87 protein-coding genes and 2 pseudogenes (2 of these 89 only partly in view) are annotated in these 115343 nt (G+C 60.3%); 43 read left to right on the top strand and 46 right to left on the bottom strand.

Annotated features, from left to right (window positions below):
* From ACPWR9_RS05465 to ACPWR9_RS05420, 10 genes and pseudogenes are all read right to left on the bottom strand, one after another.
* Positions 1 to 220: the 5' portion of an ABC transporter permease subunit gene (locus tag ACPWR9_RS05465; RefSeq protein WP_426296133.1), read on the bottom strand. Its footprint begins 1577 nt before the window's first position; 220 of the gene's 1797 nt are visible here — the first part of the coding sequence; its start codon is at positions 218 to 220; its stop codon lies off the left edge, out of view.
* An 18-nt stretch (positions 221 to 238) separates the two neighbouring features.
* Positions 239 to 1294, bottom strand: coding sequence for a branched-chain amino acid ABC transporter permease (locus ACPWR9_RS05460; protein ID WP_426296134.1), 1056 nt, complete (start codon positions 1292 to 1294; stop codon positions 239 to 241).
* 234 nt (positions 1295 to 1528) lie between these two features.
* Complete coding sequence (gene hpaR, locus ACPWR9_RS05455; RefSeq protein WP_426296135.1) at positions 1529 to 2029, bottom strand: homoprotocatechuate degradation operon regulator HpaR; 501 nt, start codon at positions 2027 to 2029, stop codon at positions 1529 to 1531.
* A gap of 259 nt (positions 2030 to 2288) precedes the next feature.
* Positions 2289 to 3434: an ABC transporter substrate-binding protein gene (locus ACPWR9_RS05450; protein ID WP_426296136.1), complete on the bottom strand. Its 1146-nt coding sequence runs from the start codon at positions 3432 to 3434 to the stop codon at positions 2289 to 2291.
* Positions 3435 to 3609: 175 nt separating this feature from the next.
* Positions 3610 to 4389 carry a sulfite exporter TauE/SafE family protein gene (locus ACPWR9_RS05445; RefSeq protein ID WP_426296137.1) on the bottom strand — a complete coding sequence of 260 codons (780 nt, stop codon included), beginning with the start codon at positions 4387 to 4389 and terminating at the stop codon, positions 3610 to 3612.
* 416 nt (positions 4390 to 4805) lie between these two features.
* A complete protein-coding gene (locus tag ACPWR9_RS05440; RefSeq protein ID WP_426296138.1) occupies positions 4806 to 5819 on the bottom strand; it encodes a branched-chain amino acid ABC transporter permease in 1014 nt (337 codons plus the stop codon).
* Between the two features lie 11 nt (positions 5820 to 5830).
* On the bottom strand, positions 5831 to 6715 hold the full coding sequence (locus tag ACPWR9_RS05435) for a branched-chain amino acid ABC transporter permease (protein ID WP_426296139.1): 885 nt from the start codon (positions 6713 to 6715) through the stop codon (positions 5831 to 5833).
* 95 nt (positions 6716 to 6810) lie between these two features.
* A complete protein-coding gene (locus ACPWR9_RS05430) occupies positions 6811 to 8010 on the bottom strand; it encodes an ABC transporter substrate-binding protein (RefSeq protein WP_370865876.1) in 1200 nt (399 codons plus the stop codon).
* Positions 8011 to 8323: 313 nt separating this feature from the next.
* Positions 8324 to 8836, bottom strand: a pseudogene (locus ACPWR9_RS05425) (ABC transporter ATP-binding protein); the annotation flags it as partial.
* 8 nt (positions 8837 to 8844) lie between these two features.
* The gene (locus ACPWR9_RS05420) at positions 8845 to 9624 is read right to left on the bottom strand and encodes an ABC transporter ATP-binding protein (protein ID WP_150679422.1); all 780 of its coding nucleotides are present in this window, start codon (positions 9622 to 9624) and stop codon (positions 8845 to 8847) included.
* Between the two features lie 537 nt (positions 9625 to 10161).
* Here ACPWR9_RS05420 and ACPWR9_RS05415 point away from each other — a divergent pair.
* Positions 10162 to 10572 (top strand): annotated as a pseudogene (locus tag ACPWR9_RS05415) (MFS transporter); the annotation flags it as partial.
* Positions 10573 to 10639: 67 nt separating this feature from the next.
* Complete coding sequence (locus tag ACPWR9_RS05410) at positions 10640 to 11185, top strand: MFS transporter (protein ID WP_426330722.1); 546 nt, start codon at positions 10640 to 10642, stop codon at positions 11183 to 11185.
* Here ACPWR9_RS05410 and ACPWR9_RS05405 read toward each other — a convergent pair.
* Positions 11127 to 12761: a GMC family oxidoreductase gene (locus tag ACPWR9_RS05405; protein ID WP_426296141.1), complete on the bottom strand. Its 1635-nt coding sequence runs from the start codon at positions 12759 to 12761 to the stop codon at positions 11127 to 11129. The genes ACPWR9_RS05410 and ACPWR9_RS05405 overlap by 59 nt on opposite strands.
* Before the next feature lie 106 nt (positions 12762 to 12867).
* Entirely contained in the window at positions 12868 to 14376 is a 1509-nt protein-coding gene (locus ACPWR9_RS05400; RefSeq protein WP_426296142.1) for a CoA-acylating methylmalonate-semialdehyde dehydrogenase, read from the bottom strand.
* A 261-nt stretch (positions 14377 to 14637) separates the two neighbouring features.
* Between ACPWR9_RS05400 and ACPWR9_RS05395 the strand changes: the two genes are divergently transcribed.
* The 5 genes from ACPWR9_RS05395 (at position 14638) to ACPWR9_RS05375 (ending at position 20939) form a co-directional block, all read left to right on the top strand.
* The gene (locus tag ACPWR9_RS05395) at positions 14638 to 15513 is read left to right on the top strand and encodes a LysR family transcriptional regulator (RefSeq protein WP_426296143.1); all 876 of its coding nucleotides are present in this window, start codon (positions 14638 to 14640) and stop codon (positions 15511 to 15513) included.
* A gap of 226 nt (positions 15514 to 15739) precedes the next feature.
* The gene (fumC, locus tag ACPWR9_RS05390) at positions 15740 to 17137 is read left to right on the top strand and encodes a class II fumarate hydratase (RefSeq protein ID WP_426296144.1); all 1398 of its coding nucleotides are present in this window, start codon (positions 15740 to 15742) and stop codon (positions 17135 to 17137) included.
* A 42-nt stretch (positions 17138 to 17179) separates the two neighbouring features.
* Positions 17180 to 18082 carry a LysR substrate-binding domain-containing protein gene (locus tag ACPWR9_RS05385; protein ID WP_426296145.1) on the top strand — a complete coding sequence of 301 codons (903 nt, stop codon included), beginning with the start codon at positions 17180 to 17182 and terminating at the stop codon, positions 18080 to 18082.
* A gap of 215 nt (positions 18083 to 18297) precedes the next feature.
* Complete coding sequence (locus ACPWR9_RS05380) at positions 18298 to 19587, top strand: MFS transporter (protein WP_426296146.1); 1290 nt, start codon at positions 18298 to 18300, stop codon at positions 19585 to 19587.
* A 119-nt stretch (positions 19588 to 19706) separates the two neighbouring features.
* A complete protein-coding gene (locus ACPWR9_RS05375; RefSeq protein ID WP_426296147.1) occupies positions 19707 to 20939 on the top strand; it encodes an amidohydrolase family protein in 1233 nt (410 codons plus the stop codon).
* Positions 20940 to 21027: 88 nt separating this feature from the next.
* Here the strand turns inward: ACPWR9_RS05375 and ACPWR9_RS05370 are convergent, their stop codons facing one another.
* On the bottom strand, positions 21028 to 22407 hold the full coding sequence (locus tag ACPWR9_RS05370; protein ID WP_426296148.1) for a DASS family sodium-coupled anion symporter: 1380 nt from the start codon (positions 22405 to 22407) through the stop codon (positions 21028 to 21030).
* A 364-nt stretch (positions 22408 to 22771) separates the two neighbouring features.
* On the opposite strand from ACPWR9_RS05370, the gene ACPWR9_RS05365 reads away from it, so the two are divergent.
* Positions 22772 to 23872: a hypothetical protein gene (locus ACPWR9_RS05365; protein WP_426296149.1), complete on the top strand. Its 1101-nt coding sequence runs from the start codon at positions 22772 to 22774 to the stop codon at positions 23870 to 23872.
* A 74-nt stretch (positions 23873 to 23946) separates the two neighbouring features.
* Here the strand turns inward: ACPWR9_RS05365 and trpS are convergent, their stop codons facing one another.
* Together trpS and ACPWR9_RS05355 are read right to left on the bottom strand one after the other, a co-directional pair.
* Positions 23947 to 24975 (bottom strand): tryptophan--tRNA ligase, encoded by a 1029-nt coding sequence (gene trpS, locus ACPWR9_RS05360; protein WP_426296150.1) that lies wholly within the window; start codon positions 24973 to 24975, stop codon positions 23947 to 23949.
* A gap of 308 nt (positions 24976 to 25283) precedes the next feature.
* The gene (locus ACPWR9_RS05355; protein ID WP_426296614.1) at positions 25284 to 28889 is read right to left on the bottom strand and encodes an indolepyruvate ferredoxin oxidoreductase family protein; all 3606 of its coding nucleotides are present in this window, start codon (positions 28887 to 28889) and stop codon (positions 25284 to 25286) included.
* Between the two features lie 252 nt (positions 28890 to 29141).
* On the opposite strand from ACPWR9_RS05355, the gene ACPWR9_RS05350 reads away from it, so the two are divergent.
* The 6 genes from ACPWR9_RS05350 (at position 29142) to ACPWR9_RS05325 (ending at position 36749) form a co-directional block, all read left to right on the top strand.
* On the top strand, positions 29142 to 29603 hold the full coding sequence (locus tag ACPWR9_RS05350) for an Lrp/AsnC family transcriptional regulator (RefSeq protein ID WP_058376615.1): 462 nt from the start codon (positions 29142 to 29144) through the stop codon (positions 29601 to 29603).
* Between the two features lie 512 nt (positions 29604 to 30115).
* The gene (locus ACPWR9_RS05345) at positions 30116 to 32377 is read left to right on the top strand and encodes a TonB-dependent hemoglobin/transferrin/lactoferrin family receptor (protein ID WP_426296615.1); all 2262 of its coding nucleotides are present in this window, start codon (positions 30116 to 30118) and stop codon (positions 32375 to 32377) included.
* 101 nt (positions 32378 to 32478) lie between these two features.
* Positions 32479 to 33573 carry a hemin-degrading factor gene (locus ACPWR9_RS05340; protein ID WP_426296151.1) on the top strand — a complete coding sequence of 365 codons (1095 nt, stop codon included), beginning with the start codon at positions 32479 to 32481 and terminating at the stop codon, positions 33571 to 33573.
* Positions 33574 to 33680: 107 nt separating this feature from the next.
* The gene (locus ACPWR9_RS05335; protein WP_426296616.1) at positions 33681 to 34547 is read left to right on the top strand and encodes a heme/hemin ABC transporter substrate-binding protein; all 867 of its coding nucleotides are present in this window, start codon (positions 33681 to 33683) and stop codon (positions 34545 to 34547) included.
* A 157-nt stretch (positions 34548 to 34704) separates the two neighbouring features.
* Complete coding sequence (locus ACPWR9_RS05330) at positions 34705 to 35823, top strand: FecCD family ABC transporter permease (RefSeq protein WP_426296152.1); 1119 nt, start codon at positions 34705 to 34707, stop codon at positions 35821 to 35823.
* Positions 35824 to 35882: 59 nt separating this feature from the next.
* On the top strand, positions 35883 to 36749 hold the full coding sequence (locus tag ACPWR9_RS05325; RefSeq protein ID WP_426296153.1) for a heme ABC transporter ATP-binding protein: 867 nt from the start codon (positions 35883 to 35885) through the stop codon (positions 36747 to 36749).
* Positions 36750 to 36767: 18 nt separating this feature from the next.
* Here ACPWR9_RS05325 and ACPWR9_RS05320 read toward each other — a convergent pair whose 3' ends face one another.
* The 4 genes from ACPWR9_RS05320 to ACPWR9_RS05305 all read right to left on the bottom strand — a co-directional run bounded on the left by ACPWR9_RS05320 (position 36768) and on the right by ACPWR9_RS05305 (position 47032).
* Positions 36768 to 37739, bottom strand: a complete 972-nt coding sequence (locus ACPWR9_RS05320; RefSeq protein ID WP_426296154.1) for a delta(1)-pyrroline-2-carboxylate reductase family protein — start codon at positions 37737 to 37739, stop codon at positions 36768 to 36770.
* Between the two features lie 177 nt (positions 37740 to 37916).
* Complete coding sequence (gene pbpC, locus ACPWR9_RS05315; RefSeq protein ID WP_426296155.1) at positions 37917 to 40232, bottom strand: penicillin-binding protein 1C; 2316 nt, start codon at positions 40230 to 40232, stop codon at positions 37917 to 37919.
* Entirely contained in the window at positions 40210 to 40983 is a 774-nt protein-coding gene (locus tag ACPWR9_RS05310; RefSeq protein ID WP_426296156.1) for a lysoplasmalogenase, read from the bottom strand. The genes pbpC and ACPWR9_RS05310 overlap by 23 nt, the downstream gene beginning before the upstream one ends.
* 19 nt (positions 40984 to 41002) lie before the next feature.
* Complete coding sequence (locus tag ACPWR9_RS05305) at positions 41003 to 47032, bottom strand: alpha-2-macroglobulin family protein (protein WP_426296157.1); 6030 nt, start codon at positions 47030 to 47032, stop codon at positions 41003 to 41005.
* Between the two features lie 213 nt (positions 47033 to 47245).
* Here ACPWR9_RS05305 and ACPWR9_RS05300 point away from each other — a divergent pair, with 213 nt between their 5' ends.
* A complete protein-coding gene (locus ACPWR9_RS05300; RefSeq protein ID WP_150679441.1) occupies positions 47246 to 47761 on the top strand; it encodes an FUSC family protein in 516 nt (171 codons plus the stop codon).
* 19 nt (positions 47762 to 47780) lie between these two features.
* Here ACPWR9_RS05300 and ACPWR9_RS05295 read toward each other — a convergent pair whose 3' ends face one another.
* Positions 47781 to 48293: an Lrp/AsnC family transcriptional regulator gene (locus ACPWR9_RS05295; protein WP_426296158.1), complete on the bottom strand. Its 513-nt coding sequence runs from the start codon at positions 48291 to 48293 to the stop codon at positions 47781 to 47783.
* A 141-nt stretch (positions 48294 to 48434) separates the two neighbouring features.
* Between ACPWR9_RS05295 and phhA the strand changes: the two genes are divergently transcribed.
* The gene (phhA, locus tag ACPWR9_RS05290; protein ID WP_426296159.1) at positions 48435 to 49280 is read left to right on the top strand and encodes a phenylalanine 4-monooxygenase; all 846 of its coding nucleotides are present in this window, start codon (positions 48435 to 48437) and stop codon (positions 49278 to 49280) included.
* A gap of 190 nt (positions 49281 to 49470) precedes the next feature.
* Positions 49471 to 49776 carry a 4a-hydroxytetrahydrobiopterin dehydratase gene (locus ACPWR9_RS05285; RefSeq protein ID WP_150679443.1) on the top strand — a complete coding sequence of 102 codons (306 nt, stop codon included), beginning with the start codon at positions 49471 to 49473 and terminating at the stop codon, positions 49774 to 49776.
* A gap of 136 nt (positions 49777 to 49912) precedes the next feature.
* On the opposite strand, the gene ACPWR9_RS05280 is transcribed toward ACPWR9_RS05285, so the two are convergent.
* The 6 genes from ACPWR9_RS05280 to ACPWR9_RS05255 all read right to left on the bottom strand — a co-directional run bounded on the left by ACPWR9_RS05280 (position 49913) and on the right by ACPWR9_RS05255 (position 59214).
* The gene (locus ACPWR9_RS05280; RefSeq protein WP_426296160.1) at positions 49913 to 50365 is read right to left on the bottom strand and encodes an SET domain-containing protein; all 453 of its coding nucleotides are present in this window, start codon (positions 50363 to 50365) and stop codon (positions 49913 to 49915) included.
* 157 nt (positions 50366 to 50522) lie between these two features.
* Complete coding sequence (locus ACPWR9_RS05275) at positions 50523 to 51164, bottom strand: MarR family winged helix-turn-helix transcriptional regulator (RefSeq protein WP_174987909.1); 642 nt, start codon at positions 51162 to 51164, stop codon at positions 50523 to 50525.
* 1353 nt (positions 51165 to 52517) lie between these two features.
* Positions 52518 to 53633, bottom strand: coding sequence for a YbdK family carboxylate-amine ligase (locus ACPWR9_RS05270; protein WP_426296161.1), 1116 nt, complete (start codon positions 53631 to 53633; stop codon positions 52518 to 52520).
* A 3-nt stretch (positions 53634 to 53636) separates the two neighbouring features.
* Positions 53637 to 54842, bottom strand: a complete 1206-nt coding sequence (locus ACPWR9_RS05265) for a cation:proton antiporter (RefSeq protein ID WP_426296162.1) — start codon at positions 54840 to 54842, stop codon at positions 53637 to 53639.
* A 506-nt stretch (positions 54843 to 55348) separates the two neighbouring features.
* Positions 55349 to 57433, bottom strand: coding sequence for a bifunctional tRNA (5-methylaminomethyl-2-thiouridine)(34)-methyltransferase MnmD/FAD-dependent 5-carboxymethylaminomethyl-2-thiouridine(34) oxidoreductase MnmC (gene mnmC / locus ACPWR9_RS05260; protein ID WP_426296163.1), 2085 nt, complete (start codon positions 57431 to 57433; stop codon positions 55349 to 55351).
* Positions 57430 to 59214 (bottom strand): ClcB-like voltage-gated chloride channel protein, encoded by a 1785-nt coding sequence (locus ACPWR9_RS05255; RefSeq protein WP_426296164.1) that lies wholly within the window; start codon positions 59212 to 59214, stop codon positions 57430 to 57432. The genes mnmC and ACPWR9_RS05255 overlap by 4 nt, the downstream gene beginning before the upstream one ends.
* On the opposite strand from ACPWR9_RS05255, the gene ACPWR9_RS05250 reads away from it, so the two are divergent.
* Both ACPWR9_RS05250 and ACPWR9_RS05245 read left to right on the top strand, forming a co-directional pair.
* Complete coding sequence (locus ACPWR9_RS05250) at positions 59194 to 59688, top strand: hypothetical protein (protein WP_426296646.1); 495 nt, start codon at positions 59194 to 59196, stop codon at positions 59686 to 59688. The genes ACPWR9_RS05255 and ACPWR9_RS05250 overlap by 21 nt on opposite strands.
* A gap of 224 nt (positions 59689 to 59912) precedes the next feature.
* Positions 59913 to 60368: a MarR family winged helix-turn-helix transcriptional regulator gene (locus ACPWR9_RS05245; RefSeq protein WP_426296165.1), complete on the top strand. Its 456-nt coding sequence runs from the start codon at positions 59913 to 59915 to the stop codon at positions 60366 to 60368.
* 69 nt (positions 60369 to 60437) lie between these two features.
* Here the strand turns inward: ACPWR9_RS05245 and ACPWR9_RS05240 are convergent, their stop codons facing one another.
* Positions 60438 to 61385 carry a DedA family protein/thiosulfate sulfurtransferase GlpE gene (locus ACPWR9_RS05240; RefSeq protein WP_426296166.1) on the bottom strand — a complete coding sequence of 316 codons (948 nt, stop codon included), beginning with the start codon at positions 61383 to 61385 and terminating at the stop codon, positions 60438 to 60440.
* 166 nt (positions 61386 to 61551) lie between these two features.
* Entirely contained in the window at positions 61552 to 63117 is a 1566-nt protein-coding gene (locus ACPWR9_RS05235; RefSeq protein ID WP_426296167.1) for a DHA2 family efflux MFS transporter permease subunit, read from the bottom strand.
* A 448-nt stretch (positions 63118 to 63565) separates the two neighbouring features.
* On the opposite strand from ACPWR9_RS05235, the gene ACPWR9_RS05230 reads away from it, so the two are divergent.
* A complete protein-coding gene (locus ACPWR9_RS05230) occupies positions 63566 to 64360 on the top strand; it encodes an MHYT domain-containing protein (protein ID WP_426296168.1) in 795 nt (264 codons plus the stop codon).
* Between the two features lie 144 nt (positions 64361 to 64504).
* Here ACPWR9_RS05230 and ACPWR9_RS05225 read toward each other — a convergent pair whose 3' ends face one another.
* The 6 genes from ACPWR9_RS05225 to ACPWR9_RS05200 form a co-directional block, all read right to left on the bottom strand.
* On the bottom strand, positions 64505 to 64723 hold the full coding sequence (locus tag ACPWR9_RS05225; protein ID WP_150679453.1) for a hypothetical protein: 219 nt from the start codon (positions 64721 to 64723) through the stop codon (positions 64505 to 64507).
* A gap of 62 nt (positions 64724 to 64785) precedes the next feature.
* Complete coding sequence (gene thpR / locus ACPWR9_RS05220) at positions 64786 to 65370, bottom strand: RNA 2',3'-cyclic phosphodiesterase (RefSeq protein WP_426296169.1); 585 nt, start codon at positions 65368 to 65370, stop codon at positions 64786 to 64788.
* A gap of 70 nt (positions 65371 to 65440) precedes the next feature.
* Positions 65441 to 65815 carry a hypothetical protein gene (locus ACPWR9_RS05215; RefSeq protein ID WP_426296170.1) on the bottom strand — a complete coding sequence of 125 codons (375 nt, stop codon included), beginning with the start codon at positions 65813 to 65815 and terminating at the stop codon, positions 65441 to 65443.
* An 88-nt stretch (positions 65816 to 65903) separates the two neighbouring features.
* Positions 65904 to 66452, bottom strand: coding sequence for a hypothetical protein (locus ACPWR9_RS05210; protein WP_426296171.1), 549 nt, complete (start codon positions 66450 to 66452; stop codon positions 65904 to 65906).
* A gap of 14 nt (positions 66453 to 66466) precedes the next feature.
* On the bottom strand, positions 66467 to 66814 hold the full coding sequence (locus ACPWR9_RS05205) for a hypothetical protein (protein WP_426296172.1): 348 nt from the start codon (positions 66812 to 66814) through the stop codon (positions 66467 to 66469).
* 206 nt (positions 66815 to 67020) lie between these two features.
* On the bottom strand, positions 67021 to 67386 hold the full coding sequence (locus ACPWR9_RS05200) for a MerR family transcriptional regulator (protein ID WP_426296173.1): 366 nt from the start codon (positions 67384 to 67386) through the stop codon (positions 67021 to 67023).
* A 151-nt stretch (positions 67387 to 67537) separates the two neighbouring features.
* Here ACPWR9_RS05200 and ACPWR9_RS05195 point away from each other — a divergent pair, with 151 nt between their 5' ends.
* Positions 67538 to 68443, top strand: coding sequence for an aminotransferase class IV family protein (locus tag ACPWR9_RS05195; RefSeq protein ID WP_426296174.1), 906 nt, complete (start codon positions 67538 to 67540; stop codon positions 68441 to 68443).
* 30 nt (positions 68444 to 68473) lie between these two features.
* Here the strand turns inward: ACPWR9_RS05195 and mnmE are convergent, their stop codons facing one another.
* From mnmE to rpmH, 5 genes are all read right to left on the bottom strand, one after another.
* Positions 68474 to 69868 (bottom strand): tRNA uridine-5-carboxymethylaminomethyl(34) synthesis GTPase MnmE, encoded by a 1395-nt coding sequence (gene mnmE / locus ACPWR9_RS05190; RefSeq protein ID WP_426296175.1) that lies wholly within the window; start codon positions 69866 to 69868, stop codon positions 68474 to 68476.
* A 145-nt stretch (positions 69869 to 70013) separates the two neighbouring features.
* Positions 70014 to 71666: a membrane protein insertase YidC gene (yidC, locus tag ACPWR9_RS05185; protein WP_426296176.1), complete on the bottom strand. Its 1653-nt coding sequence runs from the start codon at positions 71664 to 71666 to the stop codon at positions 70014 to 70016.
* Positions 71667 to 71690: 24 nt separating this feature from the next.
* On the bottom strand, positions 71691 to 72047 hold the full coding sequence (gene yidD / locus ACPWR9_RS05180) for a membrane protein insertion efficiency factor YidD (RefSeq protein WP_426296177.1): 357 nt from the start codon (positions 72045 to 72047) through the stop codon (positions 71691 to 71693).
* Between the two features lie 79 nt (positions 72048 to 72126).
* Positions 72127 to 72570, bottom strand: a complete 444-nt coding sequence (gene rnpA / locus ACPWR9_RS05175) for a ribonuclease P protein component (RefSeq protein WP_150679461.1) — start codon at positions 72568 to 72570, stop codon at positions 72127 to 72129.
* Positions 72571 to 72630: 60 nt separating this feature from the next.
* Positions 72631 to 72765 (bottom strand): 50S ribosomal protein L34, encoded by a 135-nt coding sequence (gene rpmH, locus ACPWR9_RS05170; RefSeq protein WP_010806664.1) that lies wholly within the window; start codon positions 72763 to 72765, stop codon positions 72631 to 72633.
* Positions 72766 to 73589: 824 nt separating this feature from the next.
* Between rpmH and dnaA the strand changes: the two genes are divergently transcribed.
* The 7 genes from dnaA to ACPWR9_RS05135 all read left to right on the top strand — a co-directional run bounded on the left by dnaA (position 73590) and on the right by ACPWR9_RS05135 (position 87041).
* Positions 73590 to 75137 carry a chromosomal replication initiator protein DnaA gene (dnaA, locus tag ACPWR9_RS05165; protein ID WP_426296178.1) on the top strand — a complete coding sequence of 516 codons (1548 nt, stop codon included), beginning with the start codon at positions 73590 to 73592 and terminating at the stop codon, positions 75135 to 75137.
* A gap of 263 nt (positions 75138 to 75400) precedes the next feature.
* The gene (gene dnaN, locus ACPWR9_RS05160; RefSeq protein WP_426296179.1) at positions 75401 to 76507 is read left to right on the top strand and encodes a DNA polymerase III subunit beta; all 1107 of its coding nucleotides are present in this window, start codon (positions 75401 to 75403) and stop codon (positions 76505 to 76507) included.
* A gap of 176 nt (positions 76508 to 76683) precedes the next feature.
* On the top strand, positions 76684 to 79161 hold the full coding sequence (gyrB, locus tag ACPWR9_RS05155; protein ID WP_426296180.1) for a DNA topoisomerase (ATP-hydrolyzing) subunit B: 2478 nt from the start codon (positions 76684 to 76686) through the stop codon (positions 79159 to 79161).
* Between the two features lie 723 nt (positions 79162 to 79884).
* A complete protein-coding gene (gene dcm, locus ACPWR9_RS05150; RefSeq protein WP_426296181.1) occupies positions 79885 to 81237 on the top strand; it encodes a DNA (cytosine-5-)-methyltransferase in 1353 nt (450 codons plus the stop codon).
* An 83-nt stretch (positions 81238 to 81320) separates the two neighbouring features.
* Entirely contained in the window at positions 81321 to 83126 is a 1806-nt protein-coding gene (locus ACPWR9_RS05145; protein WP_426296182.1) for a DUF262 domain-containing protein, read from the top strand.
* Between the two features lies 1 nt (position 83127).
* On the top strand, positions 83128 to 85974 hold the full coding sequence (locus ACPWR9_RS05140) for a Z1 domain-containing protein (RefSeq protein ID WP_426296183.1): 2847 nt from the start codon (positions 83128 to 83130) through the stop codon (positions 85972 to 85974).
* Entirely contained in the window at positions 85971 to 87041 is a 1071-nt protein-coding gene (locus ACPWR9_RS05135; protein WP_426296184.1) for a PD-(D/E)XK motif protein, read from the top strand. The genes ACPWR9_RS05140 and ACPWR9_RS05135 overlap by 4 nt, the downstream gene beginning before the upstream one ends.
* Before the next feature lie 60 nt (positions 87042 to 87101).
* Here the strand turns inward: ACPWR9_RS05135 and ACPWR9_RS05130 are convergent, their stop codons facing one another.
* Entirely contained in the window at positions 87102 to 88028 is a 927-nt protein-coding gene (locus ACPWR9_RS05130; RefSeq protein ID WP_426296185.1) for a Kiwa anti-phage protein KwaB-like domain-containing protein, read from the bottom strand.
* A 1074-nt stretch (positions 88029 to 89102) separates the two neighbouring features.
* Here ACPWR9_RS05130 and ACPWR9_RS05125 point away from each other — a divergent pair.
* The 6 genes from ACPWR9_RS05125 to ACPWR9_RS05100 all read left to right on the top strand — a co-directional run bounded on the left by ACPWR9_RS05125 (position 89103) and on the right by ACPWR9_RS05100 (position 97367).
* Entirely contained in the window at positions 89103 to 89510 is a 408-nt protein-coding gene (locus ACPWR9_RS05125) for a helix-turn-helix domain-containing protein (protein ID WP_426312008.1), read from the top strand.
* A gap of 422 nt (positions 89511 to 89932) precedes the next feature.
* Positions 89933 to 90424, top strand: a complete 492-nt coding sequence (locus tag ACPWR9_RS05120) for a Tn7 transposase TnsA N-terminal domain-containing protein (RefSeq protein ID WP_426296187.1) — start codon at positions 89933 to 89935, stop codon at positions 90422 to 90424.
* Positions 90425 to 90438: 14 nt separating this feature from the next.
* On the top strand, positions 90439 to 92397 hold the full coding sequence (locus tag ACPWR9_RS05115) for an integrase (RefSeq protein WP_426296188.1): 1959 nt from the start codon (positions 90439 to 90441) through the stop codon (positions 92395 to 92397).
* Complete coding sequence (locus ACPWR9_RS05110) at positions 92387 to 93325, top strand: TniB family NTP-binding protein (protein WP_426296189.1); 939 nt, start codon at positions 92387 to 92389, stop codon at positions 93323 to 93325. The genes ACPWR9_RS05115 and ACPWR9_RS05110 overlap by 11 nt, the downstream gene beginning before the upstream one ends.
* Before the next feature lie 1509 nt (positions 93326 to 94834).
* A complete protein-coding gene (locus ACPWR9_RS05105; RefSeq protein ID WP_426296190.1) occupies positions 94835 to 96487 on the top strand; it encodes a hypothetical protein in 1653 nt (550 codons plus the stop codon).
* 85 nt (positions 96488 to 96572) lie between these two features.
* Positions 96573 to 97367 carry a metallophosphoesterase gene (locus ACPWR9_RS05100; RefSeq protein WP_426296191.1) on the top strand — a complete coding sequence of 265 codons (795 nt, stop codon included), beginning with the start codon at positions 96573 to 96575 and terminating at the stop codon, positions 97365 to 97367.
* A 185-nt stretch (positions 97368 to 97552) separates the two neighbouring features.
* Here the strand turns inward: ACPWR9_RS05100 and ACPWR9_RS05095 are convergent, their stop codons facing one another.
* The 3 genes from ACPWR9_RS05095 to ACPWR9_RS05085 are packed head-to-tail and all read right to left on the bottom strand — an operon-like array spanning position 97553 to position 100907.
* Positions 97553 to 98458 carry a plasmid partitioning protein RepB C-terminal domain-containing protein gene (locus ACPWR9_RS05095; RefSeq protein WP_322881109.1) on the bottom strand — a complete coding sequence of 302 codons (906 nt, stop codon included), beginning with the start codon at positions 98456 to 98458 and terminating at the stop codon, positions 97553 to 97555.
* Positions 98455 to 99345: a plasmid partitioning protein RepB C-terminal domain-containing protein gene (locus tag ACPWR9_RS05090; protein ID WP_150660772.1), complete on the bottom strand. Its 891-nt coding sequence runs from the start codon at positions 99343 to 99345 to the stop codon at positions 98455 to 98457. Before ACPWR9_RS05090 ends, ACPWR9_RS05095 begins: the two co-directional genes overlap by 4 nt.
* The gene (locus ACPWR9_RS05085; RefSeq protein WP_426296192.1) at positions 99342 to 100907 is read right to left on the bottom strand and encodes a recombinase family protein; all 1566 of its coding nucleotides are present in this window, start codon (positions 100905 to 100907) and stop codon (positions 99342 to 99344) included. Before ACPWR9_RS05085 ends, ACPWR9_RS05090 begins: the two co-directional genes overlap by 4 nt.
* Before the next feature lie 671 nt (positions 100908 to 101578).
* Here ACPWR9_RS05085 and ACPWR9_RS05080 point away from each other — a divergent pair.
* A complete protein-coding gene (locus ACPWR9_RS05080; RefSeq protein WP_150660774.1) occupies positions 101579 to 101812 on the top strand; it encodes a hypothetical protein in 234 nt (77 codons plus the stop codon).
* 158 nt (positions 101813 to 101970) lie between these two features.
* Here the strand turns inward: ACPWR9_RS05080 and ACPWR9_RS05075 are convergent, their stop codons facing one another.
* Positions 101971 to 102819, bottom strand: coding sequence for a hypothetical protein (locus ACPWR9_RS05075; protein ID WP_426296193.1), 849 nt, complete (start codon positions 102817 to 102819; stop codon positions 101971 to 101973).
* A 940-nt stretch (positions 102820 to 103759) separates the two neighbouring features.
* On the opposite strand from ACPWR9_RS05075, the gene ACPWR9_RS05070 reads away from it, so the two are divergent.
* Together ACPWR9_RS05070 and ACPWR9_RS05065 are read left to right on the top strand one after the other, a co-directional pair.
* Entirely contained in the window at positions 103760 to 104332 is a 573-nt protein-coding gene (locus tag ACPWR9_RS05070) for a hypothetical protein (RefSeq protein ID WP_426296194.1), read from the top strand.
* Positions 104333 to 104533: 201 nt separating this feature from the next.
* A protein-coding gene (locus ACPWR9_RS05065; protein ID WP_085970346.1) for an IS3 family transposase occupies positions 104534 to 105645 on the top strand; the annotation gives its coding sequence in 2 pieces (ribosomal slippage) (positions 104534 to 104792 and positions 104792 to 105645; 1113 coding nt in all).
* Positions 105646 to 106316: 671 nt separating this feature from the next.
* Here the strand turns inward: ACPWR9_RS05065 and ACPWR9_RS05060 are convergent.
* A complete protein-coding gene (locus tag ACPWR9_RS05060; RefSeq protein ID WP_426296196.1) occupies positions 106317 to 106616 on the bottom strand; it encodes a hypothetical protein in 300 nt (99 codons plus the stop codon).
* An 880-nt stretch (positions 106617 to 107496) separates the two neighbouring features.
* Complete coding sequence (locus ACPWR9_RS05055) at positions 107497 to 107994, bottom strand: MarR family winged helix-turn-helix transcriptional regulator (protein ID WP_426296197.1); 498 nt, start codon at positions 107992 to 107994, stop codon at positions 107497 to 107499.
* Between the two features lie 442 nt (positions 107995 to 108436).
* Between ACPWR9_RS05055 and ACPWR9_RS05050 the strand changes: the two genes are divergently transcribed.
* From ACPWR9_RS05050 to ACPWR9_RS05025, 6 genes are all read left to right on the top strand, one after another.
* Entirely contained in the window at positions 108437 to 108859 is a 423-nt protein-coding gene (locus ACPWR9_RS05050; RefSeq protein ID WP_426296198.1) for a helix-turn-helix transcriptional regulator, read from the top strand.
* A 475-nt stretch (positions 108860 to 109334) separates the two neighbouring features.
* Complete coding sequence (locus ACPWR9_RS05045) at positions 109335 to 109856, top strand: Tn7 transposase TnsA N-terminal domain-containing protein (RefSeq protein ID WP_426296199.1); 522 nt, start codon at positions 109335 to 109337, stop codon at positions 109854 to 109856.
* Positions 109837 to 111915: a Mu transposase C-terminal domain-containing protein gene (locus tag ACPWR9_RS05040; protein WP_426296200.1), complete on the top strand. Its 2079-nt coding sequence runs from the start codon at positions 109837 to 109839 to the stop codon at positions 111913 to 111915. The genes ACPWR9_RS05045 and ACPWR9_RS05040 overlap by 20 nt, the downstream gene beginning before the upstream one ends.
* On the top strand, positions 111912 to 112925 hold the full coding sequence (locus tag ACPWR9_RS05035; protein WP_426296201.1) for a TniB family NTP-binding protein: 1014 nt from the start codon (positions 111912 to 111914) through the stop codon (positions 112923 to 112925). Before ACPWR9_RS05040 ends, ACPWR9_RS05035 begins: the two co-directional genes overlap by 4 nt.
* Entirely contained in the window at positions 112915 to 114399 is a 1485-nt protein-coding gene (locus tag ACPWR9_RS05030) for a TniQ family protein (RefSeq protein ID WP_426296617.1), read from the top strand. The genes ACPWR9_RS05035 and ACPWR9_RS05030 overlap by 11 nt, the downstream gene beginning before the upstream one ends.
* A protein-coding gene (locus tag ACPWR9_RS05025; protein WP_426296202.1) for a TniQ family protein crosses the window boundary here: on the top strand, positions 114371 to 115343 show its 5' portion. Its footprint extends 362 nt past the window's final position; only the first 973 of its 1335 coding nucleotides appear in the window; the start codon lies at positions 114371 to 114373; its stop codon lies beyond the right edge, outside the window. Before ACPWR9_RS05030 ends, ACPWR9_RS05025 begins: the two co-directional genes overlap by 29 nt.

Below are 115343 nucleotides of genomic sequence, written 5' to 3'. Positions count from 1 at the left end.
GATAGGCCGTCGCATAGGCGCCCAGACCGACGAACGCAGCCTGACCGAACGACGTCATACCGGCCACGCCCGTGAGCAGAACCAGACCGATGGCCACAATGCTGTAAAGGCCGATGTAGTTCAGCAGCGTCACCCAGTACTCGGGCAGACGTACCGGCGCGGGCAGGACTGGCAACACGGCCAGCAATGCCAGAAAAATCAGGAAGTATTTGTTTTTCATTCTTTGGTCCGCCCCGGCTTATTCCTCGTCTTCTTCCACATGCTTGCTTGTGAGCGACAGCCACAGCAGCACCGGAAGGATCAGCGTGAAGACGATGACCTCTTTGTACGCACTCGCCCAGAACGACGAGTACGACTCAAGCAGGCCCACGAGAATGGCGCCGAGCGCCGCGACCGGATAGCTCACCAGACCGCCGATAATCGCGCCCACGAAGCCCTTCAGACCGATCAGGAAGCCCGACTCGTAATAGATCGTGGTGATCGGCGCGATCAGAATGCCGCACAGCACGCCCAGCACGGCCGCCAGCGTGAACGCCAGTCGCCCGGCCTGCACGGTGCCGATACCCACGAGACGCGCGCCCAGCCGGTTCACGGCGGTAGCACGCAGTGCCTTACCCGAGAGCGAACGGTCGAAGTAGAAGTACAGCGCGAGAATCATCACGACCGACACGCCCAGCACCCACAGGCTTTGGCCCGAGATCATCACCGAGCCGATGTTGAAGCTCGCGTCCGAGAACGGCTGCGTACGCGAGCCTTCGGCACCGAACATCACCAGACCGAGGCCGGTCAGCGCGAAGTGCACCCCCACCGAGACGATCAGCAGCAGCAGCGTGCTGGCCTCGGCGAGCGGTTGGTAGGCCAGACGATAGAGCATCGGCCCCATAGGCACGACCAGCAGCAGCGTCAGCGCGATTTGCACGAGCATCGGCAGCGTCACCGGCGTGAGCATCTTCACGACGAAGAAGATGGCGATCGGGAACACCAGATACTTGCCGGCCAGCACTGGCACCAGTCGGCCCGCCAGTTTGCGGCGCTCGCTGTGACGCAACACACCGGCCGTCTCCACGATAAACGTGCACACGCCCATGGCCACGAGCAGCCAGCTGGTCAGCGGGAATTTCTGGGTTTGCAGGGCCGCGAGCGTGAGTGCGCCGTATGACACGAACTCGCCCTGCGGAATAAAGATGACGCGGGTAACGGAGAACACCAAGACGAGCGCCAATGCCAGCAAGGCATAAATCGCACCCGTAGTGATGCCGTCCTGCGCCAGGATGGCGGCAATCGAAAGATCCATGCTCCTCTCACTTCGTTTGAGTACTTCTTGAACCGGCTGGCGAGACAGCCGGTGTGATGCACGGCGCGGCGCGCTGCCGCCCCGTTCCCCTTCACTTCGACACACCCCTCCTGGTCTCCTTGGAGTAGCGCAGCGAATTATGAATTGTATAAACGGTTATGCATTGGTAAAACCCGGGTGACTACTGAGATGGATCCTCTCCAGTCGTCACCCGTCTTTCACAAACTGGTCGCCTCAGTCGGCCGACTTGCGGCGACGACGCGGCTTCGCGGGCAGCGACGGCGCTTCGGCCAGCACTTCGGGCGGCAGCGCGTCGCGCACCACATCGAGCAATCGGTAGATCTCGGCGAGCGTATCGCGCCCGACCTTATCTTCCAGATACCCGTAGCGCTCCTCGACCAGCGGGCCGAGTTTTTTGCACAGCGCACGGCTCGTGGGCGTGAGCGACACCATCACCCGGCGTTGATCGGAAGAAACACGCTTGCGCAGGATGAGCCCCGAGGCCTCCATGCGCTCGAGCATGCCCGACAGGCTCGGGCTCAGAATGCAGCACTCGCGTGCCACCTGCCCGATCTCCATTTCCCCCGATTCACTGTCGTTCACAGCGCGGATCACGCGCCACTGTTGTTCCGTAATGTCGTATCGATTGAGCAAGGGCCGGAACAGCCCCATCACCGCTTCACGCGTCTGCAACAACACCAGAGATAGATTGCGGTGCTCGAATTCACCCGTCATGGATTTACGCTCGAAAGGATCGCCAGGGCAGCCCCCCGGCTGTGGCGATCAGGTTGGGACAACGCGGCCTCTGATGTGCCGCTCGTTTCGCATGTCCTGCCGACTCTTTGCGAAGCGCGAAACTACCACGCTCAAAAAAAACGGGCGCGAACGCCCGTTCTTCCGCCCAACTGGGCGCAGATAACGCAAATGACGCAATGAGAAGCGGAGCATGCCTGCCTGCCTGCCTGCTACAGGCTATAGGCAGCTCCGCCGCGCATCAGTTCGCCAATTTCCACTTGCCGTCGACGATTTGCACCATCACGCGCGAGCGTTGGTCCAGACCGTTGTGGTCGTTCTTGCTCATATTGAAGATACCCGCGGTGCCCGGCATTTCCTTCACGTTCTCCAGCGCTTCACGCAGGGCGGCGCGGAATTCGGCGGTGCCCGGCTTGGCTTTCTTGAGCGCCATCGGGATGGCCGTTTGCAGCAGCAGACCGCCGTCCCAGGCGTGGCCGCCGAAGGTCGAGATCGAACCGGCGCCGTAGGCCTTCTCGTACGTGGCCTTATAAGCAGCGGCCGACTTCTTCACGGGGTTGTCTGCGGGCAGTTGATCGACCACGAGCAGCGGGCCGGCCGGCAGGTACGTGCCTTCGCAGTCCTTACCGCAAACGCGCAGGAAGTCGTTATTGGCGACACCGTGCGTCTGATACAGCTTGCCCTTGTAGCCGCGCTCCTTGAGCGAGCGTTGCGGCAGTGCGGCCGGCGTGCCCGAACCCGCGATCAGCACGGCGTCCGGGTTCGCGCCCATGATCTTGAGCGTCTGGCCGGTCACCGACGTATCGGCGCGATTGAAACGCTCGTTGGCGACGATCTTGATCTTGTTGAGGTCGGCGGCCTTCAGGAATTCCTTGTACCAGCCTTCGCCGTACGCATCCGAGAAGCCGATGAACGCGGCCGTCTTCACGCCGTTGTCAGCCATGTGCTTGGCGATAGCGGTGGCCATCAGAATGTCGTTCTGCGGCGTCTTGAACGACCAGGCGCGCTTGGCATCCATCGGCTCGACGATGGCAGCCCCTGCGGCCATCGAAATCACCGGCGTTTGCGTCTCGGCAGCCACGTCGACCATGGCCAGCGAGTTCGGCGTCACGGTCGAGCCGAGCACGGCGTCGACGTGATCTTCGCTGATGAGCTTGCGCATGTTCTTGACGGCAGTCGTGGTGTCGGTCGCGTCATCGAGCACGATGTACTGCACCGTTTGCCCTGCGATCGTCTTCGGCATGAGCGCGATGGTGTTCTTTTCGGGAATGCCCAGCGAAGCCGCCGGACCGGTCGCCGACAGCGACACACCAATCTTCACTTGAGCGTGCGCGACGCCCGCAGCCAGCATCATCGCCGATGCCATGCACAGCAACTTCAGTTTCATTTGGGTCTCCTCACAAAATTTCGAATTCGTTCTTCTTACATTAACCGACCGCTCAGTCGGTGAATTGCCGCCCATCTTACGGGCACCCGCCCCGTCTCGTAAAGTGCGGTTTCCCCAAACTGTGGCAATCGCCACAACGGGTTTTCCCGGCATATTGCGCTGCCAAGGTGAAAACCTAACGCAGGAAGGCATCGTAACCCGTCTTCAGGATCAATACGCCAACCACACACAGGAACATTCGACGCACGAATCCCACGCCGTGCCGCAGCGCCAACCGGCTGCCGATCTGACTGCCCAGCACGTTCATCACAGCCATCCCCAGACCGAGCTGCCACCACACGTGGCCGCCAATACCGAAGAGCAGCAAAGCGGCCAGATTCGTCGCTACGTTGACGATCTTCGAGGACGCCGAGGCATTCACGAAATCTTGTCCGAATAGCCGCACGAACAGAAACACGAGGAAGCTGCCGGTGCCCGGCCCGAAGAAACCGTCGTAGAAGCCGATAGCAGCCCCTACGCCCACTGCCGCGAGGGTCACCCCCGTACCGCCCTTCACAGGCGCGTGTACCGTCCCGAAATCCTTCTTATGCAGGGTGTAGACAGCCACGCCCACGAGCACGAAGGGCAGCAACTTGCGCAGCGCATCGGCGGGCAGATGGGTGACGGCGTAGGCGCCGCCGAACGAGAAGATAAACGCGGCGATGGTCGCAGGCAGCAGAATCGCCCAGCGCAGTTCGACGCCGCGCGCGAAACGCCATGCGGCCGAGGCCGTGCCCCAGACACCGGCCATTTTGTTGGTACCGAGCAACAGCGGCGGCGCGGCGTTCGGAAAGACAGCGAAAAGTGTGGGGACCGAGATAAGTCCGCCGCCACCGACCACGGCGTCGACCAGCCCGGCGAGGAAGGCCCCGCCAGCGAGCATCAGGAGATCGGAGAGCGCCCAGGAGGTCATCATGCTGGCCTCCCGTCATGTGTTGGGGAAGTCAGGCAATCGATGAGGTGACGCATGGGGGAACGAGCCGGAAACGATCGGCGCAAAAAGGGAATGACGGGGGGGATACAACGAGAGATGGCGCGGGAAAGACACGACGCAAGCACGACGAAGGCACGACGAAGGCACGATATCGAAGCGCAATATAAAAAGCGCTGTTGGAGCATTCTCCAACAGCGCTTCCTTTTTGGCGGTGCGCGTTATCGCGCTTATTGTCTCCTCGTTCCTCGCCCCTATATCCTGCTGTGACGCGAACTAGGGGTGAGAATAAAGGAGCACCCAATGCACCACAAGTCAGCATTTACCCCTACGGATGAGAGTTTTTCCGACATTTGTGCGCCGGGGCGGCGAAAGCACGCCCCAAAGCGGTGCAAACACCCTCAATGCGCGCTCCCTGGCGACGGCTGCGCCGCCCCCCGGAAGAACTTGCTGCGCGCGACCAACTCCCCGACCAGCCCACGCCGGAACGCCAGCACGCAGATGATGAAGATCGCGCCGATGACGATCGTCACCGACTCACCGAGCGTCTGGAACCAGGTCACGCCCGTAGCCGTCGCCAGCCAGTTACCGATGTCGCCCAGCTTGTTCTCCAACACGATGATCACCACCGCGCCGACCACCGGCCCGAGCATCGTGCCGAGGCCGCCCACGAGCGTCATCAGAATCACCATGCCCGACATCGTCCAGTGCACGTCGGTCAGCGTCTCGAAGCCCAGCACCACCGTCTTGGTCGAACCTGCCAGCGCTGCAAGCGTGGCAGAAAGCACGAACGCCAGCAGCTTGAAGCGATCGACGTCGTACCCCAGCGAGATCGCACGCGGTTCGTTCTCTTTGATCGCCTTGAGCACCTGACCGAACGGCGAGTGCACCACCCGCATGATGAGCAGGAAGCCCAGCGCGCAGATTGCCAGCACCACGTAGTACAGCGTCAGATCCGAGTCGAGCGGCAGCAGACCAAACAAGCTGCCGCGCGGCACGCCTTGCAGGCCGTCTTCACCGCCCGTGAACGGGGCTTGCAGACAGAAGAAGTACAGCATCTGCGCGAGTGCCAGCGTAATCATCGCGAAGTAGATGCCTTGCCGCCGAATCGCCAGCAAACCGATCACGAGCCCCAGCACCGCCCCCGCCACCATCCCGGCAAGAATGCCGACTTCGGGCGTGAACCCGAGGTTGCGAATCGCGTAGCCCGTCACATAACCTGCGCTGCCGAAGAACGCCGCATGCCCGAACGACAGCAGCCCGGTAAAGCCCAGCAGCAGGTTGAACGCGCAGGCGAACAGCGCGAAGCACAGCACCTTCATCACGAAGACCGGATACGCGCCGACAAACGGCGCCGCAATCAGCGCCAAAAGCAGGAGGGCGTAGAGCACCCGTTGTTGCATACGTTGTTGCATTGCTGTGCCCCTTACTTTTGTTTGCCGAACAGCCCTGCCGGGCGCAGCAGCAGCACGATCACCATGATCACGAACACCACGGTCGCCGACGCTTCCGGGTAGAACACCTTCGTGAAGCCTTCAATCACACCGAGCATCAGGCCGGTGATGATCGAGCCCATGATCGACCCCATGCCGCCGATCACGACCACCGCGAACACGGTGATGATCATCGACTGTCCCATGAGCGGCGAGATCTGGATCACGGGTGCAGCGAGCACACCGGCGAACGCGGCCAGTCCGACACCGAAGCCATACGTCAGCGTGATCATGAGCGGCACGTTCACACCGAACGCTTCAACGAGCTTCGGGTTCTCCGTGCCTGCGCGCAGATACGCACCGAGCTTCGTTTTCTCGATCACGAACCACGTGGTGAAGCACACGATCAGCGACGCCACCACGACCCAGCCGCGATAGTTCGGCATGAACATGAAGCCGAGATTGGTCGCGCCCGAGAGCACTTCCGGCGCATCGTACGGCTGTCCCGATACACCGAACATCGAGCGGAACACGCCTTCGAGCACGAGCGTGATACCGAACGTGAGCAGCAGACCGTAGAGGTGATCGAGCTTGTAGATCCAGCGCAGCATCGTGCGCTCGATGATGATGCCGATGATGCCCACGACAATCGGGGCGAGAATCAGCATGACCCAGTAATTAAGACCGAGATAGTTGCCGCCCATCCAGGCGAGCATGGCACCCAGCATGAACAACGCGCCGTGCGCGAAGTTGATCACGTTGAGCAGACCGAAAATCACCGCCAGGCCAAGACTCAGCATGGCGTAGAACGAGCCATTCACCAGTCCCAGCAGCAGTTGGCTCAACAGCGCCGGCAGGGGGATGCCTAGTAATTCCATCGAAATCGATTCTCTGGGAGAAAGACCGCGACGGGACACGCGTCCCGCCGCTTTTTCATTGCACAGTCACTGTCAGGTGCAGCGACGCACCCGGCTTACTTCTTCATCAACGGGCAGGTCGATTCCGCCACGGTGGTGAACGCCTTGTCGCCCGGAATCGTGGCGACAACCTTGTAGTAGTCCCAAGGTTCTTTCGATTCCTTCTTCGACTTCACTTGCATCAGGTACATGTCGTGGACCATCGTGCCGTCCTTACGGATGTAGCCCTTGCTGTACATGTCGTCGATCTTGATCTTGTGCAGCTCGTCCATCACCTTGTCGGCATCGGTGCTGCCGGCGGCTTGCACGGCCTTCAGGTACGTCATCGTGGCCGAGTAGTCACCCGCTTGCAGGCTCGACGGCATCTTGCGCATCTTGTCGAAGTAGCGCTTGGCGAAGGCGCGCGTCTTGTCGTCCTTGTCCCAGTACCAGCTGTCGGTCAGGTACATGCCTTCGGTGTTGTCCAGACCGAGCGAGTGAATGTCGTTGATGAACACGAGCAGACCGGCGATCTGCATCTTGCCCTTGATACCGAACTCCTTCGCAGCCTTGATGGCGTTGATGGTGTCGCCACCGGCGTTAGCCAGCCCCAGCACTTGCGCGCCGGACGACTGCGCTTGCAGCAGATACGACGAGAAGTCCGATGCCGAGAGCGGATGCTTGACCGCGCCCTTGACCGTACCGCCGTTGGCCTTGACCACATCGGCCGTAGCCTTTTCCAGTGCGTGACCGAAGGCGTAGTCGGCGGTCAGGAAGAACCACGACTTGCCGCCTGCCTTGACCACGGCCGAGCCGGTGCCGCGGGCGAGCGCGACGGTGTCGTACGCGTAGTGCACGCCGTACGGCTGGCACTGATCGTTGGTGAGCGCATCGGAGCCTGCGCCGACGTTGATGTAGACCTTCTTCTTCTCGGCCGAGACCTTATTCATCGCGAGACCGGTACCCGAGTTGGTACCGCCGATGAGCATGTCGACGCCGCCGCGGTCGAACCATTCGCGAGCCTTCGAGGCAGCCACGTCGGCCTTATTCTGGTGATCGGCCGTGACCAGTTCGATCGGCTTGCCGAGCACCTTGCCGCCGAAATCAGCGATGGCCATCTTGATGGCTTCCGCCCCGCCCTGTCCGTCGATATCGGTGTACAGACCCGACATATCGGTAATGAAACCGATCTTCACCGTGTTGCCATCGGCTTGCGCCTGCGTGGCCATCGTCGCAAAACCAAATGCAGCCGCAACGGCCAACGCTTTCATCCGCATCGTCATCTTCGTCTCCTTCGTGGATTTGTATCGCCTGGGTCCATCGCCCGGAACGGGACGCTCCGGGTAGCTCACCTCATACGCCTAACAATTCGTGCAGCACCGGCATCTTCGTTTCCAGCTCGGGCGCGCCGAAGCGCTCCACGATCTTGCCGTGCTCCATCACATAGAAGCGATCGGCAAGCGGTGCTGCAAAACGGAAATTCTGTTCGACCATCACGATCGTGTAGCCACGCGATTTGAGCGTGGTGATCATGCGTGCGAGCGTCTGCACGATGACCGGTGCGAGCCCTTCCGAGATTTCGTCGAGCAGCAGCAAATTGGCGCCCGTGCGCAGAATGCGCGCCACGGCCAGCATCTGTTGCTCGCCGCCGGAAAGACGCGTGCCTTGACTGTGACGACGCTCTTTCAGGTTAGGGAACATGTCGTAGATCTCTTCGATCGACATGCCTTTGCCGCCGTCTTCGCGACGATTGCCGCGCATGCCGATATAGGGCGGCAGCAACAGGTTTTCTTCGCACGACAGGCTCGAGAAAATGCCGCGTTCCTCGGGGCAGTAGCCCACGCCGTGATGCGCGACCTTGTACGTCGGCAAGTGAATCGTTTCTTCGCCAGCGACACGAATCGAGCCTTGCCGCTGACCGGTCAGCCCCATGATCGCGCGCAGCGTCGTCGTGCGGCCTGCACCATTGCGCCCGAGCAGCGTGACGACTTCGCCGCGCCCCACGGTCAGGTCCACACCGTGCAGGATGTGCGATTCGCCGTACCAGGCTTGCAGTCCTTCGACTTCGAGTGCGGGCACATTGCCGCCGCCATTTCCGTACATAGCCGTCCTCACCCGTGCGCTCCCTGCAATTCGCTGTCCGCAGTGCCCATGTAGGCTTCCATCACTTGCGGGTTCTTCGAGACTTCGTGATACGGCCCTTCTGCGAGCACTTCACCGCGTTGCAGCACGGTGATGGTGTCGGAGATGCCTGCAACCACGTTCATGTTGTGTTCGACCATCAGAATCGTGCGGCCGACCGACACCTTCTTGATGAGCGCCGTCACGCGATCGACGTCTTCGTGCCCCATGCCTTGCGTGGGTTCGTCGAGCAGCATTAGTTCGGGTTCCATAGCAAGTGTGGTGGCGATTTCCAACGCACGCTTGCGGCCGTACGGCAACTCGACGGTGAGGGTGTGAGCGAATTCGGTGAGCCCGACTTCGGCGAGCAGTTCCATGGCGCGCGCGTCGAGCTGGCTGAGCGATGCGCTGCTGCGCCAGAAGTGGAACGCGGTGCCGAGGTTGCGTTGCAGGCCGATGCGCACGTTCTCCAGCACCGAGAGGTGGGGGAACACCGCAGAGATCTGGAACGAGCGGATGATGCCGCGGCGCGCGATCTGTGCGGGCGCTTCGCGGGTGATGTCTTCACCGTTGAACGTGATGGTGCCGGCACTCGGCACGAGGAATTTGGTGAGCAGGTTGAAGCAGGTGGTCTTGCCCGCGCCATTCGGCCCGATGAGTGCGTGAATGGTGCCGCGCGCAACGCGCAGGTCGACCCCGTTCACGGCGGTGAAGCCACGGAACTCTTTGGTGAGTCCGCGGGTTTCGAGAATGTAATCGTTGTTCGCCATGTCTCCTGCCACATTCCTGGTTGGCGGTGTGAGGCGATCGATTAGCCCCGGCACCATCGTCTGTGACAACCGCGAGGCACTTAGGTGACGCTGTCGTTTGCGTTGCCTGGTGACTCTCTCGCGTCCCTTGCGTCGCGCCGAATTCTTGGTTCGGTCGCACATAGGGAAACGTTATTGTGGGCGGATTGCTGCAACGCGATCATTGGGATTTGCACTAGGCTTCGCATCGCTCGAAACACGCATGCTCGCAAGCGTTTCAGACCAACCGGTAACATCGCACGCACACCGCTTCCGGCCTTGTGGCATAAGGCTTTTGCGGCACACGCAAATCCGCGTGCGATAGCTTTTTTCGATGAGTGTGCAGCAGGGTGTGCGCACAACATTAGGTATTACTACGTAAGTTTTAGCGGCGAGTCTGGAAATCCGGAAAGCCGCGCGTGCGCGGCTCGCCAGCCGAATCATCGGATTTTCACCAAACTTCCACGGCGCCGTTCATGACAGCATCGAGGGCTTCACCGATGATGCCAACCCAACCCGATGCGCCGAATAGAAGTCCTGATTCTCATCAATGCGCTCACGGCGCTAAGCGCGCTACTCATGGACGTCATGCTGCCGTCGTTCGAAGCGATGGCGCACGCGTATCGCACCGATATCGACGCTATGACCGCCATCGTGGGCTATGTCCTCATTTCGTCTGCGGTACTGCCGCTCATCGTCGGCCCGGCGTCGGATAGCTTCGGACGACGTCATACGCTCATGACCGGTCTCGTCATTGCGCTCGTCGGTGCCATCGGGGGCGCGTGGGCACCGAGCTACGGGTGGCATGTGGCGGCACGCCTGATCCAGGCCGCGGGATGTTCCGTGTTCGTGCTATCGCAGGCCATTCTTCAGGATGCTTACCCCGGCCACTCCGGTCTGCGCATACGAATCTTCACGCTCACGTTCAGCGGGGTTTGCATCGCAAGCGCGCCGCTACGGACAAATCGTCACGCACCGTGCCTTTCTGAAAATCGGCGTGATCGGCACAACCGCGTTCGCGTGCCACGCCATTTTCGTGATCTTGTCGCCAGCGCTCTTCGTCGAACAGTTCGGTTATTCCCTCGACGAATATGCTTACGTGCTGCTCTTCTATGGACTCGTGAATGTCGTGTGTGGGATCGTTGCAGCGCGATTGGCACGGCAATTCGATATCCATCGGCAAATTCGCATCGGCACTCAGCTATTCGCCTGCGCGGGGGCGCTGATGATTCTGCTCGCCACCGTCGCGCCGCCTCACGCCGTGGCAATCTTGTGCCCCATGCTTTTCGTCTCGCTCGGTATGAACATGATTCGTCCCGCGAGTGCGACGTTGGCGATGGCGCTATTCGAATCGCACGCAGGCACCGCTGCCGCAGTATTGGGCGCGATGCGATTTCTCGTCACTGGCTTGTTGGGGGTCATCACGTCGATGATTCCCGTATCGAAGTTCGACGTGATGACGTTATTGATCCCCGCGTGCGCCGTTACCGCCCTGCTTTTCGCGCCGCGCGAATCATGTCGCTCGCGCGCTCGGCAATCATGATCGTTGGCGAGTTGGTGTTGCCCGACGTGATCACCGGCATCACGGACGCATCCACCACGCGCAAGTTCTGCACGCCACGCACGCGCAACTGCGCATCGACCACGGCGTTGCGATCATCCGCGCGGCCCATGCGGCAGGTGCCCACAGGATGGAAGATCGTCGTGCCGATATCGCCCGCGGCACGCTTCAAATCTTCATCGGTTTGATACGACGGCCCCGGCAGATATTCGCGCGGTTCGTAACGCGCAAATGCCGGTGCGCCCACAATGCGGCGCGTGAGTTTGATTGCCTCCGCCGCCACCGCCAAATCGGCTTCCGTCGATAAGTAATGCGGCGCAATAGCAGGCGCTTCGCGCGCATCGGGCGACGTCAAATGCACGTTGCCGCGCGATGTCGGCCGCAAGTTGCAAACCGATGCCGTGAACGCATTGAACTTGTGCAACGGCTCGCCGAACCGATCGAGCGACAACGGTTGCACGTGATACTCCAGATCGGGACGTGCAACGTCATCTCGACTCTTCGCAAACGCACCGAGTTGCGATGGCGCCATGCTCATCGGCCCGCGCTGTGCAAACGCGTACTGCATGCCGATCTTGAGCTTGCCCCACAGACTGTTCGCCGTGAGGTTCAACGTCGTCACGCCGCGCAGTTTGTACACCGTGCGCAATTGCAAATGGTCCTGCAAGTTCTCGCCGACACCGGGTAGATCGGACACAACGTCGATGCCAAAGCCACGCAGCCGCTCGCCATCGCCAATGCCCGACACTTCAAGCAGATGCGGAGAATTCACGGCACCCGCGGCGAGAATGACCTCTGCGTTCGCAAGTGCTGTGAAATCGTCGTGACCGCCGCGATACGACACACCGGTGCATCGCGTGCCTTCGAACAACAACTTGTTCACACTCGCACCGGTAATCACCGTCAGGTTCGGCCGCTCACTCGCCGGTCGCAAGAAGCCCTTCGCAGCACTCCAGCGCACACCGCGCCGCTGATTCACTTCGAAGTAGCCGATACCGAAGTTGTCGCCGCGATTGAAGTCGTCCGTTTTCGGAATGCCGATTTGCTCGGCGGCATCGGCAAACGAATCGAGCACGCGCCACGACAAGCGCTGCTTCTCCACGCGCCATTCGCCACCGCTGCCGTGAAACTCGGAGCCGCCTATGTAGTGATCTTCGCTGCGCTTGAACAGTGGCAACACGTTGTCCCAACGCCAGCCGTCGTCACCGGTCGCATCGGCCCACACGTCGTAATCTTCGCGTTGGCCGCGCATGTAAATCATGCCGTTGATCGATGAACTGCCACCCAGCACACGCCCACGTGGATACGCGAGCGAACGACCGTTCAACCCCGCTTCGGCCTGCGTGCGATAAAGCCAGTCCGTGCGCGGATTACCGATGCAATAGAGATAGCCGACGGGAATATGAATCCAGTGATAGTCGTCTTTGCCCCCGGCTTCGAGCAGCAGCACGTTGACATCACGGTCTTGCGTCAGACGATTGGCCAGCACACAACCCGCCGACCCTGCCCCCACGATCACGTAATCGAAGGTCTCTTCCTTAGCTGCCTGCTTGCTCATTCCCGCCAGTCTCCATCGATCGCTCAGCGCTCGCCATAGTGCGACGCCGGCTCAGGTGCGGCGCCCGAGTGAGGTGGACTGCGTCCACCGCCGTCGGGTTCATTTTTTACTTCGCTACCGGCATCGTAAATTCCGCGCCCTTCGCAATGCTGTCCGGCCAGCGCTGCATCACGCTCTTGAAGCGCGTATAGAAGCGCACGCCTTCTTCGCCATACGCATGATGATCGCCGAACAGCGAGCGCTTCCAGCCACCGAACGATTGCCACGCCATCGGCACCGGAATCGGCACGTTGATGCCGACCATACCGATCTTCACCTGACGCGAGAACGCACGCGCCACACCACCATCGCTCGTGAAACACGACACGCCATTGCCGTACTCGTGCGCGTTCACGAGTTCGATCGCCGCCGCGAGATCGGGCACACGCACCACAGCAAGCACCGGGCCGAAAATCTCTTCGCGATAAATCGTCATGTCGGTCGTAACGTGATCGAACAACGTGCCGCCGATGAAGAAACCCTTCTCGTACCCCGGCACCTGCAAGCCGCGACCGTCGACCAACAACTCGGCCCCCGCTTCCACACCTTGCGCAATATAGCCTTCGATCTTCGCCTTGTGTACGCCCGTGACCACCGGCCCCATTTCGGCAGCGTCGTCCGTGCCCGGCCCGATACGCAGTGCCTTCACACGCGGCACCAGTGCCTCGACGAGACGGTCGGCCACCTGCCCTACCGCCACGGCGACCGAGATCGCCATGCAACGCTCACCCGCCGAACCATACGCTGCGCCGATCAATGCATCGACGGCCTGATCGAGATCCGCGTCGGGCATCACCACCAGATGATTCTTCGCGCCGCCAAGCGCCTGCACGCGCTTGCCGCGTCGCGTGCCTTCCGTATAGATGTACTCGGCAATCGGCGTGGAGCCCACGAACGACAGTGCTTCGACATCGGGGTGCGCGAGCAACGCGTCCACCGCCACCTTGTCGCCTTGCACGACGTTGAACACACCGTCAGGCAAGCCAGCTTCACGCAGCAGCTCGGCCATCAGCAAACTAGCCGACGGATCGCGCTCGGACGGCTTCAACACGAACGTATTGCCGCACGCCAGCGCGATGGGGAACATCCACATCGGCACCATCGCCGGGAAGTTGAACGGCGTGATGCCCGCGCACACACCGACCGGCTGACGCAGATGCCAGTTGTCGATGCCGCCACCGATGTTGTCGCTGTGCTTGCCCATCAACAGTTGCGGCGCACCACAGGCGTATTCGACGATTTCGATGCCGCGCGTGACTTCGCCGCGCGCGTCGGAAAACACCTTGCCGTGTTCACGCGAGATGATCCGCGCGAGCTCATCCTGATGCGCATCGAGCAGCGCCTTGAACTTGAAGAGCACACGGGCACGCTTGAGCGGCGCCGTCTCCGACCACGCAGGCAACGCCGCTTTAGCCGCAGCGACGGCTGCATCGACGTCGGCCTCGCTCGCCAACGCCACACGGGCGCTGACCGCCCCTTGCGCGGGGTTGTAGACATCGCCAAAGCGCTCGCTGCGACCGGCCACCAATTGACCGTCGATAAAGTGCTGCACGGTAGGAATATCAGCGTTGCTCATGTTCGTTTTCCTCGAATCCGGTCTCTGCGTGGCATGGCGAGCGCGCGTCGTGCCGCACCGCAACACAACGTCATTCGCCAAAGTGATTGCGTAGCGTACTGCCGCAGCGCCGTGCGATCCAATGAGAAATAATGAAAAGCAATATAAGATCCGCTTATGTTGCTAGGGCCGGGGGAGACATCGCGGGTGTTTTGATGGACCGCGCCGTCCGTATCTTCGTCCGGTCACCGTCCGTCTCACCGCCCATCTCACGGGACATGAATGGAACTCGCCCATCTCCGCGCCTTCGTCGCCATCGCCCATGAGGGCAACCTCACGCGCGCAGCCCAACGACTGCATCTGACGCAGCCGGCGGTCAGTCTGCAAGTCAAAGCGCTTCAGGAAGCGCTGCGCCTCACGCTCTTCACCCGCACCGCACAAGGGCTGGCGCTCACGCGCGATGGTCAGGCCCTGTTGCCGCTCGCCGAACGCATGCTGAGCGCGCTTGCCGATCTGCAACAAGCCGCGGGCGCCCTGCGCGAGACAGTGCGCGGCCGGCTACGCATCGGCACGATCCTCGATCCGGAATTCACCCGGCTGGGTGCGTTTCTCAAACGCCTCGTCGAGTCGTATCCGCAGATCGAAACGGCGCTGCGCCACGGCATGTCCGGTTCCGTGCTGCAACAGATCGCGCGCGGCGAGCTCGATGTCGGCTTTTATCTGGGCCGCCCCGAAGGCGACCGCTTTCACACGATTACGCTCACCCCGTTCTCCTACCACGTGCTGGCCCCGGCTGGCTGGCGCGAACGTGTAGCCCGGCGCGGCTGGCGCGAGCTGGCCGCCCTGCCGTGGATCTGGACACCGCCCGAATCCGCGCATAACCGTCTGCTCTCGGCACTCTTCGGCGCACTGGACGTCTCACCGGTCAAAGTGGCCGAAGTCGATCAGGAACCGTCGATGCTCGATCTGGTGAAGTCGGGCATTGGGTTGTCCCTCATGCGCGACTCGATCGCCCTGCGCGAAGCCCGCGCCCACGGGCTGGTGATTGCCGACGGCGTCGCCGTGCCCACCGAGCTGACGTTCGTGACACTGGCCGCACGCCGCGACGAGCCCGCCATCGCCGCCGCGTTGCAACTGGTCGCGGCGGTCTGGGCGTGACAAAATACCGGCGGCTGCCGCCACGCCATCCCCGGCGAGAAGGCCGCCACCCCAAGGCCAGCCAGAGAAAACGGCCCATGCAGCCACTCCGAGGCGACTATCGGCCCCCGCAATTCATTCCCATGACACGGTTTCGCTCAGGCGGCCTGTCATGTCGAATCGTCACTGAAGTTCTACAATTCAGAGTCCGCCCCACCCATTTGCGCGGGGCAGCCTCTCTACAAGGATGTTGATCATGTCTGTGAGAATGGAACGCGATACCTTCGGCGAAATTGCAGTGCCCGCCGATCGTCTGTGGGGTGCGCAAACGCAGCGCTCGCTGCAAAACTTCAAGATTTCCTCGGAAAAGATGCCGCGCGAACTCGTGCGCGCACTGGCCCGTGTCAAGCGCGCCGCCGCGGAAGTCAACAAGGGCCTGGGCGTGCTCGACGCCAAGAAGGCCGACGCGATCATCAAAGCCGCCGACGAAGTCGTCGCTGGCCAGCATGACGACGAATTCCCGCTCGCCGTGTGGCAGACCGGCTCGGGCACGCAGTCGAACATGAACATGAACGAAGTGCTCGCCAACCGTGCCAGCGAATTGCTCGGCGGCGTGCGCGGCGAAGAACGTCTCGTGCACCCGAACGACGACGTGAACAAGGGCCAGTCGTCGAACGACGTGTTCCCCACGGCCATGAGCGTGGCCGCCCTCGACGCCCTCATCAATCACCTCAAGCCGAGCGTCGGCCAACTGCGCGACACGCTCGCCGCGAAAGCCCACGCCTACGACAACATCGTCAAGATCGGCCGCACCCACCTGCAAGACGCCACGCCGCTCACGCTGGGTCAGGAAATCTCGGGCTGGGTCGCGCAACTCGATCACGGCCTGAAGCACGTCGACGACGCCCTGCCTCACGTGGCCGAACTCGCGCTGGGCGGCACCGCCGTCGGCACGGGTTTGAATGCGCATCCTGAATTCGCAAAGAAGGTCGCCGAGGCCCTCGCTCGCGACACGGGCCTGCCGTTCGTCACCGCGCCGAACAAGTTCGAAGCGCTCGCCGCGAACGACGCCATCGTCAACGCGCACGGCACGTTGAAGACGCTCGCCGCCAGCCTGATGAAGATTGCCAACGACGTGCGCTGGCTCGCCAGCGGCCCGCGCTGCGGCATTGGCGAATTGCAGATTCCGGAAAACGAACCGGGCAGCTCGATCATGCCGGGCAAGGTGAACCCGACCCAGTGCGAAGCGATGACCATGCTCTGTTGTCAGGTGCTGGGTAACGACGTCGCGATCAACATCGGCGGCTCGATGGGCAACTTCGAACTGAACGTGTTCAAGCCCATGCTCATTCACAACTTCCTGCAAAGCGTGCGCGTGCTCGCCGACGGCTCGGTCAGCTTCAACGACAACTGCGCCATCGGTATCGAGCCGAATCGCGCGCGCATCGGCAACCTGCTCGAAGAGTCGCTGATGCTCGTGACCGCCCTCAACCCGCATATCGGCTACGACAAGGCCGCCGCGATCGCGAAGAAGGCGCACAAGGAAGGCACCACGCTCAAGGCTGCGGCGCTGGCACTGGGCCACGTCACCGCCGAGCAGTTCGACGCCTGGGTGCGCCCGGAGCAAATGGTCGGTAAGCGCTAAGCACCGCGCCCACCGCCCCGCTCACAGGAGACCCCGCCGCGCATGCCCATCTCGCCGTTGCCGCCACTGCACTGTCTCGTTGCATTCGACGCTGCCGTGCGGCACGCGAGCTTCACCCGCGCGGCGGTGGAGCTTAATCTCACGCAAAGCGCGGTCAGCCGTCAGATCGCACAGCTCGAAGAGTTTCTCGGGCGCACGCTGTTCACTCGCGAACATCGCACGCTGCGACTCACCGTCGCGGGGCAGCGCTACGCCGAACAGATTCAGCGCTTGCTCAACGAATGCGCCGAGGCCACCGCCGACCTCATGAAGCGTCGCGGCGATCTCGAACTGACCGTCGCGTGTTCGTCCGGCGTCGCCGTGTTGTGGATGACGCCGCAACTCATGCGCTTTCGCGCCGACCACCCCGATGTGAAGATTCGCGTGATCGTCAAAGACGGCATCACGTCGCTCTCGGCGTCCGAATTCGATCTTGGCGTCTATTACGTGCGTAACGACCTGCCGCCGGATTTCGCCGGACGTCGGCTCTTCGACGAAGAAGTCTTCCCCGTTTGCGCCCCCGCCTATCTCGACGGCCGCACACTCAAACCGGCCGACCTCGTGAACGAAACCCTACTGTTCATCGAAGACGGTCAGCGTAAGTGGATGTCGTGGCCCGACTGGTTCGAGCTGCACGGCGTGAGCGCCCCCAAGTCGCCGCGCGTGGTCAGCGCCAATTACTACCCGCTGCTCGTGCAGATGGCCATCGAAGGCGGCGGCATCGTGATGGGCTGGCGTCACATGATCGACCCGTGCCTTGACGCCGGGTTGCTCGTCAAAGCCTGCGATTCGCACGCAAGTCTCGGCGGCGGCTACTACCTCGTGTGGCCTGCCGAGCGTCACGAGCATGCCGCAGCGAGAATTTTCCGCAACTGGATCTACTCGCAAATCCGTTTGCCATCATAGGTTTAGGGTGGCGTTGAGAAAGTTGCCATGCGCTGCACGCATGGCAACATGCGGAATTATCGTTTCTCCTGTCATTTTGTCTGTCCTATGTTGTGGTCCATCCGCACATGTCCGCGCCGTACGGCGGGCGTGATCCGACAAAAAAGCAGGCGTATTACCGGTATGACGTGAACTCTCGCACGCGACGGACGCCACCCATCCTCCGGGAGACCCAGATGCAGGCGACCTACGCAGTGCCTCAGGCCAACCTGGACCGCCAACGCCGTCACGCCATTGTGGCGACGGTGATCGGCAACGGTCTGGAATGGTTCGACTTCACCGTCTATAGCTTTTTCGCGGCGATTATCGCCAAGCAGTTCTTCCCCACGGGCGACGACCTCTCGTCGTTCCTGCTGGCCGTGGCCACCTTCGGCGTGGGCTTCTTCATGCGTCCGGTCGGCGGCATCGTGCTCGGTGTGTACTCCGATCGCGTGGGCCGTAAGGCAGCGCTCTCGCTCACCATCTTGTTGATGGCAGCGGGCACCGCGATGATCGGCCTCGCGCCGACCTACGACCAGATCGGTCTGGCCGCGCCCGTGATCATCGTGCTCGCACGTTTGCTGCAAGGCTTCTCGGCGGGCGGAGAAATGGGGGGCGCGACGGCATTCCTCACGGAATACGCACCGCCCAATCAACGCGCGTACTACTCGGCATGGATTCAATCGAGCATCGGCTTTGCCGTGCTGCTCGGCGCCGCAGTGGGCACGTTCGTGACGACCGAACTCGATAAGGCGTCGCTCGAATCGTGGGGCTGGCGTGTGCCGTTCATCGTGGGTATGTTGATCGGCCCGGTCGGCTTCTACATCCGTAGCAAGATCGACGAGACGCCGACGTTCCAACATGCAGAGAAGTCGAATACGCCGCTGCGCGACGTGTTCTCGAAGTACCCGCGTGAAACGCTCGCGAGCTTCTCGATGGTTGTGCTGTGGACGATTTGCACGTACGTGCTGCTGTTCTACATGCCGACGTACGCACAGCGCGTGCTGAAACTCCCGGCCTCGGATGGCTTCACGGCGGGCATGGTCGGCGGCGCGATGATTCTGGTGTTCGCTCCGGTCGTGGGACGTCTGGCAGACCGCTTCGGCCGCCGTCCGTTCCTGTCGGGCTCGGCGCTGTTGATTCTGCTGCTCGCATGGCCGATGTTCACGTACCTGAACGTGGCGCCGGGTCTGCAATCGCTGCTGACGTTCCAGATCGTGTTCGGCCTGCTCATCGCCTGCTACACCGGCCCGATCCTCGCGGCGTTCTCGGAGTTGTTCCCGGCGCAGGTGCTCTCGACCGGCCTGTCGGTGGCGTACAACTTCGCCGTGACGATCTTCGGCGGCTTCGCGGCACTCATCATCACGTGGCTCATTGCCCGTACGGGCAGCAACATGGCCCCGGCGATCTACGTGATCATCGCGGCCGCCATCAGCCTCGTCGGCACGCGCTTCGTGAAGCCGCTGCCGAAGGAAGCGAAGGCCTAAGTTTTTTGCATAAAAGGCGCGTCCTCACCGGCGCGCCTTTTTGCTTTTCCCGTTTTGTTGCATCGCTGTAACCCCGCATTTCTGCACCACCACTCAAACAACGTCCAAGGAACTCCCCCATGTCCGTTACCCTGCTTCGCGGCGGCAATGTGCTCGACGCTGCCGCCGGCCGCTTGCTCGCGCGCCACGACGTCGCCATCGAGGGCAACCGCATCACCGCCGTCTCGGCCACGCCGCTCGAGATCGACGGTGCGACTGTCATCGACGTGACCGGCAAGACCGTCATGCCCGGCATGATCGACTGCCACGTGCACGTGCTCGCCTCGCATCCGAACCTCGGCACCAACGCCAGCCAGCCCAACGTGCTGACGGTGCTCAAGTCGCTGCCGATCATGCAGAGCATGCTTAACCGAGGCTTCACGACCGTGCGCGACGCGGGCGGTGCCGACTGGGCGCTGCAACAGGCAATCGAGCAAGGCGTGATTCCGGGTCCGCGCATTTTCCCGTCGGGCAAAGCGCTCTCGCAAACCGGCGGTCACGGCGATTTCCGTCCGCGTAGCGACGTGCTCGAGCCATGCTCGTGCGCGTTCCGCGCAGGCGCTATCGGCCGCGTGGTCGATGGTGTCGACCCGATCCGTCTGGCCGTGCGTGAAGAGATTCAGAAGGGTGCGACGCAGATCAAGTTGATGGCGTCGGGCGGTGTCGCATCGCCGGTCGATCCGATTGCGAACACCCAATATTCGGAAGACGAAATCCGCGCCGCTGTGGCCGAGGCAGAAGCAGCGCAAACGTACGTGATGGCCCACGCGTACACGCCGAAGGCCATCGCACGCGCAGTGCGTTGCGGCGTGCGCACGATCGAGCACGGCAACCTGTGCGATGCCGAGACGGCGAAGTTGATGGCGGAGAAAGGCGCGTATGTCGTGCCGACGCTGGTGACCTACGACGCGCTCGCGAAGGATGGGGCATCGCTGGGCTTGCCGCCGGAGTCGGTGGCGAAGGTCGAGAGCGTGCAACGTGCAGGCCGCGAGTCGCTGTCGATCTATCGCGATGCGGGGGTGAAGATGGGCTTCGGCTCCGACCTGCTGGGCGACATGCATAAGTACCAGTCGGATGAACTGACGATTCGCGCCGACGTGTTGGGTGCTGCCGATACGCTTCGCTCGGCCACCGTCATCGGTGCCGAAATTCTGAACCGCGTGGGCGAACTGGGTGTCATCGCGCCGGGCGCACTCGCCGACGTGCTCGTCGTCGACGGCAACCCGCTCGAAGCCATCGACGTGCTGACCGGTCAGGGTGAAGGCATTCAGTGGGTGTTCAAGGACGGTAAGGTCGCGAAGCAGCCGCAGTAAGATCGCGGCGCGAACTCGAGCAAGACCATAAAAAACGCCGTGACGTGCAGAACGTCACGGCGTTTTTACGTTGGCGTGCCCAACACGCTTAACGCCATAGCATCCATGCAAACGCTGTAATCACGACGACGCAAATCAGGTTGATGAAGAAGCCTGCTTGCACCATGCGGCGCTGCGGCACCTGCCCTGTGCCGAACACGATCGCGTTAGGCGGGGTGGCAACGGGCAACATGAACGCACACGATGCGCCGATGCCGATCACCATTGTGAGCAGCGCTTCGGGAAACCCCAGCGACACCGAGATCGTCGCGAAAATCGGCACCAGAATCGCTGCGCTGGCCGTGTTGCTGGTGAGTTCGGTTAAGAACACGATGAACGCCGCAGTGATAAGCAAGACAGCCAGCGTATGGCTCATCGCGAAGACACTCGACACGCCCTGCGCCATCACCACACTCGCGCCCGAATTGCGCAGCACCACACTCAACGTCAGCCCACCGCCGAACAACAGCAATACGCCCCAGTCGGTGTGTTCCTGAATCTGCTTCCAATTCGCCACACCTGTCATGCCGATCAAGATCGCGGCGGACAATGCAATGAGCGTATCCAATTGCTTGATGCCGCCAAGCCACGCGCTAAGTTGCTGACTGAAGATCCAACTCAGCACCGTGCCGCCGAAGATCGCGACGGCCACCACACGCTGCTTCGTCCAGACCATCGGTTCCGTTTCGATCTGGATCTTTTGATCGAGACGCGGACGCAACACGACGTAGGTCGTCATCACCATCAACGGCAACAACACCGCCACTAGCGGCACACCGAATTTCGCCCACGTCAGGAAGTCGATGCCGAGATGCGTCGCGACCATCGCATTAGGCACGCTGCCGACGACAGTGCCCAACCCGCCGATATTCGCGCTGTAAGCGATACCCAGCAGCAGGAACGTGACGGTGTTGCGATCGTTACGGGTATCGAGCTGCGCGAGGATACCGAGGGCAAGCGGCAGCATCATCGACGTCGTCGAGGTGTTGTTCACCCACATCGACATGAGCGCCGTAGCACCGAATAGCATCCACGCTGCACGGCTCATGCGGCCTCCGGCGAGATGCAGCAGGCGGTTAGCGAGAAAGCGGTCGAGTCCCTGCACACGCAGTGCCGTCGCGAGCGCGAAACCGCCGAAGAAGAGAAACACGATGGGATGCGCAAACGCCTGAAGCGCTGCGGGCGTTTCCAGAATGCCTAGCAGCACGGCGAGCACCGGCACCATCAATGCGGTCACGGTGAGATGCACCGCTTCCGAGAGCCACAACACGGCGACGAATGCCGCCAACGCGAGGCCACGGTTGGTTTTGTCTTCGAATGGCAAGACGAGAATCATCGTCACCATCATCAAGGCGCTGGCGGCCAACACCCACATATCGCGTGTGGACAGCGCCCAGGGCTGTCCCACCTTTGCTGCAATCTGGTTCATCTCCTGTTCCCTCTTTCGATGTCGTCCTCTTGATTGGCGGTGCCCGACCCGTTTGGGGGGGTGATCGGGAACCGCACGGCGAGTTCGCCCGTGACTTGCATCGTGTGGAGTGAAGTGACAGTGACTCGCGCGCCTGGGTTAGATGCGCATTTGCCAAAGTAACGCCGTGGGAAACCACCCAAAGAAGTGGTCATGCCCGGGCCCCCGGGGAACTGGTGACGCCCAGTTGGCGAAACTTGCAAAGGGAAACCGAAAACGCGGTGCATCGAACGATGAAAGACTCGGTCCCGCGACGTCAGCTAGCCACGGCACGTGACGAAGCATTTCCTGGTACCGGAAACACCATCAGAGGAAGCGACTCGACATGCCAAACGAAATTCTGTTCGCCGCTGGCCACCCTTGGTTTTGCTGCCTGAATGGAGACCGACTTGCCGCGGATAAGGCTCGGCATCCCAGTGTGGGCACTCACGGTGTCACGTGCGCACGCTCGCGCGACCAGATTCAAGAGAGCATCGTCGACACGCTAAACAGCTTGAAGAACGTCTCGTGGGAACTCAAGAGTGGTCGTTTTACCGTGGTGGCCGACGATCAGATCGAGGCGCTAATCAGGAAGTTGAACCGCACCATCAGAAAGATGGACAACACCGTGTGGGACGCCACGCCCGAGATAGGAAACCACCTCAATCCGCTGCACTGTTTTCGACGTTATGCCCGCACGCAGAAGGACATCTGCGATCCGGCATACCTCTCCAAGTCGGCCCGCGTGCTTTACGAGGACCTGCTGCATATCGAAAAAGTTGTGCAGATGGTGCTCGAAAAAGCGTCCGATGCCTCGACGCGTAAAGGCGTGCCGGAGGACACTATCGCGCAGGAACGCCTGCGCCGTGACGTTCGCCGCGAGCTCGATGCACTCAAAGATAGCCTGCCGTCGTCGAAGAACCGCTACAACACAAAAATGTTGATCACTGTCCTGCTAACTGCGGCAGGTATTGCCTGCACGATAGCGGCATTTGCGACTCCCGCTGCCCTGATTACGGCGCCAGTGGCCGCAGCACTATTCGGCATCGGCATCGCGTTGACGGCATTGGGCGCACTCAATACCACCCTGAACCAACGGTTTTATCAACGGGACACCGGCTGGAACGAATTGTCCGATCTCGTAACAAAGCTCGAAAACCTGACCATCGAACAAACGGAGAAAGGCATGAATACCGTCACCAACTATTTCTTATGCAAGAACGTCGCACGTCTTGTTGAGGTCTCCGACACCATCAACGCAAGAACGGCGGAGATGAGTACGGCAATCACCGGTCTGCAAGCGTCCGTCACAGGACAGTCGAGTGACATCAATGGCCTGGGCACTCAACTGATGGAGCAAACCAACGATCTCCGTTCAACCATCGACAAGCTGACGGCCGAGATGAGCGGGATTCGAAACGATCTGAAAGCGGTGCGGACCACTTAATCCGCGCCAAACGAAAGAGGGGCAGCCTTAACGGACTGCCCCTCTGTTCATTTCGTGCTCGCGTGTCGCGCGCGTTACTTCTTCCAGCCCGGCGTGACGAACACCGAACGCACATCATCCAGCGTTTGCGCGACCGTTTCACGCGCACGTTCCGTACCGGCACGCAGCATGTCCCACACGTAGTCCGGGTTCTTGGCGAACTCTTCGCGGCGCTCGCGCATCGGACGCAGCAGCTCTTGCAGGCGCTCTTCCAGACGCGCCTTCACCTTCGAGTCGCCCAGACCGCCGCGCACGTAGTGGTCCTTCATCGCTTGCAGGCCTTCCTTGTCTTCGTCGAACGTGTCGAGATAGATGAACGCGACGTTGCCTTCCAGATGGCCCGGGTCTTCCACGCGCAGATGCAGCGGGTCGGTGTAGCAATCTCGTACGGCTTTGCGAATCTCGTCCGGCGTGGACGAAATGTTGATCACGTTGCCGAGCGATTTGCTCATCTTCGCCTTGCCATCAGTGCCCGGCAGACGGCCCATCGTCGGCACCAGCGCCTTCGTCTCGACGAGGATCTCGCGATCGGCCAGACGGTTCAAACGGCGCACGATTTCGTTCGTCTGCTCGATCATCGGCAGTTGGTCTTCGCCCACCGGCACGAGCGTTGCGCGGAACGCCGTGATGTCCGCGGCCTGACTCACCGGATACGTGAGGAAACCTGCGGGAATGTCGCGCTCGAAGTTGCGCAGACCGATTTCCTGCTTCACGGTCGGGTTGCGCTCGAGGCGCGCGACCGTGACGAGGTTCAGGTAATAGAACGTGAGTTCGGTGAGTTCGGGCAGCCACGTTTGCACGCAGATGGTGGTCACGTCGGGGTCGATGCCGACGGCCAGATAGTCGAGCGCCACTTCCGAGACGTTGCGGTGGACTTTGCCACGATCGTCCGTGTTGTCGGTGAGCGCCTGCGCGTCGGCCACGAGCACGAACTGTTTGTATTCATGCTGATAGGCGACACGGTTCTTCAGACTGCCGACGTAGTGACCCAGGTGCAGCGGGCCGGTCGGGCGGTCACCCGTGAGAATGACCTTGCGGTCCGCAGGCGACTTCGAAACACTCATTTTTCTCTCCATAATCAACCGCTTATCCAACCGCTTAGGCGGGCCGCCTACCCCGGTCGAGCCGCGCCAAACCCTTGCGCTGCGGGCCCGTCCGGCGGCGAGTCAGCCCACTCGCGAAAACCGTAACTCCCGAATGGTAGCGCGTTGGCCGGATGCCGGTATGGAAACGCCTGCGAGGGCGGGTGAATTTGGGCAGTGGTACACCAGGACATGGACGGGCTCGACGCAGTCTCACCGGATCAAAAAAAATGCCGTTCAGTCTTGCCACTGAACGGCATTTGCAGCTTATCAATCGATGCTACGTTCGCTTACCGCGCCGTCACCACCGGAATGCCCTTGAGCGACTTGCCGCTGCTACGCGCATGCGCGAGGGCTTCGGCCACTGCGGCGCCCGTCGCAGGCGTCACATTCAGACGCGCCGCAACCGTGGCTTCCACCCGCTTGGCCATCACCAGATTCGCCAGCTTCACATGCCCGTAGCCACGAATCTTGGCCGGCACTTCCGCCAACGCCGCCGCATCGGCCAGCGTCTCGGCGTTCAGACCGGCCAGCGCCTGACCGACAGTCGCACGGTAGTCGGCGATCAACTGACGCTCCATACGACGCTCCAGCGTATAACCAAAGACGTCGAGCGCACCGCCGCGCAGACCCCGCAGCTTCGCCATCCCGCGCAGCACCGGCCACAACCACGGACCGATCGTCACCTTCTTCGGCGCGCCGCCGTCCTTACCGCGCGCAATCAGCGGCGGGGCCATGTGGAACTCCAGACGGAAGTCGCGGCCCGGCTTGCCGTCGAACGTCTCGCCCAGCGCATCGGTGAATGACGTCTCGGCATACAGGCGCGCCACTTCGTACTCGTCCTTGTACGCCATCAAACGCGAGAGCTGCTGCGCCACGGCACGCGACAGGCGTCCCGGGGCACCGGCCGCACGCGTTTCCGCTTCGGCCACATCCTTCACGAAGCTAGCGAACTGCGCCGCATACGCCGCGCTTTGATACTTCGTCAGAAGATCGACACGGTGCGCCACGAGTTCATCGAACGACATATCGGCAGCCACCGGTGCATGCACCGGCTGATTCACGGCCTTGGCCGTCGTTTGCGTGAGCGCCGTCGGGTCACCCGCTGCGAGACGTCCGATCGCCAGCGCCAGTTGGTTCATCGGCACCGCGACGTTGTTCAGTTCGATGGCACGTTGCAGCGCGGCCAGCGACACCGGTACGAGTCCCAGTTGCCATGCGAAGCCGAGCATGATGATGTTCGCGCCCATCGTGTCGCCAAGGAAACGCTGTGCCAACGCCTGCGCATCGCACGCATCGAGCTTGTCGTTACCCGCGGCATGTCGCATCTTCGCGAGCAGTGCGTCGGCATGCAGGTTCGCATCGGGGTTCTGCACGAACGTTGCATTCGGAATGGCGTGCGTGTTGACGACCACACGCGTGCGATCGCGGCGCACGGTTTGCAGCGCATCGGCGCTCGCGCCCACCACCATGTCGCACGCCAGCAGCACGTCGGCTTGCTGCGTATCGATACGCACCTGATTGAGCGCTTGCGGCGTGTTCGCGAAACGCACGAACGACAGCACCGCGCCGCCCTTCTGCGCGAAGCCCATGAAGTCGAGCACCGACGCGCTCTTGCCTTCGAGATGGGCCGCCATCGTGATGAGCGCACCAATCGTCACCACACCCGTGCCACCCACACCGGTGACCATGATGTCGAACGGCGCGTCGCCTGCAAGTGCTGTCGGTTCCGGCAGTGCATTCAAGCGCCCTTCGAAGGCCGCTTGATCGAACGCCGCTGCGAGCGCCTTCTTCAACGCTGCGCCCTTCACCGACACGAAACTCGGGCAGAAACCATTCACGCACGAGAAGTCTTTGTTGCACGACGACTGGTCGATGCGGCGCTTACGGCCCATCGCCGTTTCAACCGGCTCCACGGACAAACAGTTCGACGCCACGCCGCAATCGCCGCAGCCTTCGCATACGGCTTCGTTGATGAACAGACGGCGATCCGGATTCGGGAATTCGTTTTTCTTCCGACGACGACGCTTCTCCGCCGCACAGGTCTGGTCGTAAATCAGCACGGTCGCGCCAGCAATCTCGCGCAATTCGCGCTGCACGGCATCGAGTTCGCTGCGGTGATGGAACGTCGTGCCCTTCGGAAACTGACCTTCGTGACCGATGTATTTCTCGGGTTCGTCGCTCACCACCACGAGCTTGGCGATGCCCTCGGCTTCGACCTGACGCGCGATCTGCGGCACCGAAATCGAACCATCGACCGGCTGACCGCCCGTCATCGCGACGGCGTCGTTGTAGAGAATCTTGTAGGTGATATTCGCCTTCGAGGCGACCGCCTGACGAATCGCAAGCAGACCCGAGTGGAAGTACGTGCCGTCACCCAAATTCTGGAAGACGTGCGGACGTTTGGTGAAGTTCGAATGCGCCGCCCAGTCGACACCTTCGCCGCCCATCTGAATCAGGCCGGTCGTATCGCGGTCCATCCACGACGCCATGAAGTGGCAGCCGATACCGGCCTGCGCGATAGAGCCGTCGGGCACCTTGGTCGACGTGTTGTGCGGGCACCCCGAGCAGAAGTACGGCACGCGGCGCACGCCGTCGGCTTCGTTCGAGAGGATGTCGTGCGCGACGAGATCGACCACACGTTCGCGGCGATCGAGCGCCGGGCGGTGATTGGCGATCCACTCGGCAAACACCGGCAGCACGCGCGACGGACGCAATTCGCCAAGTGCGGAGAGCAGCGCGCGGCCATCGGTGTCGGTCTTGCCGAGCACGATGGGACGCGAGCCCGTGGTGCGGTTGTACAGGTACTGCTTGATCTGTTGCTCGACGACCGGGCCCTTCTCTTCGATGACGAGCATTTCCTTGAGACCCGAGACGAAGCTATCGAGGCGCGACATTTCCAGCGGGAACGACAGCCCGACCTTGTAGATGCGCACGCCAGCGGCGGCAAGGTCGTCGATGGTGATGTCCAGACGGCGCAGCGTCTCCATCAGGTCGAGGTGCGCCTTGCCGCACGTGACGATGCCGATGTCGGCATCAGGCGTCGGCGCAATCCATTTGTCGATGCTGTTCACACGGGCGAAGGCGCGCACGGCGTCGAGCTTGGCGGCCAGACGCGTCTCGAGCGCGAGGCTCGGCAGGTCGGGCCAGCGGTTGTGCAGGCCGCCTTCGGGCGTGACGTAATCGAGCGGCTCGGCCCAATCGGTGCGGATCTTGTCGAGGTCGACGGTGCCGCGCGACTCCACGGTTTCCGAGATGGCTTTCAAGCCCGCCCATGCGCCGGAGAAGCGCGACAACGCATAGCCGTACAGGCCGAATTCAACGAGCTCGCCGATATCGGCGGGGTTGAGCACCGGCATGCTCCACGACATCATCGTGAAGTCGCTCTGATGTGGCATCGACGACGACACGCAGCCGTGATCGTCGCCCGCCACCACCAACACGCCACCATGACGCGATGCGCCGTAAGCGTTGCCGTGTTTGAGCGCATCGCCTGCGCGATCTACGCCCGGCCCCTTGCCGTACCACATGCCGAACACACCTTCGACGGTGCGCTCCGGGTCGGCTTCCACGCGCTGCGTGCCCATGACGGCCGTGCCGCCGAGCTCTTCGTTAATCGCGGGCAGGAACTTGACCTTGGCCGCGTCGAGAAGCTTCTTCGCCTTCCAGAGCTGCTGGTCGACGCCCCCGAGCGGCGAGCCACGATAGCCGCTGATAAACCCGGCGGTGTTCAGGCCACGCGCGGCATCGAGCTGGTGTTGCATCAGCAGGATGCGTACGAGTGCTTGTGTACCGGTGAGGAAAATCTGGCCGCGGCGCGCGGTGAGCGCGTCGGAGAGCTGATAGTCGGGGTGGGCCAGGGGGTTGGCCGTGGGCGTCGCAAGCGCGGCGCGCATGGGGGCATTCATCGTGTATCTCCTGAACCCCGTGCGGCCTGCTTCGGGCATCGACCGGTCAAGGATGGGATCGATGCTGCGGCCGAGCTTCGGGGGCGTGTCGTTATGTTCGTTGTCGCGCCCGGCCTGGCAAGGACGGGCGAGCGTCCGTATGGAAGCAGTGTATGGGCAGGCAGGAGAAAGATTTTTACTATTTCACTCCGTTTGGCGCAGAATACGAAACGTTCATTTCGAAATAGGCGATTTTGAAAAATGGAATTACTCGACAACTTTGCACGCCAGATCCTGCGGTTGTTGCAGATCGACTCGCGCCGCTCGGCGCAAGAGCTTTCGGAAAATGTGGGGTTGTCGGCGACGCCCTGCTGGCGACGCATCAAGGAGATGGAGCAGAACGGGGTGATTCAGCGCTACACGGTGCTGCTAGATCGCGAGAAGTTGGGTCTGCACGTGTGTGCGCTGGCGCATGTGCAACTCACGCGTCACACGGAAGGGGGCACGGAACAATTCGAGCGCGAAATCCGCACGTGTCCCGAGGTGACCGAGTGCTACAGCACGACTGGCGAGGCCGACTACATCCTGAAAATCGTGGCGCCGGACATCAAGGCGTACGACGCCTTCCTGCACGAACACATCTTCCGCCTGCCCGCCGTCGCCCACGTCAAAACCAGCGTGGTGCTGCGCGAGATTAAGTTCGATACGAGTTTGCCGGTGTGATCTCACGGGCGGCAGGACCGCCCGGCCCCTCGCCCTCTCACGCCTTGCCATCCCTTCCCTCCCATTGACACCCCCCGCAAAATTCCTGCTTGACGTCGGTTTCGTTTTTCGTTAAAAATGCGAATGATTCTTATTTAAGAACGACAAGTTCGTTGTCCCAAGGCCGAAAAACATGCGGCCGGGTGGCACGAGAATTCGCCAGCCGCGCCTGCCAGCGTGCTCCACCCTGTCACCTGTGACACGGAGGAACACGACGATTGCCACGAGCGCTTGCCAGCCAGCAACGGGGTTATTTGCACTGGGAGCCAGCAGTGAAGCAGTCGTCGAGCGGCGGGGACCGCCAATTTGTCATGACCACGCGCCGGGGACACGGCGCCACCACTTCGATTCGTGCCAGCCAGAGCGCCGGACACCGCATCGAAGACTCGCGCAGCGAACGCGCTCGCGAGAACCGCCGGCGTCTGCGTCCGCTGGTGCGCGCGGTGTTTGCCGCTGTCTGGTTGCCTGCCGGAATGTCTGCCGCCTATGCGCAGCAAACCCCGGCACCGGTCGACGCCAACGCCTCGACCGCACCGACCGTCCAGCTTGCCCAGGCATCGCCCAAAGCACCGTTGCAACTCGCCGAAGCCAACCTCAGAGAGGTGAACGTCACGGCTACGCGCACACCCACCGAATCGGATCGCACACCCGCGTCGATCTCGGTCATCACCGATCAAGACCTCGAAGAGCAGCAAGCGCAAGACATCAAGGAAGCGCTGCGCTACGAGCCCGGCGTCACCGTGCGCCGCGCGCCCTATCGCCCCGGCTCGGCCGCGCTCGGCGGCGGACGCGACGGCAATTCGAGCATCAATATCCGTGGCCTCGAAGGCAACCGCGTCGCCCTTTTCGAAGATGGCATTCGCATGCCATCCGGCTACTCGTTCGGCCCGCTCGAAGCGGGTCGCGGCGACTACATGAGCATGGATATCCTGCGCCGCATCGAAATTCTGCGCGGCCCGGCATCGTCCCTCTACGGCAGCGATGGCCTGACCGGTGTGGTCAACTTCCTGACCAAAGACCCGCAGGACCTGCTCGACACCTTCGGCAAGTCGACCTACTTCTCGCTGCGCCCGTACTACAACTCGATGGACCGCAGCTTCGGCACCACCGCCCAAGCCGCATGGGGCGGCGAGCAGTGGCAGGGCATGGTGATCATCGACGGCAACAAGGGCCACGAGCTCGACAGCAAAGGCAGCAACAACACGGCCAGTACCGCACGCACCACGGCGAATCCGCAGGACAGCAACGGCGATTCGGTGCTGGGCAAGCTCGTGTTCAAGGCAACGCCGACGTCGACCTTCAAGCTCACCGCCGAGAACGTACGCCGCCGTGTCGATACGCGAGTGCTGTCGGCGGTCAATCCGCCGACGACCCTCGGCCTGACCACCAGCGATCGTCTGGAGCGCAATCGCGTCAGCCTCGATTACGACTTCAACGATGCGTCGCAAGCGTATGTGCAGAACGTGCACGCGCTGTTCTACTACCAAGACGCGAAGAACAATCAGTACGCGTACGAAAAGCGCACAGCGGGCGACCGCACGCGCGACAACACGTACAAGGAACGCACCATCGGCGGCTCGCTGCAAGCCGAGAGCAACTTCGTGACCGGCCCGCTCGCGCACAAGCTCGTGTACGGCACGGATGCCAGCAGCGCCTTCATCACCAGCTATCGCAACGGCACCGTGCCGGGTGCGGGCGAGTCGTTCCCGAACAAGGCATTCCCGGATACCGACTACACACTCTTCGGCGCGTTCTTGCAGGACGAAATTCGATACGGCGCACTCACCGTCACGCCGGGTATCCGTTACGACGCCTACTGGCTCTCGCCGAAGCAGAACGACCCGCTGTACGTCTCGCAATCGGCGAACGGCAAACCGGTCGCGCCGACCTCGTCGAACGACTCCGCGTTCTCGCCGCGTCTGGCGATCATGTACGAGATTGCGCCGTCGCTGATCCCATACGTGCAATACGCACGGGGCTTTCGCACACCGACGCCCGATCAGGTCAACAACGGCTTCTCGAACCCGCTGTACGGCTACATGTCGATCGCCAACCCGAACCTGAAGCCGGAGACGAGCGACACGGTCGAGCTGGGCCTGCGCGGGCGTCTGGCCACCACACTGGGGCCGGTCACGTATAGCACCGCCGTGTTCGCGGGCAACTATCGCAACTTCATTTCGCAGCAGAACATCAGCGGCTCGGGCCGCCCGAACGATCCGCTCATTTATCAGTACGTGAACTTCAGCCGCGCCCGCATTCAGGGCTGGGAAGGCCGCGCGACGTGGGCACTCAAAGGCGGCGTGACGCTGCGTACGGCCATGGCCTATACGCACGGCACCACCGAAGACGACGGATCGAGCAGCCAGCCACTCAACACCATCAACCCGTTCTCGATGGTGCTGGGTGTGCGTTACGAGCCGAACAGCACGTGGTTCGCACAAGCCGACCTGCTCTTCCAGGCCGCCAAGTCGCAAAGCCAGATCGCGAAGACCTGTACGTCGGGCACGCAGCAAAACCAGGCCTGCTGGGCACCGGGCTCGTCGATCGTGCTCGATCTCTCGGGCGGGTATCACATCAACAAGCACGCCACGGTTTATGCGGGCGTCTACAACGTGTTCGATCGCAAGTACTGGAACTGGTCGGACGTGCGCAACATCGCCGAAACGTCGAACGTGAAGGACGCGTATTCGGCGCCGGGCCGCAGCGTGGCTGTGAGCCTGAAATTGCAGTACTGATCCTTCGGGATACGTCAGACGATGCGCCCGCCACCGTGCGGGCGCCTGCCAGCTAACTTCAAGCCACCTGCCAGCAAGCCACCGCAACAAAGGAATTTGCCATGATGAACGCTCAGAACGCCACCGCCGCGGCCAACGCCGTGTTTCCCGCCCTCGCCGACGTCACCCGTCTGCGCAGCGAATTCCAACGCGTGAAGACAGAACAGAATCTGCGCGATCGCGACGCCGCCGCCGCACTCGGCGTGTCCGAAGGTGAAACTGTTGCTGCATTTGTCGGCGAACACGTCGTGCGTCTGCGCCCCGATTTCATCGAGATTGTCGAAGCGCTGCCCGCCTTGGGCCGCGTCATGGCGCTCACGCGCAACAATACCGCCGTGCACGAAAAGGATGGTCCGTACGAGAAGCTCTCGCACAACGGCACCATCGGTCTGGGCCTCGGCAAAGAACTCGATCTGCGCATCTTCTATCACCAGTGGGCCTTCGGCTACGCCGTCGAAACGCCGGCCGAAAACGGTCCGCGCCGTTCGCTGCAATTCTTCGACAAGACCGGCACCGCCGTGCACAAGATGTTCCTGCGCGATCACAGCGATGTCGCTGCGTACGACGCCCTCGTCGCGAAATTCCGCGCCGAAGATCAGACCCCGGGTGAGCACGTCGTTGCCGCCGACGCCCCGAAGGCCGAGACGCCCGATGCCGACATCGACGTCGCCGCGTTCCAGCGCGACTGGCTCGCCATGACCGACACGCACCAGTTCTTCGACATGCTCCGGCGTCATGGCGTGTCGCGTGCGCAAGCGCTGCGTCTGGCACCCGCCGATCACGCACAACGCGTTCCCGCTTCGTCGGTACGCACGCTGCTCGAAGATGCGGCGGGCACCGACCTGCCGATCATGGTGTTCGTCGGCAACGCCGGGATGATCCAGATTCATACCGGCCCGGTGAAGAACATTCGCGTCATGGGCCCGTGGGTCAACGTGCTCGACCCGGGCTTCAACCTGCATCTGCGCGAAGACCTCGTCGACACCGCTTGGGTCGTGCGCAAGCCGACGTCCGACGGCATTGTGTCGTCGCTGGAATTGCTCGACGCCTCGGGCATGGTGATCGCCATGTGCTTCGGCGAGCGCAAGCCCGGTCAGGCCGAGCGCGAAGACTGGCGCGAGACGCTGGGCCGCGTAGCCGCAGCCACGGGAGCCTAAGCGTGAAAGCCAAATTCGACGCACGTGATGCGCTGACGCACACGTCATCGGGGGCGTACGCCGGCGTGCCGGGCAACCCTGCCCGGCGAGCGTTGCTCACGGGCGGTATGGCCGTGGCAGCGGGGGCATGGCTCTCGCCGATAGCGTCGGCTTGGGCAGCCACGGCTGCGCCGATGGCGAATGCCACGGGACCGAAGCGCGTTGTCGTCGCAGGCGGCGCGTTGACGGAGATCGTCTACGCGCTCGGCGCGCAGGACCGCGTGGTTGCCAACGACCTCACCAGCCTGTACCCCGAGGCCGCCACGAAGCTGCCCAAGATCGGCTATCTGCGCACGCTCTCCGCCGAGGGCGTGTTGTCGCTGCACCCCGATCTGCTGCTCGCGGGTGCCGAAGCGGGTCCGCCCAACGTGCTCACGCAAATCGCCGCCGCCGGTGTGCCGGTGAAGCGCTTCACACACGGTTACACGGCCGATCTGGTGCGCGACAACATTCGCGATGTCGCCGCCGCTTTGCGCGTGAACGATGACGGCGCGCGCGTGGCTGGCCGCTTCATGGCGGACTGGCAGAAAGCGCGTGACGAGATTACGCAACGCTATGGCAAGCAACGCCGTCCGAGAGTGCTGTTCATCCTTGGCCACACAGGCAATCAGGTGATGGTCGCAGGTCAGGACACCGCCGCCGACGCGATGCTCGCCTACGCCGGTGCCGACAACGCGCTCACTGGCTTTACGGGGTACCGCCCTCTCACGGCAGAAGCCGCAGTGGCCGCGCAGCCCGATGTGCTGCTCACCACGACGACTGGGCCGTCGAGTGTCGACCCGGCGGCAACGTTGCTGGCACAACCCGGATTAGCGAATACACCCGCGGGACGCGCCAAGCGAGTGGTGAGCTTCGACGCGCTCTATCTGCTGGGCTTCGGTCCGCGTCTGCCGCAAGCCGTGGCGGAACTCGCGCAGCGCGTGCACACGGCTTAAACACGGCTGTGTGCCTGCTTAGGGCTATCGCCCCGCTATTGGTCAGCTATTGAACGAAGATATGTCAGCCGCTTCCCCGCTCAATACGAGTCCTCCTTCAAGTCCGCTTGCGCACTCCGTCCCAGGCCCTGTCGCCGATCCGGCGCGTGGTGCCAGCGTGAGTCCAGCGTCTGTTGGTGATCGCAAGACGCGTGATCCGTCAACAGGTTCGTCGGGAACCACAGGCGTCGCGCGCCGCCGTCCACCCCGTTGGCTCGTAATGACCGTACTCGTCTCGCTGCTTGCGCTCGCCGTGCTGGCGGCGCTATGCGGAGGCGCGTATCGCATCGCGCCCGGCGAAGCCATCATGGCGTTGTTTCGTGGCGCGAGCGGCGATTTCGCACAGGACCAAGCACGCAGCGTGATGTTGCAGATTCGTCTGCCGCGCATCGTACTCGGCATGCTCGTCGGCGCGGGGTTCGGTGCCGCGGGCGCGGCGTTACAAGCGCTCTTTCGTAACCCGCTGGCCGATCCCGGCCTGATCGGCGTGGCGAGTGGTGCAGCACTGGGGGCGGCTGGCGTCATTGTGATGGGCGGTGTGTTGTTACCCGCTGCACTGGCCGCGTCTCTCGGCCTCTGGATGCTGCCGTTGGCGGCGTTCGTCGGCGCGCTGGGCGTGACTGCGCTCGTGTATCGACTCGCCGCCGGGCGCGGCCGTCTCGCCCTGCCCTTGCTGCTGCTGGCGGGTATCGCCATCAACGCGATCTCCGGTGCCGCCATTGGCTTGCTGACGTATCTCGCGAACGACGCGCAGCTGCGCACGCTCACGTTCTGGACCTTGGGCAGTCTGGGCGGCGCGCAATGGTCGATGCTGGCCGTGATCGTGTGGCCGGTGGCGCTCGGCATCGTCGTGCTGGCCAGTCAGTGCCGCTCGCTCAACGCCCTGCTGCTCGGCGAGGCCGAAGCGCTACATCTGGGTGTGGCCGTGCAGTCGGTGAAACGACGGGTGATGGTCGCTTGCGCGTTGTGCGTGGGCGCACTGGTGGCGTCCAGCGGGATGATCGGCTTCATCGGTCTGATTGCGCCGCATATTGTGCGACTGGTGGTCGGCCCCGATCCACGTGCAGTGCTGCCTGCGGCGGCGCTGTTCGGCGCGATTCTGACGCTGCTCGCCGACCTTGTCGCCCGCACGTGGGTGTCGCCTGCGGAGCTGCCGCTCGGCATTCTGACCGCGCTGCTCGGCGCACCCTTCTTCCTGATGCTGCTGTGGCGACGCCGTGGGCAGTTCGGGTTGTGAAATGTGGAACGGGACACGTAGATCGGTCAACGTGACACGACACCCGACAGGACTTCATCATGCTTAGTGCCCACAATCTGACGATCGCTCATACCGATGCCCCCGTGCTCGACGGCTTGTCGCTCGACATCCGTCCCGGCGAATTGCTGGTGCTGCTCGGGCGCAATGGTGCGGGCAAGAGCACGCTACTCAAAGCGCTGGCGGGCGAGCCGATGTCGCCTCGTGCGCAAGTGTCGGGCGCCATTACGCTCAACGGTGCGCACCTCTCGCAATACACCACGGCGGCGCTGGCTCGATTGCGCGCCGTGCTGCCGCAAACGGCGCAGTTGTCGTTTCCATTTAGCGCATTGGAAATCGTCACGATGGGACGGCTGCCGTTTGCGACGCCCCGTCGCGGCAACGCGCGCGGCGCAAGTGATACCGACATCGCCACGGCGGCACTGGAGCGAGTGGGTGCGGGGCCGTTGTTGCACCGCGACGTGACGACACTCTCAGGCGGGGAATGGGCACGGGTGCAGTTCGCGCGCGTGCTGGCGCAATTGTGGCCGACGGATGCAGTAGGCGATGCAGGAACCTCAATGGCGCCGACCGTGCCCTCCGTGCCGCGCTATTTGCTACTCGACGAACCGACGGCGGCGCTCGACCTTGCGCACCAGCATCACCTGCTTGCACTCACGCGAGCGTTGGCGAAGTCATGGGGATTCGGTGCGATGGCGATCGTGCACGACGTCAACCTTGCGGCGCGTCACGCCGACCGTATGGCGCTGCTGGCCGACGGCCGAATTCTCGCGACAGGGACACCGCGCGAGATCATGCGCGCGGATTTGATCGAGCAGACCCTCGGCCTGCCCGTGCATGTGATCACGCCCGACATTGCGCATCTGTCGGCAGGTGCGGCTGGCGTGCCGATTGCACTGCCAGCCTAGCGTATCGCCGCGCCTCGCTCACGCCTCTGGCACGCCGTCCCTTTTGAGATTGGCACGCGCACACAGCACGGCAGCCAGATCCCACAACGCGTAACCCACACTCTTGAACAACACCGGGCCGCTCGCGCGGAAACGGTCAGGGGTGATGATCGCGTCGAGCAACGGCGCCGCCCGCCCCCAGTCGATGGCGGCGTGTAGCAAATCGCCCGCCTCGTGCTTCACTTCCCAGGTGTCGACCACAAGCGTGCCGCGCACGGCGGCATCGCGACAAAGTTGCGGCGGCAGTTCACGCATATCGGGACGGAACGCACCGACACCGGCGACGAAGATGTCGTCGCGCCAACGCATAGCATCGCTATCGGGCAGTACCGGTTCGCTACTTGTGGTCGCCGTGATGACGATGCTCACCGTGCTCAACACCGGCTCGATGGCGTCGACCACGGTCGCCTCAACGCCAAGCGTCGCCGCATGTTCGGCCAACGCATGCGCGCGCTCGGGGCTGCGCGAGAAAATCATGAAGTGACGCGTGCCCATGCCCGCTGCAAAGGCTTCCAGATGCGCGCGGGCCTGCACACCGGCACCGACGATCAACACCGGCCCCTGCGGCCGCGGTGCGAACTTTCGCGCCGCGAACAAGGTAACGGCCGCCGTGCGTCGCCCGGTCACGGTCGGGCCGTCGAGCAGCATCAGGCGCTCGCCCGTGTGCGGATCGAACACCATCACCTCACCGATGATCGACGGCTTGCCCGCTCGACAATTCTCGGGATGCACGGTGATGTGCTTGGTCATCGCCACATCGCGGTTGGCGGCCGGCATGACCAGCAACACACCGCCACGACGGCCGCGTTCAGGTTCAGTCAGGGGAAAGTGCAGACGCTCCGGCGCACGCGCCGTGCCCGAGCGCATCTCCATGAGCATGGCCTCGATACCGTCGGCCAATTGCGGATAGGGTAGCAACTGCGCGGTTTGCCGCGCATCCAGCGTGATCATCGATGTGTCTCCGCTACAGGGCGTGTGCGCGCACATCGTTGCGGGTTCGACCCGCCACCGACACATCGCGTCACGCATTGCCAAGTCTGATTTTTAGTGTAGCGCGCATCGCGTCGACGCGTCTGCTTCATCAAAAATTAATCGTGGCAATCCTTGTTGCGGAATAAGCACATACGCTCAGCGGCTCGCATTGCGCATGCGCTTACCGTCGTTCACGCTCGCGCCGCGTACCTCGAAACGAACACTGTCGCGAACCGTGCCCGACGCGTCGACGAGTTCGAGCGTATGGCGTCCCGGCCACGGTAACCAACTCACGCGTGCGCTGCCGCTCAGCGGCTTGCCATCGAGACGCCACGCGGCACCTTTGGGCCACGCAGCCGCTACCTGAAACCAAAGCCGTTGATTTGCCGGTGGGATATCGGGGTCGAGTGCGACGATAGTGCCGTCGGCGGGGCCCGCAATGCGCCATAGGGGGCCGCCAGGGGCTTTCGATGCCAGTGACGACAGGGCAATCGTGCTTTGCGCTGTGCCTGCGAGAAACCACTCCTCGCGTGCCGGTTCGACATGCTCGGCATACTGCACCGCGACATGCTCGACGCCTGCGGGCGGCGCAGGCGGCAAGCTCGCCGTGCGGCGGTGCAGGTAATCCATGACGCGGTGCCAAATCGGCGCAGCGCCAGAGACGCCCGAGACATCCCACATCGGCGCACCATCGGCGTTACCGACCCAGACACCGACCGTGTAACGCCGCGAATATCCCACGGCCCAGTTGTCGCGCATGTCCTTGCTTGTGCCGGTTTTGACCGCTGTCCAGTAACGCGTGGAGAGCGGGCTGTCGAGCCCGAACGTGCGCGTGCGCGCCTGACGATCGGACAGCATGTCAGAGACGATGAAACTGACCTGCGGCGTGAAAACGGTAGTGCGTGGAATAGCGTTGGCGTTGGCGTTGGCGTTGGCTGCGAGTTTGCTATTGCCCGTGCGCGATGACGCGGGCAACAGGTCATGCGTGTCGCTCGCCACGCCGTTGTTGGCCAGCGCACGGTAGGCGTTCGTCAGCGAGAGTAGCGTGACATCCGCACTGCCCAGCGCGAGGCTGTAACCGTAGTAATCGCCGCTTTGCGTGAGCGGCAGTCCCAACGACACCAACGTCTGCGCGAAACGACGCGGCGTCACCATCACCAACGTGCGCACCGCCGGTACGTTCAGCGACGACGCCAGTGCCGTGCGTGCACTCACCCATCCCTTGAAGTGCCGGTCGTAGTTTTGCGGAATGTACAGGCCGCCGCCGGTCGGCAGATCCAGCGGCAAATCGTCGAGCAACGATGCCGCCGTGATCCGCTGCTCTGCAATGGCCTGCGCATAAAGAAATGGCTTGAGCGTCGAGCCCGCCTGACGCAACGACGTCACCCCGTCGACCTGCGCCGCCGCCGACAACGCGCCCGATGACCCGACCCACGCGAGGATGTCGCCACTGGCGTTGTCGATGACGACGAGTGCGCCGTCCTGCACGTTGCGCCCGCGCCCCGGTGCGCCCAGCTCGCGCAGCGTCTGTTGCAAGGTGGTCACCGCCATGCGCTGAAGATTGGCATCGAGCGTACTGGTCAGACGCGTGCCTGCCGGTGGCCGGCTTGCCGAGAACACCCGACGCGCGAAATGCGGCGCCAGACTCACCGCGTCGCGCGTGGTCATGACGCTTGCGGGACGCGAGAACACCAGTTGCGTGTAACCCTCCAGTCCGTTGCAGTCGTTGGCGGCACCGCCACCCTGCCCGCTGGCAGCGTTCATGCTCGAGCTCATATCGCGCAAGATGCCGCACGCGCGTTGCGACACCCGAGCGGCAGGTGCATTGGGTGCACGCAGCAGCGCGACAGCGATGGCTGACTCTCGCGCGTCCAGCCCGATCGGCAACTTGCCGAACAGAGTCTGCGACACGGCCGAAATACCAACCAGTTCACCCCGGAACGGCACCAGATTCAGATACGCCTCAAGAATCTGATCTTTGCGCCAGCGCTGTTCGAGCCAAACCGCCGTTGCGGCCTGTCCGACCTTCTGCGTCATCGAGCGATTACGTGTGCTCGGTCGCAAATCGTCATCTAGCAGCCCCGCCAATTGCATCGTCAGCGTCGAAGCGCCACGCGTACGGGAGTGCCAGAGATTGCCCCAGGCAGCGGCGGCAACACCTCGCCAGTCCACACCGCTGTGCTCGTAAAAGCGCTTGTCTTCCGAGACGATCAGCGCCTGCCGGAAGGCGGGCGATACGTCGGCCAACGTGACCCAATCACCGCGTTGTGCCCGCATATCCGCGCGCAGACGCTGCAACGGTTGACCGTGACGATCGAGCAGAATCCAGTCCGACGCGCGCCAGTCTTGCCGCACCTCATCAAACGACGGCACCGCGTGGGCAGGCTGCACTGCCTGTAGCGTGCATAGCGCAAGGGCGACGACGACCGATGCCGTCAGACGGCGAACATCAGGCACCGCGCGCGTCTCCATGATTCCCGCTATTTCCGCTGTTTCCGGTACCGCTACCTTCGCTTCCGCCGGCGGGCCGTGACGCACTCCCCGGACGTATGGCCAGAATGCCGGCCGTGAGCAGCAACTGCGCCAGTGCGTAAAGAATCCAGATGGCGTATTCCTGTGCAGGCACGCTGCCCACGAAGCGCGTGGTACCGATCAGCGCATCCGACACGGTGAACAGCAATGCCCCAACAGCGGCCCACTCGCCACGCACACCGGCCAGCAGCGCCGCCGACGCCATCATCGCGAGCACAATCACGTAACAGGCCACGGGCGCCTTCAGTTCCCCCATCCCCGGCCAATACATCACATAGGCGAGCGCCGCCGTGATCCATACCAGCACGATGGCGATCCGATGCCACGTCGGCACTTGCGACCAGCGGCGCCGCACACGCCAGAACAATACGAAGTAAGCCAAGTGCGCGATCAGAAACGCGCCAAGGCCAAGCACGAACCCCTGTGCCATCTCCGGCAATGCCAGCAGTACATCGCCCGCGCCCGAGAAGATCAGTGCCGCGCACAACCAAACACGCTCGCCGGGCACGCGGTGATAGAGCGCTGCGAACAACAGCAGCGCGCACAGAAACACCTTCGCGACCGCCTGATCGGGGTACGGCGCGCCACGCAGTGCCAACGCGTACCCGGCACCGGCGGCTGCCGCCAGCCACCAGAAGCGCCGGGCGTCGCGGGGCAGCGCCGCCGCAGGTTGAAAGAAGTTCGACGTCATAGCGTCCTCATACTCCGATTCATGGCTTCGCCGGAACAACCTGCACCGGCGCGTTGGGCGACTCGCCATACATGGCCGGCTCGTACATCGCTTCGACACGCGTGGGCGGCGTCGCAAACTTACCGACGTTGTTCAGCCGCACGGTGTATTCGATACGGTGCTGCCCCTTCGGTAAGTAGTCGTAGTAAGCACGGTAGGCATCCTGCGCACGCTCTTCGAACGCAGGCATCGCACCTTCGCTGCGCTCCCCCTGCGTCGCAATCGCCGAGTCTCGGCCCAGTCCGCCGCCAAGTACCGTTGCCCCACCCGGCAGCGGATCGCTCACGACGACCCAGCGCATATCGGCTTGCGCATCGATATCGAGGCGCACACGCAACACGGCACCACGGACAAAGTTATCGCCCGATTTGTCGGCCGCATCCTGCACCTGCACCGTACGCGTAACCCGGTAACCGGCCGAGAACGGCGCCTTGAGCGGTACGGCGGCGAGGCTTTGAATCGTCGCCCACGGCTTACCTGCGCCGCCCTGGTCCAGCCGCAGCACATCGCGTCCGCTATCTGACCCGGTCGCAGCCTGCGCGAGCCACGGCAGCGATACCGGCGGCGGCACGGTGCCCGCCTTCAGCTTGTCCCAGTCGACGGTCTGTACGGCGCCACTCGTCTGGTTGTCGCGCTGCCATTGGATGGCCGTCTGCCCCGTCGGCGTATCTCGCTCGAAACGCGCCGAGAAGCGATCGACCGCCAACCCGCCCCACACGTTTGCTGTGGTCGTCGACCACGCACCGCGCGATTGCAAGCCGAGCAAGCCGATCACCAGACGCGGCATCTCGTCCTTCCACGCCGGGTTGGCATTCATCAACAACGCCAGCCGTGCAGCGTTGGTCTCCGGGCCGACCATCAGCCACCAGAGACCGTCGCTGGACTGCGTCGAGAAGCCCACGCGGGTGCCCTGATACGAGAGTCGTGCCCGCAGAATCTGCTCGGCCTGCGCCATCTGTTCAGCGCGCTGCGGCACATCGGTCAGACGTTGCAGGATGGCGTACCAATCGATGACGGCCGACGTCGGCCAGTCGTTCGGCGCAATCGTCAGGGAACTGAGCATGCGCGCGTTGGCGCGGCCGTAGCGCGAGAGCGCCTCGATCGCCGTGAGCTTGCGCAGCGTCAGGTCGTCGCGTGGTGCCCAGAACCTGCGCGTGAGACGCCCTTCCACAAACGCAGCCAGCCCGTCTTGCATACGCGCGAGCGCGTCGTCGGGGATGGCATATGCCGGGTCAAGCGCCTTGGCCTCATTGCTGACGGCCAGCAGGTAGGCGGTGAGCGTATCGCTGCCCTGATTCGCAAAACCTTCCTGCGGCGGGAAGTAACTGGCCAAACCGTCTTCGTCGAGATACGACGGCAACGTACCGGTCACCCGTTTCCACTGTGCAACGTCACGCAAACCCAGCGCCTTAGACGCCTGCTGTTCAAGGCAGGCATACGGATACAGCTCGAACCAGCGCTTGACCCCCGGCAACCCTTGCGACAAACGCGGCTGCAAGCTCACGCGAACACCACCGCGCAGCTTGCCCGTGCTATCCGCCACAGCCCCCGCGGGTGGCGCCATCGGCAACGTGAGGCTGCCTTCCACCTGCGTGAGCACAGACTGCTGCACGGTCGCGGGCAGCGCGGGCTGAATGTCCTGCCCCACCTTGATGGCATCGCTCGCCGCCGCGCCGCCACCAGCGGCCGGCGCCTGCGCCGAGACCTCCCACAGCACGCGTTGCGCGCGCGTATCCGCCAGGCCGGTCGGTGCGGTGACCTCCCATGCCACTTCGCGCGACTCGCCCGCCGGTACGTCGACACGTTGCGGTGCCAGCGTGAGTTGCGTCGCCCGCGCGGTCAATTGCACCTGCATGGCGTGCTGCGTGGTGTTGCGCACGGTGAATTGCGCGCGGTAGTTATCGCCTTCGCGGATCAGCGGCGGGAGCCCCGAGATCAGTTGCAGATCCTGCGTCGTGCGGATCGTCGCTGTCCCCGTGCCAAACCAGCCAAGCGCCTTGGCACTCGCGTCTCCCGGTTTGCCGTCGTCGGCAATCGCCACGATGCGGAAGCTGGAAATCGAGTCGTTGAGCGGCACGTCGACGCTCGCCTCGCCCTTGTCGTCGAGTACGACGCGCGGCTGCCACAACAACAACGTATCGAACAACTCACGCGTCGGGCTCTTGCCCCCGCCACCACCGGCGGGTACCGCTTTACGTCCGTAGTGTCGGCGACCGATGATTTCCATTTGCGCGGTCGCCGTCGTCACGCTATAGCTGCGACGCTGCCACATGGCATCGAGCAGATTCCAACTGGTGTTCGGTGCCAACTCCAGCAGCGCCTCGTCGACGGCGGCAAGTGCCACCTCCGAGCCAGCTGGCATGGGTTTGCCATCCGGTTGCGTGACCTTGATCCGTACCTTCGCATGACCGCGCACCGGGTACGTCGCAGCGTCAGGTTTGACCTCGATGCCAAGACGCTGCCCCGCCGTCCCCACGCGAAGCTCCGTCACGCCAAAGCGATAGGCGGGCTTACCCAGATCGACCAACCCGGTTGGCGCCTGATACTCACGTCCTTCGTACCAGAACGCACGGAACCATTCGAGCGGCTGCTTCCAGCCCCACTGGAAGAACGAATACCAAGGCACCTCGTGGATGCGCCCCCGCACCGCCAGCACCGACACATAGACATTCGGGCCCCACGACGGGTCGACCTTGAGCGAGATGTTCGGGTCCTTGCCCGAAATCTCCATCGTGCGCGTCTCGATCACACCCTCGCGCTCGATGGCCACGAGCGCCGTCGCCGTACGGAACGGCATACGCACCTGCAATTTGGCCGTCTCGCCTGGCTCGTAGGCGCGCCGCTCAGGCAGAACATCCATACGATCGGTGTTGTCGCCGCCAAACCAGACCTCACCTCGTCCGGTAACCCAGACGCTGGTCGTGGCCGTGCTCAGATTGCTCTTGTCGTCTTTGGCTTGTGCAACCAGCGTGATTTCACCCGGTTGCGTGAGCGACACATCGCACGACAACAGGCCGCGATCGTCAGTCTTGCCGCTACACACCGTCCCGAGATCCTTCACCTCGGTGCGATTGTCGTAGGCGTAGAAGCCGCCCACCATGCGCTTGCGGCTACTGGTGGTAATGCGAGCTTCGGCACGCACATCCATCGCCACGCCCGACTTGGGTTTGCCTTGCAGGTCGAGGGCAAGCGCCTTCACCGGCAGCTTGTTCGTCACCGATACCCAGCTTTCGCTGCGGACACCGGTGATCAAATTTGCCGGCCACAATGTGGCATTGCCGCGAAGCGTCTGAATCTCGCCATTCGGATCGGCAAAGCTCGCCTCCAGTACCAAATCGCTCGGCCGGTCGACCTTCGGCAGATCTTTGAGCGTGAGACTGCCAGCACCATTGCGATCAAGCACCAGCCGTTGCTTGTCGGCGACGAGCTTCTGATCGCTCGCGCCCGAACCTTCGTCGCCGTTCTGATCGTCGTCATCCGACGCACCGGTTTGTGCCGAGGGCGGCCGATAAGGCGTAAAGCTGAAGTCGTCATAGCCGTCGAACGTGAGATCGCGCGGGCGCATCAAGGCCGACACGCGCACCGGCAAATTCCCGGCCGGACCGCCCGCGACGTAATTCACCTGAACGTTCAGCGGCGCTTCCGTCATGTTGATGAGCGGTGATTTGGCGGCATCTCGCACGCCGATGCTGCCCGCCAACACCGGCAGGCGGAACGCTTCGACACGGAAGTGCCCGGCATCGAGCGACGCCGGGTAATTGGGCGGCCGCTTGTCACCGTCGATGTAATCGAGCGTCACCGAGTACTCGCCAAGCTTGGCGCCTTGCGGAATCTGGAATGTGTTTTCCGCCAACCGGCCGTTTCGCCACGTCACCGGCTGCGTGTAGGTCTGCCCAGAGCCTTCGTGCGTGATCGTCAGTTGCGACGGCAAACCGCCCGGCAGCGACAACCCTTGCATCGTCTCCTGACGAATGAAATGCTTCATCGACACGGTTTCACCGACGCGGAACAGCATGCGGTCGAACACCGTTTGTGCGCGCACCGTCGGACTGCTGCCGCCATCGGTCGGCACGTGGAAGCGCCACGGCTCGATGCCGCGATTCCAGTCCGACGAAACGAACGCCATGTCGGGATCGTTGCCCTGCGTGCGAGCCACGACGAAGTAGCCCGATCGGCTGCTCTTCTCGCAATACTTGTAGCTCTCGAACGGCTTGTCGATCTTCGCGACGCCCGTCTTGTCGGTTACCGCAGTCGCAACTTCATTGCCGTCGCAATCGAGCACGCGCACATTTGCATTCGGCACCGGCTGGCCTTTATCCAGCGTCGTGACCCAAGCCACGGCGTTGTCACGGCCCATCTTGAAATGCACACCGAGGTTGGTCACCAGCACGGTGGTGCGCACATACATTGGCAACGATTTGCCCAAGAGCGCCGCCCCCAGCGAAGGTGAAGCCAGCTCCACCACGTAGAAGCCCGGCTTCTGGAACGGAATGCCGACGACTTCGAACGGACGCGGGTCCTTTTCCTTGGGCACTGGCAACGTCAATGCCTGCACGCCTTGCAGACCAGAAAGTAGCGACAGGCTGCGCGTGTCGTAACGCGTCACTTTGTCTTCGACCGTAGCCGCAGCGTTAGGACCGAAGCTGTCCTTCGCGGCGGGGCCCGAGAGAATCGACGGCATCTCGGAGGCGATCTGCTTGCGCGTCATCCACGTCTCGTCGAAGCGGCGCACGCGGGAAAGCCACGTCAACACCTGCGTATCGTCATCCACGCGCAGTTGCATCGTGCGGCCGTTGATGGCCGCCTCACCTGCCACACCAAGGCCATTGATCTGTAACGCCGGTTCGACCTTGCGCAAGGTGACGGGCAACATCGGCGGCATGCCGGGCTCGGCGAAGCGCTCGACGATACCGAACGGCGCAGCAGCAAACTTGGCAAGCGGCGGCATCGTCGACGTCTTGGTGCGCAGTGGAAACTCGCTCGCATTCGCCAGCGGTCTGCCGCTGTCGTCGGTGAAACCCTTAGGCAGGGTGATGGTCAGTTCAGCCTTCTCGGGGAAGGGGGCATCGAAGGTGACATCGGTCACACTCGACGCACGATCGGTGGCATCGAACTTCGGGCTGCGTTGCGCGCCGGCGCCTTCCACACGCAGCTTAGCGGCCATGTCTCGCGCGACCGGTGAGGTGAACGTCAAGCGCAGCGGGCGCAACGGCGTGCACGGCGCGTTGGCGTTCTCACGCTCGCAGCTGAAGCTGGCCGTGAACGGTTCGCGGACCTCGTATTCGAACGGTCGCGACTGGCGTGTCGCCACGCCCGACGGCGTGGCAATGCCAGCGCCCCAGACGAGATGCATCTTGGCACCAGCAGCTAACGTGCGATTGCATTGCAGCATCACCACGCGCTGCGCTTGCTTTTCCAGATTGAATCGCTTGAGGAGTGCCGCGCGGGCATCGCCCTCGATCCACTTCACGCCGATGCGCTCGCCAATACCTTCGGTCTCGCACCAGGCGTTTTTGCGCACGCTGGCCGGATCGGCTTCGCCGTTCAGCGTGAGGACGAATATCTGGTTTTCATCGATGGGACCGTATGACGGGCGAATCCCCGTCACGGCGGGGCCGCCGGTATTGAACGCGTAGCGTGTCGTGCCAGTCAGCGCGGCGCCGGAGACGGCCGACAAACCGCTGCGCATCTCGACCGCGCATTTCGCGCCGGGTGGCAACGACTGCTTGAAGTCGTACACCCAGATTTTGGGTTCGAGCCAATGGCCGTCGCCAGTGAGCTTCGGGTCCGAGCAGCGCACCGTGGCGGGTGCTTGCGCGCGCGGGTCGCCTGCGGGAACGATCGCTTCGTCGAACTTCACGACGACCTGGTCGACGCTGGCGACTTCACCCTGCGGACTCACACTCGTGACACGCGCAGCCTGTGCAGGCGACGCCGCGAAAATGCCAAGACTCAGTGCCGCCCACGCCAAAGGCGCTGCGGGCCAGACTCGTTGCGTTCGGCTATGCATGCCGGACTCCTCCCTGTTTCTGGTCTTCCGGATTCTACCCCGCACCTTTTGGCATCTCGAACCATTTCCCATGACATCCGCAGACGAACGCCACAATTCGGATTCCAGACAGCGAAGCTTCGGATAATCTGCCGGTGGGCCACAGACGCGGCCTATGTCACACTGGCAACTTCTTGTCTTCGCGCCCCCCCGTCTTGGCGCCATCTGCTGCCCATGTCCATCGCCTTTCTCCACCCAAAGAAGAATGCGCTGGTCTATCTGGTCAAGATTCTTACCGGGTCGCTGATCGTCTGGTTCGGCCTGCGGGCTGCCGGCTTTCCCGAGCCGTACTGGGCCATGATCTCGCTCATCATCGTGACCGAGCCCGACCCGCTACAGGCACGCAGTAACTTCAAGGCGCGCTCGATCAACACGATCAGCGGCGCGATCGTGGCTTGTATTGTCTTGCTGGTGATGGGACCGGGATTGCCGGCCATGCTGGTGGGAATCACCATCGCCACGCTTGCGGCGATGCTGGTGCAGAACTATCCGGCCAACTGGCGGCTGGGGCCGGCCACGGTCGTCATTCTGATGTCCGCTGCGCTGAGCGGTCAGGGACAAGGGCTGCACGAGGAACTGAGCCTCGCCATGTTGCGCGTGATCGAAGTATTGGTCGGCTCGACCGTCGCGCTCATCATGTCGCTGATCTATGGGCGATACATCAAGCCCCGGTTGATGCCGGAGGACTAAGTCCGCCGGCCCGGCCCGATCAGTCGTCCGAGCCGCTCACCCGACGCACGCCCGTGCTGCGCGACAGATAGTGCAGCGGCAGCGAATTACTCCGCTTGAAGGCGCTGAGCACAATGTTCGAGCGCACGTTCTCCACACCCGGCACTTGCATCAGGCGCTTCATCACAAAGGCCGACAAGGCGTTGAGATCGGGCACGACGATGCGCAACAGGTAATCGGCTTCGCCGACCACCGCGTGGCATTCCAGAACTTCCGGCAAAAGATCGATCTCGGCCTGAAAGCGCTCGATGACATGGTCGCCATGATGTTGCAAGCGCAGCGTCGTGAACGCTGTCACCCCGAGGCCCAGCACTTCGGGCCGTAACACCACCCGATACCCCTCGATGATGCCCGCCGCTTCGAGTCGCTGAAGCCGCCGGCCGATCTGCGACGCCGAGAGCGCCACATCTTTGGCCAACTCGTGATGCGTGGCCCGTCCGTCCTTCTGCAAGGACTCCAACAGGGACAGATCGTAGCTATCCAGATCAACCATGACGATTCTCCGCAATAAATCGCTTATTTTTGCGAACTTTATGCAAACGACTTTCACCACAGGCGCATTATGCGCCCATTTCGCATGCCATGCGCACTACACTTTCAATCATTGTTAATGCCTGATTGAGACGTAAGCATCATGTCCACCACCGCCATGCTCAAGGAGCAATTCGACGCCGGTCTCACGACCCGGCCCGACTTCACCATCGATCAACCTGTCGAGCAATACGGCGCGGTCGATCACGCGGTGTGGCAACAACTTTACGAACGCCAGACCGCCATGCTGCCCGGCCGTGTGTGCGACGCCTTCATGGAAGGTATCCGCGCACTCGACATGGACGCCCGCCGCGTGCCGGAGTTCGCCCAACTGAACGAAAAGCTCATGGCGGCCACCGGCTGGCAAGTCGTGGCAGTGCCCGGCCTCGTGCCGGACGACGTGTTCTTCAACCATCTGGCCAATCGCCGTTTTCCCGCCACGTGGTGGATGCGCCGCCCCGATCAGCTCGACTACCTGCAAGAACCCGACTGCTTTCACGATGTGTTCGGCCACGTGCCGTTGCTTGCTAATCCGGTATTCGCCGACTTCATGCAAGCCTATGGTCAGGCTGGCAAGGTGGCGCAGGAGATCGGCGCGTTGCCGCTGCTCGCCCGCCTGTACTGGTACACGGTCGAATTCGGTCTGATGCGCGATGGTGACGGCCTGCGCATCTACGGCGCCGGTATCGTCTCGAGCCGCGGCGAAACCGAGTTCTCGCTGACGTCGCGCGAACCGAACCGCATCGGCTTCTCGCTGGACCGGGTACTGCGCACGGAATACCGCATCGACACGTTCCAACAAACGTACTTCGTCATCGACGACTTCGCCCAGTTGTTCGACGCCATGCGCGCCGATTTGCCCGCGCTGTTCAAGGCGCTGGCCGCTGAGCCGTCGTTCGCCGCCAACGCCCGCCTGCCGCAAGATACGCAGATCGTTCTGCCGGCCTGACGGGCTCGGCCCGATCGCGTCTAGCCGTTTCCGATATTTGGACCACCCGAGCGCAGGATCTCCCCTACGGGTGGGATCTTGCGCGCACGCGTCATCCGCCTGTGAAACAATAGCCAATCGACGGGCTCAAAAGGCGCGTCGATTCGATATTCGATTCGTACTGTACTGAATACGCTTTGAAAGGAATGCCATGACAACACGACTCTCATCCGAGGCGCGCGCCGAACTGGCCGAAAAGCTACCCGAGTGGCATCAGGTGGTCGGCCGCGACGCCATCCAGCGCAGCTTCACGTTTCACGATTTCAATGAGGCATTCGGCTTCATGACGCAGGTCGCGCTCAAGGCCGAAAAGATGAACCACCATCCGGAGTGGTTCAACGTCTATAACAAGGTCGACATCACGCTCTCAACGCACGATGCCGACGGTCTGACACAACGCGACGTCGATCTGGCGCTCGCTATCGACCAGTTTGCCGGCGATCGCGCCTCGGCCTAAACTCAGGCGTCGCACTCGTCAACTTCTCACCCAGCATCGGACGGTATCGCGGCCTGTCGAGATATCTCGATAACACGCAAGGCCCGGTCCGCACCGATGCCGCGGTTAGCGTCACCCTTCCTGCTTTTTCAGCGTGTCAGCCCTTCGGTGCGAGCAACGTGCCGCGACACTGCTTGCTGCCGCAATGGCAGGCGTACTCGCGCTTGAGTTTGGCCGTGTAACGCGCATCGATCACCAGACCGTAATCATAGAAAAGCTCTTCGCCTTCGTCGATATCGCGCATGGCGTAGATCTGTACGTGTTTTCCCTCTTCGCGCGCTTCGCAATTCGGCGCGCACGAGTGATTGATCCAGCGGGCGTTATTGCCGTCGACTTTGCCGTCGATACAACGGCCGTCTTCCAGACTGAAGTAGAAGGTGTGCGTCGGGTGATCGGGGTCGTGCGGATGCCGGCGCAAAGCTTCTTTCCACGAAATGATCTCGCCCTTGTACTCGATCACGCGCTCGCCCTTTTTGAGGCGCCGGATCGCGTACACACCCTTGCCGTGGACGCCGGACTTTCTGACTTCGATTCTGCGCTTAGCTGACATGTATATGCGACGAGTTTCGTGGGTACAAAAGAGCGCAGTGTACAGGGCTGCGCCGGTCATGTGCGTGACAAGTCCCGACGAAAAAAAACGCCACCCATGCCGGATGGCGTTCCCCCCTCGTTCGCGCCGCGTATGCGTGGCGACCAATGTCCGGTGCTCAGACCTTGCTGTAGAGCTTCCAGACCTTGCGCTGCGTGGCGATGTCGGCGTCCTCGTGCGAGTTGCAATCGAGAGGAATTCGCGAATCGTCGTACGTCGCATTGAAGTGATTGCAGTGGTACTGACCTTTGCCGCGCGGTGCCGCTTCGAAGTGCGTGCAGGTCAAACACATGCGTTGCGGCGGCATATCGCCGCGCTCTTGCATCGTGAAGACGAGTTTGACGAGCGCGCGGTAGAGCTGGGCACATTCCTTGTCGCCCAGTGAGTCGGCGGCCGTCGTCAGGAAGTTGGGCCACTGCGACGCGCGCTTGGCGGCGGTACGGCCGCGAGCGGTGAGTCGAAGTGCCAGTGCCCGGCCGTCGTTGGCATCGCGCCGCTTCTCGACCAGCCCTTTGGATTCCAGTGTGCTCACGGCCTCGCTGACCGTGGCCGATGTGAGTGCGGCATCCTCCGCAATCTCGCCCAATCGCATCGGCACGCCACGCGAGAGCAAGAGCGTCAGAATCTCGCCCTGCGTCGGCGTCAATCCAGCCAATGCCGCGCCCTCCCAGGCGTGGCTCCGTAACGCCGTTCCCATGCGCAACAAACCTGCCGTTACGCGCTTGGATAGCGCTTCATCTAGTGGGGTCGGAGTAGCCATGATTTTCGTTAGGATTTCTAAAAACTATACGTCGATAAAACAGCTTGTCAAATTTACTCGCAGGCGGTGCATCACACGATATGCCTTGCCTTTCCATCAATTTCGGCGCCCCGCCCGGGGGAAACCCTGACCCACTTCCGTGTCGATACGCGACGGCAAGTCGCTGTTGAACCTGCCTTCCCGCCACGATTCCATTGTGTGTTCTGAGTCGAATTTTGGCGTATCAGTTCTTGTACTGATCTCCCAAATCCTAGGCGCAATGTTTACAAAATATTGGTGTCCTGCTCACTGCGCGGGCGAATCGTGACAGCGTCAAAAACATTTCGCATCCCATGCGAATTCCGCCGCCAAGCCAATAGATGTAACGCCGCGGCTTGTCTCGCACCCCGCACCAATTTCACGCATCCGTGCAAAGCCGCGCCGGACTTGGCTCGCAGGCCGTAGCGACGCTTTTCGTTGCCCCGAAGTCCCTGTTACGTCCCCCGAAAAACTGCCTCGAACATCGAGGGATCGGCTTCGCTTTATCGCATGCGAGTGCGTATACGAAACGCCCATTCGTTTCGACCAAAACGCAAATGTTCTGAAACACGAACGACGACCCTCGGTCGCGTAACGACCCGTTCGGCAAAAAATTCGGGGAATGAGCTGATCGGCATGTCCGGTGAAGTCACCTTTTTGACATGCGAAGTGAAGAAATAGACGACGCCCGCGATTTCGCGCGTTACAGCCAACAAAACCAACATCAATCACTTCAGACAACACGCGCGGTACGTCACAAAAACAGAGTGGCGAGATTGTAGCTGCGAACCTCGCACGCGACGCGAGAACGTCAAAATTATCCACAAAACCGTGTTTTCGGGGGTGTCTTGCACAATATTTAGGCGCCTGTGGATAACTTTCTGGATAACTTATCGGACTACATGTGCATGGGTTCGGGATAACTTGCGAATCTTTCCACAGGGGGCAAAAACTGTTCTGAGTTGTTCTTGGGATACCCGCTGTTTGTCCATCCAGTTCTCAATCGGGCAAGTCGCTGTTTACACGGCGTTAACTGTGGTTATCCACAGCAGTGGGCTGCCTTTGTTAACTACTACTATGTATACATACAGTAAACCTATTAAAACCTTAAAACCTTGCTACGAGCGCTGCAAAAAACGGAAAACCCTGTCAGGACGAACAGTGGAAAACGCAGCGCTTGCGATGCGTGTACCAACGGCTCGCAGCAGCACGCCAAGGCCTGAGCAAAACCGTTCGGGCAATAAAAAACCCCGCCAAGGCGGGGTTTCGTTACACCGATCGGATAATCACCGGTGTTAAGACAAGCGGGTTAGCGTCCTGAGAAGCACGACGGCCTCACGACGCCCATCGCAAACACTGCTGCCGAACCATCTCGTTGAGCGACTTGGCGTCTGCGTGAATTTGACGCAGCCACACCGCGTCGTTGGTGCCTGACGCGACCAGCTGACGGATCTCGTCGCACGCCGCTTCGGCTTCCAGCACCGCTGCGTGAGGCTTGATGATCTCCAGCGTCTGGGAAATGTGCTGCCCCAGCGTAGTGCGCTCACCGCTCTGCGGGTCGACGTAAGCCCCCTCCAGACCGAACCGGCAAGCCTCGAAGCGGTTGAACGTGTAGACCAGGTAATCGTCCTCGCTCAACGTGAACGGGCGCTCCTCGAGCAGATAACGGGCCAGAGACTGGATGTAACAGGCGATAGCAGCCGCGCGATCGACGGATAAGGGGGTATCCATCACTCGGACTTCGATCGTCCCAAAGCCCGGCTTAGGACGGATATCCCAGTAGAAGTCCTTCATGCTCTCGACGACGCCGGTTTTCACCATCTTGTCGAAGTAAGTCTCAAAGTCTTCCCACTTGAGGACGAACGGCGCACGACCCGACAGCGGGAACGCGAACACCGAATTCAGACGCGCGGAATGGAAACCCGTATCGACGCCTTGCACGTACGGCGACGATGCCGACAGCGCAATAAAGTGCGGGATATAACGCGACATCGCGTGCAGCAGATACAACGCGCTGTCCGGGTCAGGGCAGCCGATGTGGACGTGCTGACCGAACACCGTGAATTGCTTCGCGAGATAGCCGTAGAGCTCAGAGAGGAAATGAAAACGCGGCGAGTCGTAAATGGTGCGCTCGCTCCAGCGCTGAAACGCGTGGGTGCCACCGCCGCACAGCCCGACGTTGAGTTGCTCGCTCGCGGCAACCAGCACGTCGCGCACGCGTCGCAGTTGCGAGACCGCGTCGCTGTGGTGATGACAAATATCGGTCGAAAGCTCGATCATGCTTTCGGTCATTTCCGGTTTGATATCGCCCGGATGCGTCTCCTTGGCGACTAGCCGCATGACATCGGCAGCCGCCTTCGTCAGATCGTAATCGTGGCGATTGACGATCTGCATTTCCAGCTCGACACCGAAGGTGCACGGCTTCGAGGGAATGAATTCTTCTAATGACATGGCTTAATCCTTCCGTTCACCGACAAGGGCCAATGCCCAATAGACCACCAACGGCCCAACCAGTTGCAGCAACGCGATGGAGCACATCACCACAGCCTTGAGCATCGGGTCGAACTGCGGATAGATGTCGTACGTGTCGGCGACGAGTACGAGCGCAAGACTGGCCATCGGGCAAAGCGCCAGGCCAAGCGCTACGGCTTGTTTGTAGCTGATACCAGCCGGATGGGCGACGGCAACCGTCCCTACCACCTTGGCCAGCGAACGCACCACGATGATCGCTGCCGCGGCCGCACCGCCGATCACCACGTATTGCCACTGGAAAGCCAGCGACGTAAGCACGAACAGCACCACAGCGAGCAACCAGCCGGCTGTGCCGAAGTACGCCGGCCAAAGCTGAGGACGTTCGTCCAGATTCCGGAAAATGATCCCCGCGAGCAGCAGCGTGAGCGAGTTAGGCAGCTTGAGCATGTGCACCAGCGCGACCATCAGCATGATCAGACCGATCAGCATCACGAAGGCGTGGTGGTCCTGGCTGCCGAACTTGCGAAACACCAGGTTGCAGGCCTTAGCCAGCACAAACGCCAGCACGATCGAGCCGATCAGCAAATACAGCGGGTGGAACAGCACGACCCAATAGCTCGAGTGATAGGTCTGGTGCATCCAGCCGTAGACCAGCTTGACCGCGACCACGGCGTAAATGCTGTTAAGCGCCGCGAGGGCGAGCAGACGCTCGGTGACCTGGCCTTCGGCCCGCAGCTCGTTCTTGAGCTGGACAACCACCGCAGGCGAGGTTGCCATGCTGATCGAGGCGATAAGCATCGAGGTGAGCGGCGCAACATTGAACACCCGCAGTACCGCATAGACGGCGATGAGGGTCAGTAACGCTTCAAGCGCGCTGGTGACGATCAGCCACGAATTCGCCCGCATCCATTTCAGATTCAGGCGGCTGCCGAGTTCGAACAGCAGCAGGCCGAGGGCCAGGTCGATCAGCAGCCGGATGGCCGCGCTCGTTTGCGCGTCCAGCATCGATGAGAGGCCCAACGTACCGCCGACCAGCCCGACCACCGCGTAACCGGTGATGCGCGGCAGGCGCAGTCTCCGGAAACAGATTTCTCCTGCCAGACCGGCAAATACCAATGCCAGACCAGCGAAGAAAACGGGATCAGGCGCCGGCGGCCAGCCCGGGAAAAGGGACAGTTGCGACGTCATATTGCTCGCTTTGCGCCGCTTGACGGCGCATCAAGTGGTGGAAAGGAAAAGAATGCCGCGCGCGGGGTTGCAGACATAAAGACAAATGCGCGACGAACCCTTAGGGTTGGGCCCATTTTGCCACACTCGGTTTGGAGGGCTTTCTCAGGGGGCGCTTTCGCCCGGGGAGCCTCATGGGCTGGGACTTCCCCCTTCCCCGATTCCTGAAGAACACGCCGCAGGCGAAATCACGGGGGCGATGCCGCTGCCGTGAGGAGAAAGGGAGCGGAAAAGTGCCGGGGGCAAGCGCGTAGCGCGACGCCCCCGCCTGCGGCGGGCCTTAAACCCTATGGGGGTCAGATTCGAATTATTTGGCGCTAAGCCGAGAAATCCCGATGTACGCGGCGAACGGCCGGTTTCATCAGCCGAAGTCGGGCGCTGCCCTGCACCGGCGGGCGGATGTGCGAGAACAGGCCCAGCGGCGTTGGTAGGCCGATATTTCGGAGGTATCTGAGAAGGAAAGCCGTTCAGGCGCGACGAAGCGCCTGCAACAGGAAGCGTGCGGGGTCGATGGCGTCGGCCAGGTCGCTGCCGATCGGCCACGGCTCGCCTTCGATCTGGCTGGCGACCAATTCGGCGCAGAGCGCGGCGAACACAAGTCCGCGAGAACCGAACGCAAAGCTCGCGTACAGGCCTGGTAGGCGCGGTAGGTCCCGGAGGTGGCCCCCGGCCAGCCGGCGGCGCTCCGGCGCGCTGCTGGCGATTGCGGCCATGTCCGGCAACTGACCGGCCATCGGCATCCGGTCGGTGACCAGCGCCCGGAAAGCCGTACGCCCGCCCAGCTCGGCCGCGGCGCTCGCGCTCCCAAGCCCACCTTCCTCGTCCCCGAACAAGCGTGCATGGGCAGGCAGCAGCGCTGCGAGACGGCGCAGGTTGGCCTGATGGTCGCCGACCCGAACATCGGTGGCCGGATCGTCGAATCCGTAGGTGGCGCCCGTAATGGGGCCCGCGCCGCCCAGTGGCGACGGTGCGACATACCCTTCACCGCAGACCGGGATGCGCAGCTCCGGCAGTGAATCCGGTGGCAGGAAGGTCAACTGACCGCGCACACGCTGGACGGGGATGAACTCGGGGGGGAGATAGGGGCCGAGCAGGCGTTGCGACTCGTCGGCGGCGGTGACGATCGCCACCGACGCATCGGCCAGCATCCGGCCGGACTCGTCCAAGGCGACCCAGCGGCCATCGCGTTGTTCCAGCCGCTCGACGCACACACCGTAGCGCGCATCGAGCGATGGCCCTGCCGCGACGAGCTCCGCGCGGCAAAGCATGGCTGGGGCCAGCCAACCGCCCTCGGGGAACCAGAGGCCGCCGAAGGCCAGCGTCTCGCCGGCGAGTGCGGATGCCTGTGCGGCATCCACCCACTTCACGTATTCCTCGGGGTAGCCCTGAGCGGTCACGAGTTGCGCCAGGCTCCGTGCTTCGTCGTCGTTCGTGGCGACTTGCAACAGGCCGTCGGCGCGTCCGGGCAGACCGCCCGGGAGCGTGCGCCATTGCGAGAGTGCATAGAGGAAACCGGCGCGCGTAAGGCGCGCGAGCACGTTGTCGTCGGCGGAGAGTTGCGGATGGAATACGCCAGCCGGGTTACCCGACGCCGCCGAGCCGGGGGCTTCCGCCCGCTCGAAGAGTTTCACGCGCCAGCCGCGCGCGACCAGCCGCAGCGCCATCGCTGCGCCTGCCATGCCTGCACCGATGACGATTGCCGTGGGGGACTCGGAAACCTCGTCGGCAAGCGGGGCGCCAGCCGTGCTGGCAACGCGACCCTTCCCAGGCGTGCGCCATTGCGCGGCGACGGGTGGATCGTAGCGGCGCATGCGATATGGCGGCGCGTAGACTCCTGCCAACGTCTCGTGCTTGTGTCCGAAGCCCGGGCGCGGCGCTACCTGAAAGCCCGCGGCGATGAGGTCGCGCTGAATCTGTGCGGTGCCGGTGTCAGCCGAGAGCGTTGCGCCGTCGCGCGCCAGTTTGCCGAGCGCTTTGAAAACTTCCGCCGTCCACATCTCGGGGTTCTTGGCGGGCGCAAAACTGTCGAGGAAAAACGCATCCGCGCCGACCCGCAAGTCGGGCACCAGTGTGAAGAAATCGCCGAAACCGACGCTCAACACGACGCCGGGGGCCGGTTCCAGTCGATGCCAGCCCGCCACTGGCAACGGCCACATGTCGCACAGTCGCTGCGCCAGCGGCGCGAGTTCGGTCATCCCCGGTTGCAGCAACAGCGGCTCGAGCATCCGGCGCAGATCGCGCGGGCGAAACGGGAATGGCTCGATCGAGACGAAATGCAGGCGTTTCGGACGCTGCGGATCGTCGCGCCAGGCAGCCCAAGTCGCCAGAAAATTCAGCCCAAGGCCGAACCCCGTCTCGACGATCACGAACTGATCGCGATCTCGCCAGCGCTCGGGTAAGCCGTTGCCATCGAGAAACACGTGGCGTGCCTGCCCGAGGGCGTTGTCGATGGGGTGATAAACGTCGTCGAATCTGGCGGAATAAGGCGCCCCCGCCTCGGTCGTGGCGGGCTCCGCAGGCACGATAGGGCTCAACCCCGGGCGGCGCTTCATTCGCCGCCTCGCTCTTCGGTTACGATCTCGATCAGGCCGGGCAGCGACACCACACCGAGCCAACGGCCATCGGCTGCCGCGACAGGAATCCAATCGGCATGCAGCTTCGCGACCGAGCGCAGCGCACTCACCAGCGCCATATCGCCGTCCAGCGGCTTACAGGGGCTGACGATTTCGGTCCATTGTTCCGGCTTACCGGTCGCTTGCCGTCGCCACCAGCTCGCGGCGTCGAGCGTGCCGACCAGTCGGCCGTCGTCCGCGCGCACCACCAGATTGCGATAACCCGTGTCGACGAATCGCTCGCCAATGGCCTCCGACGACGTGGCGGCGCTTATCACGGCGTCGCTGGCCTCGACATCCACGACCAGCGACGACAGCCGCATCTGGCTGGCTTCACTGGTCATCGACAGCCAGCGCCCCGCCACCTGATTACGGCGCAGCGACTTGGCATAGACCGAGTCTTCACGCAGCGTCTGCGCCGTGAGGTACGCGGTGACGCAGGCCAGCATGAGCGGCAGCACCACCTGATAACTCAGCGTCATCTCGAAGATCATCAGAATCGACATAAGCGGCGCGTAGGTGGTGGCCGCGAGAAACGCCCCCATGCCGACCACCGCGTAGCTGCTGGCGACCGAAGCCGTGGCCGGCGCGAGTGCGTTCATGGCCAGACCATAGAGGCTGCCGAGCGCTGCGCCAACGAACAGTGTCGGTGTGAACACGCCGCCCACCGCACCCGATCCTGCCGACGACGCCGTGGCCAGCACCTTGAACACCAGCACCATTGCCAACGCCTGCCACGCCCAGTGCGTGTGGAGAATCGAGTTCACCACGCTGTAGCCGTTGCCCCAGACCTGCGGCACTTGCAGCGAGAGCACGCCGACGATTAACCCGCCGAGTCCCAACCGTACGAAGAGCGGCAGCGGCAACGCGCCGAACCGTTGTTTCGCGGTGTCGAGCAAGCGCAGGAAAAGCGGTGCGAGCACGCCAGCGAGAATGCCCAGGCCGACGTAGAAGAACACTTCCCAGCCCGACACGAAGTCGAAGCGCGGCATCTGATACACCGCTTCGTAGCCGAGAAACTGGCGGATGACGATGTTGGCGATGACCGAGGCGACGACCAGCGGCCCAAGGGTGGCCGTGGAAATCGAGCCGTAGACGATCTCGGAGATGAAGAGCGCACCGGCGATCGGCGCGTTATAGGCGGACGTAATACCGGCGGTCGCGCCGCAGGCGACGAGCAACCGCAGCCGCTCCGGCGGGAACGCCAGCACGCGGCCCACGAGCGAGGCGAACATCGCGGCGAGCTGCACCATCGGCCCTTCCCGCCCGATCGACGCACCCGACGCGACGGAAAACAGCGACGACGTACTTTTCACCAACGTCTGCCGAAGGCTTAGCACGCCGGTGCCGATGGCAATGGCCTCCATGTAGTCGTCGGAGCCCTTCTTTGGCACCCAGAGCGTGGCGTACTGGAGGATCAGACCGGCGAACAGGCCACCCGCAGTCGGTAACAGCAGGCGCTGCCACCAATTGAGGTTCTGCGCGAGCTCGACCATGCCGCTGTGGTGACCGGCGAGCAGAAATTGCAACCCGGAGAGCGCTTCGCGAAACGCGACGGTGGCCAAGGCGCCCAGCAGACCGACGATGCCGGCAAGCAGCAGCGTGATTTGCAGGGTGTTGGGCGCGAACTGACGGCGCACCCACACGACGACGGGCAATTTGGCCCAGGCGGACACTGCTGACACGGATAGGAGACTGTCGTGATCGAAATTGGGTCCCATGGTATCGATCGACGACTTAATTTGAAAGCGCAGGACCGGCTAAAAACTGAGGGTTACTCAGATAACCGAGTTTTTGAGCGATGGAAGCGTATTTTTCTCTCGATGCCTCGCAGCGACGAACGTTTTGGTGGGGGGGGCGGATTTTGTCTGATTGGGATATGCGAATCGGAGCGGCCAATGATCGAATTTCGCGGTCGGCGTGATTTCGCACGCGGATGCGTTTTCAGGCGTTTTTTGGGCCCGCAGTCTTCCCGATTCGCCAGAAACCTGAGTAATCCTCAGATAAGGTGTTTTCGAACGGCTACTTTTGCTGCACCGCTGGCTGACCCGCGCGGCCACGTGATTGCCTTGAAGCTGCGTTCATCCGGTCCACTATTTTCTGCACGCGCGCCGCTCGCGCAGACTTCTGAGCACTATTCAGATAAAGGTAAATTTCGAGGCCTTGGCGTGCTTTTCGACTCGATGAGCGAGTGATTTTTCGACCGATTCCGAATACCCCGAGCGATCTACCGCATGAGCCCTTTTTCCCGAGCAGATTTTTGGCTCGGGGGAGTCATCTTGGTCCCTGCTGCCTCGCTGTGCGACGCCTCATGTGACTGTCATGTATCCGTCACGATACTGATAAACCAACTGGCTACATTCCATGCAGTGAAATAGAATGGCACGCAATTGAAATGGAACTGAAAAGTAATACCTGAATGCCAGTCAGTAAAAAGGTCACACAAAAATCACCCGTGTGTCTGGAAGAGCAGTTGGGTTTCGCGTTGTACTCGGCGTCGCTGGCCATGACAAAAGCCCACAAGCCGATGCTCGACAGACTCGGGCTGACGTACTCGCAATATCTCGCGATGGTCGTGCTCTGGGAGCAGGACGACATTGCCGTCAATCAACTCGGCGCACGTCTCGGGCTCGACTCCGGCACGCTCACACCATTGCTAAAAAGACTGGAATCTATGGGGCTTTTGACGCGTCGTCGGGGGCAGGAGGATGAGCGTCAAGTGTTCATCGATCTCACGCCACGTGGTGCAAATTTGCGCCGTGAAGCGCGTCAGGTGCCTGCGCAAATTCAAGCTGCAACCGGCCAATCTGACACAGCGCAAAAGACATTGCGCAACCTCTTGCTGCAACTGCGCGACGCGCTTGGCGAAGCCTGAAAAAAACAAAACGCGCGCCCTTCGTGAGAAAGACGCGCGTCACTCAGTTGTGCGCAATCTAATGGAAAATCAGTGCATCGGCACGAGCATCTCGAAGCCGTCGATTTTCTGTACCGTGTAGCCGGCGTCGCGCCAGGCGTCGAGTCCGCCAAGCAGCGGGCGCACTTCCGAAAAGCCCTGTTGCCGCAGCTGTTGCGCGAGTCGCGCAGCAGTGACCTCATTCGGGCACGCACAAAACACCACAATGCGCCGGTCGCGCGGAATATCTCTGAGCTTGTTGGCAATGTCGTCCGGCTCGATGGCGAGCGCGCCTGGGATGGTGAACGGATCGACGGCGCGGCGCGCTGCCGAACGCACGTCGATGACCACCGGCGTGATCTCGTCCTTCATCCATTGTTCGAGCGTTTGCACGCCGATGCGCGCCATGCGCAGCGAGCGCAGCAACCGGTAGCGGTTGAGCCAACGGTTCAGCAAATAGAGCGCGAAGATGACGACCACTAGCCAGAGTACGCCGCGGCCGAGCGCATCGAAGGCGTCGAGCACCGACACGATGTGCGACGCGAAGCCCACGCCGAGCGCCACCGCCACGCCGGACCAAAGCATCGCGCCGAGGGCGTCATAGAGCAGAAACTTGCGCCACGACACGCCCAGCGCCCCCGCCATCGGCACCGACAGCGCGGAGAGGCCCGGCACGAAGCGCGCGAACAACAGCACACGCACGCCATAGCGGCCCATCGAACCCTCGGTACGGCTCACGCAGGTGTCGGGCGAGATCGACAGGCGGCACATCAATCGCAAGATGTGATGGCCATAGCGGCGCCCGGCCAGGAACCAGATGATGTCGCCGAGCAGCGCGGCGACGGCCGCCAGCGCGACGATACCGGCGGCCGGGAACAGCGCCGTCGAAGCGGTAACAATAAGTGTGGGATACGCCGGCAACGGCAGCCCCAGCGCCTGTCCGAAGATGTTCAGGAAGACGAGCCAGAGTCCATAGCGGGCAATCAGATCGAACAACATGCCGGTACCTGTGGCGAATTTGCGTACCTATTTACGCAATAACGCATCGTATCCCTCGCGCGTGTCGGCCAGTAGTCCGTAATGCGAAAAGTATTGTTGCTTTTATGGAACGATCACGCTGGCTATCGGGATATTAGTGCGCCGCTATTGCCCAATGGGCGGGCGTTCAATGCCCCATCGATGCCTTCGCGCCGCGCTTGGGCTTGGTTACCCAGACGAGCGCCGCCATGGCGAGAAAGACATAACCGGAGAGATGGAACACGTCATTGGTCGCCAGCATGAACGACTGCCGTGTAACGAGATCGTTGAGCACGCCCATTTCCGCCCCATTGACGAGCCCCAACCCCTGACGCAACTGGTCGAGATAGCTGGTGGTGGCGTCGGAATACGGCGTGACGCTCTCGGCGAGCCGCGCGTGGTGATAGATCGCCCGGTCTTCCCACATCGTCGTACTGACCGCCGTGCCGATCGCGCCCGAGAGCGTGCGGAAGAAGTTCGACAGGCCCGAGGCAGCCGCCAGGCGATCGTCGGTAATGCTCGAGAGCGTAATCGTCGTCACCGGCACGAAGAAGCACGCGATGCCGATGCCTTGTACCAAACGCGGCTCGATGACCTTCGCGAATGACAGATTCAACGCGAAGTGCGAATTCCAGAACGACACCCCAGCGAACACGAAGAACGCGAACGACGCGACCGCGCGCAAGTTCAGCTTGTCCATGTTCTGGCCGATGATCGGTGAGAGCACCAGCGCCAATAATCCGACTGGCGCAGTGGCTAGCCCCGCTTTACCCGCCGTGTAATCCATCACCGTTTGCAGCCAGAGCGGGAAGATCACGACCGAGGCGAAGAACGTCATGAAGCCGAACGAGATCACCACCACGCCGAGCGCGAAATTGCGGTCTTTGAACAGCGTGAGATCGACGATAGGCTTGTCGGACGTGAGCTCCCAGAGAATCAGAAACGACAGACAGACGGCGGCCGTGATCGCGAGCGTGACAATCAGGCCGTTGTTGAACCAGTCACGATCCTTGCCGAGGTCGAGCATCATTTGCAGCGAACCCACACCGACAGCGAGCAGCGCTAGGCCGACGAGATCGATGGGGATCATCTGCGTCTTCGTTTCATGTCCGCGCAACAGGAAGTAGCACGCGAGCGCCGAGAAAATGCCGACTGGCACGTTGATGTAGAAGATCCACGGCCAGGTGTAGTTGTCGGTAATCCAGCCGCCGACCACTGGGCCGAAGATGGGCGCGACGATCACCGTCATCGCCCATAAGCCGAGCGCGAGGCCGCGTTTCTTCTCGGGAAAACTGCGCAGCAGGATCGTTTGCGAGAGCGGCACCATCGGCCCGGAGACGAGCCCTTGCAGCAGCCGGAAGAACACCAGCGCTTCCATGTTCGGCGCAAGGCCGCACAGCATTGACGCAATCGTGAACAGCGTGACCGACGTGACGAACAACCGCACTTCCCCCACGCGACGCGCCAGCCATCCGGTGAGTGGCACGGCAATGGCGGCGGCGACCGCATACGAGCTGATGACCCACGTGCCCTGACTGTTCGACACCCCCACACTGCCTGCGATGGTGGGCACCGCCACGTTCGCAATCGACGTGTCGAGCACTTCCATGAAGGTGCCGAGCGCGAGACCGACCGTGAGAATGGCGAGTCGTGCACCGGTGAGCGGTGCGGCCTGCGGTGCAGCGGCGGGGCTGGCGGTGGCGGCGTCGGACATGCAATGCGTCTCCCTGAGGTGGCGACGGCGATCTGGAGCCGCCTGTCGAGCCTGATCATTCCGAATATTGGATGGTGCCGCAGATTCGCGGGGGATGTGCGTCGCAAGTTTGGAAACCTCGCTCTAATCGCGGCCCTTACGCTTCGTTGCCTCGTTAGCAGGGTGCTCAACCGCGTAGAACACGCGCCAGGCAAGGGTTTGCCCGCCGAGCCCGTCGTACGTCCGCCCTGACATGCGGCAAAACCCCGTCCGTTGGCGATCACGAGACGTTTTTGGCACTTGACGCGAGTGATCGTACAAGCTTGAATCGCCGATGACGCCCGATGCGGAGGTTTTCGCGTCGCTGCCCCTGGGCGTTGTCGTGCTGGCTCATAAAAACCAAAGACTCGCGCCGTGCGCTATACGCCGACGGTGCCGGGCAACGGCAAAAAACCACAGGAACAGCCCCATGCAACCAGGCAGCGTCATTCCCCTTCAGTACGGCGAGTTTCTCGTCCTGCTCTCGTTTCTAATATCCGCGCTAGGCGCTTATGTAGCGCTCGTGGCTGCCTCGCGCATTCGCAATGAAGACGGCGGCATCAGCGTCGGCTATTTGGCCGTCTCGGCACTCGCCTTGGGCGGCATTGGCATCTGGGGCATGCACTTCATCGGTATGGCCGCGCAGCGCATGCCGTTCCCGGTCTCGTACGCGTTATGGCAGACAGTCGGCAGCCTCATACTCGCCGTGGTGGTGTCGGGCGCTGCGCTCTGGTACGTCGCACAGGCGCCCTTTCGCAATGCCATGCATTGTGTGATCGCGGGCGTGGCGGGCGGGCTTGGCATTGCGGGCATGCACTATCTCGGCATGAACGCGGTGCGCACGCAGGCCGTATTCCAGTGGGATACGACGATTGTCGCGCTGTCGATCCTCATCGCGATGGTGGCGGCGAGTGTGGCGCTCTGGCTGGCGTTCCATCTGCAAACGAGTTTGCAACGTGCGCTTGCGGCGATTGTCATGGCCATCGCCGTGTGCGGCATGCACTACACGGGCATGCTCGCCGGAACGATGATTTGTACGGCGCAAACGCGCGCGCAAGTCAGCCCGCGTTTGCAAGGCGACTTGCTGCCTTATGGCGTTTTCGTGATTGCCTGCGTCGTGCTGCTCGGCATGGGGGCGTTGCTCTATCGCACCTCGCGCCGACGCCGTGAGCGCATGGCAGCGCGGCTCGATGCCGTGATGCAGCAGCGCACTGGACATGTGTGATCGCAGCGAATTTTTCTCGCCACTGGCGTTAGCTAACGCCGCTTAACGTATCACGCGAACCATGCAAAACGCCGGTCCGTCTTTCGATGGACCGGCGTTTTGTTTTCGTGGTTTGGACGTGCTGTTACGCGCGCACGCGACGTTTCAATGCAGGATAGGGCTACTGGCACCGACGGGCATGACGTCGCCCGTCTCGATCAGGTCGGCAATGAAGAACGGTTCGGTGTTGAGTTCACGTGATGCCCCGGGTTGGCCGGCGTACCAGCGCACCATCGCCATGTCGCCCAGCACACGGGTCACGATGCCGATGGCGCCTTGTGGCACTGCGATGTGATTGGATTTGACGATCGATCCGACTTTCACTTGAGTCTCCTGCGAATAACGAAAAACGACGCGCCAAGCGGTGTTTTGCTGTTGGCGAATCGTCATCCGACTATACCGTATTGCGCAGACGACTTGCCCGATTTCTCCGGCATCGTGGTGAAAATTCCATCGTGTCCATCGCCATGGTGCTCGGCCAGTACGCGGTAGTGCGGCCCGCGCGGGGTGCGCACGGAATGCACCAGCACATAGCCGTCGCAATGCCAGAGGAGTGGGCGCGGATGCGGGTCGGACGGGGCGCGCCGAGCGTGCCGCAGCAGCGTCACGTGCGGCCGGAACGATTGCGTGATGACGCGTGCGCCCGTGGCACGCCATTGCGAGAGCAGCGTGTCACGCGTGGCGATCAGCGTGTCGGGTACCGACGGGGCACCGGCCCAGACGATCTTGCGATCGGACCAATAGCCCAGATGATCGAAGGTGAGCGGGAACGGTGCGAGTGGCGTGCGCTGCATCAGCGCGAGGAGCACTGGCAGCCGGGCGGGATCGACCTCGTCGAGAAAGGCGAGCGTCAGGTGAAGCGTCTGTGCGCGAAGCACGCGCCCGCCGCACTCCGCATGAGCGGCCACCGCCCATTCGTGAAGCTGCGCGCGTACGCCCGGCCCAGGCCAAAGCGCAAGGAAAAGTCGCATGAGAACACCAGTCGTTGTGTCCTGCTGATGAATCTCATAGTAGACGGGAGGAGGCGCGAATTCCAGCCGCTCAGTTGGTCGACACGCCCGTATTGATACCGTTGCGACGACCACGGCGCGGCGTTTCAGCGGGCTTTTCGTCGGTTTTGGCCTGCACCGGCGGGTGCATGATGCTGTTCCAGTTGTTCTGGATGGCGGCATCGGTGGTGTCGCGCGAGACCGCACGCGAAATGTCGGCGCTCGGATTGAAGGCCGGGGCGTTTGCGGCGGCATTACCGGCACCGGCACCCCCTGTCGCGTTGGCGGGGGCTGCGGTGTTCTGCGCGTGTGCAGACGGCGTCGCCAGCAGTGCGGCGGCGATGGCGACGGGCAGCGTCAGCCACAGCGCCGTGCGCGCGGAAAAATGAGCGACGCGCGTGGAATGGGCAAACGTGGGGAGGGCCATGAAGTTCTCTCGGGGCGACGTCGGCGCAGCCGCGGCCCGCGGTTTATGCGGGCGCGCGTGCTATCGCGGTGTCTGGGGTTCTGAAATGTCAGTAAGCGCCGGGGGGCGGTCTCCAGCCCGGGGGCGGCGGAGGCGGAGGTGCGTAACGCTGCGCCGGTTGCATCGGCTGCGAAGATACCATGTCGCCTCGCACAGGTACGCGATTGCCATAGGCGTACATGCACTGAACGTAGGCCTGATCATAGCGGCTTTGCGTCATATATGCAGACGACTGGGCGTTGCCCAGACCGACGGCGCTGCCGGTGAGCAGACCGGCACCAGCGCCGATGGCGGCACCCGAGCCACCGCCGAATGCCGCCCCTGCTGCCGCCCCGATGGCGGTACCGATGACGGCACTGCCGATTGCGCTGGTGTTGGCGGCGCTGGCGGTATCCATGCCGCCGTTTTGGCCTGAGGCGAACTGACGGCAGTTGAAGTCGTCCTGCCGGAACTGGTCGAACGATTTATTGGTGCCTGGCAGCGCCATGACGCTCGGGCCGCCCGGCACGACCGCGCAGCCAGCGAGGGTTGCGGCGGCGGCCACGATGGCCAGCGGGGTGGCAAGACGGCGCTTGGAGAAGAACGATTCGAATGACATGCGGCGCCTCCCGATCAGTTAGCCGGCTGCGCCGGCACTTCGCGCCAGCCTGCCGGACAGGTTTTTACGTACGGGTAGTAGGCACCGGCCTTGTCGCAGTAATACCAGGTGTCGCTCTCTGCGCCGGGTTGACCGGGTTGTGCGCTGGCTTGCGGCTGTTCGATGTACTGCTGCGGTTGGCTGGGCACGACGACGACGGGCGGCGCGTAATACGGCGCCGAGTAGTACGGATACGGGTACGCGTAGGGATAGAAGCCGGGGCCTACCCAGACGCGCACACCGCCACGCCAGGCAAAGGCACTGCCGCTCATGAGCGCGGCGGCCACGGCGACGAAACCGAGGACAACAGGTAGACGTTTCACGGCACAGACCTCAAAAGAACTGACTCCCGGCGCGGTGGATTCCGCCTCGCGTGCACGCGTCGCACTGGCATGGGATGTGACGAGACAACGCCCTGGAGTTGATGCTTCGGAGTCTAGGCCCGTCGCTTCGGCGTAGCAATTACGGTGCCTGTTAGAAGTGTTTCAAAGCATTACGTTTTTTACGAAGATCCGCATCAACAAAGGCTCTACCGAGGGGGGACGGTGGCCTTGAGATCGGCCAGATAACGCGCCACGAGGCGTCGGCTTTGGGTGAGATCTTTGAGCTTCCGATCGAGTTTTTCGACCTCTTGCGAGAGCGCGTCGACAATGTCGTCGCAGCGCTCGAATTCCGGCTGATCGCCGAGCATGCACGGCAGCAGCACGCGAATGGTGTCGATCTTCAGACCGGCGGCGCTGAGCAGGCGAATACGTTGCGCGACTTGTGCATCGTCATCGTCGTAGTCGCGATATCCCGCGCCGGTGCGCGCCGGGCGCAACAGCCCCTCCTGCTCGTAATAGCGCAGCATTCGCTCGCTTACGCCGGTGCTGAGTGCCAGTTCTCCGATTCGCATTCCTGTTCGTCTCCGTGAGGTGGGTGGCGCGCCTTGCCAATGCGCTTTGCACAAGGCAGGGCTTGACCTTGACAGCGCTGTCAGAGTTTAGCCTGTGTGCAGGCGTCGATGTGGCGGCGCGCTTATCAATGGATTCGATCGGGAGATCAACATGGCAACACACAGCAACGAGATGGTGCGAACGAGCGAAGTCGAGCGTTTTGCGGTGGCGGGGACGAGTTTGCGGCCGCAATTCGCCGCGCAAATAACGCGTGGAAATTCCGGTGACGGTGCGCGACCTGCCACCGACGTCGACCTGTCGCCGCTGGCCTTCGCGGGCTACGCGCACTTCACGGCCATGCAAGTCCGTGACGGCGGTGTGCGCGGGTTGGATCTGCATCTGTCGCGCTTGCGGCATGCATCGTTGCGGATGTTCGGACAAGCGCTGCCGGACGATGTCGTGCGCGAATCGCTACGGGAGGCGCTGCATGCGATCCCTGGTGATTTGTCGCTGACGGCGACGATCTATTCGCCTGCGGGTGAGTTCACTGCGGCAGGTGATGACGTTGCACCGTCGTTACTCGTGCGTACAGGCCCCGCATGGACGGGACTTGCCGGTGCGCCAAGGTCGCTCAGTCTTGCGACGTTCGAGCACGAGCGTGTCTTGCCCGAATTGAAGCATGTGGGCGAAGTCGCCAAGACGTGGTTCTTGCGAGAGGCCGTCGCGCGCGGCTTCGACGACGCTGCGTTCAAAGACCGTGCTGGGCGACTAAGCGAGGCATCGATCTGGAATCTGGCGTTTTGGGACGGCGAGGCCGTCATCTGGCCGGTGGCAGCCATGCTCGGCGGCACGACGATGGGCATCTTGCGACGTCAGTTGACGCAGCTAGGCGTGCCGCAACGCGATCAGGCGATTACCGCGCGCGACTTGCGAGAGTTGCGAGGCGCGGTCGTGATGAATTCGTGGACACCGGGCATTGCGGTTCATAAGATCGACGAAGTGCCGATCCCGGTCGATGAGCACTTTGTGGCGTTGCTGCATCGCGCCTACGCGTCGGAACCGCTTGTCATGCCGTGAGCGATGCCAGCGTGACGACCGCCAAGGTCGTCACTTCCCAATACAAAACCGGCTAAAGATCACCCCGAGCAAATCGTCCGACGTGAACTCACCGGTGATGGTGCTCAGTTGCTCTTGCGCGAGTCGCAATTCTTCCGCGAACAGGTCGAGCGCGCCCGCATTTTGCCGCGCGTGCGCGTCGGCCATGTCGATGTGTTCGCGTGCGGCTCGCAGCGCTGTCAGGTGCCGCTCGCGTGCTAGGAACACGCCTTCGTTACCCGCTTGCCAGCCTGCGATCTTCAGCAGTTCGGCGCGTAGCAGATCGATGCCCTGCCCGCCCTTCGCCGACAGCCGCACACCGAGGGGCGCAGTGCCCTCCTTCGGCAACGCCGTCGCAGGCTCACTCGCCAGATCGGTCTTGTTGAACACGCGCACGATCGGCACGTGCTTCGGCAACTGCTTGGCAATGACCTCGTCTTCCGCCGTCATCCCCGTGCGCGAATCGAGCAGATGCAGCACCGCATCGGCCTTCGCGATTTCGCTCCAACTGCGCTCGATACCGATGCGCTCGACTTCGTCTTCGGTCTCGCGCAACCCAGCCGTATCGATGATGTGCAGCGGAATACCGTCGATCTGAATCGTCTGCTGCACCTTGTCGCGCGTGGTGCCGGCAATGGGCGTCACAATCGCCAGCTCGGCCCCGGCCAGGGCGTTGAGCAACGACGACTTGCCCACGTTCGGCTGCCCGGCGAGCACCACATTGATCCCTTCACGCAGCAACGCGCCCTGCCGCGCCTGCGACAACACCTGCGCCAACTGCGTGCGAATGCGCTCAAGCTGCCCGAACGCGTCGGCGGCTTCGAGAAAATCGATTTCTTCTTCCGGGAAATCCAGCGTCGCTTCGACCAGCATGCGCAGATGAATCACCAGATCCACCAGCGAATGAATCTCGCGCGAGAACGCGCCGTCGAGCGAACGGCTCGCCGACCGGGCGGCGGCTTCGGTGCTGGCTTCGATCAGATCGGCGACGGCTTCGGCCTGCGCCAGATCGAGCTTGTCGTTCAAAAAGGCGCGGTGCGTGAATTCACCCGGCTCGGCCAGACGCACGCCGAGTGCGGCGCCTTCGTCGATACAACGTTGCAACAGCAGTTGCAGCACGATCGGGCCACCGTGGCCTTGTAACTCCAGCACGTCTTCACCGGTGTAGGAATTCGGCCCCGGGAAGTACAGCGCGATGCCACGGTCGAGCGCGTCGCCCGCCGCATCGAGAAACGGCAGATACGATGCATGACGTGCCTTCAACGGCTGCCCGACGAGCCTCGCGATCACGCGCTGCACCGCATCGCCGCGATGCTTGCCGAAGGACACACGCACCACGCCGATCCCGCCGCGTCCGGGGGCGGTGGCGATGGCGGCAATCGGGGCGGCGTTGGAGGTAGCGCTCATAAGGTGGGTCGTTGAAAATCAGCGGATCGTCAAAAAACTGCGGTCATTTTGACATGCACCAAACAAAACCGCCCGCGAGTGGCACTCGCGGGCGGCTTCATTCGTCGGACAGAGAAATCCGGGGATGCCGGACTTCTGAACCTGCTTACGCGGGTTTCTTGTCCTTCTTCTGGCCAAGCATTCGGTTGATCGACCATTGCTGGGCGATCGACAGCGTGTTGTTGACCACGTAGTACAGCACCAGGCCCGAGGGCAAGAAGAGGAACATGACCGAGAAAATCAGCGGCATGAACATCATCATCTTGGCTTGCATCGGATCCGGCGGCGTCGGGTTCAGCTTGGTCTGGATGAACATCGACACGGCCATCAGCACCGGCAGGATGTAATACGGATCCTGCGTCGAGAGGTCATGAATCCAGCCCAACCACGGCGCGCCGCGCATTTCCACCGACGACAGCAGCACCCAGTACAGCGCGATGAACACCGGAATCTGAATCACGATCGGAATACAGCCGCCGAACGGATTGACCTTCTCGGTCTTGTACAGCTCCATGAGCGACTGGTTCATCTTCTGCGGATCGCCCTTATAGCGTTCGCGCAGCGCTTGCATCCGAGGCGTGATTTCCTTCATGCGCGCCATCGACTTGTAGCTTGCAGCCGACAGCGGGAAGAACACCAGCTTGATGATCACGGTCACGGCGATGATCGCCCAGCCCCAGTTACCAATCAGGCCATGCAGCTTCGAGAGCAGCCAGAACAGCGGCTTGGCGAGGATGGTGAAGTAACCGTAGTCCTTCGTCAGCTCCAGGCCCGGCGCGATCTGCTCGAGCATGTGCTCTTCCTGCGGACCGGCGAACAGACGGGCATCGACCGTTTGCGTGCCGCCTGCCGGAATGCTGGCGAGCGGCTCTTTCACGCCGACGCGGTACAGGCCGTTGTCGAGCTTGCCGATGTAGTTGTCGCGCGGCACACCTTCTTTCGGAATCCAGGCCGTGGCGAAGTAATGCTGCACCATGCCGATCCAGCCGTCGCTCGACTGCTTGTTGTACTTGGCCTTGTCCTTGTCGATGTCGCTAAACGTCACCTTCTGGAACTTGTCTTCGCTGCTGTAGACCGTCGGACCCGTGAACGTGTGCGAGAACTTCGCACCGCTGATCTCACGACCGTCGCGCACGAGTTCCATGTACAGCGTCGGCTTGATCGGGGCGTCGGTCTTGTTGACGATCGTGTTCGACACGTCGATCACGTAGCTGCCGCGATGGAACGTGTAGGCACGCACCAGTTGCAGGCCGCCCTTGACCGGCGATTCGAACTTCACGGTCAGCGAGTCGCCCGTCATCGTGGTCGGGCCCGGCACTTGCGTGAAGATGTCGTTGTGGTTCGGGTAGTCGCCGCCGATCAGACCCGTGCGAGCGTAGTACTGATGGCTCGGGGTGTTGTCGAACAGCACAACGTGCTTGTCGGCTTCATCGGCGTCCGGCCACTTGTTCAGCGCGAGGAACGACAGCGTGCCGCCCTGCGTGCTGATGTCGGCTTCGTAGACATCGGTGTTGATGCGAACCTTCTGCGCGGTGGCCGTGGCCGGCGCGTTGCCAGGTGCATTACCGGCAGCGGCCGCGTTAGCAGCTTGCGGCAGGTCGTTGCCCGGCGTTTGGTTACCGCCCGTGGCGGCCGGGGTCGAAACCTCAGGCGTCGGGAAGAACAGCGACGAATGGCCATTGGCGCGTTGCCAGTTGTCGAAAAGCATCACGACAGACAGCGCGAAAATGACCCAGAGTACGGTGCGTTTGATGTCCATGCGGTAACTCGTGGTGGACGAAACTCAGGAATGGCTCGGCGCGCGGCGCGTAACTGCCGGTGCGGCCGCGGGCCTGGACGAGACAGACCGTTCTGCTCGCGACGAATCACTGCCGGCAGCCTTATCGGTGCCTTCAGCGGAGGTGTCGGGAGCGGGACGGGCGTGTCGAGCCGGCGGAACGGGATCGAAACCGCCGGGGTGAAACGGATGACAGCGGCATAGACGCTTGGCCGCGAGATAAGTGCCGTAACCGGCACCGTGCTCGACGATGGCCTCGCGTGCGTAGTCGGAGCAGCTCGGATGAAAGCGGCAACGGTTCCCCAGCCAGGGACTGATCACCAGCTTGTAACCGCGCAGGAGCAACAACAGCACGCTTCGCATCTCGATTCCGCCTGTCAGTCCGGCCTTTGGGGGCCGGGTGGGCGGCGCATGCCCGGGTTCGGGCGCTACCGTGTGGGGACTAACTACCTTCCGTCTTGTCGCCGGTCGTGCGGCTCTTACGTGCGGCCTTCTCGGCAGCATCGAAGAGTTGCGTGAACTCGGCGTGACACAGCGTGTTCAGCACCGGTGCGGCCGCCGCCGTGTACGTCCCCTTGTCGAATCGCCGGGTCAGTCGCAGTACGAAGTCCCAGCCGGCAAGGTGCAAACGGCGCTGCCGGAACATCTCGCGGGCCTGACGCTTGATCAGGTTGCGAGTGACCGCGCGCGGCGCATGCTTCTTGCCGACGACGATACCGATGCGGCCCTCATGGGGCGTAGCACCGGCATCCGGAGTGACGTCAGGCGCAGTCTCTCGCCGACGCATGTACAAGACGAAATGCGCGCTGCGACGCAGAGGGCGCAAACTAAAAACGGATGAAAACTCATCCGTTTTGAGAAGTCGCGCAGCTTTGGGAAACCCCATTGCCGAGACTTCGCGCCTTGCGGATTTGACGCGCAAACCGCGGTACGACCGAAACCGCGATTAAACGGCCAGGCGCTTACGGCCCTTGGCGCGACGAGCGGCGATGACCTTACGGCCACCACGGGTCTTCATGCGAACCAGGAAGCCATGGGTGCGCTTGCGGCGCGTCACGGAAGGCTGAAAAGTACGTTTCATGATGCACTCACTGTGTGAAAAAATTCCCGCGCAGCAGCATCGTGAAACGCCACATGGACACCGTGAAAACCTGCGAATTCAAGGACTTTCACGCTCGGTCCAGCCGTCGGGAGTTGGATAAGAATCCGGTTGTCTTTCTAACGAACCCGCTATTTAATCGGCTTTTCCGTTGTGTGTCAATAGGTTAGCGTCCGCCCGGAAGGCGGACACGCGGCATCGTCCCCGGCGTTGTCGCGCAGGCGCCACTTGGCGCGGGAAGTGACGCAAGAAGTTGGCAAAAATCACCCGTTGCGTCAATTTCAGCCATTGGGCTTATTCACAGGCAAAAGATATCCAACGCGTCGCGGCAAATTGTCGCGATTGCCGGGGTTTTGCGCAGGCATTGTGCGAACGTAGATGGGTTAACGCGGCGCGCCCGCTTGCTGATGCCGATGCTGTGGGCATTCCTGTGGATAACTCGCTTTGCCGACGCTTTGGCGGTAAAATCCCCCATCAATTTTTTTCCCAGCAGAGTACCGGTGCTGCCGCCATGTGGATAGCGCGCCGGGTTTTGTCGTCTGCGCGCGCCGAAGCACGGCCGAGCGCGCGACGCGAGCCCGAGCGCAGCGCCATGGCAAGGCGATGCCGGTCTTCTGCATTGCGCCGTCGGCCTGACTCGAGTACCGGCCAGCCGCTCCTCCGCGACACCTTGAAAACCCAAGGCTGGCGTGGCTGAGGGCTTGGTTTTCGGTGTTCTGACCCCATATCGGAAGTATCCGATAGCGCGGTCAATGACACTTCACGGACAGGTCAGACGGGCTTCGCGCCACCTGGACACACGCTGCATGAACGATTTCTGGCAACACTGCGCGACGCGTCTCGAGCAAGAGCTCACGCCCCAGCAATTCCGTACGTGGATTAAACCGCTGGCGCCGCTCGACTTCGACGAGGCTTCGCGCACGCTCAAGATTGGCGCGCCCAACCGCTTCAAGCTGGATTGGGTGAAGAGCCAGTTCTCGAGCCGCATCCAGAGTATGGCGTCCGACTTCTGGAACGCACCGGTCGAAGTGACCTTTGTGCTCGATCCGAAGGCGGGCATGCGTGTGCCCTCGTCCACCCCTGCCCCCACGCCTGCACCGGCTCCTGTCGCGGCACCTGCCCCGACTCCCGCTGCGCGCGTGACGCCCGCGGGTGCCCAGACGGGCGTCAATGGCGCGAACGGCGCGCATGGATCGAACAACCATGCTGACGGCGCGGCGCTCGATGGCGAGCGTCCCGACCTGGAGGCGAGCGAAGCCGAAGCGGTGCGCCGCAACTGGCGTGTCACGCCGCAAGAGCCGGCGCAGACCCACGAGGTCGAATCGATTTACGAGCGCTCGAAGCTCAACCCGGTACTGACCTTCGACAACTTCGTGACCGGTAAGTCGAACCAGCTCGCGCGTGCGGCGGCGATTCAGGTCGCGAACAACCCGGGTACGTCGTACAACCCGTTGTTCCTGTATGGCGGCGTCGGTCTCGGTAAGACCCACTTGATTCACGCCATCGGCAACCAGTTGTTGGCCGAAAAGCAGAACCCGCGCATTCGCTACATCCACGCCGAACAATACGTTTCCGACGTGGTGAAGGCTTACCAACGGAAGGCCTTCGACGAGTTCAAGCGCTACTACCATTCGCTCGATTTGCTGCTGATCGACGATATTCAGTTCTTCTCGGGCAAGAGCCGGACGCAGGAAGAATTCTTCTACGCGTTCGAGGCGCTGATTGCGAACCGTGCGCAGGTGATCATCACGAGCGACACGTATCCGAAGGAAATCACCGGCATCGACGACCGTCTGATTTCGCGCTTCGACTCGGGGCTGACCGTCGCGATCGAGCCGCCCGAGCTTGAAATGCGTGTGGCGATCTTGATCAAGAAGGCACAGGCCGAGGGCGTTGGCCTGTCGGAAGACGTGGCGTTCTTCGTGGGTAAGCACTTGCGCTCGAACGTGCGCGAGCTCGAAGGCGCGCTGCGCAAGATTTTGGCGTACTCGAAATTCCATGGCCGCGAGATCACGATCGAGCTGACCAAGGAAGCCTTGAAAGATCTGCTTACGGTTCAGAATCGTCAGATTTCTGTGGAGAACATCCAAAAGACCGTCGCCGATTTTTACAATATCAAGGTCGCCGACATGTATTCGAAAAAGCGGCCTGCCAATATTGCACGGCCGCGGCAGATTGCGATGTATCTGGCCAAGGAGCTCACACAAAAGAGCCTGCCGGAGATTGGCGAGCTGTTCGGCGGCCGCGATCATACGACCGTGTTGCATGCGGTGCGCAAGATTGCGGAAGAGCGTAGCAAGGACGCGCAGCTCAACCACGAGTTGCACGTGCTGGAGCAGACGCTCAAGGGGTAAACAAAAGGTCGGCGGCGGTATCGATGCCGGGGGCGAATGCGGGGAGCGAGCGGGGTTGCTCGTTTGCCTGTGGATAAGCTGGGAGCGGTTTGGGGGCAATTCGTGTTTTCGGGCACAATAGCGGATCGGCGCACATTGCGTCCCCCGGTCATCCACAGTGTTTTCCGCCCTGTTATCCCTTTTGCAAGCGATTGATTGATAAGGGAATCTTCGGGTTTTCAGCAGAAACTGGCGCCCGTTAACAGTTACTACGAAGGATAAATATGCAATTGGTCAAAACTCAACGAGACAATCTGCTGCGGCCGCTGCAAATTGTGAGTGGCATCGTCGAGCGTCGCCATACGTTGCCGATTCTGGCCAATTTGCTCATTCGCAAGCACGGACAGGACATTTCGTTCCTCTCCACCGATCTGGAACTTCAGATCACCACGACCGCCGATTGCGGTGCAGGCGCCGACGATGTGGCGACTACCGTAGCGGCGCGCAAGCTGCTCGACATTCTGCGCAACATGCCGGATGCCGAAGTCGCGCTCTCGCTCGCCGATAAGCGTCTGACGGTGCAAGCCGGCAAGAGCCGTTTCCAATTGCAGACGCTGGCCGCGGAAGATTTCCCGACGGTGGCTGAGGCGAAGGATTACGCCGCGAGTTTCGCCCTGCCGCAGCGCACGTTCCGCCAGTTGCTGGCGATGGTGCACTTCGCGATGGCGCAGCAAGACATCCGTTACTACCTGAACGGCATGCTGCTGGTCGTCGATGGCGAAGAGATCAAGGCGGTGGCGACGGACGGTCACCGTCTGGCGTACAGCAGCACGAAGATTGCGGGCGAGAAGTTTGCCAAGCAAGAAGTGATCATCCCGCGCAAGACGATTCTCGAGCTGCAACGTTTGATGGAAGACATCGACGACCCCGTGCAGATCGACGTCGCGCCGAGCCAGGTCAAGTTCCGTTTTGCGAACGTCGAGCTGGTGTCGAAGCTGGTCGAGGGCAAGTTCCCCGACTTCACGCGCGTGATTCCGAAGGGGTATGCAAACAGCTTCACGATCAGCCGTGAAGAACTGCATCGTTCGTTGCAGCGCGCCGCGATTGTGACGTCGGACAAGTTCAAGGGTGTGCGTTTCACGCTGGCCCCGAATCTGCTGACGATCATCGCGAGCAATTCCGAGCAGGAAGAAGCGCGTGAAGAAATCGAAATCGATTACAGCGGCGATGCGGTGGATATCGGTTTTAACGTCACGTATTTGCTCGACGTGCTGGCCAACCTGAAGGTCGAGCAAGTGAAGATCAGTCTGGGCGACGCCAATTCGAGCGCGTTGATCACACTGCCGGACAACGACGAGTTCAAGTACGTCGTGATGCCGATGCGCATTTAAGCGGATAAACCGCTACACGCGCCGCCATGCGCGAAGGGGCCGAGCGCCCCTTTGGCGTTTCTAGAGAGTGATCCTTTTGCAGGATAAATCGCGCTCCGGGTGTCAAAAGCACCCGGGAGCGACAGGGTCATGAAGCAGTAATTCGTCAGCAATGACGCAGTAACCGGAAGATTGTCATGAGCGAACAGCAAAAACAGGCCGAAGGCGGCTACGGCGCAGCATCCATCCAGATCCTCGAAGGTCTGGAGGCCGTACGCAAGCGTCCAGGCATGTACATTGGCGACACGTCGGACGGCACGGGCCTGCATCACCTGGTGTTCGAGGTGCTGGACAACTCGATCGACGAGGCGCTGGCGGGGTATTGCGACGACATCCACGTGATCATTCACGCGGACAACTCCATTTCCGTGACCGATAACGGCCGCGGCATTCCCACGGGCATCAAGTTCGACGACAAGCACGAGCCGAAGCGCAGTGCAGCCGAAATTGTGATGACCGAGTTGCACGCGGGCGGCAAGTTCGACCAGAACAGCTACAAGGTGTCGGGCGGTCTGCACGGCGTGGGTGTGTCGTGCGTGAACGCCCTGTCGACGTATCTGAAGCTCACGGTGCGCCGCGACGGCAAGAAGTCCTTCATGGAATTCCACCGTGGCGTGCCGCAAAACCGCGAGCTGGAAGTCATCGACGGCGTCGAGACCTCGCCGCTCAAGGTGTTGGGCGACACGGACAAGCGTGGTACCGAAGTGCACTTCCTGGCCGACGAAGAGATTTTCGGCAAGGTGGAATTCCACTACGACATTCTCGCCAAGCGTATGCGCGAGCTGTCCTTCCTGAACAACGGCGTGCGTATCCGCTTGTCGGATTTGCGCACGGGCAAGGAAGAAGACTTCGCTTTCGCCGGTGGCGTGAAGGGCTTCGTCGAGTACATCAACAAGTCGAAGTCGGTGCTGCACCCAACCATCTTCCATGTGATCGGCGAGCGCGACGGTATCGGCGTGGAAGTGGCGATGCAGTGGAACGACAGCTACAACGAAACGGTGCTGTGCTTCACGAACAACATTCCGCAGCGTGACGGCGGCAGCCACTTGACCGGTTTGCGTGCGGCGATGACGCGCGTGATCAACAAGTACATCGACGAGCACGAGTTGGCGAAGAAGGCCAAGGTCGAGACGACCGGCGACGACATGCGCGAAGGCTTGACCTGCGTGTTGTCGGTGAAGGTGCCGGAGCCGAAGTTCTCGTCGCAGACGAAGGACAAGCTGGTGTCGTCGGAAGTGCGTGCGCCGGTGGAAGAGTACGTGGCGAAGGCGCTGGAAGAATTCCTGCTTGAGACCCCGAACGACGCGAAGATCATTTGCGGCAAGATCGTCGAAGCGGCGCGTGCGCGCGACGCAGCGCGCAAGGCGCGTGAAATGACGCGCCGTAAGGGCGTGCTCGACGGCGTTGGTCTGCCGGGCAAGCTGGCGGACTGCCAGGAGAAGGATCCGGCGCTGTGCGAGATCTACGTGGTCGAGGGCGACTCGGCAGGCGGTTCGGCCAAGCAAGGTCGCGATCGTAAGTTCCAGGCCATTCTGCCGCTGCGCGGCAAGGTGCTGAACGTCGAGAAGGCACGTTTCGACAAGCTGATTTCGAGCGAGCAGATCGTCACGCTAATTACCGCGTTGGGTTGCGGCATTGGCAAGGACGACTACAACATCGACAAGCTGCGTTATCACCGGATCATCATCATGACCGATGCTGACGTGGACGGCGCGCACATCCGTACGCTGCTGCTGACGTTCTTCTATCGTCAGGTGCCGGAGCTGATCGAGCGTGGTTACATCTATATCGCGCAACCGCCGCTGTACAAGGTCAAGCACAACAAGGACGAGCGTTACATCAAGGACGAATCCGAGTTGGCCGCGTACATGCTGAAGCTGGCGATGAACAATGCCGAGCTGACGCCGTCGACGGGCGCCACGCCGATTTCGGGCGATGCGCTGGGCGAGCTGACGCGCAGCTACCAGTTGGCCGATAGCGTGATCGAGCGTCTGAGCCGCCTCTACGAAGCGTCGGTGCTGACCGCCGTGACCGAAGGTGTCGAGATCAATCTGGACAGCGAGGAAGCGGCTGCGAAGTCGGCGCAAGCGTTGGAAGCCGCGTTGAGCGACGACCCGCTGGCACCGGAAATCACGATCAAGGCAGTGGTGGAAGACGTCGAGAACGCCGAGCCGGTCGTGTCGCTGCGTGTTGAGCGTCGTCACCATGGCAACGTGAAGGTGAGCGTGATCGATCCGTACTTCCTGCAATCGGCGGATTATGCGCAGTTGCAAAAGACGGCGGAGACGTTCAAGGGTCTGATCGGCGAGGGCGCGACGATTCGTCGTGGCGAGCGTTCGCAGACGGTGGCGAACTTCAAGGCTGCGATGAAGTGGCTGATGGCCGATGCCGAGCGCAACGTGTCGAAGCAGCGCTACAAGGGTCTGGGCGAAATGAACGCGGGACAGCTGTGGGAAACCACGATGGACCCGACGGTTCGCCGCCTGCTGCGCGTGCAGATCGAAGACGCGATTGCGGCCGACGGCATCTTCACGACGCTCATGGGCGACGATGTCGAACCGCGCCGCGCGTTCATCGAATCGAACGCACTGCGTGCGGGGAACATCGACGTTTAAGGCGTCGCCTCGCGTAGGGCGCCAGAGTAAGTGCGACTGGCGCCACAGTTTTGCGACTGAGTGACTGAGTTCCTGCAATTCGCCTATCGAGGCAGGGGAGGTACCGCTCGATGTGCCCGCCCCGGAAACAAGAAGGTAGTGAGTTCGGTTCTCATCCACTCCATCAATAAAATTTCAGGGTTACAGGTGATTTTCCTGTAACCCTTTTTCGTTTCTGTCGCCGTCATGTTCGAAACGTGCGGCAAGCTAGATACTTTTTCTACATTTACCGTGGGAATGGCTCGGGTCCTCGATTGGCGTGAGTCGGTCGGTCGTTACTGTGCCACGTGCGTGGCATAGATCGTTGGCGTCCACATGGTCAGCACGGCATTACGAAAGGCCATGCGGGCTAAAAATCCAGTGCCTACGGCAGCATGACCAACAATTCCGACGCCCAAGCTAACCCACAGCATTCCACCGAAGCAATCGCCCTTATGTGGCGGATACAGAAATATGTGGGAAACCCCATGTATTCGAGGCGAAGGGGGCTGTTCAACGGATTTCGGGAGACGCGGAGGGAACCTGGCGACAAACGCTAAACATTGACGCTGAGGTTGGAGTGCTGTAAAAATCCACAGGTTTGACTGGCAATTCAACGCCAGCATATTCCGCCGTCCGGATGCGACATTGCGCAGAATGACGTTTGGCCTAATGGCTGTCCATGAAAAGTAAAAAAACGACCTGATGAAGATGTTCCCGTTCCGCTTTGTCGACTTGTTTGCCGGGCTGGGAGGGTTTCACCTCGCCCTGAAGCGGCTCGGTGGCGAGTGCGTTTTCGCGGCGGAATGGAAAGAGCCACTTCGTGATCTGTATCAAGTGAATTTCAACATGCGGCCCGAAGGCGATATCACGCTTGTCTCCCCAAATTCGGTGCCGGATCATGATGTGCTGACAGCTGGTTTCCCTTGCCAGCCATTCTCAAAGGCCGGTGAGCAGCTTGGTTTTGAATGCACTGAGCAGGGTAATCTCTTTTTCAATGTTGCAGCGATTCTAAAGGCCAAACGCCCTAGCTTCTTCATTCTTGAGAACGTCCCTAACCTGCTTAAGCATGATGAGGGGCGTACGTGGATCGAAATTCAGAGGATCCTTGGATTAGGAAAAGGCGGGTTGGGATATCACGTACGCGCGGAGCGGCTGTCACCGCATAATTTCGGCGTCCCACAGATTCGCGAGCGGGTGTACATCGTGGGATCTCGGGAGTCTCTAGCCGATTTCGAGTGGCCCAATACCAGTAACGCGCCGACCAACATTGAATCCGTACTGGATGACCATCCAGCCGAAGCGAAGCAATTGTCTTCTCAAGTTGCTGAATGCCTCAGCGTATGGGATGAGTTCCTGAAACTCTGCCCAAAAGATGTGGAGCTTCCATCGTTTCCGCTCTGGTCTATGGAGTGGGGAGCCACGTACCCCTACGAATCAAGTACGCCATATTCCAACTATGTGGAGATGGGACTTGATGGATTGAAGGGCTTCAGAGGAAGTCACGGTGCCCGGATCGGTTATCTACGCGATTTGGATCAACGATGGGCTGCGCTTCCCAGTCACGCCAGAACCCAACAGTTACTCTTCCCCAAGTGGAAGCGAGACTTCATTCGCCAGAACAGAGAGTTCTATGAAGTGAACTCGCCGTGGATCGATCCTTGGCTGCCAAAGATTCTTAAATTTCCCTCTAGCCTACAGAAATTTGAATGGAACGCTAAGGGCGGAGAAAGGAATATCTGGAACTACGTTATCCAGTTTCGTGCGTCGGGCGTTCGCGTGAAGCGACGAACAACGGCGCCGAGCCTGATCGCGATGACAGATACGCAGGTGCCGATCATCGGGTGGCAACGACGTTATATGACTCCCCATGAGTGCGCAAGACTGCAGAGCTTGGACGACCTTAAGCAGCTTCCACGAAGTACAACTCAGGCGTTCCACGCGCTCGGTAACGCTGTGAACTCGAGTGTTGTCGAGCATGTAGCCCGAGCGCTCCTTTCTCCGCGCAGAATACGTCAACCTGAATTGTGGAACGCGAACGTAGTTGAGTGCCGGTAACGAGAGCCTGAAGTTCGTCAGGGCGTTCGCCGTTCGCTCGCAACTGACACTGCCCCTGTTGTGCGATCTTTCAAGGACAGACTGTGGAAGACCTAGATTTTGATCAAATTGCGACGCTCCTATCGCAGCTTTCCCAAACGGGCACGCTGCCTAAACTGGATGGCCGTCGCCGTGCACCGCGGCCGTTCGATGCAACCGAAATAGAATTTTCGTCTAGTGCCTGGTTGGTGCGTGTGCTCGAGGTTGCCGCGTGGCTCAACCTCGATTCGTCCTTCGAGGAAGACGATCCGCCTCAAACTGTTGCGTTGCGCCTGTTCGACGAATTGTCGCCCGGCAAAGCGGAGGCGAGCTTTACGACCGAGAACGGTCACGTGTCGTTGACCGAAATAGGTATTCAAGCGCTTGAGGAAAGGTTAAGCCGGGCGGTAAATAATCGCACGGCCTTCCTCGCAATGCTCGACGAGGAAGTTTCGATCGCGGCTGCCACTGAGTCCTGGATCGATGCTTGGAACGAAGGGCCCGCGACAGAGCCACTCTCGATCAATGCGACCGTCGATAAATGGCGAATTTCTGACCTGGCAGGTCGTGCGCAGGATGATCAGTTGGAACTGAATCCGACGTACCAACGGGACTTCGTTTGGTCGAATGCTGATTCCCAGATGCTGATCGAATCAATCTTGCGAGGGATCCCACTTCCCTCAATCATCTTAGCGCGCAACTCAAGCAGTCAACGCTATCAGATCGTCGATGGGAAGCAACGGGTCACGGCAATCCTGCGCTTCATTGGGGCACATCCGGACGGCCTCAAAAACAGCCAAATGATGAAGGATCCTGAATTATTCAGGACCAACTTCGGGCAGTTTGCTAAGCGAAACAATCTGCGCGCGACGGATATTCGCGAAAAATATTTTCCGTTCAAGACTAAGAAGTACACGGATGAAAATGACCCGTTGAAGTCATTGGGCGGCCGATACTATTGCGATGTCAAAAGAGAGAAGGTCCGCATTGCCGGCGAGCACATTACGGTGAGCGAGTTATTCGAGCGAACCTGCGATTATTTTATTCCCGTGCTCATATATCGCGACACCCAGGTCCGTGATATTCATAAAGTGTTCAGGATCTACAATCAACAGGGCATGAAGCTGAACGCTGAGGAAATTCGCAATGCAGTGTTCAATCACTTGCATATCTCGCGCTTCATGCTGTTCATTGGAGGTGATCGGCCCGAACCGGAGATAGCTCCTGAACTTGTAGCGGTTGGGATTGACCCGACAACGGCGCATGAAAACATTAAGGCGCTAGGGTTTGGAATAACACGGTTCCGTCGCACCAAAGTACTATTCTGGACCGTCGCTACGCTAATACTTAAGCCGGCGCAGGCGCCTGACGGAAGCTATCGGACGCCGTCTACGGCAAGCCACATTGACGAATTTCTCCGCTCGATTGACGGAGGACGGCTCGCGCAATTCCGTGGGAAGGAAATCCTTGAGAATCTCGCACGCGACCTTATTGCCGCACTCGAACTCCATCAGGGCGCGTTGGACGCTTGGAGCCCGAAGTTCCGCCGTAAGGGTAAGAGCGCAATGGCCTCGCGATGGGAGGAGCTACCAGTGGTGGCTAGTCTGCTCGCATGTCTCGTGCTCGTCATTACAGGCCAGGCAAACAAGCTTGAAGAGCGGATCGACGAAATGAACGAACTAACGTCCAAGATGGTTGGACCTGAAAGTACGCAGAACAAGACCCAGTGGGGACACATTGCAAACGCATCAGTGAGTATCCTCGAGGAACTCGGTGTCAGCTTATCGGACGCAGACGCAGTCGTGAAGGAACGCTACGGTGACAGCGCGATTGATGCTCTCCTCGAGATCCGAAAGATTCCGCTGAACTGAAATGGGTACGGAGAAATCTAATTTTGGTCCCGCCGCGATCGTGCCTTTGGGCGACTCCACCTCTTTGGTGAAGGAGTCTAATGGTTCGATAGTAAACGGTGGCGCATGGTGGTCACGCTATCACGCGAGCGTGAAGGAGCGGCTGTCTCCGACTGCGTTATCTGTGCTTGACGCTGATGCCCAATACATTATCGAGAGGGCTCTTCCGCGCGATAAGGATGGGCTTGATTTGTCCGCCTGGCCTGAATCGCGGGTTCGCACAGGGATGGTGGTGGGTTCTGTTCAGTCGGGTAAAACTGCGAGCATGCTTGGTGTAGCGGCTAAAGCGCTCGATGCTGGCGTCGATCTCCTTATTCTCCTCGCCGGAACTCGAGTCAGTCTTTGGCTGCAAACTTATGGACGTTTCCTGGAGCAGTTGGACGGATCGAGCCCCGAGAGCGCGTTTCGTCGACGCAACGAACGGCTGATTCTTCCGCAGCCTGCTGACATCCTATATGAGCAGCGCGCCGACCCCGTGCAATATCTGCAGCGCCCACTCGCGCGCCAGGCGCTGCGCACCGGTCGACCGATCATTTGCATCGTACCTAAAGAGGACGACCATCTGCTCTCGCTGCGTCGTTTCCTGCTTGACATAGTCGCCGATGATTATCTTGCGGCACGCGAACGCCCCTATTCGATCCTGCTACTTGATGATGAAGCGGACGATGCAAGCGTACTCGATAGCGCAAAGGCTCAGAAAATTACGCCTCGCCTAATCACAGCCCTTTGGAGCGGTGACACTGAAGAGTCGGCGACCCGCCATGTAAAGATGCTTGCAACCTATGTCGCATATACAGCGACGCCACAAGCAAACTACCTGCAATCAACTCATAACCCGCTAAGCCCAAGAGACTTCAACGCGGCTCTTCGCACGCCCGGCATGACTGGTTCGGTGAAGCCTCGTTCAACAACGTATGCTGAACGCTTGGGCGTTCGTTCTTATTATTGCGGTGGCGAAATCTTCTACGAGCGCCTTCGGTTAGCGGGGGACGGGGCCTTGTGCCAGACGTCACCATTTCCGTATCGCCGGCCGGGCGAAACAGAGACAGAACTTAACGAAAGACGTGAAGTATTGCGCTGGTCCATGCTGTCAGATGCGTTGCGCTGCTACTTCGTTGGCGCTGCTGTGCGCAGCCTCGGACGAGGCTGGGAAAACGCCTTCGACCACGATTGCCTTTATTCAACGGTGGACGCTGCGCGTGCGGCCGCATGCGGTGCCCATACCATGCTTATTCATCCTTCCGCACGGAAAGAGGACCATTTCGGAACGGCATTGGATGTTGTGCGCTGGGCGACCGCGAAGCCGGGATATGAGGCGCAAGTCCAGCTTAATGATGAAGCAGACACTCTTCAGATCCCAGCCGACCACCTGATCCGGCGACTCCTCTCTGAGGAAGACGAGTGGTCGGTGTGGCTGGGCCGATTCGAGGCGTCGCGAATGGCGCTCGCGACGCTACCACAAGCACCTTACGCTCCTATCTCCCTTGATGCATGGCCTAGTGTGCGGGAGGCGCTAATCACACGAATCTTCCCGAACGTGCGACTACGCGTTCTAAACAGTGATCCGGATTCGGATGACCGGCCGCACTTCGAGATTGCTGAGAGTGAGGGCGGATTTAGAATTCCCGCAGATAGCCTTTCAATCTTTGTCGCAGGCAATGTTCTTTCACGCGGCCTTACGTTAGAGGGTCTTGCCGCGAGCTTGTTTCTTCGCGGCGCTGCCGAGCCGGCGGCCGACACACAGATGCAAATGCAACGCTGGTTCGGTTACCGAGGTAGTTTTTTGCCGTTTTGCCGGGTCTTCACGTACGACGATCAACTTCAACTCTTCAGGCGCTATCACGAAAATGATAGCGCACTAAAGACCGAGATAATTTCCTCGATGGATTCGGGGCAGGAGGACAATGGACCGGCACTAGTTCTACAAGGAGCATCGTTTGTTGCGACGAGCAAGGTCGAGGCTCGAAAGGTTCCACTATCCCCTGGGCCACGCCCCTCCATCAAATTGGTGGAGACAGAAGATGATGTTCTTGCGAAGCGCAACATAGACGTTGCTATTAGTCTTTTGAACGACGGTGAGTGGGTGCCACTGAACGACGATAAAGGCCTTCAGCGTGGTCTGATTCGGTCGGCTCCTGTTAGTCTTCGCCGGCTCGCTGACGTACTCGATTCGCTGTGCTACTCACATCACGACCCCCTCCTTGGTGACGAGCTTAGTCAGCGCTGGGAGCACTATGCCCGGTTGCTCGCGATCGATGAGCCATTGTTTACGCCTCCGAGGAGCAATCCTCAGGCTTATGGAACCGAGCCTCAGTCGTGTCCCTACTCGATCGCAGCGTATCTAAGACTCTGGTCTCATTTGAGTCTCGGTCGTTCGGCACCTGGACTGTACCCAACGGATCGCCCAGAGGTGCCCTGGAACTACTCTGACGTAATGCAACCTGGTGCGCCGGAATTCTACCTCGCCTTTCGCTTTGGGCAGAGGCCAGTTCGTGATCCTCGCCTCGCTGCAAAGTCGGTCAATGCTGTCACGCGAGATCGAGCCTCAAGTGGCCGTGCACTCCAAACTTTATGGGGGACTCGTGGTTATGGCGGAACTTACTACGGTGACGAATTCGTCGATTATTACTTCCATCGCACACACCCGGTTCCAAGCATTCAGGGTGGTGCCAGTTGGAGGCCACGCGGCCACCCTGGGCTGGCGTTGTTTCATGTAGTCAGTGAACCGGAGTTGCCGTACGATTTGCTCGCGGTTGGGCTTGGAATTCCTCACGGTGGTCCCGACCACATAGCTGCATTACGGAAATGAGCGACATTCAGTTCGAAGCGCTACGCGCGGACCTTGATCAACTAAGCGTCCCTCGTGGGCGCGTCCGTCACATGCGTTGGCTCGTACCGTCGTTGGCGATAGGTCGAACGGCGACGGGCGATTTCGAGGTTTTTATTCGAGGGCCCGAAATTCACGCGGCGTCGCTATTGGTCAAGCGGCATCTGCAACACGGCAACTGGCGACCAGAAGAAGGGGGCGCACAATTCTCGGCGACTAGAATCGTATTGCCCTCAGCTCATCATTTCGCCTCAATAGCGGCATTGATTGCCGTCGAATTGGTCCGTGCTGGCATCGCGGGCTCTCAAGGCGTCCAGAAGGCTTTCAGTGACGTGGAGCCGATCATTGAGATGGCCATTCGCCGTGGCGCCCTGTCTGAAAATGTCATTACTGGCCTAATCGGTGAACTAAGCGTATTGCGGCAACTAATATTGCTTGTCGCAAATCGCCCCAGTTCGATCTTACGTTGCCTCGATTTTTGGCAGGGATGGCAGCAAGGTAACCGGGATTTCCGAATCGGCAATTACTCTATTGAAGTGAAAACCACACGGTCGGAGGGATCCATTCATCAATTCAGTGGGCTACATCAACTGGAGCCGAATCAATTACCCTCCGGCGAGATGGAGCAACTGAATCTACTGAGCTTTGGTCTTGCCGCCTCTTCCGTAATGGGCGAAACTCTGCCGTCTTTGGTCAGCAGCGTTGCGACACTGCTTTCCACCGCAGCGGAGGGCTCCGATATCGCAGAAGAGTTCTTGCGGCGAGTGTCGTTGTACGGAAATCAGTCAGGTGAAGGTTACGTACACCAGACGATGCAGGAATGGGCCGCTTACGGTACACGTTACACGCATACGTTCGGCCCTCGACTTTATCGCGTAGATGATCCTGCTATGCGCTTGCTCGGCCGTGACTTGCTTAGCGGTACGTTCGTGCAGCCCGAGGGATTGTCCTTCACCATGCATTTCCCCGAACAGGTATCGGCCTTCAATCCCGCCCCGAACTGGGAAGCCGAGTTGCATCGCATGATTCAGCATGGGGATGCTGCATGATTCGGCCGATGCATAGTTTGGCGCTGTGATCCTCATTTTCGAGCACCAGGCCCCAGTAGTTCATCCTCCAACGGGACTCGCGGATGGTACGTCAAAGTCCGTCTCCGACAATTCAGAGTGGAGGCGGTGATTCAAGAGAACCTGGATGATCGTTCGAATCGTGCCTTCGGTCGGAACGATTCGACCCAGATCGTCAAACTGAAGCTGCCAGTTCCGTGCGGCATTTGTGGCGCGGAGCCGCCGCATATAGTCCGGATTGGCATAGTGAGCTCGCTCTTGAACAACGGCCATGCGTCGCAAGTGCATCGCGTTTGTTCCGACGTGTTGCACCAACAATGTCATATCAGAAAAGACCGATTGGAATTCCTCGCTTTGCTGTAGTTCGACAAAGGAGACGGCATAGGTCTGTTTGTATTCGAGTAGTGACTCGAAACTAGCCTTGTTGATGACCAAGAGATCGGTTTTTGTCGCGAAAAAGTCAAATGTCTTTGAAATTTGGAAGGACTTATCACCAGCGAGATCAAGCTGGTTGCCATTCAAGACTACATTGACAACTGACGCTCGCCTTTTTACACGCCAGTCATTAGCGAGCCGCCGGACGCCGTACAGCACCTCATTCTGCGTCTGGAGCCGGACCACGTATCCGGCACTGTTCTCCAACTGCTTCACATTGGTAATCAGATGCTCCTCAGGCGGCAGATCGATCTGGTCCTGCAGTTGCGGAAACGTGGTTTCGTCTCCCTCAAGATAGAGGCACCCGACTTCATTGGGCTGAGCCAGCAGTTGATAATCTTCAACTTCCTGATAGCGCGCGAGCGACTCTGTGACGATCCGTTTAAGTTCCGCCGAAAGCGCATCGGTCGTTACAGTGGCGAATGCCTTAAAAATCCCGCCTTTACCTGTACTTTTCTTGAACGTCCATAGCGACACGGTTGCATCATCAACGTTAAAGTTCTTAATGCTTGCGAGAGCTTCATTGGCGGCCATAAATTAATTTTTGAATTTTGATAATACGTATACGCCCTGCACGACGCATGATTTCAACTTGTCCCCCGAGTGTATCTTCGATCTGGACAGCGCGATTATGCTCCTGCTATTACCGTTGATGTCGGCACTGATCTCGTAGAGCTGCCAGCCGGTGGCGAGCAAGAGTGGATTCATTAGGATCTGACCCGACCGATAGGTAATTAGGAACATCCAGGCCAGAAAAACAATGAAGCCATAAAATTTCCCACTGCTTCCGAGATCCAATCCCATGAACGATACGACGTAGGGGAAAACATAGTTGATAAGATCGTTCGGGACAGTCTTCGATTCCTTAACTGTGAGTTCATGTACTCCAGGGATCCGATCAAGGACCCATATAAAAAATAGCAGGCTGACGAGACAGACAGTGAAAAGGGCCAGTGAACGTCCAGAATTATTCAGGACAGGAAGTTCGCAATCCTTAATGGTCAAGCAGAGTGGTTTCGCCCAACTCTTGTCGGCTATATCCTGAAGTAACAGGATCACGCTTAGGGGAAAATATGAGCCGAGAAAAAGAAGTGCGGCCGGAATTAATCTAACTTGCATTCTTATCCTAATCCGCTCACGCGTTGAATGGTGGTGTAGTTTTTATTTTACGCTGTGAGAGCGATCAGGGCCATCGTTCGCTGATCTTCCGGCAACTGAGGTGTCACGTGAGCATGGTGAGGAGATCCGGGATCTTGTGCCGCCACTGGTTGCGCAATCAATTACTGCCAGCGCGTGGGCCGCCGCTTGTTCGGCAGTCACTTTCTGACTACGTATGCTGGCAAGAAATCGACCGTTCCGACGGCGCTATAGCCTAGACTAATATCCCAACGCTCGTGGCCCTGCTGCTGACGTGCTCGTCTCGATTCACGCCGCATTCACCGAGATGCGCTTCAAGTCGCTACTTCTGAAATTAGTGCAAAACGGCTCGGATTTACGCGTTTTGCACCAGAACGAGTGCAAAAAAATAAGTGCGTGAAATTTTTGCAAGTTTGATCGAAGCCCGCTACGCTCGTCACATTGACCATCAACAAATGCGAGACGAGTGTTATGAGCGCGCTCGGCGATTTCATTCGAGCTAGAAGGAAGAAATTAGGTCTAACGCAGACGGCGTTGGCTGTGCGCGTCGGCGTGGACGACACATACGTAAGCGCCGTCGAAACCGGGAAACGCACTCCGGATGGCGAACAATTCCTGGAGCTGGTAGCGGCCGCGCTTGAGCTTAACGATGACCTCAGGCGTGATCTAGCTGCCGCCGCTCGCAAATCTCAGCGTATCTTTCGACTGCCTGCCGAAATCTCGGTGCACAAGCACGAGGTTCTTCGAGCACTGGCGATGGACATCAAACTTTCCGACGACGATATGAGTGCATTCGCCGCGATACACGCTGCGCTTGCGCGCAGCCGGACGTCGGAAGCGGTGGATACCCAAGAATCCATGATAGGAGGTCCTATGTAACGAAAAAGCGCCACAAACCGGAAGGCTTGCAGCGCTTTTCGGGTCCGAATCGACGACGACTCAGCTCCTAGACAAAGCCAAGTCTCCGCCTCTTCGACCCTAGCGTCAAGCTTTTCTTTTCCTCTTCAGTTTGCACCTGGAGGGATTCGATCAATCTCGATCGAATCCTTGACCGCGTTCGTCCACAATTCCGTGCGCTTCCGCGCGGCAATCGTCGGAAACGTGGTGCAAATCCATCACGTGAGCGTCACATCAAGACGCGACGGAGAGAGCTCGTGCCTAGAAAATCGAAGACCGCTATTCCCCCTCCTTCAACACGCCGTCCGCGCCGGATCGTTACGGTCTCGGGCCGAGGCGTTCGAGGGAGATTCCCCAGCCGAAAGTCCCCAAAGCCTCCTCAGTTCGAGAGCCTCGTCGAAGAGATGATGCTGCACGTTGTCGAAGTTGCACCGATGGTGAAGGCGATCACCACGCAGCCCTGTGTTTTCGAATACTTGGAAGGCGCCCGCATGCGCCGCTATACACCGGATTTAGCGCTCGATACCGCGGTAGGAGCGTTCTACGTTGAGGTCAAAGACGAGGCGTCGCTCGTAGAGGGTTCCAAAAACGTCGAGAGACTGAGAGCGGCGCTGAAGCATCTGAGGGAGTGTGGCGAGCGCCTGTTTATCGTGTTGAGAAGTGATCTGATCGAAAACGGTCTTCAGTGTCGGCTCAGGCAAATACTCAGAACGCGGCCAATTCGGCGCAGGCATCGATCGGATATCGACGCGAGTCTCTGGGATCCGGAAGGTGGGACAACTCCACCGGCAGACATCAATGAACAGTGGCAGAACGCAAAGCTGGAGTGCGACGCCTTACTCCGTCGGATCATGAAGCGCGATCCGGACGGCCTTCTACCGCAGCAAGCTCGTTGATCGAGGTCTCCATCATGGCAAATTTCACGAAAGACCAAACGATTTTCCGTGGCGCCGCGAAGTTCCGTATTGTCCGAATCCAGAACAATGTGGTTCAGCTCGAGAACACGGTGACGGGCGAATTTTCCAGCCACGACGAATCTGATCTGTTGGAGGAGTACGTAAAGGGGTATCTCAGAGCCATCAACACAAAGGAATATCAACGGGCCCCGAGGCCCGACTCGATCAGGGATCTGGCGAAAGCGGCCTCAGGCGACGAGGCTCAGGGGGACTTTGTGACTCGCCGTCGAGTCAATTACCTAGTGATGCTCGAGCGCATGGGGGCGTTCGAAAGTTCAAGGCAGGCACTTCGCGATGCAATTCGCGCTGTTTCCGTGCACCTGGCTGATCCAAGCCCCCCTCATGAAACTACGGTATATCGATGGCGACGCCGATACCACGTTGCACATTGTGATGTCCGTGCATTGCTGGATCAATCTGCGCGTCGTGGCGGGAGAGGAAAATCGAGGTTAGATCCGATCGTCGAAAGCATCATTCTCGACAAGATCGAAACCACCTTCCTCAACAATCGGAGAGGCAAGCCAGAGGAGGTGCACAACGCCGTATTCTTGGAGATACAGCGCCAAAATACGACGCGTATCGAATCCGAGTGGCTCAAGGTGCCAGGACTGCGAACCATTGAGCGTCGCATTCAAGAGATCGATGCTTATGACTTAGCCGTAGCTCGGTACGGTGTTCGCGAAGCTGAGCGTCGGTTTGCGGATCAAGACCGGGCCCGTCGAGCGTCCCGGATCTTGGAAATTGTAGAGCTTGACCACACTCCAGTCGATCAGATGGTCACGGATGAACACGGTGTTTGCATCGGTCGACCGATGTTTACCGTCGTTATCGATCGCTTTTCTCGGTGCGTCCTCGGCTTCTGCTTCAGCTTAGCCGGGCATGGCGTTCATGCAGTGTTCGAGGCTCTTCGGCACGCGATGATGCCGAAGAGCTACCTAGGCGAGGCGTTTCCAGAGCTGGATCTGGAGTGGCCGTGTCATGGATGGCCAGAGCGTCTACTGATGGACAACGGTCGGGAAATGCATGCGTATGCTGTTGTTGATGCATTGACCAACCTCGGCGTAATTTGCGAGTACGCAGCGTCTCGAACACCAAACGACAAACCGTTCGTCGAACGCTTCGTCAAGACGTTCAATTACTCCTTCATTCACACACTTCCCGGTACCACACTGGCAAAAATCGGTGATCGCATCGGCTTCAAAGCTGAGGATGAGGCTTGTCTGACGTTGGAAAAGCTCAATGAAATGGCGCACACCTGGATTACTTCGGTGTATCACGTCAGACCACACAGGGGATTGAACGGTCGCACGCCGCTTGATGTCTGGAAGGAGAGCGCGGCCGTGTTCCCTCCCCAGTTGAAATGCAACGCAGAAGATCTCAGCATTGAGTTCGGTAGTTACACCGAATGTGCCGTCCAGCACTATGGCATTGATCTCAACGCGTTCGTCTATAGCTCTTCCGAGTTGCTCGCGCTTCGCCGAATGTTGCCCGCCAAACAGAAGGTGCACGTCAAGGCTCCGTTTGAAAATGCGGGACAGATCTGGGTGTGGAATCCCATTGAATCGCGCTATTTCGCAGCCTACAACAAAGACGACAGGTACGTCGGCCTGACGATTGAGCAGGCCAAAGCGCTGCGTAAGCTGTCGAAGCCTCTGGATGCTCACCAACGTACGCGTGCGAGCGCTGAGGAACAAATCCGTGAGCAGAGCCTCGAGGCGATGCGTGCCAAGGAACTGAAGACGCGCAAGCTTGGCGCGCGTCAGGCACACATCACGTCTAAGAGCTTCAACCGTCCACAACTTCCCGCACCGGAACTGGCACCGATCCAAGCTCCGATTTCGCCGGTAGGCGACGACGAGCTTTACGAGTTTGCCGTAGACGTCTCAGGCGAAGGAGGCCGTAATGACAGCTGACACGTCCCTGAGGGCTACTGTTACGGACATACGATCGAACTTTATCCACTTCCACCACGTTAAGCACTTGCTCGCCAGGCTGGAGCGCATGTACGAGTATCAGTGTTCCAACGACGAAGCCGACCACCTGATGGTGGTCGGGGAGTCCGGTGTGGGCAAGTCGACGCTGCTCGAAAAATATGTGACGAAGCACCCTCCTATTCAGCACGATGAGTTCACGGAAGTCCCCGTCCTCTATGTTCCGCTGGGTCCGTCGCCAACCCCAAGAATCTTGGCCAGCACCATCCTGCAACGACTGGGGGATCCGAAATGGAATATGGGGCGCGAGATCGAGCTGACGGCACGGCTGGTCTTTCTAATCAAACAATGCCGCGTGAGAGTCGTCATCATCGACGAGGCGAATCACCTGGTTGATCGGGGCGGCGAGAAGACGCTGCATACCGCTGCGGATTGGCTCAAGCGCTTGGTCGACGCGACCCGAGTGTCCTTCGTGATAGCGGGTATTCCACGTGTGCGGCGATTGCTTGCCACCAACGATCAGTTACGAGACCGATTTCGCGAGGTCGTGGAGATCGACCGGTTCTCCGTGGCCACGCAGTTCACCGAACGTGAGTTCCGAAGTGTACTGAAGGTCTACAAGCGGTATCTCCGGCAATTGCCGACGGTGGACATCGCGAGCGGCGCCTTCGCACAACTCATGGCCTTTGCCACCGATGGTCGTCTTCGCGACATTCGTCGATTGCTTGTTCGTGCTGTGGAGCTAGCTTACGAGCAGCAGAGTCCCAGATTGACCGACTTGGTCTTGGCAGAAGCTTTCCGTGCGGTCATCTACCCAGGATCGCCGGACGATCGAAATCCATTCCTCAAGGCATTCAACATGATGCCGCTCGTGAGGCTTGATGAGCCCTTTTCTCCAGTGGAGCGATGATATGAGCGCTGCGAATCACATCGGCGTACCGCTTTGCCGTCCGAGCCCACATTCCGACGAATGGTCCGAGACATATCTATTTCGAGTAGCGCGAGCGAACGGCATCTATCGGCCGCGAATGAGTGACATTGAGCGCCTCCGCCCCACGCTGGGACCAACAGCTTCTAGTCGCTCAGACGGCTACCCGGTTTGGAGTCCGTCGACGTTACCGCGATGGAGCGTGGTAACTCGGGTCAATCCGATTCGATATTGCCCGCAATGTATGGTCGAGTGCCGGTACATTCGCGCACGATGGCGGTTGACCCGACTTGATGTATGCACCCTGCATGGAGTTCGCCTAAAGGATGACTTGGCCGAACCGGTGATGACCAAAGGATACCGGCAGCCAGACAAGCACTTCATCACTGAGGTAACGGACGAACAGCTGTGGGAGGGGGCGCTGTGTCCGATGCCCTGCGAAATGCGTCACGCACGGCGGTTGTGGTCCGGATTCGAGCGGCTTCTTAATAGCGGCAATAACGCCGAAGCGTCTGACGAGCTTGTGTACGTCCTGTTTTTGGAAGCTATGCTGGACGCGATCGCGACCACATGCGAGGAGGCTAGATCGGAGACGTTTCAGGCTCCCCGCTCTGCTCATATCGCGGAGCTCGCGGATCGCTTTCAGCTTCCGATAGAACCAAACCAAGAAGGTCTTCGGCAATTCTTGATCCATATTGAACGTCCCTCGCACCGAAACGCGGTGCTTGCGAGACTACGCCGGATGCTTCTTGACGAAGCGATGCGCCCCACTTGCCTATCTACGCTGCCCATCGCAGAGCTGCGGCAAGAATTCTTCATGGGTGGGTACCTAGCGCCTCGCACTCCCACGCGTACCGCACTCCATCCGGCTCGCGACATCCCAGACGGCTATATCAGTTTCGAATCCGCAGTGGCTATTATCGGATGCCCATCTGAGATGTTGCGACATCTAATTCACCATAACGTGTGTCAGGGTTCGCGCACCGTCCTCAATGGAATTCGACGATATACCTATTTGCCAAGGGCTGCGGTACAAGAATGCCGTCGGTGGTATGCGTCTCTTGTAACTCCGGGCAGGGTTCCTCGCGAGCTTCACGTCGACTACCGAGCGTACGTCGCGCTGCGAAGTATGGACATCCTGCGCCCTATCGTGGTGGAGGACTCCACATACTACCGGAGGGCTGATCTGGTCAGGATCTGTCAGCGCTTGGAGGAGGTGGCGCGCCCGCACCCGGGCGACGCCGAGCGCACATATTCCCTATTCGGAGATTGGATGGCGTGGCGTGGGGGCACCAGGGCGCTATCGCTGAAAATTGTGAGGGAAGTATTCAACGGGAATCTTCCTGTCTTTCGGAAATTGGACTGCCCCGGTTTGTCGGCGTACTTCGTCGACGAAACGGCGGTTAGACGTTTGCGGGAGTTGCGCCGGGTCGAAGGCGGGCGAACGCGCAAGCGGCACGTTACTCACGGCCAGCTTTCCTTACTGCCGCAATGAAGCCTTCCTTCACCAACGTTACCGACTGGCGGGCGCTGGGGATGCGGTTGTTCCAGGACCGCTTCCTGGTTCGCCCGTCCGCCTATCCGGACGAAAGCTATCTCGGCTATCGATTGAGAGCGGCGTGGTCCAACGGGCTGGCTGACCCCGGTTGGATGTCGCCCTTCGAAAGTGGATTGCCGAAGATGCATGGCGCTGCACGATGGTGCCCTCTTTGCCTGGTTGATGCCGCCGGATACTGGAAAGAGGATTGGATTTCCGGGCCAGCAGCGTGCTTTGAGCATCGTTGTTGGCTAACGTCGATCTGCGCGGGATGTCGTCGTGCCTTGCGCTGGAAGCAGGCACGACTTTCGACGTGCATTTGCGGCGCGTCACTAGCGATCGGGCAATTCGAGCGACTTTCGCAGGACGTGGAATGCTTGATCGATGACTTATCCGAAGGCGACGCTCGCACTATGTCCGTGACAGACCGATGGGAGCTCGCGCGCTTTCTCGGCGCATTGTCACTCTTCGGACTGCGGGGGAAGCCGCAAAAGCGAGCGTCACGTAGGTCTGAAGATATGGAGAGAAATGTCATAACGGCGGGGGCACCGCTCGTCATAGACCGCATAGCTTGCTTTGAGCTGATGGATCGTTTACGAGTGCCACAGGCAGTTTCAGTGTGCGTTCCACTTTTGTCGGACGCTTTTCCCCACTTGCTCGCAATGTTGCGTAAGCAATTGGCCGTCGGGGCGAGACGTTGGCTGTTGGAACTGCTGAACGACTACGTCGAATACGCTGTGTCCAACGGAGACGCGTTGCTGTGGGAAAGGAAAGACAGAATATCGTCCCCGGACCTGCGTTGCGGAGAGATGCCGCGCAGCTCCTCGATTGCCAGAATTGTTAGGCAAACTGGTGAGGTGGTGCCGGTGAGACGGACCAAAGCTGGGCGCCGCAAATTTGTCGTCGATGACGCCAGCCTTCAACGGATGCGGCAAGTGCAGCGTTCTTTGCTTTCTGAAAAGGCTGCGGCTCGATACATTGGGCTTTCCTCGACGCGCATTCGCGAGCTGGTGAGGTTGGGGCTGATCGATGGCGTAGAAGGCCGCATACGCAAGGACTCCCTAGATCGCATGGTGAGTCGTATCGCATCTGTAACCACCGAGAACAATGAGCTTGCCGATCCCGTACGTTTGGGAGAAGCGCTTCGACGATACGTCCCCACACATGCGTCCGAAGTGTTTTTTGCGAAGCTGACGTCCGGCGCCATTCGGCTCTTTGCTACGGGCACCGTTCTGGGAGACTTCGCTGTTGAGCGGAGCGACGTGCTCGAAAGTTCTCTTGGTGCAGTGACGGTGTGTGATCAGATATCCATTGTTGAGGCGGCTCGGCGCATTGGAGTGAAACAGGAGGTGATGTATCACCTTGTTAACGTGGGGTTAGTGCGCTGCCAGACCGGGAGGTTACGAACACGCGCTGCACGTACGGTCAGTGTTGAGGAGCTTGAGCGATTCAGACATCGCTTCCAGCCACTAGTCCACGTTGCCCGATCGCAAGGCGTTTCGTCCCGCACCGCGCTGTGTTGGGCTCGTGAGAACGGTATCGAAGTCGTTTCCGGGCCATTGGTTGACGGTGGACGGCAGTACTGGATTCGAACTAACAGTTCCTGAGAGCGCGAGACAGGTCGGACACAAACGTGTTCGCCGCCCGCTCGGCTGCTAACGATACTTAACTGAATTTTCTGGAAATGTAGCCATGAAATTGCTGATACTTTCTGATTTGCACAACGAATTCGAGCCATTCGAAGTCGATGCACAGGCGCTAGATCGAGCTGACGTTGTCATTCTGGCTGGCGACATTCACACGAAAGATCGAAGTGTGAAGTGGGCTCTTAAACTGACCAGCGCTTCCTCGAAGCCAGTCGTCTTGGTGGCTGGGAATCACGAGTTTTATGGCGGGCATTTTGATGGTGCCCTGGAAAAACTACGTGCGGCGGCTGTCGGGACGAACGTGAAGGTCATGGAAGATGACGAGCTGGTGTTGGATGGCATCAGGTTCCTTGGTTGCACGCTGTGGACCGACTTCAAGCTATACGAGGGAGAAGTGTCACCCGGGGTTAGCATGCGCGACGCTCAAAGTTCGATGAGCGACTTCCGCTTGATTCGAGCGACCTCTACGTTTCGAAAGCTATATCCGATAGACACTGTTCGCCGCCACGAAGTCTCGCGCGCATGGCTGCGCAACAAATTGGCCGAACCGTTTGACGGAAAGACTGTTGTCGTCAGCCACCACGCGCCATCGATTCAGTCGGTTGACCCTGAGTACGATGGAGACTCACTGACACCTGCATACGCCTCGAATTTGTCTGAGCTGATGGGGCCCGCCGTCGACCTATGGATTCACGGGCATATGCATACGAGCTTCGACTACATCGAGTCCCCGAAGGATGATGTCGCGGGACTCGGGACGCGCGTCATTTGTAATCCGCGCGGGTACTCGCCGCGACACCTAAATCCGCAGTTCGATCCCGGCTTAATTGTCGAAGTGTAAGTAAAAAATGACGCTAGGGTGCAGCGAAGATATTTCGCGCGGCATCCACCAGGCGGGACAGCTTTGAACTTGGCAAAAGCGAAGACACTCGATCAAACAAATCAAGCAGGTCAGCAGGTTCTGCTAGACATGCAAAACCAGTGCTAGAAACTGGGACCTGAAACGTGCGGAAGCCGCTCGGCACGCTAAGTCGGGGATGCCGATTGAGATTGATCAAGGGAAACTGTTGCGATGATCGACTCAAATTCGGGAATTATGTCTGGTTGATAGCGATCGATGAATTTCCTTACGGTATCGTTCTCCATCAACTTCGCAAGATAACCCTTGGCAATTACAAGATTCAGAACATCTTGCCCATATGTCTGTTCGACGAGCTTGTATTGGGTTTGAAGATTTCCCATCTCATGCTCCATGATCGCCATTTGCTCCACGGTGACTCCTGTGAGCTTCGTCGGCTTCTTCTCTCCGACGAGCAGGTTGGCCGGTGTCGCCACGAAAAGCGCCTCGACATATGGAACCGTGATGTTATTGACGGAGCTCATGAGCTCGACGCATTCGATCTGCCGTGTCGGTTTCATCTTTCGCAGAACACGGGATATTTCAGGCGAGAACTCTCGATCCTTCAGCAGCTCGATGGCTTCCGGGCATAATCCGTCGAGCAGACGAATCTTGCGTCGTATCAATGAGACGTCTACTGCGAGCGCCTTTGCCAGCCGCTCGGGTGATATGCCGCGCTCTACAGCGCGGCATATCATGCGATGCTCCTGAATTGTCGAAACTCGGTTCAGTCTATTGTTGTAGGTGTAGCTTTCGTCATCGGTCGCCTCAAGACACAAGACGTGCGAGATCTTGAGTTGCTGAAGTGCGAGCAATCGCAGGTGGCCGTCGAGCAGCACGTAAACGTCCTTCGATGCACCGTCGGCCCGAGTCACCGACAGTGGCTCGATCAATCCAACTTCCTGAATGGAGGCAAGAATCTGCTGGAATTTTCGAGAGGTTGAGGTTCGTTCCTGCAGCTTCTTTGACAGCAGTACATTTTCGACTGGAACCAAAATCGGTTCGGGTATGAAGCCGATAGGTACCCCACTCATCCTGTGCTCCCACTCGGCCAGACGCGATCGGCCAGATATTTGGGTAATGTAGCCAAACCTTCCGCTCGCAGTAGGTTGACGAAATTCTCGTCGGAAAATAGCTGACGTAGAGCGCCCACCAGGAAAAGTAAGCGTTGTTGCGTAAACTCGGCTTTTCTCACGATTGCCCGTTGTCGCTCAACTTCGCGCTGGTAACTCCGAACGAGGCTCGAAGCACTGACATTGCTATTGCCACGCGGCGCGCTTCGGCTGGCTGATCGACCCAGTGTCTTGCGACGCTCAATAACGCGCCGCGCGTCAATGAGCTGTCTGCCGCGTAGTTTTCCGGATTCGTAGGCGGTTTGTAGCGCTTCTTGAACTGCTTCATCGCTATCTCCTGCCCCCACAATGTCTAGTGCCGTGTTCAACGGTACTCGGCCTTGTTCGACCGCGACCAACAGCCGCTCTTCGCCATGACTAAGCAGATTCAAAATCCCGCGAACATACCATTGCGTCAAGCCAGTCTTTTCAGCGATTTCTTTTGATGAGTAGCCTTGGGCGGAGAGCTGCCTGATGCCAGCGAGCAGTTCCAAGGGCCGATGTTGGCGGCGCGCAATGTTCTCCGCCAAGCTCATGATGAGCGCGTCTTCATCGCTTACATCCACTACCAACGCCGGAATGGTCGACTCACCGAGTGAAGTAAATGCCTTCAGACGACCTTCGCCGCAAACAAGGAGAAATCTCTCGGTTCCATCGGGGCCTGATCTTGGTGTAACAACGATGGGTTTCTTTAGGCCGATTTTCTTAATATTCCCGACGATATCTTCAAAAATCAGGTTGTTTCTATCACGCGGATTCAGTATCTCGATCCGATCGATTGGAATGATTCGCAGCTGTGGATTGTTCATGCGGCCCTCCGCAATCGAGCACGCTGTGCCATGCCGTAGAGATATTCGAGCGAGTCGAAACGGTAACTCTCAAATTCCATGGCGTTACGGTCCCGAAGACTGATTTTCGGCATACCAAAATCGAGCCTTGGAAGAAGGTAGTAGTCAAGTGCAGTCGAATTTTCGTGGTCGAGCCGAACGGCCACAGTTATGTCGGGCAGCAAACTGGCGTCGAAGCGAACCTTCCAGAAATGGTGCCCGTTGAGCTGGATCTGACAGCGGGCCAAGACAATTGAGCAAGTAAATTCGCGATTGACAGTGAGTACGTCAGTGGCGAAGTCCCGCTCGACGCTGCCTCCGAGATCCGCGATTCTGCCTTCCGTCATCGCGACGATTTCAGGATGGAGTTTTCGAAGAAAACGATTGGTCTCGATGTAACGATAGTCGCGATCAGGGGTAAATCCTACGGCTTGATATGCGCGGATTAGACTTCCAAAACGATACGCATAGACCGACGCAGACGGCATGCCATCGGTTTCATCAATTATGACCCCGGACAGGAATCCGCGGCTCTGATACAGGTTTCGGAGACGCTCGATAAGTTCTTCACTTGAGTATCTCCGAGCTCTGGCTCGCATGATGCCTTGCGCGGTGTAGAACGTTTCACTCGGAACCACAGCTTCGAATGCGTGTTCCTTTTTTATCCACAAGTCCGGAGGATTCACGATCCGTAGCATCTTCAGCTTGAACGACACTCGGTTGTAAACGTTGTTACCGATGTACTTCTCGTTGGTAAGTACTTCTCGTACCGTCGATCGAGTCCAGTCGCGTCCAAGATCGGTGCAGACGCGCATGGTGTTCAGACGCTGAGCGATCTCGGACTCCGTCAATGAGTCGTCGATGAACCACTGGTAAATGAGCTGGACAATTCGTACCTCATTTTCTGGGCCAGGCACGAGAATGACGCGATCAGTTTGCAGGCTTTTATGTTCGCCTCGCTCGAGATGCGCTTTGATAACACCATGCTGGTCGATCAGAACACGTCGCAAGCCAAAACCGGCGGGCCCGCCCTGACGATAGCCTAGCTCGATCAGCCGACATTGCCCCGCAAAAACCTTGGCTGAGAGCTCGCGACTATACTCGCCTGCCATCGCACGCTTCACACCTTTGACGATCGTGGAAACGGGAGAGCCGTCGTTTTCGAATTGCTCGGCACAGTACAACACTTTTATACCTGCACGACGGCAGAGATACTCGTAATATGCGCTCTCGTCCGAGTCCTGAAATCGTCCCCAACGGCTAACGTCGTAGACGAGGATCGTGTCGAAGTCCGACACCCCGTTCTCGACGTCACGGATTAGTTCCTGCAGACCTTGTCTTCCGTCGATCTTCAAACCGCTCTTGCCCTCGTCAGCATAGGTTCGCACGATCGCGAGCCCACGTTGAGATGCGTATTCGCGTATTCGTGCGCGTTGGTTTTCCGTCGAGTACTGTTGGTGCTCGGTTGACATGCGCACGTACTCGGCGGCACGCAACTGATCTCCCGGTGTTGGCCCGGCTAGGGCTTCGCGATCGAACGACATGAGTTGGTTCCAACACCATGACCACGCAACGATTGCTCGTAGTTCTTCATGCAAAGGGATTAACGACGAGCGGCTATGAAGCCACATTAGCAGAGACGACACGAAAATTTACTAGTCATCTCTTTGCAAGCCCGGCCTGACTCTTCATAGGCTCGAAACAGCGGTTATTTTCACGAGATGTTCGTCCATATTTGCAAGGTCATAAGTGCCAACGAATTTGATCAGGTACAAGCCCTTCAGTAGCTCGGCAGGAACAGGCGACGCGTCCATTTTTGCAATAGTGGATGGGGCGTGTTTTGTGTCCCGAATCCGTTGAAGATCCCTGTTACGTTGGCAATATTCGGGATGCGATTGGCGATAATTTCGCCAATAATCGGGGTGTCGGGCCTGCCAGTCCGACTGAGCGCGTTGCTGATTGACCAGATAGTCTGAATCGGTATGCAGCTTCCGCTTGTGCCACTCGTAACGCCGCTGGCGCTGGCAGGCAGTGGAGGAGCAGTAGCGTTGATTGGGTATGTTTGGGCGCGGGGTGAAAACTGCGCCACAGGAAATGCAGCGTCGGCTTGTTCTCATGATGTCCTCCGTGTGCCCCGTCGCGGATGGCATCAGAGACTAGGCCTCGAGTTGCGAACTATTTTGCTGTTTCAAACTTTGTGTCGAGGAGCTGCGCCATGCCTGCAATCAGCAGAGTTTACCGTGGCTGCGAATTGGAAATTTCAATCGACGAAGACCCGTCGATGTGGAACATCACGATCGTGATTACCCCGCTTGATGGGGTTGAGCTCATCACGCCGTTTGAGGTCAAGCACATGAAACTGCCAAAAGAGGATGCGTTGCCCATAATCCGAGCAATGCTCATTTCTGAGGCGTGCCTTGCGATCGATGGTCGAATTGTGGGCGGCTAGCGAGGGGACGAATCACGGGGGAGGGGCTGACATGAAGCATGACTTACAAGCGTTCAAGGCGGGACGGAGCGGAGCGCTAAGTGTTCTCGAGATCCGCTCGCCGCACTCCTCGATTCCATACCGGCCACGTGTTTCGGTCACTTGCAGCCAAGGGCGAGTCAATTTCTCTCATGCGGTGCCCTCCATCTCAGCAGCCTTTCAAGAGGGCGGGGGTCACCCAACAGTTTTTTTGCCAGCGAAACGCGGTCTATTATTTTTTGCCGTTCGCCCTCGTCTAGGCTATCAATTGCGTTCTCAACCTCGGTGAAAAACGCTTCAATCCGTCTGGCCTCGTCCCAGCCCGCAATGACGGCCAGCAGGTCAGCTCGCGCGTCCTGACGGCATTTCTCTTGTCTGGCATGTGCTTCCGCCTCCCGGTGGCGCTGCATCTCTTCGTCCCACTGCTTGCGCTCCTCCTCGGCTTGACGTCTCGCGATGTTCAGCTCCGAACTCAAAGCGGGACCTGCAGCCTCCAATGCGGAAACGATGTTGGGCAGCATCGATGTGAGTTGCCCTGGCTTTTCTTCGCGCCAGTGCTTGGTCCACTCAACTAGCCACGATGGACAATACGCTTGCAGGCAAAGTCGACCCGACGCGACGTCCTTCATTGTTGTCCAATACCCTTGCCTCTTGAACCTCTCGCGTTGAGTCGGCGTGACACTACTAAGAGGAACATACTGGCTATTGCCGACGTACTGCATTTCAACGACTTCACTCATCTCGAAGAGCGTCAGGCCGATTGGAACGTCAGATATGTACACGACCGTTGGGCGCTCAGGCGACCATGGGTCTTGCTGGTAATGATCCTTTCTTGGTACCTCCCGTAAATCGACCTCAGCGCGCCGAATGCGCTCGCTGGCCGGTGCGATTGTCACTCGGTGACCGCGGGAAGTCAGTGAGTTGAAGAGCTTGTCGGCGGTATCGATGCTGGTATCGAGTAGCTCCCTCGACGAAATTAGGTCGGCCATCAACCGTTTGAATGGCCGCAATATGCCCGTTTCGCTGTCCCTGGTTTTGTCGAAGAATGGTTTGATGCCGACGACTAGCGGGTGGGCGGACTTTGAGGGGACCGGGCCGCGGGATTTGCGACGAATGACTGGTCCTGTTGCCGGCTGGGAGTCATTGAGCACACGAGGTGTTTGAGCTGCTCTCTTGGTGGCCCGCTCGGTGGTGCCAATTCCACTGCCAGGCTTCCACTCCGTGACATCGCCGGGCCTGGCTTCAGGGAGTGCTGGTCGCAGAGGAGCCTTTCCGACCTCCAGCTTCGCCCAATAACCGCGAGGCGGTCGTGGCACACGCAGCTCTGTACAAACTCGGGCCATGTAACTCGAAGAGACTCCGAATCTCTCGGCGATTCGAAGCATTGGCTCTCGCCATACTAGTTCGTACAGTTCTGCGCGGGAAAGTGGATCGCTCAAGATTGTATGAATTCCCTTGGTTAAATGGCTCTCATCATTGGGGGTATTGCCGGTGAAATTAAGGTTGCACGTCTATCCGAAAAAATCCAGCCCGCGCCTATCAAATTTTCCGAGCAACGTACTATCGTTTCATCCGTTGTTGTGAGGTATCCTAACTGTCTGCGGATGCCTGCACGATTGACCTTGAGCGCGGAGCGACTCTCTCTGAGAGGGGGATCTTCCTCCCGTACCGGTTGCTCGGCTGCGAAACACTTACCGCAATGTTCGTCGATCGTTCTGACCGGAAAGCGCCGAACCATGCAATGGTCATTTCCAGAACCATTGTCGAGGCCATCGGTCGTTTGGTTGCTCCGATCGAGCAAGTGGACCCAAACGAAGAATAGAGCCTACGGACATCCGGGCGACGGCGTGTCGACATCAAGCTTCGGGCGGGGTCATATCAAGGCCGACTTCGCCATATTCAAATTCCTGATTTATGGATCCAATTTACGTGACTGCGTTCGCCGGTTTAGTGGGCGCGATATCGACGTGCATTTGTGTTGCCATTACCGCTCGTACCCAAACGCGTAATCAACACTTTAGCAACCAGTTTCAGTTGACGCTTGCTCAAGAAAAAACGAGAAGCGATCTTATGGTTAAGTCCAGAGAAACTGCCGCCATACAGTTATCCATCGCTCATCGACTTCTAAGCCACATTGACCGAGAGTTTTCGGTGACTGGGTTCAATATCGTATGGACTGCCTCGATGTCAGTGGATGATTTCAACACCAAATACATGGCATTGTGCGAACGATTCGACGAGCTACAAATGATTGTCGATTTCTACACACCTGAAGCATCTGCAGTCTGCAAAAAGCTCTACGGAGAGATGAACATGTTCTGGGGAAATGTCCAGAACGTCCTTTACCTCACGGCCGAGGGAAAACAGGTTGACCACAAAACGAGCTGTCTTCAGAAGGCACATGACGCGGCAACCGAAATCGGTCGGCACGCCGCATCCGTCAAATATATACTCCAACGGAGTTTCAAAGCCATCAGCGCTTCGGAGATGATCTCTCAGTAATGTTCTCGACGAAGAGCGCTGGCATTACGACGGCGATTACCAACTAAATCGGTGAACCCGCGCAGACGCGGCCGACCGTCGCCGTGCCGTCCGTGATGAGGGGATGCAGGCTTTGTCGCAAGCAGCACCGATCTGACCTGCCCGGTGATTTTCGGACCAGTTGAAACTTGAGAGAATGGCTTCCAACGGAGAAAGGAAGTCATGAAGAAGAGCCGGTTTACGGAAGAGCAAATGGTCACGATCCTGCGCGAGGCGGACAAGGCGCCGGTCGCCGAGGTGTCGAAGAAGCACGGGATCAGCGAACAGACGATCTACAACTGGCGCCAGCATTTCGGCGGGATGGACGCCGCGGATGTGAAGCGCTTGAAGCAACTCGAGCAGGAAAACGCACGACTGAAGAAGATGCTGGCCGAGCGTGATCTCGAACTTGATGTGATGAAGGAGATCAACGCAAAAAAATGGTGAGCGCGCCCGCTCGCCGTCAGCAGGTTGCCTACGCGAAAGCGCGTGGTCTGTCGGAGCGGCGAGCGTGCGCGCTGATGTCGGTCGCGAGGTCGGCCCTGAATTACGAGTCGAGGCTGGCTGGGCGTGATGCGCCGGTGCTGGCGGCGATGTGTGTTTTATCGGCACAATATCCGCGCTACGGTTACCGCCGCATCCAGATTTTTCTGGATCGGCAAGGCCATCCGATGAGCGCCGACCGGGCTTGGCGACTGTGGCGTCTCGCGGGCTTGCAAGTGCCTCGCAAACGCCCACGCCGGCGAGTATCAGTGCATCGCCCGCGGCCTCAGCCTGCCACGACGGCTCGGCACGTCTGGGCCTATGACTTTGTGTTCGATGCCTGCGCCAACGGCCAGCAGTTGAAGTGTCTAACCGTGATCGACGAATACACGCGCGAATGCCTGGCCATCGATGTGGCAGGGTCGATTCGCTCGGGGCGGGTGATCGAAGTGTTGTCACGGCTGGTCAGCTTGCACGGTGCGCCACGTTACCTGCGTTCGGACAACGGCCCGGAGTTCGTATCGCGGGCCATCCTGAAGTGGGCGGCACAAAACGGCATGGACATGGCGCTCAGTGATCCCGGCAAACCTTGGCAGAACGGCGCGGACGAGAGCTTCAACGGCAAGTTCCGAGATGAATGCCTGAGCCTTGAGTGGTTTCGAACGCGCACGGAAGCGAAGGTTGTTATCGAGCAGTGGCGGCGTCACTACAATGCCATCCGGCCGCATTCGAGCCTGGCCTATCTGACGCCCAACGAGTTCAAGCAGCGGTATTGTTCAACTGAAGCAACCGAGGCCGTTCTCCAAGATTGAAATGGCCCGAAGAAATCAGGCAGGTCAGATCGATCTTATCGCATGGCCGTTCTCCACACAGGGACAACTTCAGCGGGTCGGAGGAGGGAAAGTCGAAGTCAGCTCACGGGACGCGGCGTCCCACTCTCGCAGATTTTTCCGCGCTTGGAGCCGTTCTTGAGTTGCCTCTAGGCTGGCATCCCGAGGTCACGCGAGCCGTTCATAGAACTCAGGGGCGATTGGGGTGCACCAAAATGCTACTACTTTGGCGTGGTAGTAGACCAGTCGCAACAACTCCGCCGTCTCGACAAAGAGCTTGTGGCGCGGTTGTTCGTAAGTCATTGATTTTATTGTGCGAGACGTCTCATCAACTAAGGCGCCCTACGCCTCGTGCGGGGAAACCGAATTCGTGAGACTAGAAGCGAGTCGGTGATACTGGGATCACGTAGTTGATGAGATTTCCCGGAATTAAGTAAGCGGTTCGAGTTTTGGGAGCTGGCGAGCACGTGGGGCCAGCTCCTACTCGGCATGGAGGCGCCGGCGCTTACCCATAGTATTGCGCGGCCCTCTCCAATTCCCGCACAATGCCTCACCGCTTGGCCCTGGCGTGTCTGTGCTCGGTATCACCCGCTTCGTTACCTGCGATCCTGCAAGCTAGGTGTGTAATGGACGTGGCATCGTGTGGCGAGTCGTCATGCTTTCGGTTCAACCAGAGCCCGGAAGTCGTGATTAACGTCACTGAAGAAGTCGGTTCGCTCCCCCCCACTCAACACGCCGTTTATGACGGCTACCAGCACGTCGCAGACATGCTTATTGAGCACGGCCCGCACGAGGGTATTGGGGTCTTCGCGGTTGCATTCGGTCATCAGCGCGTCAATCGCGTCAATCACCTCGTCATAGCGATCATCGTACTCGTCGCCGTCCTCTTCACGCTTTCTCGCCAGAACACGTGCCCTAACGCGGTACAACGCTTCGATATCAATGGGTTTCATCGGAATGAAGGTGCATCAGGAGAGTGTCCGGGAAACTACGCCCATGATCGACGACCACGCTAGACAAATGCCTTTTTAATATCAAATAAGACCATGCCTACCGAGAGCGACGGACCTGCTCAACGGCCGCCCCTTCGTATGGCTGATTGGGACAACGCTGCGGTGCGCCAGAGTTTTCGAGCGTTAGCTCTGGCGACGGTTCGTCAAGCGCAGGGCCTGCGGGTTTGTCTCCCGCGGCTTGCCCGTCGTGAAGACGGGAGAGATAGTAGACCATCGCGAGTATGACGGGGATGCCGATCAGAAATGTTGGCGAGAAGTACTCCTCCCCAAACATCATAAAACACGGCCACGGCAACATCGCAATTGCGGCTAGATAGATAACGGCCCAGCAAGCTTTTTCTTTCAGGCTTTTGGATAGCGCCATTCCAGACCTCATCTCCGAAGGTATGCTGACCCGCCTCCCGGTTTTAGTCCGGACTGCGGTGAGCGTCTGAGGATAAACACGGCTGCTTCGCGTCGAGTGCTTGGGGCAACTGACACAGGCTTCAAACAGCGCGGCGAACGGTGTCGCGATCGTGGCCGAATGCTCGTCGCTGCAACGGGCGTGAGGAAACGTGCTGCCGCATTGAGTGAGTCGGTACGTGGTGCGACTTGGAATTCCTGTGGTGCACGAATACAAAAGTCGATGCAAAACGTACGATGATCAATGCCGCAGCGATCTTGAGAAACGGGGATCATCGAGCCAACGACCCGTGTGAGAGCGATCACGAATTGGGGCACGCCGAGGAGTACGGACATCGCCCGCAACCCCGATTTGCCAGACCAAGCTAGCTCGCGCTCGATGTGGGTGTCCTCGCAGAGCTCTCGGGCTTGTGTGTTGTCAGCCGTCCATCGCCACGAGCACTGCGATGAGTGCGGTGAGCCCTTGCGCCAACCCGCGTTGATCGGATGGGCTTAATTCACTCGCCGCGGTATCAAGAAAACCCGCCCACTTGGCAGTTTCTTTACCGAAACTACGTCCGCTACGCGTGAGTACCACCATGACGGCTCGTCGATCTTCGGGATCCGTCACTCTGCAAACGTACCCCTTGGCTTCCATGAAGTTAATCGATTCACTGACTGTGGCCGCACTCAGTTGCGCCCAGTTGGCAAGCTCGCCCAAACGAACCGGGCGACGGGAGGTGAATAGGCGGGCGAGCAGCTCGCCTTGCGCTGGCGTCACTCCGAGCGCAATCGCCGCTTCCCATGACTTTCGGCGAAGCACTTTTGCGACGTGAGCGAGTGCCACGCTCACGGGAAACTCGTAAGCGTGCGCGATCTCGCCGGCCGTGGTTGATTCGGTAGGCGACGCCCCATCGGACGGATCCTGCTCGACCATACGGGCGCACCACAGTGCTGCACGGTGTCGTGCATCTGTCGCTGTTCGCGGCCTACCTGTTTCTGTCGATGACGTCTTAAGGTTGGCCTGTCGGTTCAGGCCGCGCCCTTGCGCCGATACGCAACTGGGCGCAACAACCGCACCGTCGAGCTGGCAACACCCAACGAGTCGGCGTGACGCTAACAGGCGTGGTTTCGTGAGGCCCATCTGCCGCAGTGGCGCGGTATCTCATTCCTACAACCTCGCGTCACCGTTGGCGCTCGCGCAAGCGAGCTGCGCCCAGGCCCCCGTTGGCACCGGCACAGACGTCGTACGAAATTCCAACGTTGGAAGTCAGGGTGAAATAAAAATATCTATTTATAATCAATGGCTTATGCGTTGACGCGCCTATGATTTTGGTCTAGCGTTGGGATACTTTGTGTCCGTTTGTCGTCATTTCGCCATGTCAACGCCGATCGGTATTCACCTCAAGATGCTTCGATTGCGCGCGGGCCTGCGGCAGCAAGAGCTTGCCGCCAGGCTGGGGTATGACGCGTCGCACGTCTCGAGTGTCGAAGTTGGACGCAAAAATCCGTCCCAGGAATTCCTCGATCGCATTGCCAGCTCGCTTGGCCTGACGCCTGACGAGATTGCGTGCTTAGCGCGGGAAATGTCGGATTCGCCGACGAGCATTCAATTGATTCCGGACTTGCCCACCGACGAGTACCGGATGTATGCGGAGCTTGCCCGCAAGCTGGGGAGGTTGTCGCCCGGACAAATCGCGACGATACGCAAGATTGCGGGGCTCGATGAGGAGCTGCGCATGCAGCCGACTTTCGAGCGGTCTCGTATCAAACGCAGAACCAAAGCGGAGGCGCCAATGTAAAAACGGGACAAACCTTGCGGCTTGTCCCGTCGCGAGCTAGCGAACGATGCTAACCCGGGTGGCACCCTTAGTATCATTCGCAGCCCCGCGACAGTCAAGCCGCTTTTTGGTTGAAACACGGAAAGCGCGCGAACGATATCTGTCCGCGTTGGGCCACTTTGTTGCCTGAATTTCGACATATTTCTGGCTGTTCGTGAACACGACATGGCCGGCATAGGCACGGGCTCATTCCGCGTTTCGTCTTCCACAAGTCCGCGCGTCGCATGCGATGTGCGTGGATTCTGTCGTAGGTGCGACTATGGATATTGACTCTCGTGCGAGCGGCAATCGCCGCGACACACTTGCCTGTTCTGCTGCCCGTCTCTCGCCGGCGCGCAATCCTGTTACCGCGTCTGGCCGAGGCTTCCGGGCGAAATTCTTCTCACCCAAAAATCAACGGCTTATCCGATGTGAGAGCCTGCTCGAGTTTGACTGTTTGCACCTGTTCGAATTTGCGCGTGGCGTGACCGGTTTTCTCGAACAGCCGAGAACCATTCGTTATCAGTTGCACGGGCACTCACGGACGTACACGCCGGACTTTGCCGTCGATTGGGCCAATGGCGAGCGCTGGCTGGTCGAAGTCAAGCCCGCGGAGATACTGCAAGCGCCTGAGAACCGAGAGAAGTTCGCGCGACTGGCCGAAGTACTCGGTAACCAGCAAGACAAATTCGTGATTCTGAGTGATCGGCAAATACGAAACACGGTCCGGCTCCAGCAGGTCAAGCATCTGCTTCGCATGCGTTACGAACAGTGGTTGGATGGAACGGTGGATGCGCTAGCCCCTGCGAGCCTGGAGAACCGCACGATCGCGCAGGTGCTGAGTGCCGGGGCGTCAGGGCGCGCGATACTACACCGGCTGGCTTCACGCGAAATCGTTTGCTCGCTGGACGAAGAAATCACCGGCGCGACACGCTTGCGGGCCTTTGAGGAGCGCGACGATGCAGCCCTATTCCTTTAAAGTCGGTGAGATGATCGCGCTCGAGGAAACGACTTTCCTCATTGAACACGTGATTGGCGAGATGGTTCACGTGGTCAGCGCGACAGACGCACAGCGCACCACCTACCCGGTGCACACCCTGCTCCAGCACTTTGCACAAGGGCGGTTGAAATTCATCACGCGTGACGAACTCGCGTCTGGTGTGGGCAGCGTTGCGAGCGAGGTGACGCTTGAGCGCAGCCTCTCGGATTTTCCGTTGGCGATCCAGCAAAGCGCGCTACGAAAGTGGCGATACCTGAGCGCGATTTGTCCCGACGGCCGTCTTGGCGTCTCGCGCTGCGTGCTGGCGCAAATGCTCCAAAGCGTGTGGACGGGGCTTGGCGCGCAGTCGGGAGGCGCCATGCCGCCATCGGTGCCGAGCTTTTACCGCTGGAGATCGAAGTGGGTCTGGTCAAAGTTTGATGTGCGCTCGCTCATCGACAAACATGAACTTCGGGGCCGGCGCCCGACCTCGTTGCCCGAGGCATTGTCGGCGCTCATTGACGAGGGGATTGAGAAGATCTACCTCACGCCGCAGCGCGAGTCGTTACGAGAGACGCGGGACTGGATTCAGTCGCGCATTGAGCAGGAGAACCGACGACGGGCGCCCACGCAGGCGCTTCCTGACGTGACGCCTCGGATGTTGCGCCAGGCGCTCTCCCGCATTGACCGATATGCGATTCTCAAGGCCCGCTATGGGCAGCGATATGCGCAGGATGCGGTTCGTGTCTACGGAAAAGGCCCGGCGTGTACGTATCCGCTGGAGCGCGTCGAGGTCGATCATACGCCGTTAGACGTCCTAGTTATTGACGCGCAGACCGGGCTGCTGCTGGGGCGACCGTGGATCACGGTGATGATCGATGGGTACTCGCGGATGATCGTCGGTATCCATATCTCATTTCGCAACCCGAGCGTGCGCTCGGTCCTGCGATGTCTGAAGCATGCGATCCTGCCCAAGGTCTATATGAAGGAGCGCTTCCCCAAGGTCAACGGTGAGTGGAGCGCGCACGGACTCATCCATCAACTGGTGTGCGACAACGGGCTCGAGTTTCATGCCCACGATTTGGAGGCGGCGTGCGCTGAGCTTGGCACGCACGTGGTCTATTGTCCGACGCGATCGCCGCAGATGAAAGGCCGTGTCGAGCGCTTCTTGAAAACGCTCAACTATGGTTTTGTCCACTTGCAGCCTGGAACGACATTCGCGACGTACGACAAGCGCCACGCGTACGACTCCGGCGCCACTGCGGCGCTCACGCTCGAGTCTTTGCAGGAGCTTGTTCACCGCTGGATCGTCGATGTGTACTCGGTGACTTTCCATCGGACAATTCAATGCACACCCCGCCAAAGGTGGGATGAGGGCATACAAAAGTTTCCCCCCCGCCTGCCTAAATCCGCCGATGTCGTGAATGCTTACCTTGGGAGTTGCAGCCGACGGCGCCTGACGAAGAACGGGATCGAAGTCCATTCCTTACAGTACAACTCGGCAGCGCTGCAGGAGCTCCGGCGACGGTGCGGCAACATTGAGGTATCCGTGCGGACTGATCCTGATGACTTGGGCGCCATCTTCGTTTTTGATGATCAGTCAAAACGCTATCTTGAAGCGCGATCCACCAGGCCAGACTATGCCAACGGCATCACCGTAGAGCAACATCGATGGATCCTATCCAAGGCACGCCGGGACTACACGGGCTCGCCGATGCGACATGCCTTGCTCGCCGCGAAAGCAGACTTGCGCGCCGACACGGCAAAAGCCATGGAGGTGGGCCGTGCATTACGGGGAAACGACCGGAGAAAGGCGCTGCCCAAGCATGAGCGCGAGCTTATGGTCCAACAGGCGGAGGCACGAGCGCAACAACTGCCGCTGGCGCTCGAGCCCGACGAGCCGCCTGCGCCCGAGGATCTGACGAAAGACCTTGCGCTCGATCACGAGGTTCCGCTTTATCCGGTTCGTCGCGGTGCGAGTGGGGTGGCACCAGCGCTGGGGGCCGGCGCGAACCCTCCCGTCGCCGGTCCAGCACCCCACAGGAGGCACTTGTCATGAGTCACGTCATTCGCGCAGGGGGGCCGCCGCCGCACGCAGCGAGCTCGAGCGAAATCTCGCCGATGCCGTCGTGCGAGATTGGGATCACAGAGATCGTGGCGAGCGTTCGAGGCACACTGATCGAATACCCGGCATTTGCCGCAGGCATTGCGGCGATTCAACGATGCCACCGCATGGGGCAGTTTGCGCTCGAGGAGCCCGGTTGCCTCTTAATCACCGGCGTTTCGGGCAGTGGCAAGTCTACCCTTCGCAAGGAATACGCGCGGCACCATCCTCGCCGGGAGACCCCCGAGGGGACGGAGATTCCCGTGTTGCATCTTGAGCTGCCGGCGCAGCCGACAATAAAAAATGTCGCTGAACGTGTGCTTGGGGAGCTAGGCGATCCGTTATTCACCCGGGGGTCTGCCGAAGCGATGACCTCGCGCATTGTGACGTTATTCAAGAACTGCAAGGTCGAACTGGTGGTTCTTGATGAGTTCCAGCATTTCATCGATCACTCGAGTGAAAAGATTGAGACCCGGGTTGCGGACTGGCTAAAGCATCTGGTGAACATCACCCAAGTGCCCTTCGTCCTCATGGGGCTGGGGCGGTGTCGTCGCATTCTTCAGAGTAACGAGCAACTACGCCGGCGTTTTTCGCGACACATCGCGCTCGAGCCTTTTGGGAATACTGAGAAGCGCTCCAGGCGTATCTTTGATGGTTTGATGCGCTCCATCTGGGCGAACGTGCCGGTGATGCCGGCACCGGGGCTGGTGGACGATGGCGATATGCTCGACCGAATTCACTATGCGACGTATGGCCTGATTGGCTACATCATGATGCTGGTGAGCACGGCCGTAGAGATCGCTTTGGACGAGAAACGCCCAAACATTGACCGAGAAGTGCTCGCGCGTGCATTCGTGGAGTCCGTTTGGCCTGAAGCCCGGGGGAGCAATAATCCGTTTCATCCTCGCTTCGTCATGCGCCACCTCACTCACAGTGGGGAGCCCTTCAGTGGCTATGCTCTCTGAGTTCGGCGACCGGTGTTTTGTGCGCCGGCCGCGTCCGGCGCACGACGAGCACGTACTGAGTTACCTTCTGCGCCTAGGCGAGGCGAACGGCTTTGCCGGGAGGGCGGAGCTCGGTGGCTTTGTCCGCTATCTCACCGCCGTGCTTGAGCGCCCGAGCGAGCTGGCAGCGTTGGCACGTGCACTCGACGTCGACGAATCTGTCGTGAGGCAGATTAGCCTGCGTCATCGATGCATTTCCGGCTTTGCGGGGCGTGCGATGGGATATGCGCGCCGCAACTTCTTTCGCGATCCGCACGTGGCGTATTGTCCGGTTTGCGTGCGCGAGCATGGGCGATTCAAGGCGCTATGGAATTTTCGTGCGGTTGCCGTTTGTGAGTCGCACGGACTCTGGCTGCTGGAGCGTTGTCAACGTTGCTGTGCATTGGTGGGGTGGGATCGCCCCGGGCCGACCGCCTGCGTGTGCGGGTTCGAGCTCGGGCAAGCGCGGACAACTGCGGCCCCGCATGAGGCCGTCCTCATCAGCCGGCTGATCTGCGCCTGCCTTTCGGGCGCGGACCGGGGGGACTTCGTTGATGAGCAGCATTTTTGCCCGGAGGCCCGGCAAATGAGTGCCATCGACTGGTTGGCCGTTGCCAGCTTTTTCGCTATTTTTGTCGATGGCCAACCGCGCGTCAGTCCGCGGCGAAAAGCCAATCTGGATGCTGAAAAGCGTGCGACCTTGCTCGCGGCAAGGTGGTTCACCCGGTGGCCAAGGAATGCGGAGCACGAGTTGAACCAGAGCACGCAGGCCGTGTGCGACCCGGGCGGTGCGGTACTCATCGCATCGCAAAACTTGCGTACCAAGTTACCCGCGCGATTTTTGATGCACCGCAGCGGCGTGCTCACACTCCCCCACTTCATGATCAACTTGATCGAGGGCTACGGTCACGCGCTGAGTGTGTATAGCGATGGATGTGGTGTTGCCGTCAATCCGAACCGATTGGCGCTTGGGGATACTGGGGAGCTCGGTATTGATCTGTCGCGTGGCACGCGCGTGCGCTCATCCGAGGGGCATCAGGGGCGGAATTTTCTGCCACTGCCGCTGTTCGTGCGGGGCGTGCGCGCCGCAAACATTGTGCTTTATGACAATCGGGAAGTGGAAGTCTTGATCGGCGCGACCGCGGTCCAACGCGTCGTGCTTGTCCACGCCGGCTTCCTCCAAGCCGATGCGGAAAGACAGCATATATTGTCGACCGAGGTCGAGCGATTTCGCGCGTGGCTGACAAGCGCGAGCACCGTTACGACGCACTTCGACGATAAGGTGTCGCTTAGCCTGTTGGTGGTGCGAAGGAAGGTTTCGCTGTTGCAAATTTTAAGGGCGGTGGCCGCCGCGCGCATACGTCTGTTCCGAAACACCCGTGGCACGGCAAAGCTGAACGATTGTTTTATCCGTCGCAAAGCGTTTGATGAGCTCGCGAGGCAAAACGGTGGCTAGGCTCCTTGTTCGCCCTGCGCCAATGCCTGATGAAAGCATGACCGGCTACCTGCTTCGGCTCGCCGAGGGTAATGGTTTTGGTTCATTGCTCGACCTCGATTTATTGGTCTCTAAAACGGATCGCGGCGACGCTCGCACGACGCTTGCGTCGCTGCTTATCGAGCCGCGATTGCAAGCACTCCGCGGGCCGGTCACTCACTTTCGGAACCTCCGAATTGCGGACTCAGGGGGCGTTGACGCGCAGTACTGGAACGGCCGAAGGCCACGCTACTGCCCGGTGTGCCTCGCGCAAGTGCCGTATTGGCGTGCGCAATGGGACCTGACGTTGATGGTGGCGTGTCCGACGCACCGGGTGTTGTTGTGCGATGCGTGTCCTGGGTGCCATCGCGCGTTGTCGTGGAAGCGTCGGCGCGTTCTCGAGTGTGACTGTGCTCAGCCATTGGCCGTGGTGCGGCCGGAGCCGGCGAGCGAAGCGTTGGTGAGCGTCGGGGCCTACTTGAGCGCTGCCCTCAATCCGGAAAATGTCGCCGCGTCGGCGTATTTGCAATCGGATCTTCGCGCGCTCTCGCTCACCGATCTGCTCGCCCTCTGTGCGCAATTCGGGGCGTATTTTTCTCCGCAGGGGCCAAAGCCGACCAAGATGGCACGGCTTGACGAAGTCGCGGTGGCCGCTTGTGTGGCAAATGGCGCCGGGCAGGTTTTGTTGGATTGGCCGCGAGGGTTTCACAGCTTGCTTCGCGACATTGGTCATCGAGGGTCGCCTGCAGGCGCATTTAGCCGCATGTCGGCCCGATTCGGATATTTTTATACTGCGTTGTATCGTCGTTTCGGCGCTCCGCCGTTTGATTTTCTTCGAAGTGAGTTCGAGGCGTTTGTCGCTCGGGAATGGGTGGGGCAATTGACTGAGCGCAACCGCCGCATGTCGTTAGCCACACGGCGTGAGC

Source organism: Pandoraea pneumonica (genome assembly GCF_049918595.1).
Taxonomy (GTDB): domain Bacteria; phylum Pseudomonadota; class Gammaproteobacteria; order Burkholderiales; family Burkholderiaceae; genus Pandoraea; species Pandoraea pneumonica_A.
This window is presented reverse-complemented; position numbering and strand designations above follow the sequence as displayed.

Bases quoted from the DNA above. Each gene is read 5' to 3' on its own strand.
- ACPWR9_RS05460 (WP_426296134.1), bottom strand. From the start codon at position 1,294: ATGGATCTTTCGATTGCCGCCATCCTGGCGCAGGACGGCATCACTACG.
- hpaR (WP_426296135.1), bottom strand. From the start codon at position 2,029: ATGACGGGTGAATTCGAGCACCGCAATCTATCTCTGGTGTTGTTGCAG.
- ACPWR9_RS05450 (WP_426296136.1), bottom strand. From the start codon at position 3,434: ATGAAACTGAAGTTGCTGTGCATGGCATCGGCGATGATGCTGGCTGCG.
- ACPWR9_RS05445 (WP_426296137.1), bottom strand. From the start codon at position 4,389: ATGATGACCTCCTGGGCGCTCTCCGATCTCCTGATGCTCGCTGGCGGG.
- ACPWR9_RS05440 (WP_426296138.1), bottom strand. From the start codon at position 5,819: ATGCAACAACGTATGCAACAACGGGTGCTCTACGCCCTCCTGCTTTTG.
- ACPWR9_RS05435 (WP_426296139.1), bottom strand. From the start codon at position 6,715: ATGGAATTACTAGGCATCCCCCTGCCGGCGCTGTTGAGCCAACTGCTG.
- ACPWR9_RS05430 (WP_370865876.1), bottom strand. From the start codon at position 8,010: ATGCGGATGAAAGCGTTGGCCGTTGCGGCTGCATTTGGTTTTGCGACG.
- ACPWR9_RS05420 (WP_150679422.1), bottom strand. From the start codon at position 9,624: ATGGCGAACAACGATTACATTCTCGAAACCCGCGGACTCACCAAAGAG.
- ACPWR9_RS05405 (WP_426296141.1), bottom strand. From the start codon at position 12,761: ATGAGCAAGCAGGCAGCTAAGGAAGAGACCTTCGATTACGTGATCGTG.
- ACPWR9_RS05400 (WP_426296142.1), bottom strand. From the start codon at position 14,376: ATGAGCAACGCTGATATTCCTACCGTGCAGCACTTTATCGACGGTCAA.
- ACPWR9_RS05395 (WP_426296143.1), top strand. From the start codon at position 14,638: ATGGAACTCGCCCATCTCCGCGCCTTCGTCGCCATCGCCCATGAGGGC.
- fumC (WP_426296144.1), top strand. From the start codon at position 15,740: ATGTTGATCATGTCTGTGAGAATGGAACGCGATACCTTCGGCGAAATT.
- ACPWR9_RS05385 (WP_426296145.1), top strand. From the start codon at position 17,180: ATGCCCATCTCGCCGTTGCCGCCACTGCACTGTCTCGTTGCATTCGAC.
- ACPWR9_RS05380 (WP_426296146.1), top strand. From the start codon at position 18,298: ATGCAGGCGACCTACGCAGTGCCTCAGGCCAACCTGGACCGCCAACGC.
- ACPWR9_RS05375 (WP_426296147.1), top strand. From the start codon at position 19,707: ATGTCCGTTACCCTGCTTCGCGGCGGCAATGTGCTCGACGCTGCCGCC.
- ACPWR9_RS05370 (WP_426296148.1), bottom strand. From the start codon at position 22,407: ATGAACCAGATTGCAGCAAAGGTGGGACAGCCCTGGGCGCTGTCCACA.
- ACPWR9_RS05365 (WP_426296149.1), top strand. From the start codon at position 22,772: ATGCCAAACGAAATTCTGTTCGCCGCTGGCCACCCTTGGTTTTGCTGC.
- trpS (WP_426296150.1), bottom strand. From the start codon at position 24,975: ATGAGTGTTTCGAAGTCGCCTGCGGACCGCAAGGTCATTCTCACGGGT.
- ACPWR9_RS05355 (WP_426296614.1), bottom strand. From the start codon at position 28,889: ATGCGCGCCGCGCTTGCGACGCCCACGGCCAACCCCCTGGCCCACCCC.
- ACPWR9_RS05350 (WP_058376615.1), top strand. From the start codon at position 29,142: ATGGAATTACTCGACAACTTTGCACGCCAGATCCTGCGGTTGTTGCAG.
- ACPWR9_RS05345 (WP_426296615.1), top strand. From the start codon at position 30,116: ATGTCTGCCGCCTATGCGCAGCAAACCCCGGCACCGGTCGACGCCAAC.
- ACPWR9_RS05340 (WP_426296151.1), top strand. From the start codon at position 32,479: ATGATGAACGCTCAGAACGCCACCGCCGCGGCCAACGCCGTGTTTCCC.
- ACPWR9_RS05335 (WP_426296616.1), top strand. From the start codon at position 33,681: ATGGCCGTGGCAGCGGGGGCATGGCTCTCGCCGATAGCGTCGGCTTGG.
- ACPWR9_RS05325 (WP_426296153.1), top strand. From the start codon at position 35,883: ATGCTTAGTGCCCACAATCTGACGATCGCTCATACCGATGCCCCCGTG.
- ACPWR9_RS05320 (WP_426296154.1), bottom strand. From the start codon at position 37,739: ATGATCACGCTGGATGCGCGGCAAACCGCGCAGTTGCTACCCTATCCG.
- pbpC (WP_426296155.1), bottom strand. From the start codon at position 40,232: ATGGAGACGCGCGCGGTGCCTGATGTTCGCCGTCTGACGGCATCGGTC.
- ACPWR9_RS05310 (WP_426296156.1), bottom strand. From the start codon at position 40,983: ATGACGTCGAACTTCTTTCAACCTGCGGCGGCGCTGCCCCGCGACGCC.
- ACPWR9_RS05305 (WP_426296157.1), bottom strand. From the start codon at position 47,032: ATGCATAGCCGAACGCAACGAGTCTGGCCCGCAGCGCCTTTGGCGTGG.
- ACPWR9_RS05300 (WP_150679441.1), top strand. From the start codon at position 47,246: ATGTCCATCGCCTTTCTCCACCCAAAGAAGAATGCGCTGGTCTATCTG.
- ACPWR9_RS05295 (WP_426296158.1), bottom strand. From the start codon at position 48,293: ATGGTTGATCTGGATAGCTACGATCTGTCCCTGTTGGAGTCCTTGCAG.
- phhA (WP_426296159.1), top strand. From the start codon at position 48,435: ATGTCCACCACCGCCATGCTCAAGGAGCAATTCGACGCCGGTCTCACG.
- ACPWR9_RS05285 (WP_150679443.1), top strand. From the start codon at position 49,471: ATGACAACACGACTCTCATCCGAGGCGCGCGCCGAACTGGCCGAAAAG.
- ACPWR9_RS05280 (WP_426296160.1), bottom strand. From the start codon at position 50,365: ATGTCAGCTAAGCGCAGAATCGAAGTCAGAAAGTCCGGCGTCCACGGC.
- ACPWR9_RS05275 (WP_174987909.1), bottom strand. From the start codon at position 51,164: ATGGCTACTCCGACCCCACTAGATGAAGCGCTATCCAAGCGCGTAACG.
- ACPWR9_RS05270 (WP_426296161.1), bottom strand. From the start codon at position 53,633: ATGTCATTAGAAGAATTCATTCCCTCGAAGCCGTGCACCTTCGGTGTC.
- ACPWR9_RS05265 (WP_426296162.1), bottom strand. From the start codon at position 54,842: ATGACGTCGCAACTGTCCCTTTTCCCGGGCTGGCCGCCGGCGCCTGAT.
- mnmC (WP_426296163.1), bottom strand. From the start codon at position 57,433: ATGAAGCGCCGCCCGGGGTTGAGCCCTATCGTGCCTGCGGAGCCCGCC.
- ACPWR9_RS05255 (WP_426296164.1), bottom strand. From the start codon at position 59,214: ATGGGACCCAATTTCGATCACGACAGTCTCCTATCCGTGTCAGCAGTG.
- ACPWR9_RS05245 (WP_426296165.1), top strand. From the start codon at position 59,913: ATGCCAGTCAGTAAAAAGGTCACACAAAAATCACCCGTGTGTCTGGAA.
- ACPWR9_RS05240 (WP_426296166.1), bottom strand. From the start codon at position 61,385: ATGTTGTTCGATCTGATTGCCCGCTATGGACTCTGGCTCGTCTTCCTG.
- ACPWR9_RS05235 (WP_426296167.1), bottom strand. From the start codon at position 63,117: ATGTCCGACGCCGCCACCGCCAGCCCCGCCGCTGCACCGCAGGCCGCA.
- ACPWR9_RS05230 (WP_426296168.1), top strand. From the start codon at position 63,566: ATGCAACCAGGCAGCGTCATTCCCCTTCAGTACGGCGAGTTTCTCGTC.
- thpR (WP_426296169.1), bottom strand. From the start codon at position 65,370: ATGCGACTTTTCCTTGCGCTTTGGCCTGGGCCGGGCGTACGCGCGCAG.
- ACPWR9_RS05215 (WP_426296170.1), bottom strand. From the start codon at position 65,815: ATGGCCCTCCCCACGTTTGCCCATTCCACGCGCGTCGCTCATTTTTCC.
- ACPWR9_RS05210 (WP_426296171.1), bottom strand. From the start codon at position 66,452: ATGTCATTCGAATCGTTCTTCTCCAAGCGCCGTCTTGCCACCCCGCTG.
- ACPWR9_RS05200 (WP_426296173.1), bottom strand. From the start codon at position 67,386: ATGCGAATCGGAGAACTGGCACTCAGCACCGGCGTAAGCGAGCGAATG.
- ACPWR9_RS05195 (WP_426296174.1), top strand. From the start codon at position 67,538: ATGGCAACACACAGCAACGAGATGGTGCGAACGAGCGAAGTCGAGCGT.
- mnmE (WP_426296175.1), bottom strand. From the start codon at position 69,868: ATGAGCGCTACCTCCAACGCCGCCCCGATTGCCGCCATCGCCACCGCC.
- yidC (WP_426296176.1), bottom strand. From the start codon at position 71,666: ATGGACATCAAACGCACCGTACTCTGGGTCATTTTCGCGCTGTCTGTC.
- yidD (WP_426296177.1), bottom strand. From the start codon at position 72,047: ATGCGAAGCGTGCTGTTGTTGCTCCTGCGCGGTTACAAGCTGGTGATC.
- rnpA (WP_150679461.1), bottom strand. From the start codon at position 72,570: ATGGGGTTTCCCAAAGCTGCGCGACTTCTCAAAACGGATGAGTTTTCA.
- rpmH (WP_010806664.1), bottom strand. From the start codon at position 72,765: ATGAAACGTACTTTTCAGCCTTCCGTGACGCGCCGCAAGCGCACCCAT.
- dnaA (WP_426296178.1), top strand. From the start codon at position 73,590: ATGAACGATTTCTGGCAACACTGCGCGACGCGTCTCGAGCAAGAGCTC.
- dnaN (WP_426296179.1), top strand. From the start codon at position 75,401: ATGCAATTGGTCAAAACTCAACGAGACAATCTGCTGCGGCCGCTGCAA.
- gyrB (WP_426296180.1), top strand. From the start codon at position 76,684: ATGAGCGAACAGCAAAAACAGGCCGAAGGCGGCTACGGCGCAGCATCC.
- dcm (WP_426296181.1), top strand. From the start codon at position 79,885: ATGAAGATGTTCCCGTTCCGCTTTGTCGACTTGTTTGCCGGGCTGGGA.
- ACPWR9_RS05140 (WP_426296183.1), top strand. From the start codon at position 83,128: ATGGGTACGGAGAAATCTAATTTTGGTCCCGCCGCGATCGTGCCTTTG.
- ACPWR9_RS05135 (WP_426296184.1), top strand. From the start codon at position 85,971: ATGAGCGACATTCAGTTCGAAGCGCTACGCGCGGACCTTGATCAACTA.
- ACPWR9_RS05130 (WP_426296185.1), bottom strand. From the start codon at position 88,028: ATGGCCGCCAATGAAGCTCTCGCAAGCATTAAGAACTTTAACGTTGAT.
- ACPWR9_RS05125 (WP_426312008.1), top strand. From the start codon at position 89,103: ATGAGCGCGCTCGGCGATTTCATTCGAGCTAGAAGGAAGAAATTAGGT.
- ACPWR9_RS05120 (WP_426296187.1), top strand. From the start codon at position 89,933: ATGATGCTGCACGTTGTCGAAGTTGCACCGATGGTGAAGGCGATCACC.
- ACPWR9_RS05115 (WP_426296188.1), top strand. From the start codon at position 90,439: ATGGCAAATTTCACGAAAGACCAAACGATTTTCCGTGGCGCCGCGAAG.
- ACPWR9_RS05110 (WP_426296189.1), top strand. From the start codon at position 92,387: ATGACAGCTGACACGTCCCTGAGGGCTACTGTTACGGACATACGATCG.
- ACPWR9_RS05105 (WP_426296190.1), top strand. From the start codon at position 94,835: ATGAAGCCTTCCTTCACCAACGTTACCGACTGGCGGGCGCTGGGGATG.
- ACPWR9_RS05100 (WP_426296191.1), top strand. From the start codon at position 96,573: ATGAAATTGCTGATACTTTCTGATTTGCACAACGAATTCGAGCCATTC.
- ACPWR9_RS05095 (WP_322881109.1), bottom strand. From the start codon at position 98,458: ATGAGTGGGGTACCTATCGGCTTCATACCCGAACCGATTTTGGTTCCA.
- ACPWR9_RS05090 (WP_150660772.1), bottom strand. From the start codon at position 99,345: ATGAACAATCCACAGCTGCGAATCATTCCAATCGATCGGATCGAGATA.
- ACPWR9_RS05085 (WP_426296192.1), bottom strand. From the start codon at position 100,907: ATGTCGTTCGATCGCGAAGCCCTAGCCGGGCCAACACCGGGAGATCAG.
- ACPWR9_RS05080 (WP_150660774.1), top strand. From the start codon at position 101,579: ATGCCTGCAATCAGCAGAGTTTACCGTGGCTGCGAATTGGAAATTTCA.
- ACPWR9_RS05075 (WP_426296193.1), bottom strand. From the start codon at position 102,819: ATGGCCGACCTAATTTCGTCGAGGGAGCTACTCGATACCAGCATCGAT.
- ACPWR9_RS05060 (WP_426296196.1), bottom strand. From the start codon at position 106,616: ATGAAACCCATTGATATCGAAGCGTTGTACCGCGTTAGGGCACGTGTT.
- ACPWR9_RS05055 (WP_426296197.1), bottom strand. From the start codon at position 107,994: ATGGTCGAGCAGGATCCGTCCGATGGGGCGTCGCCTACCGAATCAACC.
- ACPWR9_RS05050 (WP_426296198.1), top strand. From the start codon at position 108,437: ATGTCAACGCCGATCGGTATTCACCTCAAGATGCTTCGATTGCGCGCG.
- ACPWR9_RS05040 (WP_426296200.1), top strand. From the start codon at position 109,837: ATGCAGCCCTATTCCTTTAAAGTCGGTGAGATGATCGCGCTCGAGGAA.
- ACPWR9_RS05035 (WP_426296201.1), top strand. From the start codon at position 111,912: ATGAGTCACGTCATTCGCGCAGGGGGGCCGCCGCCGCACGCAGCGAGC.
- ACPWR9_RS05030 (WP_426296617.1), top strand. From the start codon at position 112,915: ATGCTCTCTGAGTTCGGCGACCGGTGTTTTGTGCGCCGGCCGCGTCCG.